This window comes from Mucilaginibacter sp. P19 (assembly GCF_050632265.1).
GTDB classification, from domain to species: Bacteria; Bacteroidota; Bacteroidia; order Sphingobacteriales; family Sphingobacteriaceae; genus Mucilaginibacter; species Mucilaginibacter gossypii.
In genome coordinates, this window is sequence record NZ_CP192586.1 from 5303142 (window position 1) to 5418484 (window position 115343).

105 protein-coding genes, 1 tRNA gene and 6 pseudogenes (2 of these 112 cut by a window edge) are annotated in these 115343 nt (G+C 43.0%); 57 read left to right on the forward strand and 55 right to left on the reverse strand.

Features of this window, described 5'->3' with window-relative positions:
* Nucleotides 1-595, reverse strand: partial view of an NAD-dependent epimerase/dehydratase family protein gene (locus ACQ86K_RS25895; protein WP_091165716.1) — the 5' portion only. Its footprint begins 80 nt before the window's first position; only the first 595 of its 675 coding nucleotides appear in the window; it begins with the start codon at nt 593-595; its stop codon lies beyond the left edge, outside the window.
* Nucleotides 596-737: 142 nt separating this feature from the next.
* On the opposite strand from ACQ86K_RS25895, the gene ACQ86K_RS25900 reads away from it, so the two are divergent.
* A complete protein-coding gene (locus ACQ86K_RS25900; protein WP_091165714.1) occupies nt 738-3248 on the forward strand; it encodes an AsmA-like C-terminal region-containing protein in 2511 nt (836 codons plus the stop codon).
* Between the two features lie 332 nt (nt 3249-3580).
* A pseudogene (locus tag ACQ86K_RS25905) lies at nt 3581-4442 on the forward strand (sigma-70 family RNA polymerase sigma factor).
* A 232-nt stretch (nt 4443-4674) separates the two neighbouring features.
* Here the strand turns inward: ACQ86K_RS25905 and ACQ86K_RS25910 are convergent.
* Both ACQ86K_RS25910 and carA read right to left on the reverse strand, forming a co-directional pair.
* Complete coding sequence (locus ACQ86K_RS25910; protein ID WP_091165709.1) at nt 4675-5169, reverse strand: helix-hairpin-helix domain-containing protein; 495 nt, start codon at nt 5167-5169, stop codon at nt 4675-4677.
* 123 nt (nt 5170-5292) lie between these two features.
* A pseudogene (gene carA, locus ACQ86K_RS25915) lies at nt 5293-6394 on the reverse strand (glutamine-hydrolyzing carbamoyl-phosphate synthase small subunit).
* 351 nt (nt 6395-6745) lie between these two features.
* On the opposite strand from carA, the gene panB reads away from it, so the two are divergent.
* Together panB and ACQ86K_RS25925 are read left to right on the forward strand one after the other, a co-directional pair.
* The gene (gene panB, locus ACQ86K_RS25920; protein WP_091165702.1) at nt 6746-7561 is read left to right on the forward strand and encodes a 3-methyl-2-oxobutanoate hydroxymethyltransferase; all 816 of its coding nucleotides are present in this window, start codon (nt 6746-6748) and stop codon (nt 7559-7561) included.
* Between the two features lie 89 nt (nt 7562-7650).
* On the forward strand, nt 7651-8376 hold the full coding sequence (locus ACQ86K_RS25925; protein WP_091165699.1) for an RluA family pseudouridine synthase: 726 nt from the start codon (nt 7651-7653) through the stop codon (nt 8374-8376).
* A 24-nt stretch (nt 8377-8400) separates the two neighbouring features.
* Here the strand turns inward: ACQ86K_RS25925 and yiaK are convergent, their stop codons facing one another.
* Complete coding sequence (yiaK, locus tag ACQ86K_RS25930; RefSeq protein WP_091165694.1) at nt 8401-9384, reverse strand: 3-dehydro-L-gulonate 2-dehydrogenase; 984 nt, start codon at nt 9382-9384, stop codon at nt 8401-8403.
* Between the two features lie 89 nt (nt 9385-9473).
* Between yiaK and ACQ86K_RS25935 the strand changes: the two genes are divergently transcribed.
* Entirely contained in the window at nt 9474-9980 is a 507-nt protein-coding gene (locus tag ACQ86K_RS25935) for a DUF5004 domain-containing protein (RefSeq protein ID WP_091165691.1), read from the forward strand.
* Between the two features lie 109 nt (nt 9981-10089).
* The gene (gene purN / locus ACQ86K_RS25940) at nt 10090-10671 is read left to right on the forward strand and encodes a phosphoribosylglycinamide formyltransferase (protein ID WP_431200935.1); all 582 of its coding nucleotides are present in this window, start codon (nt 10090-10092) and stop codon (nt 10669-10671) included.
* A gap of 43 nt (nt 10672-10714) precedes the next feature.
* Here purN and ACQ86K_RS25945 read toward each other — a convergent pair whose 3' ends face one another.
* Nucleotides 10715-10999, reverse strand: coding sequence for a type II toxin-antitoxin system RelE/ParE family toxin (locus tag ACQ86K_RS25945; protein ID WP_176844431.1), 285 nt, complete (start codon nt 10997-10999; stop codon nt 10715-10717).
* Nucleotides 11000-11013: 14 nt separating this feature from the next.
* Entirely contained in the window at nt 11014-11199 is a 186-nt protein-coding gene (locus tag ACQ86K_RS25950) for a hypothetical protein (protein WP_431199046.1), read from the reverse strand.
* 245 nt (nt 11200-11444) lie between these two features.
* On the opposite strand from ACQ86K_RS25950, the gene purH reads away from it, so the two are divergent.
* From purH to rodA, 7 genes are all read left to right on the forward strand, one after another.
* The gene (purH, locus tag ACQ86K_RS25955) at nt 11445-12971 is read left to right on the forward strand and encodes a bifunctional phosphoribosylaminoimidazolecarboxamide formyltransferase/IMP cyclohydrolase (protein WP_091165679.1); all 1527 of its coding nucleotides are present in this window, start codon (nt 11445-11447) and stop codon (nt 12969-12971) included.
* 273 nt (nt 12972-13244) lie between these two features.
* The gene (locus ACQ86K_RS25960) at nt 13245-14267 is read left to right on the forward strand and encodes a rod shape-determining protein (RefSeq protein WP_090528947.1); all 1023 of its coding nucleotides are present in this window, start codon (nt 13245-13247) and stop codon (nt 14265-14267) included.
* A gap of 272 nt (nt 14268-14539) precedes the next feature.
* Entirely contained in the window at nt 14540-14977 is a 438-nt protein-coding gene (gene mreC / locus ACQ86K_RS25965) for a rod shape-determining protein MreC (protein ID WP_431199047.1), read from the forward strand.
* Nucleotides 14974-15225 (forward strand): rod shape-determining protein MreC, encoded by a 252-nt coding sequence (locus ACQ86K_RS25970; protein ID WP_431199048.1) that lies wholly within the window; start codon nt 14974-14976, stop codon nt 15223-15225. The genes mreC and ACQ86K_RS25970 overlap by 4 nt, the downstream gene beginning before the upstream one ends.
* On the forward strand, nt 15218-15736 hold the full coding sequence (locus ACQ86K_RS25975) for a rod shape-determining protein MreD (protein ID WP_091165673.1): 519 nt from the start codon (nt 15218-15220) through the stop codon (nt 15734-15736). The genes ACQ86K_RS25970 and ACQ86K_RS25975 overlap by 8 nt, the downstream gene beginning before the upstream one ends.
* A complete protein-coding gene (mrdA, locus tag ACQ86K_RS25980; protein ID WP_431199049.1) occupies nt 15733-17742 on the forward strand; it encodes a penicillin-binding protein 2 in 2010 nt (669 codons plus the stop codon). Before ACQ86K_RS25975 ends, mrdA begins: the two co-directional genes overlap by 4 nt.
* 19 nt (nt 17743-17761) lie before the next feature.
* Nucleotides 17762-19027 (forward strand): rod shape-determining protein RodA, encoded by a 1266-nt coding sequence (gene rodA / locus ACQ86K_RS25985; RefSeq protein ID WP_112652734.1) that lies wholly within the window; start codon nt 17762-17764, stop codon nt 19025-19027.
* 87 nt (nt 19028-19114) lie between these two features.
* Here rodA and ACQ86K_RS25990 read toward each other — a convergent pair whose 3' ends face one another.
* Both ACQ86K_RS25990 and ACQ86K_RS25995 read right to left on the reverse strand, forming a co-directional pair.
* On the reverse strand, nt 19115-19942 hold the full coding sequence (locus ACQ86K_RS25990) for a hypothetical protein (protein ID WP_431199050.1): 828 nt from the start codon (nt 19940-19942) through the stop codon (nt 19115-19117).
* 5 nt (nt 19943-19947) lie between these two features.
* The gene (locus ACQ86K_RS25995) at nt 19948-20178 is read right to left on the reverse strand and encodes a hypothetical protein (RefSeq protein WP_431199051.1); all 231 of its coding nucleotides are present in this window, start codon (nt 20176-20178) and stop codon (nt 19948-19950) included.
* 82 nt (nt 20179-20260) lie between these two features.
* On the opposite strand from ACQ86K_RS25995, the gene ACQ86K_RS26000 reads away from it, so the two are divergent.
* Nucleotides 20261-20842, forward strand: a complete 582-nt coding sequence (locus tag ACQ86K_RS26000; RefSeq protein WP_090528965.1) for a thymidine kinase — start codon at nt 20261-20263, stop codon at nt 20840-20842.
* 132 nt (nt 20843-20974) lie between these two features.
* On the forward strand, nt 20975-21343 hold the full coding sequence (locus ACQ86K_RS26005) for a response regulator (protein ID WP_090528968.1): 369 nt from the start codon (nt 20975-20977) through the stop codon (nt 21341-21343).
* A 158-nt stretch (nt 21344-21501) separates the two neighbouring features.
* Here the strand turns inward: ACQ86K_RS26005 and ACQ86K_RS26010 are convergent, their stop codons facing one another.
* Nucleotides 21502-23472, reverse strand: coding sequence for a TonB-dependent receptor family protein (locus ACQ86K_RS26010; protein WP_431199052.1), 1971 nt, complete (start codon nt 23470-23472; stop codon nt 21502-21504).
* 454 nt (nt 23473-23926) lie between these two features.
* Nucleotides 23927-24376, reverse strand: coding sequence for a hypothetical protein (locus tag ACQ86K_RS26015; RefSeq protein WP_431199053.1), 450 nt, complete (start codon nt 24374-24376; stop codon nt 23927-23929).
* 316 nt (nt 24377-24692) lie between these two features.
* Here ACQ86K_RS26015 and ACQ86K_RS26020 point away from each other — a divergent pair, with 316 nt between their 5' ends.
* The 5 genes from ACQ86K_RS26020 to ACQ86K_RS26040 all read left to right on the forward strand — a co-directional run bounded on the left by ACQ86K_RS26020 (nt 24693) and on the right by ACQ86K_RS26040 (nt 26824).
* Nucleotides 24693-25019 carry a DUF6686 family protein gene (locus ACQ86K_RS26020; RefSeq protein ID WP_090528970.1) on the forward strand — a complete coding sequence of 109 codons (327 nt, stop codon included), beginning with the start codon at nt 24693-24695 and terminating at the stop codon, nt 25017-25019.
* Between the two features lie 168 nt (nt 25020-25187).
* Entirely contained in the window at nt 25188-25322 is a 135-nt protein-coding gene (locus ACQ86K_RS26025; protein WP_431199054.1) for a hypothetical protein, read from the forward strand.
* On the forward strand, nt 25319-25549 hold the full coding sequence (locus ACQ86K_RS26030; RefSeq protein WP_431199055.1) for a hypothetical protein: 231 nt from the start codon (nt 25319-25321) through the stop codon (nt 25547-25549). Before ACQ86K_RS26025 ends, ACQ86K_RS26030 begins: the two co-directional genes overlap by 4 nt.
* Nucleotides 25513-26034 (forward strand): helix-turn-helix domain-containing protein, encoded by a 522-nt coding sequence (locus ACQ86K_RS26035; RefSeq protein WP_431199056.1) that lies wholly within the window; start codon nt 25513-25515, stop codon nt 26032-26034. The genes ACQ86K_RS26030 and ACQ86K_RS26035 overlap by 37 nt, the downstream gene beginning before the upstream one ends.
* Nucleotides 26035-26110: 76 nt before the next feature.
* Nucleotides 26111-26824, forward strand: coding sequence for an SIP domain-containing protein (locus tag ACQ86K_RS26040; protein ID WP_091165649.1), 714 nt, complete (start codon nt 26111-26113; stop codon nt 26822-26824).
* Nucleotides 26825-27129: 305 nt separating this feature from the next.
* Here the strand turns inward: ACQ86K_RS26040 and ACQ86K_RS26045 are convergent, their stop codons facing one another.
* Nucleotides 27130-27606: a T6SS immunity protein Tdi1 domain-containing protein gene (locus ACQ86K_RS26045; protein WP_091165646.1), complete on the reverse strand. Its 477-nt coding sequence runs from the start codon at nt 27604-27606 to the stop codon at nt 27130-27132.
* Between the two features lie 405 nt (nt 27607-28011).
* Here ACQ86K_RS26045 and ACQ86K_RS26050 point away from each other — a divergent pair, with 405 nt between their 5' ends.
* The 8 genes and pseudogenes from ACQ86K_RS26050 (at nt 28012) to ACQ86K_RS26085 (ending at nt 36478) form a co-directional block, all read left to right on the forward strand.
* Nucleotides 28012-28218, forward strand: coding sequence for a DUF2945 domain-containing protein (locus ACQ86K_RS26050; RefSeq protein ID WP_091165643.1), 207 nt, complete (start codon nt 28012-28014; stop codon nt 28216-28218).
* A 343-nt stretch (nt 28219-28561) separates the two neighbouring features.
* On the forward strand, nt 28562-29326 hold the full coding sequence (locus tag ACQ86K_RS26055) for an ABC transporter ATP-binding protein (protein WP_091165640.1): 765 nt from the start codon (nt 28562-28564) through the stop codon (nt 29324-29326).
* 140 nt (nt 29327-29466) lie between these two features.
* On the forward strand, nt 29467-30462 hold the full coding sequence (locus ACQ86K_RS26060; RefSeq protein WP_431199057.1) for an ABC transporter permease: 996 nt from the start codon (nt 29467-29469) through the stop codon (nt 30460-30462).
* A gap of 361 nt (nt 30463-30823) precedes the next feature.
* A complete protein-coding gene (locus ACQ86K_RS26065) occupies nt 30824-31561 on the forward strand; it encodes a DUF2490 domain-containing protein (RefSeq protein ID WP_091165636.1) in 738 nt (245 codons plus the stop codon).
* A gap of 405 nt (nt 31562-31966) precedes the next feature.
* Nucleotides 31967-33261 (forward strand): annotated as a pseudogene (eno, locus tag ACQ86K_RS26070) (phosphopyruvate hydratase).
* Between the two features lie 676 nt (nt 33262-33937).
* Nucleotides 33938-34474: a signal peptidase II gene (gene lspA / locus ACQ86K_RS26075; RefSeq protein WP_091165628.1), complete on the forward strand. Its 537-nt coding sequence runs from the start codon at nt 33938-33940 to the stop codon at nt 34472-34474.
* Nucleotides 34475-34626: 152 nt separating this feature from the next.
* Nucleotides 34627-35991, forward strand: a complete 1365-nt coding sequence (locus ACQ86K_RS26080) for a DEAD/DEAH box helicase (RefSeq protein WP_431199058.1) — start codon at nt 34627-34629, stop codon at nt 35989-35991.
* Between the two features lie 163 nt (nt 35992-36154).
* Nucleotides 36155-36478 carry an FtsB family cell division protein gene (locus ACQ86K_RS26085; RefSeq protein ID WP_223266154.1) on the forward strand — a complete coding sequence of 108 codons (324 nt, stop codon included), beginning with the start codon at nt 36155-36157 and terminating at the stop codon, nt 36476-36478.
* A gap of 336 nt (nt 36479-36814) precedes the next feature.
* On the opposite strand, the gene ACQ86K_RS26090 is transcribed toward ACQ86K_RS26085, so the two are convergent.
* The 9 genes from ACQ86K_RS26090 to ACQ86K_RS26130 form a co-directional block, all read right to left on the reverse strand.
* Complete coding sequence (locus ACQ86K_RS26090) at nt 36815-38470, reverse strand: hypothetical protein (RefSeq protein WP_431199059.1); 1656 nt, start codon at nt 38468-38470, stop codon at nt 36815-36817.
* A gap of 8 nt (nt 38471-38478) precedes the next feature.
* On the reverse strand, nt 38479-38895 hold the full coding sequence (locus ACQ86K_RS26095) for a hypothetical protein (protein WP_431199060.1): 417 nt from the start codon (nt 38893-38895) through the stop codon (nt 38479-38481).
* 182 nt (nt 38896-39077) lie between these two features.
* Nucleotides 39078-39821 carry a 3-oxoacyl-[acyl-carrier-protein] reductase gene (fabG, locus tag ACQ86K_RS26100; protein WP_090529006.1) on the reverse strand — a complete coding sequence of 248 codons (744 nt, stop codon included), beginning with the start codon at nt 39819-39821 and terminating at the stop codon, nt 39078-39080.
* A gap of 137 nt (nt 39822-39958) precedes the next feature.
* A complete protein-coding gene (locus ACQ86K_RS26105) occupies nt 39959-40486 on the reverse strand; it encodes a hypothetical protein (RefSeq protein ID WP_091165618.1) in 528 nt (175 codons plus the stop codon).
* 257 nt (nt 40487-40743) lie between these two features.
* The gene (locus ACQ86K_RS26110) at nt 40744-41421 is read right to left on the reverse strand and encodes a TonB-dependent receptor domain-containing protein (RefSeq protein WP_431200936.1); all 678 of its coding nucleotides are present in this window, start codon (nt 41419-41421) and stop codon (nt 40744-40746) included.
* Complete coding sequence (locus ACQ86K_RS26115) at nt 41409-43100, reverse strand: TonB-dependent receptor (RefSeq protein WP_431199061.1); 1692 nt, start codon at nt 43098-43100, stop codon at nt 41409-41411. The genes ACQ86K_RS26110 and ACQ86K_RS26115 overlap by 13 nt, the downstream gene beginning before the upstream one ends.
* 363 nt (nt 43101-43463) lie before the next feature.
* Nucleotides 43464-44780, reverse strand: coding sequence for an adenosylhomocysteinase (gene ahcY / locus ACQ86K_RS26120; protein ID WP_091165610.1), 1317 nt, complete (start codon nt 44778-44780; stop codon nt 43464-43466).
* A 119-nt stretch (nt 44781-44899) separates the two neighbouring features.
* Nucleotides 44900-45283, reverse strand: a complete 384-nt coding sequence (locus ACQ86K_RS26125) for a bactofilin family protein (protein ID WP_091165603.1) — start codon at nt 45281-45283, stop codon at nt 44900-44902.
* A gap of 123 nt (nt 45284-45406) precedes the next feature.
* Nucleotides 45407-46273 carry a M23 family metallopeptidase gene (locus ACQ86K_RS26130; RefSeq protein ID WP_091165599.1) on the reverse strand — a complete coding sequence of 289 codons (867 nt, stop codon included), beginning with the start codon at nt 46271-46273 and terminating at the stop codon, nt 45407-45409.
* Nucleotides 46274-46473: 200 nt separating this feature from the next.
* On the opposite strand from ACQ86K_RS26130, the gene ACQ86K_RS26135 reads away from it, so the two are divergent.
* Entirely contained in the window at nt 46474-46884 is a 411-nt protein-coding gene (locus ACQ86K_RS26135; RefSeq protein WP_091166947.1) for a BrxA/BrxB family bacilliredoxin, read from the forward strand.
* Between the two features lie 143 nt (nt 46885-47027).
* On the opposite strand, the gene ACQ86K_RS26140 is transcribed toward ACQ86K_RS26135, so the two are convergent.
* On the reverse strand, nt 47028-47585 hold the full coding sequence (locus ACQ86K_RS26140; RefSeq protein ID WP_091165595.1) for a hypothetical protein: 558 nt from the start codon (nt 47583-47585) through the stop codon (nt 47028-47030).
* A 78-nt stretch (nt 47586-47663) separates the two neighbouring features.
* Between ACQ86K_RS26140 and purD the strand changes: the two genes are divergently transcribed.
* Nucleotides 47664-48938, forward strand: a complete 1275-nt coding sequence (purD, locus tag ACQ86K_RS26145; RefSeq protein WP_091165591.1) for a phosphoribosylamine--glycine ligase — start codon at nt 47664-47666, stop codon at nt 48936-48938.
* Between the two features lie 241 nt (nt 48939-49179).
* On the opposite strand, the pseudogene ispG reads toward purD, so the two are convergent.
* The 7 genes and pseudogenes from ispG to ACQ86K_RS26180 form a co-directional block, all read right to left on the reverse strand.
* Nucleotides 49180-51224: pseudogene (gene ispG, locus ACQ86K_RS26150) on the reverse strand ((E)-4-hydroxy-3-methylbut-2-enyl-diphosphate synthase).
* 77 nt (nt 51225-51301) lie between these two features.
* The gene (locus tag ACQ86K_RS26155; protein ID WP_176844429.1) at nt 51302-51460 is read right to left on the reverse strand and encodes a DUF2683 family protein; all 159 of its coding nucleotides are present in this window, start codon (nt 51458-51460) and stop codon (nt 51302-51304) included.
* Between the two features lie 16 nt (nt 51461-51476).
* Nucleotides 51477-51776: pseudogene (locus ACQ86K_RS26160) on the reverse strand (type II toxin-antitoxin system RelE/ParE family toxin).
* A complete protein-coding gene (locus ACQ86K_RS26165; RefSeq protein WP_091165582.1) occupies nt 51764-51946 on the reverse strand; it encodes a hypothetical protein in 183 nt (60 codons plus the stop codon). The pseudogene ACQ86K_RS26160 and the gene ACQ86K_RS26165 overlap by 13 nt, the downstream one beginning before the upstream one ends.
* A gap of 48 nt (nt 51947-51994) precedes the next feature.
* Nucleotides 51995-52606, reverse strand: coding sequence for an RDD family protein (locus tag ACQ86K_RS26170; protein WP_091165580.1), 612 nt, complete (start codon nt 52604-52606; stop codon nt 51995-51997).
* Nucleotides 52607-52753: 147 nt separating this feature from the next.
* Nucleotides 52754-53752, reverse strand: a complete 999-nt coding sequence (locus ACQ86K_RS26175; RefSeq protein WP_091165577.1) for an MBL fold metallo-hydrolase — start codon at nt 53750-53752, stop codon at nt 52754-52756.
* 78 nt (nt 53753-53830) lie between these two features.
* Complete coding sequence (locus ACQ86K_RS26180; RefSeq protein WP_091165574.1) at nt 53831-54661, reverse strand: alpha/beta hydrolase family protein; 831 nt, start codon at nt 54659-54661, stop codon at nt 53831-53833.
* A 173-nt stretch (nt 54662-54834) separates the two neighbouring features.
* On the opposite strand from ACQ86K_RS26180, the gene ACQ86K_RS26185 reads away from it, so the two are divergent.
* Both ACQ86K_RS26185 and ACQ86K_RS26190 read left to right on the forward strand, forming a co-directional pair.
* Entirely contained in the window at nt 54835-55650 is an 816-nt protein-coding gene (locus tag ACQ86K_RS26185; protein WP_091165571.1) for a helix-turn-helix transcriptional regulator, read from the forward strand.
* 79 nt (nt 55651-55729) lie between these two features.
* Complete coding sequence (locus ACQ86K_RS26190) at nt 55730-56200, forward strand: YybH family protein (RefSeq protein WP_091165567.1); 471 nt, start codon at nt 55730-55732, stop codon at nt 56198-56200.
* Nucleotides 56201-56428: 228 nt separating this feature from the next.
* On the opposite strand, the gene ACQ86K_RS26195 is transcribed toward ACQ86K_RS26190, so the two are convergent.
* Both ACQ86K_RS26195 and ACQ86K_RS26200 read right to left on the reverse strand, forming a co-directional pair.
* Nucleotides 56429-57955, reverse strand: coding sequence for a carbon-nitrogen hydrolase family protein (locus ACQ86K_RS26195; protein ID WP_091165564.1), 1527 nt, complete (start codon nt 57953-57955; stop codon nt 56429-56431).
* A gap of 44 nt (nt 57956-57999) precedes the next feature.
* Nucleotides 58000-58386 carry a DoxX family protein gene (locus ACQ86K_RS26200; protein ID WP_091165562.1) on the reverse strand — a complete coding sequence of 129 codons (387 nt, stop codon included), beginning with the start codon at nt 58384-58386 and terminating at the stop codon, nt 58000-58002.
* Nucleotides 58387-58554: 168 nt separating this feature from the next.
* Between ACQ86K_RS26200 and hemA the strand changes: the two genes are divergently transcribed.
* Nucleotides 58555-59781 carry a glutamyl-tRNA reductase gene (gene hemA / locus ACQ86K_RS26205; protein WP_091166945.1) on the forward strand — a complete coding sequence of 409 codons (1227 nt, stop codon included), beginning with the start codon at nt 58555-58557 and terminating at the stop codon, nt 59779-59781.
* A gap of 406 nt (nt 59782-60187) precedes the next feature.
* Here hemA and ACQ86K_RS26210 read toward each other — a convergent pair whose 3' ends face one another.
* The 3 genes from ACQ86K_RS26210 to ACQ86K_RS26220 all read right to left on the reverse strand — a co-directional run bounded on the left by ACQ86K_RS26210 (nt 60188) and on the right by ACQ86K_RS26220 (nt 66641).
* Nucleotides 60188-62557 carry an ABC transporter permease gene (locus tag ACQ86K_RS26210; RefSeq protein ID WP_091165558.1) on the reverse strand — a complete coding sequence of 790 codons (2370 nt, stop codon included), beginning with the start codon at nt 62555-62557 and terminating at the stop codon, nt 60188-60190.
* A 425-nt stretch (nt 62558-62982) separates the two neighbouring features.
* Nucleotides 62983-65952 (reverse strand): ABC transporter permease, encoded by a 2970-nt coding sequence (locus ACQ86K_RS26215; protein ID WP_431199062.1) that lies wholly within the window; start codon nt 65950-65952, stop codon nt 62983-62985.
* Between the two features lie 41 nt (nt 65953-65993).
* The gene (locus tag ACQ86K_RS26220) at nt 65994-66641 is read right to left on the reverse strand and encodes a hypothetical protein (protein WP_431199063.1); all 648 of its coding nucleotides are present in this window, start codon (nt 66639-66641) and stop codon (nt 65994-65996) included.
* A 266-nt stretch (nt 66642-66907) separates the two neighbouring features.
* Here ACQ86K_RS26220 and ACQ86K_RS26225 point away from each other — a divergent pair, with 266 nt between their 5' ends.
* Nucleotides 66908-67630 (forward strand): SDR family NAD(P)-dependent oxidoreductase, encoded by a 723-nt coding sequence (locus ACQ86K_RS26225; RefSeq protein WP_091166942.1) that lies wholly within the window; start codon nt 66908-66910, stop codon nt 67628-67630.
* A 107-nt stretch (nt 67631-67737) separates the two neighbouring features.
* Here the strand turns inward: ACQ86K_RS26225 and ACQ86K_RS26230 are convergent, their stop codons facing one another.
* The gene (locus ACQ86K_RS26230) at nt 67738-70242 is read right to left on the reverse strand and encodes an ABC transporter permease (protein WP_091165551.1); all 2505 of its coding nucleotides are present in this window, start codon (nt 70240-70242) and stop codon (nt 67738-67740) included.
* An 839-nt stretch (nt 70243-71081) separates the two neighbouring features.
* Between ACQ86K_RS26230 and hemC the strand changes: the two genes are divergently transcribed.
* The 8 genes and pseudogenes from hemC (at nt 71082) to hemJ (ending at nt 79433) form a co-directional block, all read left to right on the forward strand.
* Complete coding sequence (hemC, locus tag ACQ86K_RS26235) at nt 71082-72656, forward strand: hydroxymethylbilane synthase (protein WP_091165548.1); 1575 nt, start codon at nt 71082-71084, stop codon at nt 72654-72656.
* Nucleotides 72657-72749: 93 nt separating this feature from the next.
* Entirely contained in the window at nt 72750-73721 is a 972-nt protein-coding gene (gene hemB, locus ACQ86K_RS26240; protein ID WP_091165545.1) for a porphobilinogen synthase, read from the forward strand.
* 242 nt (nt 73722-73963) lie between these two features.
* Nucleotides 73964-75333 (forward strand): annotated as a pseudogene (hemL, locus tag ACQ86K_RS26245) (glutamate-1-semialdehyde 2,1-aminomutase).
* An 87-nt stretch (nt 75334-75420) separates the two neighbouring features.
* A complete protein-coding gene (locus ACQ86K_RS26250; RefSeq protein WP_090529091.1) occupies nt 75421-76296 on the forward strand; it encodes a sensor histidine kinase in 876 nt (291 codons plus the stop codon).
* Nucleotides 76297-76334: 38 nt separating this feature from the next.
* Nucleotides 76335-77018: a response regulator transcription factor gene (locus ACQ86K_RS26255; RefSeq protein WP_431199064.1), complete on the forward strand. Its 684-nt coding sequence runs from the start codon at nt 76335-76337 to the stop codon at nt 77016-77018.
* Nucleotides 77018-77548 (forward strand): hypothetical protein, encoded by a 531-nt coding sequence (locus ACQ86K_RS26260; protein ID WP_091165537.1) that lies wholly within the window; start codon nt 77018-77020, stop codon nt 77546-77548. The genes ACQ86K_RS26255 and ACQ86K_RS26260 overlap by 1 nt, the downstream gene beginning before the upstream one ends.
* Before the next feature lie 213 nt (nt 77549-77761).
* Nucleotides 77762-78787: a uroporphyrinogen decarboxylase gene (hemE, locus tag ACQ86K_RS26265; RefSeq protein ID WP_091165534.1), complete on the forward strand. Its 1026-nt coding sequence runs from the start codon at nt 77762-77764 to the stop codon at nt 78785-78787.
* Nucleotides 78788-78899: 112 nt separating this feature from the next.
* Complete coding sequence (gene hemJ, locus ACQ86K_RS26270; RefSeq protein ID WP_091165531.1) at nt 78900-79433, forward strand: protoporphyrinogen oxidase HemJ; 534 nt, start codon at nt 78900-78902, stop codon at nt 79431-79433.
* A gap of 3 nt (nt 79434-79436) precedes the next feature.
* Here hemJ and vapC read toward each other — a convergent pair whose 3' ends face one another.
* Nucleotides 79437-79841, reverse strand: a complete 405-nt coding sequence (vapC, locus tag ACQ86K_RS26275) for a type II toxin-antitoxin system VapC family toxin (protein WP_091165528.1) — start codon at nt 79839-79841, stop codon at nt 79437-79439.
* Nucleotides 79841-80095 carry a type II toxin-antitoxin system VapB family antitoxin gene (locus ACQ86K_RS26280; protein WP_208102359.1) on the reverse strand — a complete coding sequence of 85 codons (255 nt, stop codon included), beginning with the start codon at nt 80093-80095 and terminating at the stop codon, nt 79841-79843. The genes vapC and ACQ86K_RS26280 overlap by 1 nt, the downstream gene beginning before the upstream one ends.
* 80 nt (nt 80096-80175) lie before the next feature.
* Between ACQ86K_RS26280 and ACQ86K_RS26285 the strand changes: the two genes are divergently transcribed.
* From ACQ86K_RS26285 to ACQ86K_RS26300, 4 genes are all read left to right on the forward strand, one after another.
* Entirely contained in the window at nt 80176-80745 is a 570-nt protein-coding gene (locus ACQ86K_RS26285; protein ID WP_091166936.1) for an RNA polymerase sigma factor, read from the forward strand.
* Nucleotides 80735-81523: a hypothetical protein gene (locus tag ACQ86K_RS26290; RefSeq protein ID WP_431199065.1), complete on the forward strand. Its 789-nt coding sequence runs from the start codon at nt 80735-80737 to the stop codon at nt 81521-81523. The genes ACQ86K_RS26285 and ACQ86K_RS26290 overlap by 11 nt, the downstream gene beginning before the upstream one ends.
* Nucleotides 81524-81555: 32 nt before the next feature.
* The gene (locus ACQ86K_RS26295) at nt 81556-82386 is read left to right on the forward strand and encodes an outer membrane beta-barrel protein (protein WP_091165522.1); all 831 of its coding nucleotides are present in this window, start codon (nt 81556-81558) and stop codon (nt 82384-82386) included.
* A gap of 329 nt (nt 82387-82715) precedes the next feature.
* A complete protein-coding gene (locus tag ACQ86K_RS26300; protein WP_431200937.1) occupies nt 82716-83597 on the forward strand; it encodes an ABC transporter ATP-binding protein in 882 nt (293 codons plus the stop codon).
* A 418-nt stretch (nt 83598-84015) separates the two neighbouring features.
* On the opposite strand, the gene ACQ86K_RS26305 is transcribed toward ACQ86K_RS26300, so the two are convergent.
* The gene (locus tag ACQ86K_RS26305; RefSeq protein ID WP_139159988.1) at nt 84016-84327 is read right to left on the reverse strand and encodes a hypothetical protein; all 312 of its coding nucleotides are present in this window, start codon (nt 84325-84327) and stop codon (nt 84016-84018) included.
* Between the two features lie 237 nt (nt 84328-84564).
* On the opposite strand from ACQ86K_RS26305, the gene ACQ86K_RS26310 reads away from it, so the two are divergent.
* A complete protein-coding gene (locus tag ACQ86K_RS26310) occupies nt 84565-85680 on the forward strand; it encodes a sensor histidine kinase (RefSeq protein ID WP_091165512.1) in 1116 nt (371 codons plus the stop codon).
* Nucleotides 85677-86414 (forward strand): LytR/AlgR family response regulator transcription factor, encoded by a 738-nt coding sequence (locus ACQ86K_RS26315; protein WP_091165509.1) that lies wholly within the window; start codon nt 85677-85679, stop codon nt 86412-86414. The genes ACQ86K_RS26310 and ACQ86K_RS26315 overlap by 4 nt, the downstream gene beginning before the upstream one ends.
* 192 nt (nt 86415-86606) lie before the next feature.
* Here ACQ86K_RS26315 and ACQ86K_RS26320 read toward each other — a convergent pair whose 3' ends face one another.
* The 3 genes from ACQ86K_RS26320 to ACQ86K_RS26330 are packed head-to-tail and all read right to left on the reverse strand — an operon-like array spanning nt 86607 to nt 89367.
* On the reverse strand, nt 86607-88016 hold the full coding sequence (locus ACQ86K_RS26320) for an ATP-dependent DNA helicase (protein ID WP_091165506.1): 1410 nt from the start codon (nt 88014-88016) through the stop codon (nt 86607-86609).
* A gap of 12 nt (nt 88017-88028) precedes the next feature.
* Entirely contained in the window at nt 88029-88346 is a 318-nt protein-coding gene (locus ACQ86K_RS26325) for a hypothetical protein (RefSeq protein ID WP_091165504.1), read from the reverse strand.
* Between the two features lie 10 nt (nt 88347-88356).
* Nucleotides 88357-89367: an oxidoreductase gene (locus ACQ86K_RS26330; RefSeq protein WP_431199066.1), complete on the reverse strand. Its 1011-nt coding sequence runs from the start codon at nt 89365-89367 to the stop codon at nt 88357-88359.
* A gap of 250 nt (nt 89368-89617) precedes the next feature.
* Here ACQ86K_RS26330 and ACQ86K_RS26335 point away from each other — a divergent pair, with 250 nt between their 5' ends.
* Nucleotides 89618-90751 (forward strand): IPT/TIG domain-containing protein, encoded by a 1134-nt coding sequence (locus tag ACQ86K_RS26335; RefSeq protein WP_431200938.1) that lies wholly within the window; start codon nt 89618-89620, stop codon nt 90749-90751.
* Between the two features lie 141 nt (nt 90752-90892).
* Here the strand turns inward: ACQ86K_RS26335 and ACQ86K_RS26340 are convergent, their stop codons facing one another.
* Nucleotides 90893-91870 carry a M1 family aminopeptidase gene (locus ACQ86K_RS26340; RefSeq protein ID WP_431199067.1) on the reverse strand — a complete coding sequence of 326 codons (978 nt, stop codon included), beginning with the start codon at nt 91868-91870 and terminating at the stop codon, nt 90893-90895.
* A gap of 77 nt (nt 91871-91947) precedes the next feature.
* Complete coding sequence (locus tag ACQ86K_RS26345) at nt 91948-92895, reverse strand: hypothetical protein (protein WP_431199068.1); 948 nt, start codon at nt 92893-92895, stop codon at nt 91948-91950.
* Nucleotides 92896-92936: 41 nt separating this feature from the next.
* On the opposite strand from ACQ86K_RS26345, the gene ACQ86K_RS26350 reads away from it, so the two are divergent.
* The gene (locus ACQ86K_RS26350) at nt 92937-93071 is read left to right on the forward strand and encodes a hypothetical protein (protein WP_431199069.1); all 135 of its coding nucleotides are present in this window, start codon (nt 92937-92939) and stop codon (nt 93069-93071) included.
* A gap of 37 nt (nt 93072-93108) precedes the next feature.
* Here the strand turns inward: ACQ86K_RS26350 and ACQ86K_RS26355 are convergent, their stop codons facing one another.
* From ACQ86K_RS26355 to ACQ86K_RS26400, 10 genes are all read right to left on the reverse strand, one after another.
* Entirely contained in the window at nt 93109-93636 is a 528-nt protein-coding gene (locus ACQ86K_RS26355; protein WP_091165493.1) for a transposase, read from the reverse strand.
* A gap of 225 nt (nt 93637-93861) precedes the next feature.
* Nucleotides 93862-94212 (reverse strand): Spx/MgsR family RNA polymerase-binding regulatory protein, encoded by a 351-nt coding sequence (locus tag ACQ86K_RS26360; protein WP_091165489.1) that lies wholly within the window; start codon nt 94210-94212, stop codon nt 93862-93864.
* Between the two features lie 132 nt (nt 94213-94344).
* A complete protein-coding gene (locus tag ACQ86K_RS26365) occupies nt 94345-95451 on the reverse strand; it encodes an outer membrane beta-barrel family protein (RefSeq protein ID WP_431199070.1) in 1107 nt (368 codons plus the stop codon).
* Complete coding sequence (locus ACQ86K_RS26370) at nt 95448-96830, reverse strand: carboxypeptidase-like regulatory domain-containing protein (protein ID WP_431199071.1); 1383 nt, start codon at nt 96828-96830, stop codon at nt 95448-95450. The genes ACQ86K_RS26365 and ACQ86K_RS26370 overlap by 4 nt, the downstream gene beginning before the upstream one ends.
* A gap of 115 nt (nt 96831-96945) precedes the next feature.
* Entirely contained in the window at nt 96946-98538 is a 1593-nt protein-coding gene (locus ACQ86K_RS26375) for an outer membrane beta-barrel family protein (RefSeq protein ID WP_431199072.1), read from the reverse strand.
* A gap of 110 nt (nt 98539-98648) precedes the next feature.
* Nucleotides 98649-99383, reverse strand: a complete 735-nt coding sequence (locus ACQ86K_RS26380) for a carboxypeptidase-like regulatory domain-containing protein (protein WP_431199073.1) — start codon at nt 99381-99383, stop codon at nt 98649-98651.
* A 104-nt stretch (nt 99384-99487) separates the two neighbouring features.
* Nucleotides 99488-100048 (reverse strand): aminoacyl-tRNA hydrolase, encoded by a 561-nt coding sequence (pth, locus tag ACQ86K_RS26385; RefSeq protein WP_091165482.1) that lies wholly within the window; start codon nt 100046-100048, stop codon nt 99488-99490.
* 149 nt (nt 100049-100197) lie between these two features.
* Nucleotides 100198-100782, reverse strand: coding sequence for a 50S ribosomal protein L25/general stress protein Ctc (locus ACQ86K_RS26390; protein WP_091165479.1), 585 nt, complete (start codon nt 100780-100782; stop codon nt 100198-100200).
* A gap of 122 nt (nt 100783-100904) precedes the next feature.
* A complete protein-coding gene (locus ACQ86K_RS26395; RefSeq protein ID WP_091166935.1) occupies nt 100905-101849 on the reverse strand; it encodes a ribose-phosphate pyrophosphokinase in 945 nt (314 codons plus the stop codon).
* Nucleotides 101850-102002: 153 nt separating this feature from the next.
* A tRNA-Gln gene (locus tag ACQ86K_RS26400) sits at nt 102003-102073 on the reverse strand.
* Nucleotides 102074-102286: 213 nt separating this feature from the next.
* Here ACQ86K_RS26400 and ACQ86K_RS26405 point away from each other — a divergent pair.
* Entirely contained in the window at nt 102287-105424 is a 3138-nt protein-coding gene (locus tag ACQ86K_RS26405) for a glycosyltransferase family 117 protein (RefSeq protein WP_091165476.1), read from the forward strand.
* Nucleotides 105425-105524: 100 nt separating this feature from the next.
* Here the strand turns inward: ACQ86K_RS26405 and ACQ86K_RS26410 are convergent, their stop codons facing one another.
* Nucleotides 105525-106457 carry a hypothetical protein gene (locus ACQ86K_RS26410; RefSeq protein WP_431199074.1) on the reverse strand — a complete coding sequence of 311 codons (933 nt, stop codon included), beginning with the start codon at nt 106455-106457 and terminating at the stop codon, nt 105525-105527.
* Nucleotides 106458-106761: 304 nt separating this feature from the next.
* Nucleotides 106762-107613, reverse strand: a complete 852-nt coding sequence (locus tag ACQ86K_RS26415) for a hypothetical protein (RefSeq protein WP_431199075.1) — start codon at nt 107611-107613, stop codon at nt 106762-106764.
* A gap of 376 nt (nt 107614-107989) precedes the next feature.
* Between ACQ86K_RS26415 and ACQ86K_RS26420 the strand changes: the two genes are divergently transcribed.
* The 4 genes from ACQ86K_RS26420 to ACQ86K_RS26435 all read left to right on the forward strand — a co-directional run bounded on the left by ACQ86K_RS26420 (nt 107990) and on the right by ACQ86K_RS26435 (nt 110616).
* Nucleotides 107990-108673 carry a response regulator transcription factor gene (locus tag ACQ86K_RS26420; protein ID WP_091165466.1) on the forward strand — a complete coding sequence of 228 codons (684 nt, stop codon included), beginning with the start codon at nt 107990-107992 and terminating at the stop codon, nt 108671-108673.
* A complete protein-coding gene (locus ACQ86K_RS26425) occupies nt 108674-109492 on the forward strand; it encodes a HAMP domain-containing protein (protein ID WP_431199076.1) in 819 nt (272 codons plus the stop codon).
* Between the two features lie 38 nt (nt 109493-109530).
* Entirely contained in the window at nt 109531-110040 is a 510-nt protein-coding gene (locus ACQ86K_RS26430; RefSeq protein ID WP_431199077.1) for a sensor histidine kinase, read from the forward strand.
* A gap of 204 nt (nt 110041-110244) precedes the next feature.
* Nucleotides 110245-110616 (forward strand): hypothetical protein, encoded by a 372-nt coding sequence (locus ACQ86K_RS26435; RefSeq protein ID WP_091165454.1) that lies wholly within the window; start codon nt 110245-110247, stop codon nt 110614-110616.
* Here ACQ86K_RS26435 and ACQ86K_RS26440 read toward each other — a convergent pair.
* A complete protein-coding gene (locus ACQ86K_RS26440; RefSeq protein ID WP_218134396.1) occupies nt 110613-112697 on the reverse strand; it encodes a beta-galactosidase in 2085 nt (694 codons plus the stop codon). The genes ACQ86K_RS26435 and ACQ86K_RS26440 overlap by 4 nt on opposite strands.
* Before the next feature lie 186 nt (nt 112698-112883).
* Between ACQ86K_RS26440 and ACQ86K_RS26445 the strand changes: the two genes are divergently transcribed.
* Nucleotides 112884-114638 (forward strand): family 43 glycosylhydrolase, encoded by a 1755-nt coding sequence (locus ACQ86K_RS26445; protein WP_091165451.1) that lies wholly within the window; start codon nt 112884-112886, stop codon nt 114636-114638.
* A gap of 355 nt (nt 114639-114993) precedes the next feature.
* Nucleotides 114994-115343 carry the 5' portion of a hypothetical protein gene (locus ACQ86K_RS26450; RefSeq protein ID WP_143020726.1) on the forward strand. It continues 118 nt past the right edge of the window, so 350 of the gene's 468 nt are visible here — the first part of the coding sequence; it begins with the start codon at nt 114994-114996; the stop codon falls past the right edge of the window.

The window sequence follows — 115343 nt, forward strand, 5'->3', positions numbered from 1 at the left end:
CTTTGCCAACTTCCTCCAGCGTAATAAAACCCTTTGGGTAAATAAGGCGGCCTATGGGGTACATCCAACTGATGTATTTATAAAACGGCAATGTATTTTTTGCCCCATTAAAGCTTTTCATAAATCCCGGCCTGAAGTTGAATACCTGTTTGAAGGGCAGCTTCATCAAATCATTTTCGGTTTTGCCTTTTACCCGGGCCCACATACTGCGGCCTTTTTCTGTACTGTCAGTACCGGCACCAGATACATAACAAAAGGTCATATCCGGATTTATGCGGCTCAAAATTTCGGCCACGTGCATAGTGAGCAGGTAAGTTACTTTATAATAAGCTTCTTCGCTCATCCCTACCGATGAAACGCCTAAACAAAAAAAGCAGGCATTGTAACCTTCTAACTGATCCTGAATGGGTTTGAGGTTAAAAAAATCAGCATGTATAATTTCCTTTAGTTTAGGATGTGTTACACCGCAGGGTTTACGGTTAATAACTAATACTGCTTCAACCTTATCGCTCAATAAGCATTGGTGCAATACACCCTCGCCTACCATGCCGGTAGCACCTGTGACAATTACTTTTATTTTATTAGTTGTTTCCATGATACTGATGTAGCCGATTATACCTTTAAAATATTGTATCTTATTGCAGATTTATTTACCTATTCCTATACCGTGTGTTAATTATATGTTACAATACAAACAATTATATAACCATAACGCTTTAACAATAAATTAGTTGAAGATGCCGAAATGGTTAAAGATAACCTTAAAGATCGCCGGAGCGCTTGTTGGTTTAATTATAATTATGTTTATTGCCCTTACTGTTTATGTTAATAATAATAAACACAAGGTGATTGCTATGATCACCTCCGAGCTTAATAAAAACCTGAACGGCACGCTAACTATCGGCACTATTGATCCAACATTATTTAAAGGTTTTCCGGGGGTGTCTGTCGAGCTGAAAGATGTAGTACTGAAAGATAACCGCTGGGCGCAACATCATTATACATTGCTTACCGCCAAAGACCTTGAAGTATCCGTAAATGCCTCGGCCCTTCTAAAGGGCGAAGTGGTAATCAATAAAATCGATATCAGCAATGCCGATATTGACCTGTTTACCGATAGCACCGGTTATAGCAATACTTCGATATTTAAAGCAAAACCTAAGGTTGAAAAAGATCCGAAAAAGCAACAAACCAGTTCTTCCACACAAATTGGGAGGTTTTCGTTAAACAAGGTAAACTTTGTTGTTGACGACCGTCATGCTTACAAACTGTTTAAATTTGCAGTTAACGATATTCAGGGTAGAATGGAGTATCCTGCTAAAGGGTGGAACGCCGATATCGACTTAAATACCATGGCAAATAGCTTTTCCTTCAATACAAAAAAGGGAAGCTTTATGAAAAACAGGCTTTTAAAAGGCCATTTTGATATCAGTTATGATTATGCATCGCAGGTCATTAACCTAGCTCCCAATACATTAAACATTGGCGATAACCCATTTACTGTAGGTGCACAGTTTAATCTTAAATCGCCCGAAACCGATTTCACCATCAACCTCAAAGTGGATGAAATTTTGTGGAACGATGCTGCAAACCTACTGGCTGCCAACATTACCAAAAGCCTCAAAATGTTCGATCTTACAAAGCCAATTGATGTTACCTGCGACCTGAAGGGAAGCTTTGGCGGCGGCGGCGATCCATCCATTTATGTTACGGCTAAAGTAAAAGATAACATATTGAAAACCCGTGGAGGTACTATTGAAAATTGTAGTTTTAATGGCGTATTCAGTAATAACTATATCAATGGCAAAGGTTTAAATGACGATAACTCGGTTATAAAGCTTTATCATTTTAACGGCAGCTATAAGAATATTCCATTTACTATTGATACCGCATTTATCAACAACCTGAATACACCGGTGGCCACCGGGATTTTCAGATCGCGCTTTCCCGTTACCAAACTTAACCCGGTTATTGGCGATGAAAGCCTGAAATTTACCAAAGGCATTGTTGATTTAAAACTGGCCTATAAAGCCGATATTGTAAATTTCAAATTCACTAAACCCTTCGTTACCGGTAATGTAGATATAAAAAATGCAGATGTAAATTACCTCCCCCGTGGACTCGTATTCAAAAACAACTCCATTGCCTTAAAATTTACCGATAAAGATCTTTACATAAATAATATCCGCCTGCAAAATGGCAGTAGCGTAGTGTATATGCAGGGTAAGGTGAGCAATTTCCTCAACCTGTATTATACCGATCCACAAAAGATTTTGATTGTATGGCAGATCACCAGTCCGCAGATACATCTTGGCGAGTTTTTAGGCTTCCTGAACAACCGCGGATACGAAAGCAGTAAAAGCAGCGGCGGAACGGGCAAAAGGATGTCCAATGCCAAAATTACCAATCAACTTAATACCGCCTTTGATAAAGGGCAGGCCGAACTTCACCTGCGCTTAGCCAAAGTATATTATAAAAAGTTTTTGGCGACAGACGTTAACGCCGATATTTTACTGGCCGACAATACCATGAAAATGCGCAATGTAAGCCTTAAAAGTTCGGGAGGATCATTGAGTTTAAGCGGCCTGGTACTGCAGGGGCCAACCAATAATTTTGCAATTAGCACAACTATTAACCACGTAAATACTAATACTTTCTTTGCATCGTTTAACAATTTCGGTCTCAAGGATTTTACCAGCGATAACTTGCGGGGTTTTCTTTCGGCAAGGGTTGATATTAAAGGCGGGATCAAAAACACCGGCGACCTGGTACCGAAATCAATAAAAGGATTTGCACAGGTTAATTTAACCGATGGTGCATTGGTGAACTTTGCGCCCATAAAAAGCGTAGGCAAATTTGCCTTCCCTTTTCGCGATCTCGATAACATAACATTTGGCGATTTAAAAGCCCGGTTTGATCTTGATGGCGATAAAATTAAAATTGCGCCGATGCAAATTAACTCCAGCGTGCTCAATATGGACGTTGAGGGCACTTATTCGCTATCGCGGGGTACTAACATTGCACTTGATGTACCGCTACGAAACCCGAAGAATGATAGCAAAATAGCAGATGAAACCGAACGTAATAAAAAACGTATGAAAGGCATTGTTTTACACATCCTCGCCACCGATGGCGATGAAGGTAAAATAAAAATTAAGTGGAACAAAAACCATAAAAAAACAAAAACAGATGATGATGAGCAGAAGACAGATGACACCCAACAAGCGCCCGAACCTAAACAAGATTAGTTTAAGTTCAAAAATCTTCACATTAACCTTATTTTCATGGTGTTTAAATGACACTATAATAGCAAATAAATGCTTACCTTTGTGCTGTTCATTATAGGGTAATATGTTGATTAAACATTTAATTGGTTAGCACATTATTTAAAAAACTTTTAAACCGCTCGCTCCTTACAGCAATAATATCAGTAGCAAACCCTCGTTTTAAATAAATACTATCCCGGGTTCACAAATAAAGAAGGAAGCAAAGTTTAATGTAATCTGTTTTACCTCCGGTTGTTTAACCCGGCACATGTATCTTATTGAACCGTTTTTAGCTTAATAATCTGTATTAAAAAATGAGACAACTTAAAATATCCCAATCAATCACTAACCGCGAATCGGCATCGCTCGAAAAATACCTGCATGATATTGGCAAGGTAGATTTGATCACAGCTGAGGAGGAAGTGATCCTGGCGCAAAAGATCCGTGAGGGCGACCAGGTAGCGTTAGAACGTTTGACAAAAACAAACCTTCGCTTTGTGGTATCGGTTGCTAAGCAGTACCAAAACCAGGGCCTTACCCTGGGCGACTTAATAAACGAAGGAAACCTTGGTTTAATTAAAGCGGCAAAACGCTTTGACAGAAACCAAAGGCTTTAAATTTATTTCATATGCCGTATGGTGGATCCGTCAGTCAATCCTGTCGGCCATTGCCGAGCAATCGCGTATTGTGCGTTTACCATTGAACCAGATTGGTTCATTGAGCAAGATACACAAAGCAGCTTCAAAACTGGAGCAAGAATATGAAAGGCAGCCAACTCCCGAAGAACTTGCAGATAACCTGGAAATTTCGGTTGATAAAATTGCCGATTCGATGAATAATGCTGGTCGCCAGATTTCAATGGACGCGCCTTTTATTCAGGGTGAAGAAAACACCTTGCTTGACGTATTGGCCAGCTCTGATGCTGCAACCGATACTGAAGTAATGGCTGATTCATTATCACAGGAAATTAAACGCTCGTTAGGTATCCTTGCCGAACGTGACCGTGAAGTACTGATGTTATTCTTTGGCCTTGGTGGTCATGCACCTCACTCATTAGAGGAAATAGGTGAAAAATTTGATTTAACCCGTGAGCGTGTTCGCCAGTTGAAAGACAAGGCTTTGATGCGTTTACGTCACAATTCAAAATCAAACCTGTTGCAATCATACTTAAACTAATCCAGGATATATCCGCCTGAGTTTTTATAATAAAAACGCGAATGATTTTCTCATTCGCGTTTTTTTGTGGGCTTGATTTTACATAAAAACGATGTCATTGCGAGGAGTCGCATGGGTAAAGCGCCGGGAGCGACGTGGCAATCGCATGCTATACAGAGCGGCTAAGCTTCCGTGCGATTGCCGCGCTACGCTCGCAATGACATCTTTTTTGAATACAATGCATCTCAATTACTTACCTCCCAACAAACTCCTTCCCCTTACGATATTGCGGCAGCTCATACCATGCCTTAGCCGGTCGGTTTGCCGGGAAACCATGTTTCGCCCGGTAAGCTTTTCGCTCTGCAGTAAAATTCCACCAGCTTTTTCCGGTGTCACCATGCTTAATATAGTGTGATAATAATCGGTATGAATCCTCCACACATGGATCGGCCCAGGCGCCTACGTGCCGCTCAAACGCATTAAACAGTTCAACAGGGTCTTTGCCTTTTAATTGTTCTAAAGAATAATAGCCTTGCTGTATCAGCTCAGTCGCAAAATTGATCCCTAATGATGGGATACTTTGAAATTCAATCAATGCATTTATCTCCCTGGCGCGTTCGGCATCTGCATTTAATATCATTGCAACTTCATCCGGGGCGAAGGTAAGGAGATCGGCAATCTTGGTTTTTTGAGCCCGGAGAATAGCTTTTTCTTCTGCTGTAAGGAGCAGATTAATGGATTTCTTCATAATTCAGGCGGATATAACAACTAATTTAGAAAGGAATTATGAAAAATAAAAAAGCCTTCCAAACTAAATTGAAAGGCTTTCGGGCATCTGCGCAGTTAAAATCTGTACAGGTACAATCAAAATTTATTTCATCAGCTTGATAAAGTCATCAAACAAATACCTTGAATCATGCGGGCCAGGTGACGATTCCGGGTGATATTGTACCGAGAAAGCTTTTTTGCCTTTTACACGAATACCTTCGATAGAATGATCGTTCAAGTTAACGTGGGTGATCTCTACCTTATCCGAAGCGCGTACAGCTTCCGGCACTACACCAAAACCGTGGTTTTGTGAAGTAACCTCGCAATGGTTAATGATGATATTCTTTACCGGGTGGTTTAAGCCACGGTGACCGTTAAACATTTTTTGAGTTGGGATATCGTTAGCCAAAGCCAATAACTGGTGACCTAAGCAAATCCCGAACATTGGCTTATCGGCAGCTAAAATTTCCTTTACAGTTTCAACTGCGTAAGGCATAGCAGCGGGGTCGCCGGGGCCATTTGAGATGAAGTAACCTGTTGGAGCAAAATCTTTTTCCATTTCGGCGTAGGTTGTTTTTGCCGGGAACACTTTGGCGTAAACATCGCGCGAATCAAAATTGCGAAGGATGTTTTTCTTTACACCAAGATCAAGTACCGCTACACGGTAAGGAGCATCCTCGCTGCCAAAAGTATAAGTTTCGGTAGTTGTTACCTGTGATGAAAGCTCAAGGCCATCCATTGAAGGTACCAGGTCAAGCTTTGCTTTCAACTCATCCAGATCCAATATTTCCGAAGAGATGATTGCGTTCATAGCGCCTTTATCACGAATGTGACAGAACAAGCTGACGGGTATCGATATCAGAAATACCTACAATATTTTGCTCCTGGAAATAATCCTGTATCGATTCATCGGCCTGTTTACGGCTGTAGGCAATGTTATAATTTTTACAAACAAGACCTGCAATCTGGATCCTACCCGATTCCACCTCTTCATTAGCAATACCGTAGTTACCAATGTGCGCATTGGTGGTTACCATAATTTGCCCAAAGTATGAAGGGTCGGTAAAAATTTCCTGGTAGCCGGTCATGCCGGTATTAAAACAAATCTCGCCGGTGGTAGTACCCATTTTGCCCGCAGCTTTACCGTAAAAAACAGTGCCGTCGGCAAGCAGCAATATAGCCGGTAATTTGGTGAAATAATTCATCGCTTAAAAAAATTGAAAGGGTTAAATGATCGGATTGCCTGGTTCAAAGCCCCGTGAAAACTGATAGAAATAATGAAGTAAGGAACTTCCGGATTCACGGCGCAAAAGTAGAAAATAATTTCGGATTTCGAATGTGAGATTTCGGATTTATTTTGATTTCGGATTTCGAATGTGGGATTTCGGATTTATTAGTAATGAATACGCTCCCCGCCAATCAAAATAACAAATCAAAAAATAGAAAAATCCGAAATCGAAATTCCGAAATCCAAAATCAAAAAATCTCACATCCGAAATCGAAATTCCAAAATCCGAAATCATGCTTACCTTTGCATTGCGATAACACATTTATCAATGTCTGTAAATAAAGAAATAAAGCGTATCACCACCAACACCATCCAGGAGATGAAGGTTCGTGGCGAAAAGATCTCTATGCTTACTGCATATGACTATTCGATGGCTACCATAGTTGACGATGCCGGGACTGATATCATCCTTGTTGGTGATTCGGCCTCCAATGTGATGGCCGGTCACGAAACTACGCTGCCTATAACGCTCGACCAGATGATCTATCATGCATCATCTGTGGTACGTGCGGCCAAACGTGCATTGGTGGTTGTCGATCTGCCTTTTGGATCATACCAAGGCAACTCAAAGGAAGCGCTGAACTCAGCTATCCGCATTATGAAGGAAGCCGGGGCGCATGCCGTCAAAATTGAAGGAGGTGTTGAAATTGCCGAATCCGTTAGCAGGATCTTAACCGCCGGCATCCCGGTAATGGGGCACCTTGGCCTTACACCGCAATCCATATATAAATTCGGAACGTACACCGTACGCGCCAAACATGAAGCCGAGGCACAAAAACTGCGTGATGATGCCCTTAAACTCCAGGAACTTGGCTGCTTTGGTATTGTATTGGAAAAGATCCCGGCCAAACTGGCCCAGGAGGTATCCGATAGCCTGCAGATCCCAACAATAGGTATTGGCGCAGGTCAGCATTGCGACGGCCAGGTATTGGTAATTCATGATATGCTGGGGATTAATAAAGGCTTTAAACCTCGGTTTTTACGCCAGTACTCCAACCTGTATGATATCATGCACGACGCAATCAAAAATTACAACTCCGACGTAAAAAGCAACAGTTTCCCTAACGAGAAGGAACAGTATTAGAAAAGTCCATAGTCCATGGTCGAGAGTCCATAGCAAAAAAATTGCTAAACAGCCATGGACCATGGACTATCGACCATTAACCAAACACAATGGCCCGTCCTGAATTTAATTACAGCAGCAATGATATTACCGATAAAGATGTTCTTTATGAGGACAACCATCTTATTGCCATAAATAAACGCGCAGGAGACATTGTACAGGTTGATGAAACCGGCGATGAGCCCTTGGACGAAAAAGTAAAAAAATACATCGCCCAAAAATACAGCAAGCCCAACGGTGCGTTTTTAGGCGTAGTGCACCGGCTGGACAGACCGGTAAGCGGCGTGATCCTGTTTGCCAAAACCAGTAAAGCACTCGACCGGATCAACAAAATGTTTAAAGCCCGCGAAATGCATAAAACCTATTATGCAGTAGTGCGCAAAAAACCATTTCCCGAAGAAGGCACCCTGGTACATTGGCTGGTAAAAAACTCGCAAAAAAATGTAACCAAAGCCCATGACCGAGAAGTTCAGGGTAGCTTACGATCTGAACTGAGCTATAAATTAGTTGGCGAACTAAACGGGTATTATTTAATTGAAGTAGACCCGATAACCGGCCGCCCGCACCAGATCAGGGTACAGCTTTCAACTTTGGGTTGTCCTATTGTGGGCGATAATAAATATGGCTATCCCCGCGGCAGCCTGCGTAAAAGCATTTGCCTGCATGCACGCAAGTTAACTTTTGTACATCCGGTAAAAAACGAACCAGTTGCTATTATCGCTCCTGTACCACGGGATGGCTTTTGGGAAAAATTTGAAGGAATGATGGTAGGGTAATTTATCAGTAGTCAATCCATCGGTTCACATCGCCAATACCCTCTTCCAAATCTCCTCATCAACCGGAATACCTTCCAATAAATTTCGTTCTCTGGTTTTCAGCATATTTTCGCCAGGGTATGAAACCTGTTCACCATCAACAGGATTGCTGCTTTTGGTGTAGCCCAGGATTTCATTTATTAAACGCTCATTTTGCTCAGTGCCTGTTTTCAGGCAGATAAACACTTGCGATACGCCCCACTCCTTTTCGTGTTCGCTGATTTTTGAGGTAGATTTTCCGCGGCTTAATAAGGTCGCCAGCAGATCAAGCATCAGCGATAAACCCGACCCTTTCCAAAAGCCAATGGGCAGCATCCGCTTTGACTGCAAAATGGCATCGGCATCAGTACTTAAATTCCCTTCTTGATCATAGCCGCCGGGCAATGGCAAACGTTTATTTTGCGATTTGCTTTCCATTAGCTTACCTACCGAGTATTGTGAAATAGCCATGTCCAGCAGGATATGCCCACCCTTACGCGGCACCGCTATAACCAACGGATTATTACCAAGCCGCGGGTCGAGCCCACCCCAGGGCGGCAGATTGGCAATGGTGTTTGTAAAACAGATGCCTATAAATCCGGCATCAGCCGCCTGTAATCCATAAGTGCCACCACGCATCCAGTGGTTGGTATTTTTGATAGCTACACAGCCGATGCCGTACTCCCCGGCCAGTTCAATAGCCCGTCTCATGCACCTGTTTGCGTTTAACATGCCCAGACCAAAATTGCCGTTCCATTGCTCAATTGCGCCCAGATTGTTTACCATTACAGCTTCCGCATCCGGTTTAAACAAGCCTTCCTTTACAGTTTGTACAAAAGCAGGAAACCGGTTAAGGCCATGACTGTAAACACCATCCCTGCTGTTGGCGGCAAAAATGGCGGCGCATTGCCGGGCTTTTTCAAGCGGCAAATCAATACTTAATAGTACCCTTTCAAATTCGGCTTTAAGTTTTTGGTATGGAACGCGCATAGGTTTTGAAATAAATTTAATTTATAGCGTTTATTACAGTATGCTGATGCAAGGTAATCAACCATATTTTATAATTTTGCCTTTAATAAATGAAAAGAACTCCGCTGTTGTTTTTCCTGTTTTTAATAAGCATTGCACTGATTGTTAATTCATGCAAGAAAGATAACTTAAGCCATATACCCGGATTATTAGCAGGTAACTGGCAATTGGCCTCTATAACCGTTACTAATTATGTTGGTGATGCCCAGGTGTCTTTAGATACCTTAAACCAAACTTGCGAGGATACCCAGCTTTTTACCTTCAATGCCGACAATTCCTGCAGCTACACTAATTTTCAATGCAGATCAGATACTGCGAAGGGCCGCTGGTCGCTTACTGCAAATAAATTATTTTTAACTTCAGATTTGGTTTGTAAAGATACCACCAAAGCATCGGGCGGTACCTCAAAGCCATTTGAAAACACTAAAATAGTTACCCTGGGTAATTATTCGCTGGTATTAGAAACAGGAGATGTTGAACCAAACTATTCGGCAACAAAAAAACGACGCATTATGCGCTACGGGTTTATCAGGCAAAAAGTAACTGCCACCCAATAGTTTCAATATTTTTAATTGTAAAAATGGTTTTATTATAATAGTTTCAATGCCAAGTAAACAATCAGCCCGATGAAACTATTGTAGCTTCATCTTCGTTGAAAGAGATATTATCGATGAAAAAAGAATTGCCATTTTCGCTTCAGGTTCCGGCTCGAACGCCCAAAAGTTAATGGAGCATTTTAAACGCAATGCCGATGCCGAAGTTGTGCTGATACTTACCAATAACCCGCAAGCTTACGTTTTGCAGCGTGCTGATAACTTTGAAGTACCCTCGCATATTTTTAGTCGCCATGAGTTTTATGAAACCGACGGTGTTATCCGTCTGCTAAAAAACTTACAGGTCGATCTGATTGTACTTGCCGGCTTTTTATGGCTTGTGCCACAATCATTATTAAAAGCATTCCCCAATAAGATCATTAACCTGCATCCTGCCCTGTTACCCAAATATGGAGGCAAAGGCATGTACGGCGATAACGTACACCGCAAAATATTGGAAGACAGAGAAGAGGAAAGCGGCATCACCATTCACTTCGTTAACGAAAACTTTGACGAAGGCGAGATCATCCACCAGTCGAAATTTAAAATTGAACCTGGCGATACGCTTGAAATCGTAAAATTTAAAGGCCAGCAACTCGAGCATAACCATTTCCCGAAAGTTGTTGAAGCGCTTTTAAAGAAAATGAAGAGTTGAGTTGCTTAGTGATTAGGGGGTATCTAAGTTCTTTTATGGGTTATTAAAACAACAATGACCCGTGTATAATTTCGTAAACAGTCAATTCACCATCAACAATTTTAAAGGCTATAACCCAGTCATTGAAATGACTGCAAGAATATTTGAAAGCAGCTAAAACCTGATGGTTACAAATAGAATGCTGTACTCCGGGTACAGCTAATCTTTTGATAGCTGTCTTGAATTTCAAAGCAAATCTTGCACCGCTTCCCGGCGTATTTTTCGATTCTACAAAATCAACAATCGCATCAATAACCTTTAATGCCTTAGGCTTAATAGTAACGTTCAAAATACAGGATGGGCTTATTGGGTATATTTAGAAAAAGCTTTATCTAACGGGATAGCTTCTTCATCAAGATCTTTATTTAAATAATTAATCAGCTCTTCGTTTGTTGCTTTTCTTCCAATCCCCCTCGCGACGTCAATTGTATCCAAATCCTTAACTTCTTGTGTTTGCGCAGAAAGACCAAGCTCTTCAGCCAACTGCATCAACAAGCGGGTCTTTTTTCCGAATTTGATTGAATGATCACCGTAGTCATATACTAAGTTACCAATTATTTATGAATACCTCAACAATTAGCCTATCGAACGCACGGTAATACACATTAAATATCGCTTGCTATAAAATTTTGATGTGGATAAATACCGATCCTATGCTAATAACTAATCTCTAATTAACCAACCTCCAATTAACTAAATATCACTACCTTTGCGGCTCAAAAAACAGTGTGTACATGAGCCAGTCAGTTCAAATAAAAAATGCTTTAATTTCTGTTTATTACAAAGATAACTTAGAGCCCATCATTCATGAGTTAAACCGCCTTGGTGTAAATATCTATTCAACCGGAGGTACCGAAACTTTTATCCGCAATTTAGGGGTAAATGTGATCCCGGTTGAGGACCTTACCTCTTACCCTTCAATCCTTGGTGGCCGTGTTAAAACCCTGCACCCTAAGGTTTTCGGTGGTATTTTGGCCCGCAGGAGTTTTGATGGAGATAAACAGCAATTAGAGCAATATGAAATTCCTGAAATTGATTTGGTAATTGTTGACCTGTACCCCTTTGAAGAAACTGTACAATCAGGCGCTGGTGCCGAAGATGTGATCGAAAAGATCGATATCGGTGGGATCTCTTTGATCCGCGCAGCTGCAAAAAACTTTAAAGATGTAGTGATCGTAGCTTCAAAAGATGACTACGCCGGCCTGGAAAATATCCTGAAAACGCAGGATGGTGCTACCACAATTGATCAGCGCCGTTCATTCGCTCAAAAAGCATTCAACATATCGTCAAACTACGATACACATATTTTCAACTACTTTAACGAGGCAGAACCACTCCCGGTATTTAAACAAAGCATCCAAACCAGCCAGGTTTTACGTTACGGCGAAAACCCTCACCAAAAAGGAACTTTTTATGGTAACCTTGATGCCATGTTCAACAAACTGAACGGCAAAGAGCTTTCATACAACAACCTGGTTGATGTTGATGCTGCCGTTGCTATTATTGATGAGTTTACCGAGCCTACTATCGCTATCCTTAAGCATACCAATGCCTGCGGTGTAGCTTCGCGTTCATTTATCAAAGAAGCATGGATCGATGCTTTGGCTTGCGACCCGGTATCTGCCTTTGGCGGTGTAATTATTGCCAATGCCGAAATCGACGCTGAAACAGCTACTGAGATCGACAAGATATTTTATGAAGTATTGATCGCGCCTGCTTTCACTGATGAAGCCGTAAAGATTCTATCAGGCAAAAAGAACCGCATCCTGTTGGTTCGCCAGCCGGTTGAACTGCCTGTTAAGCATTTCAAAACTTTATTGAATGGCGTAATTGAGCAGGATAAGGACGCGGTAATTGAAGGCCCGGCCCAAATGACAACCGTTACCGAAAAAGCACCTACCGAGGCCGAATTGAAAGACCTGTTCTTCGCTAATAAAATTGTGAAGCATACCAAATCAAACACCATTGTGTTTGCTAAAAATAACCAGCTAATGGCGAGTGGCGTTGGTCAAACATCAAGGGTTGATGCACTTAAGCAAGCCATTATTAAAGCTCAAAGCTTTGGTTTCGATCTGAACGGTGCGGTAATGGCGTCCGACGCTTTCTTCCCCTTCCCTGATTGTGCCGAACTGGCTGCCGAAGCCGGGATCACCGCCATATTACAACCGGGCGGATCGATTAATGACAAGCTTTCGGTTGCCATGTGCAATGAAAAAGGCCTGGCTATGGTTACTACCGGCGTACGTCACTTTAAACACTAACATTTAAGGTTGACCGGGTTGATTTGGTGAGTAGTTTATTAGGTTAAAAACGTTTGATTGAAGAGTAGAGATTGATTTGGTGAAAAGGAAAAATGTTTTTAACCTGTTTTAACTTAATTTACCTGTAAATCCGGTCAACCATCTAATAAATAAGCTCTATCAACCCAACCCCAACACAATAAATGTGATTTTTTAACGCTTAAGTTTGCAAAATGCTAAACTATTTAAGCGTATTTTTATAAACTTTGCATAACATACTGAAAGAAATACCAGATGGGTTTATTTAACTTTTTTACACAAGAAATTGCTATCGATTTAGGTACAGCAAATACCCTCATTATACATAACGACAAAGTTGTTGTTGACGAACCCTCGATCGTGGCGTTCGACAGAACAACCAATAAAGTGATTGCCATTGGCAGGCAGGCCATGCAAATGGAAGGTAAAACGCACGATAATATCCGTACCGTGCGCCCGCTTAAAGACGGTGTAATTGCCGACTTTAACGCCGCCGAGCACATGATCCGCGGGATGATCAAAATGATTAACCAGGGTAAGGGATGGTTCTTTCCATCACTGCGTATGGTGATCTGTATCCCATCGGGTATTACCGAGGTAGAGAAACGTGCCGTGCGCGACTCGGCCGAGATTGCCGGCGCAAAAGAGGTTTACCTCATCCACGAACCAATGGCTGCAGCTGTAGGTATTGGTATAGACGTTGAGGAGCCGATGGGCAACATGATCATTGATATTGGTGGTGGTACAACCGAAATTGCCGTTATCGCTTTATCAGGTATTGTTTGCGACCAGTCAATCCGTGTTGCAGGAGACAACTTTGATTCGGACATTGTGCAATATATCCGTCGCCAGCATAACATCATGATTGGCGACCGTACTGCCGAAAAAATTAAAATTGAGGTTGGCGCCGCGCTTCCTGAACTAAGCGAGCCGCCGGGCGACTTTGCAGTACAAGGCCGTGACCTTATGACCGGTGTACCAAAACAAATCATGGTATCATACACCGAAATTGCACATTGCCTTGATAAATCAATTTCAAAAATTGAAGAAGCGATATTGAAAGCGTTGGAAATTACCCCTCCCGAGCTTTCGGCCGATATTTATCAAACCGGCATCTACTTAACTGGTGGGGGTGCTTTATTGCGCGGTTTGGATAAGCGTGTGGCTGCCAAAACCAAACTACCCGTTCACGTTGCCGAAGACCCTCTTCGCGCCGTAGTACGCGGAACCGGCACCGCCCTTAAAAACATTGGCAATTTTAAATTTTTAATGCAGTAACTGAGTTAGTAATTAGAGGTTAGGGATTGGAGATTAGTTATTATTAAAATACTTATCTCCGATTCCTAATTTCTAATTTTGCTATAGACAACTAATCTCTGATCTCCAATTAACTAATCTCCAACAATGCGTAACCTTTGGATATTTATTACTAAGTATAACGCGTTTTTTTATTCCTGATTTTTGAGATTAGTTCGCTGCTTATATATATCAAATACAACTCGTTTCAAAAAGCGTCTTTTATTAACTCAACCAATAAAGTAACCGGTACCTTGTACAGCCAGGTTGATGCTTTTAAAGAATACCTGTCATTAAAAGAAACCAACGATAGCCTTGCCCGCGAAAATGCCAAACTTCGCGGCCAGCTCAAAGCTTCTATGTATGTTGATACTGTTGAAAAACACAAGGTTAATGATACCGTTTACAAACAACAATATACTTATATTGTAGCCAAGGTAATCAATAATTCATTCAATAAACGCAGCAACTACATTACTATTAACCGGGGCAGCAGGGATGGGATCCAAAAAGATATGGGTGTAATAACAGGTACAGGCGTTGTGGGGCAGGTTATTGCCGTAACCGAGCATTTAGCTATTATCCAATCGGTTTTGCATAAAAACACGCGGTTTAGCGCCATGCTTGCAGGTACTAAAGATATAGGCTCGTTTGTATGGGGTAACGATCTTGATCCGCACAGGGGGTATTGATAGATATCCAGAATAATGCTCAGCCCAAAATTGGCGATACGGTGGTTACCTCGGGCTACTCGCTTTTCCCAACCGGTATACCGTTTGGCAAAGTTACCAACCTGCATGCCAAAGGCGGCGGTTTACTCATCAACGTTGAGGTAGCCTTAGCTGTTGATTTTACAAAGCTTCAATACGTTTACGTGGTAAATAACAAATTTGCCGGTGAACAAACGGTACTGGAGGCCGTACAAAACAAAAATGAGTAGGACTATCCTTGTTAACCTTGTTAGGTTTATAGTTTTGGTTTTTATGCAGGTTTTCCTGTTAAAAAACATCACGTTTTATAATCTTGCCACCCCTTATTTCTATATCCTTTTCATTTTGTTGCTTCCCTTTGAAGTACCTAATCTGCTGCTGTTTGTACTCTCGTTCCTGACAGGCCTCACTATTGATGCATTTTATGATACCCCGGGGCTTCATGCTGCGGCCTGCGTTGTGCTGGCATTGGTACGCGTACTTTTCATCAGCATCACGGTACAAAAGGATGGCTTTGATAACGAGCCCGAACCTACTTTGAGTATCATGGGTTTCAGGTGGTTTTTTACTTATGTATTGATACTTACTTTATTCCACCACTTTTTCCTGCTTAATTTAGAGGTTTTTAGTTTTTCTGAAATACAATACACACTAAGCCGTGTTGTTTTGAGTTCATTGTTTACCGTATTTTTAATACTAATTTCGGGCCTGCTATTTTTCAGAAGGAAAGAACGTAAATGAATAAGTTTTTTGAGCGCCGCTACGTTGTTACCGGTATTTTTATAGCTATCATATTAGCCCTGCTGGGAAGGCTTTACTATATCCAGATAGTTGATGACAAGTACGAGATCTATGCCAACAGTAACGTAAGACGCACAACCATACTTTACCCTGCCCGCGGGCCTATACTCGATCGTAACGGCAAAATCCTTGTACAAAACGAACCCATTTATGATGTTACCGTTAACCCCAAGGAAGTAAAACCTTTTGATACCATGTTATTTTGCAAAATGATAGGTATCGACAAAGAGGGTTTCGACAAACGCTTTACCAAGGCTAAAAAGCAATCGCCTAATACAGCATCCGTATTTGAAAAACAACTTTCTGTTCAGTTGTATGCTTCATTGCAGGAAAAGTTGTTTGAGTTTCCGGGCTTCGCTATAGTGCCACGCACCATACGCACCTACCCCGACTCGGTAGCGGCACAGTTTTTAGGTTTTATTGGCGAGGTTACCGACAGGGACATCAAACGCTCAAACGGTTATTACCGCCTTGGCGATTATATCGGCGTTACCGGCGTCGAGAAGGCCTACGAAAATGTATTGCGCGGTCAACGCGGTGTACAGGTACAAATGGTAGACTCGCATGGTGTGCCCAAAGGTTCATTTGCCAACGGCGCGCTTGATACCGTGCCCCGTTCGGGCGAACGTCTGACCTCGTCGTTAGACGTTGACCTGCAAAGGCTCGGTGAAAAACTGATGCAAAACAAGCTGGGCAGTATTGTAGCCATAGAGCCATCATCGGGCGAGATCTTATGTTATGTGAGCAGCCCTACCTATGACCCTAACCTCATGGTAGGCCGTCAGCGCGGTAATAACCTTGCCAAAATGTACAATAACCCGTATAAGCCATTTTTCATAAGGCCTATCCAGGCGCAATATCCTCCCGGCTCATCATTTAAACCATTAAGTGCCCTTATCGCGCTGCAGGAGGGCATCATTAACCCCAGCGAAACTTTTTATTGTACCGGTAATTACCGGGCAGGCAACCGCATTGTACACTGTAACCATGGCGAAGCACACGGCACGGTAAATATGGCCCGAGCCGTGGCCGAGTCATGTAACGGCTACTTCTCAATGGTTTTTCAACGTATTGTTGACCGGTACGGGGTAAAAAATACAGAAGCCAATTTCACCGCATGGCGAAATAATGTAATGAAATTTGGCCTTGGTGCAAGGCTGGACCTGGATATGCCTGCCGAAAGCCGTGGTAACGTGCCCACGCCTTTACATTATGACAATGTTTATCATAAAGGCGGCTGGCGTTCAAGCACCATCGTTCCGCTGGCCATAGGCCAGGGCGAGTTATTAGCAACCCCTTTGCAAATGGCTAACCTGGAGTGTACTATTGCCAATCGCGGGTTTTACTATAAGCCCCACCTTATCAAGGCAATCGGTACTAAAAACGTAATTAAAAAAGAATACGTTGAAAAAAACTATGTTGGGATAGATTCCGGATATTTTGAGCCTGTTATTAACGGAATGCAGGCAGTGGTTGAAAACGGTACAGCCCGCAGGTCAAAAATACCTGATATTATTATGTGCGGTAAAACCGGCACCGCGCAAAATCCGCATGGCGAGGATAACTCAGTATTTGTAGCTTTCGCCCCACGCGATAATCCTAAGATAGCGATTGCTGTTGTAGTTGAAAACTCGGGCGAGGGTGCGCATTGGGCCGCTCCTATTGCAAGCTTCATAGTTGAAAAATATCTAAAAGGTAAGATCAGTCCGCGCGAATCGGGAATTACAGTTGATTATTATGCAAATGCAAACCGCCTGCCCGATCTTAGCCTTTATGCTCAAGACCTACAAAAAGAACGCAGGCGTGACAGTATCAGGGCGGCAAAGGTTGATTCCATCAAAAAGTTCAAAGCCGATTCAATTAAAAAATTCAAGGCCGATTCGATAAAAAAGAAAGGCGCGAATCAGCTTATAGCAATAAACCGGCGAACTGGATTAAATCATTAACGGGCGGGAGGGCAAGATCATGAGCACTCAGCAGCGGAGTTTCTTCTTCAATGTAGATTGGCTTACAGTTTTTTTGTACCTGGTACTTTGCACCATTGGTTGGTTCAATATTCATGCTGCAGTTTTTGACGTCAATCACCCCAGCATAGTTGATGCCTCAACAAACTACGGTAAGCAGTTCATCTTTATTTGCGTATCTGTAGTGATTGGTATTGTTATCCTGCTACTCGAAAGCCGGTTCATTGCTGCCCTGGCCCCCGCATTTTATGTGGTAATAGTTTTGCTGCTGATACTGGTGTTGGTAATAGGCCGAAACGTAGGCGGTAACCAGGCCTGGATCAACATGGGCGGCGGTTTCCGGCTGCAGCCTTCGGAGTTTGCCAAGTTTGCAACCTGTTTATTGCTTGCGCGATATTTAAGCGGCACCAACATCCGGGTTACCGAACCCAAATCATTTTTAACGGCCGCCGTGATTATCGGGTTCCCAATGTTGCTGATCATGCTGCAGCCCGATACCGGTTCCACACTGGTATTTTGCTCTTTGATATTTGTTTTATACCGCGAAGGGCTTTCTCCTTATTTCCTGGTGATAGCGGGGTTGTTCATCACCCTTTTCGTTACATCGCTATTATACAATCCGCTGTATATTATCCTGATCCTGGCTGTAATAACCGCTTTCATTATCTTTTTATTTAAGCGTAACAGGCAGCTCATCAAAACCGTGATCATCGGCCTTGCAATCTCGATAGCGTTTATATTCAGTGTAAAGTTTATTTATACCCACGTTTTAAAGAAACATCAAACAGAGCGTATTAACATACTACTGGGTATCACCACCGATTTAAAGGGAAAAGGCTATAATGTAAACCAGTCGAAAATAGCTATAGGCTCCGGAAAAATGTGGGGTAAAGGCTATTTACATGGTACACAAACCCAATACTCGTTTGTACCCGAGCAAAGTACCGACTTTATTTTCTGCACAGTCGGCGAAGAATGGGGCTTTGCAGGTTCATTAACGGTAATAAGCCTTTTCATGTTCCTGATATTACGGGTAATTCTCATTGCCGAACGGCAGCGATCGCCTTTTACGCGTATTTACGGTTACGGTGTAGCTTCCGTGCTGTTTTTTCACGTAGTGATCAATATCGGTATGACCATTGGCGTAGTGCCCGTTATTGGTATCCCTTTACCGTTCATCAGCTATGGAGGCTCGTCGCTGTTAAGCTTTACCATGCTCCTGTTCACGCTTATCAAACTCGATTCAAACCGGAAATCGAATGTTTGATAATTTTAGCCAGAAGTCCGTAAGTCAGAAAGTTGGGGTACCTCTAAAATCGTCTTCACCATGAACCATCAACTATGAACTAAACCGCTACGAAGCAGGATATCTCCGTCGTAACAAAGCGTAAAACTTATCGGCTGTTGATGCTTTACTTTCCCAGTTATTTTTAACTACGTAGTTTGTTTTCAGGAAGCGTTCGGCTTCTTCAAAAGTGTTAAAGCGGTTTACTATCTCAATAGCTTCACTATAGGCCAGGCTGTAACCATTAAACAGATCTTTTATATAAAGCAGCTTATCATTCAGGTTTATGGCCGATTTAAGATCGGTAACCGGCAGCTCGGCAGTGGTGCTTGCCGCGTTGTTAGCTTTCTCGGCTTTTTGGGCCATCATCCTTTGATTAAAGGTCAGTACCTGCTGGCTGCTACCTGTATCTGCCGAAGGAGCTGTAGCAACAACAGGCTCTGCTGCGGGTTTTACGGGCTCAATTACCGGCACGGGCTTTGGCTGTTCGGCTATGGGTATTACTTCCACCGGCTTTTCGGGAAGTTCACCAATCAGCTCTTCCTGCTCAAACCTGTCAGCTTCATCATCCCAGGTATCAGCCTCGTTTAAATTTAGTTCAAAGCTGCTTCCTTCAGGAATTTCCTGTTGAAATGAATAAGTATCCGTATCTTTTTCGGCAGCGATATTTATTTGCGGTTCGGGCGTTTCCTTTATTTCGGGCGCGGGGTTGATCACCTCTATTTTTACCGGGTTAAACGGCACCGGAGCTGGTGGTTCAGCATCGCTGGTAAGTTCTATGTTATCAACCGGCACAGGGATGTGCTGTTGTACTACCGGTTCAAAAAAGCGCTGCTCATGCAAGGCTTCCTCCTTTGCAGGCGGAGGCGTTACCGGCACCGGAGCGGGAGGTAACACCAGAGTTACCGGTGTATGTTCTTCAGCTGCCGGCTGGTTTTTTCTGCAAGCAGTGAAGGAGCTGCCGTGCGCTCGTTGATGCGACGCAGTATTTCGGCATGGTCTTTTAAAAAATGGGCATTGGCTACAAAAAGTTCTAATTCAAGCTCGTTAAGTTCGCTGGGATCAGCTGCAAGGTAGTCGTATTGATCATTAAGCTCTTTTAAAATCCCACCTATCTTTTTAAATACATCCATTTGCTTCATGGCCTCAATGTTAGGAAAATGCTTACCAAAAATAGGATTAAATTCTGATATTTGCCGACTATAAAAGTCATAAATGGTATATCACGAAGAGGTTTTCAGGCGTAAAAGCGAAGTAGGCGGCAGTATTGAGGTTATCTGCGGATCAATGTTCTCGGGCAAAACCGAAGAGCTGATCAGGAGGCTTAACCGTGCCCGCATTGCCAAGCTTAAGGTTGAGATTTTTAGCCCCAAAGCCGATACCCGTTATGGCGAAGATGCCATTATTTCGCACAATGCCAGCAAAATAACCTCTACCCCGGTTGATAGCGCTTCGGCTATCTTACTGCTGGCCAGTGATGCCCATGTGATAGGTGTTGATGAAGCGCAATTTTTTGACGATGAACTCCCCGAGGTATGTACCGTATTGGCCAACCGCGGCGTACGTGTAATTGTAGCCGGTTTGGACATGGATTTTAAGGGCCGTCCATTTGGCTCTATGCCCAACATTATGGCCATTGCCGAATCGGTAACGAAACTGCAGGCCGTTTGCGTAAGGTGCGGCAACCCGGCCCAATACTCGTACCGCCTGGTACATGATAATTCAAAAATATTATTAGGCGAGAAGGAAAGCTATGAGCCCCGCTGCCGGGCATGCTACAATACCGTTGCTGGTTAACATTTAATTAAATAATATATTTTTTATTTAATACTATAACTAAAACAAATACCGGGTATTTGATTGTTATGTACTTAAACACAGCAGCTTCAAAAAGAAGGTGCTTTAATAAAGTATAAAGCAATCAAGCTTATGGCAAAAAAGGTTTTAGTTATAGAGGACGATAAAGATATTCGCGATACCGTGGTGTATGTATTGGAGGAAGAAGGTTACGAAGTAGTACAATCCGACAATGCCCGAATCCTGCGTACCCTGACTACTATTAACCCCGACCTTATTTTGCTTGATAACTGGCTTACCGATTGGAGCAGTGACGCCAACGGGCAACAGCTAAGTAAAAGTATAAAAGACAATCCGGCTACCAGCCACATCCCCGTGATCATTATTTCGGCCGTGAGCAATATCAAAGAAATTGCCAAAGCCGGTAACGCCGATGGGTACCTTGCCAAGCCATTTGATCTGACATCTCTTTCAGAGATCGTAAAAAAGCATATCAAGTAAGCAATCCTTATCAGTATAAATAAAACGGCCCTCCATTAATTTGAAGGGCCGTTTTGTTAGGCCTCACCTAAATCCGCTCCAAAAGAAGAGGACTTTTGAAGAAATGCCGTTGAACACTTTAAGCACTCCCCCTCTCTTGAGAGGTTTTGGAGCCCGGGCTATATTTTCACGCCAAACCCAATATTAAACGTACGCCCGTCGGCCGGTAAAATGCCCGGTCCGGGGTACATGTTAATACGGCGTGTAAAATATTTAGCGTTAAATAAGTTGTTCACACTGGCTGTGAGATGGTAGTTTTTTAGAAAACCATAATTGAAAGCCCAGTCGAACAAATGATACGCGGGCACTATGCCGGTAGCGCCTGTGGCATTAAAAGTAGTATTATTGGCATCACTAAAGCTTTTTCCTACATAGCTGTATTGCAGTGTGCTGCTTACATGGCCGCTTAAAAACGTTAAACCTGCACGGTCTATCCAATAGGGAGTGCCTTCCAGGTTGTTATCCTTCAAACTTACATTTTTACCATTTTGATTGATAGAACCACTGGTGTAACGACCATGCGTGTACGATAGCGAATTGAACACACGGAGATCACTCCCCGAAGATTTATCAAACGGGCGGATCAGCGAAACTTCGGTAAAGGCCTCAATACCTTTAGCCACGCCATTACCAATGTTGGTCATGTAAAGATGGGTTACGTTATTGGCATCAGTTTGGGTCAATGTACCTGCCCTGTTTCCGTAGTAAACGTAAAAAGCATTAACATCAAAACTAAATACTGTGCTGATATGGCCGCGGTAACCCAGGTCGGCATCATAACCTTTGCTGTCCTTGATGTTCGGATCGATAATGGTCAACTGATCTGCCGGGGTAACGGCAGCATAAATATAAGGGCGGTAAGCCTGTGCAATATTACCGTAAAGCTGGTTTCCGCCGGCAAACTGGTATTGCAAACCAGTACCAAACAGCGGAAAGTTGCGATTATCCTTATAGCTTACAGGCACCGTACGGTTTACAATAACACCCGAAGTAGTGGTATTGATCTGCTCAAAACGCATACCGGGGGTAACTGTAAATGCCTGAGTTAGCTGGAACATATTTTCGGCAAAGGCTGCATAGTTTAAAGTATGCAATCTCAGGTCGATGCCATAATCTTTAACCAGGCGCAGGTCAAAATCAGATGCTGCCGTGCCTGTGCCTTTTTGCTTACGTTTGGTAGTTTCTTCAAAATACCTTATACCTGCGGTAAACGAGCTGCTGAGATTACCGAGTTTGTACGTATGCAGCAAGCGGGCTTCGGTAGTGAAACCGGCATAATAATCACGGTCGACCTGGCGCGGATTAAACGTTTTCAAACTTGTATTAACTGTATCAGGTATATTGGCCGTGTTAATGAACTGCACACTATTACGCTGACCAAACAGTACATGCGAGGTAACTTCCAGCCTGGTATTTTTATCAAACCGGTAATTGAACAACAATGCCGGGACATTAATTTCAGGATTAAAAAAATTACGCGCACGGGTCGACTGACGATTGTTTGCTTCAAATTGTACGTCGGTTAAACCACCGGCTATTTGCTGCCTGTAATCTGATCGTGAAAACTGGAAAGCTATGCTGCCCTGATCATTAAACTGGTATTTGAGGCTGGCGTAGTAAGCGCGGGAGTTAAAAGTGGCATCAGGCCGCCAGCCGTCGCCGGTGCGGGCGCTGTAAAAAGCATAATAACTAACCTTGCCCGCTTTGCCGCCAATGGCGTTATACGAATTGAAAAACCTGTTTGAACCGGCCGATTGTTCGCTTTCAAAACCCAGCACCTTAGTGCTGTCGCCTTCTTTAAGTTTGAAGTTAACCATGCCGCCAAACTGGCTGCCAAATTGTAATGCCGCCGAACCTCGCACTATCTGAATTTCGCTTACCGCCTGGAATGGCACATTATAATGATTTTCGGGATAGCCAAACATATCCGAGTTGGTGTTATAGCCATTTTGCCTGACATTGGTTTCGATAGAGCGGTGGGTGTCCGTACCCCGGGTACCGATATTGAGCTGTAAACCGGCACCGTCCATCTCCCAGATGTTAACGCCGGGAATTTTTGCAAAGGTCATACGGGCATTATTATTAGCCAAGTTTGCTTTTCCGGCGTCAAGAAAAATATCAAAGGTTTTTTCCCGGCAAAAATGTTGGTACCGGATACATTGGGCAAATGTTTTAGCCTGCTTTCTTTAATAATAACACTGTCAAGCTGCAGGGTATCTTTAACGCTTTTATGCTGTGCCCGGGCAAAGCCCGCGCAACACATAAATAGCACGGGTAATGAAATTTTATAAAGGGTATTCATTTATTCAAATAAAAAGATTTTGGGGGATGCTGCTCAGGCACAATAATGATTAACGGGCAATGCATACGCGCAGCGTATTACAGGCATATCAATGCGAGTTATCAAGATTGAGGGAACAAGTTAATTACCGGATATAATTTAGGCAAGCGCCATTTCCGGAGGCCGACCGCCGACAGATACAACAGCATCAGGTATACTTATATAAATAAATGTGCCGGGAGGCTGAACAGGCTCTGCCGGTTTTATAAAAGCGTATGAAATTTCAGGGTAATTATACTTAGCGTCGCTACCCAATTTTTTTCTGATGATTCATGTGTGCGTTTGCTGATAGGTTTACTATATAGCTTTTTAGCGCAGATCACATTTTCATTCAGCAACCTGGTAGTTTCATAGTTGGGAATGCACTGCACATACAGCGTATCGCGGGTAACCCTTAGTTTTACATAGTTGTACGAAACACCATCCAACTGTAACTGCCCAGAAACATTCACATAACTGTCCCAATCATGTATAAAGGGCAGGTTTTGGCCAATCTTAATTTCAATGAGATCGCGCGTATCATATTTACCCCTGGCAATTTGCCGGGCAATTACTTTGTTTGATCTGTTAAAAAAATATTGATTAAGCGCCATGTACCCCAGCAAATTGAGCATATGGGTAACTAACATTACAATGGCAAAGGTCTTTTTCAATCAATAATCAGTCTAAACAACAGCAATGCTACACAAATTTCAGGGATATAATAGGTCATATATTAAAAAAAATAAACTCAAAGTATTTAATTCTGAATGCTTTTTGGAGTTTTCTTTATTTTTATTTGGATTTATTCTAAATAACGTATTTCTTTGTTGCTGTTAATACACTTGCGCAACACAGAAGCCGCCAGCCCATTAACAATTATTGATTATTAATGCTTAAAATATAAAGTCCTGTTCTGTAGTTTAATTGTTTATATCAAACATTTAATCAGCAGAGCAGGCACCAATTCATTTTTAATTACCGGAATTTATGTGCGATGCTAAAATACTCAGCCAAAAGGGAACATCGGTAGTAAGCCGTTGCTCCGAATGCCAATGCCTATTTATATGGCACCATAACCTGATCCTTAGCTTTACACCCGATCAATTTATCCAGTTTAAAAATTTCGCTATCGATCTTGATTTCGGTGATCATTCTTTCCCATTTCCCGACGGACAGGAACGCGTGGTGATGCGTACGCCGGTCAATGATATCCAGCTTACCTTTACTGTTGATGAGTGGGAAGACTTTCATGTTGCAATGGATGAAGCTATTTATATGCAGGAGATTTATGCACTGGTTGATGGCGGTAAATAAATCCCCGAATTATTGTAATTATATAGCTGAAAGCAGAATGCACAAAGCCAAAAGTTAATTTAGCTGAATAAATTAACAGATTCTATATAAAATAAATTCCTTGGCCTGGAGAAAATGTACCTCCCGGTTAAAGATCGCGTTACCATAATACAATAACTACCCTGCAAAATGAAAGATATCCCTGTACACCAGCTACATGAACGATCAAACATAGGCTTTGAAATCAGGCACTTTGAAAGCGGCGAAGATTCAAAAAAAGTGCCGATGGGCGCCCATCGCGACGATCATTACCTGTTTTTTTGATTGAAAACGGATCAGCATCGCTGATGATAGATTTTAACGAAGTTCATTTTTGCGAAAACACATTTTATTATATTCTGCCAGGACAGGTACATCACCGGATAAATAATGCACTTGCCGCCGGCTGGTATGTAGCCATCGATTCACAGCATATTCCGGCCGACTTCCGCAATATTTTTGAAAACCAGCTTTTTTGCAACAGCCTTATCAGCTCAACGATATTGAATTAAAGCAATACCAGCAGCTCCTTTGCCTGTTGCGCGAAAAAAATAGTGAAGATGATAACAGCGCTTTCTTTTTGCCGGTTTTGCAATCGCTCATACAATCATTTACCGGCATGGCAGCAGCCACTTTCAGTAATGTTTATACGCCCGAAAAGCAGCTTTCAAGGCCGGCACAAATTTCACATCAGTTTAAAAAGTTGTTGTTGAGGCATGTGCGCACAATTAAAGGCCCTTCGGCATACGCGGGTATGCTTAATGTTTCCGAATCATATCTTAACGAGGTTTTAAAGAAAACCACCGGTTTCCCGGTAAGTTACTGGATAACTCAGGAAGTAATGCTGGAAGCAAAAAGATTACTGTATTACAGCGGCCTCAACGTAAAGGAGATTGCGCATGCACTGGGCTATGATGACCATACCTATTTTTCCCGGCTGTTTAAAAAAGCTGCATGCATTACCCCACTTGAGTTCAGGGACAAACACCATAAATAATCCAATATTTACCCCGAATTTACTATTTCAGGAGGCTAAAATTCAATGTTTCTTTGTAGTATCAAAACACTACACCATGGAAACATCCACTCTTCATAAATTAAAAAGAAAGGCTGGCAGCTTGTTTGAAAACCAACTTTTACAAAGCGGCAGGGTGCTTGAAGTAAGGCACTGGGAGCCGTCGACCATGATTGAGATCGACTTGCACTTACCACAGGCCGATATGCAAAGCTGGCACGAAATACCCTACATAAAAATAAAAGTTGATAACCTCACCTATCGCGATTATACCCCAGCCGGCTGGGATGCCGAAACCAGCACCTGCACTCTGTATGTTGATGCTGCTCATAGCGGCCCCGGCAGTAAATGGGCTAAACAACTTCAAAAAAACGATACCGTACGCTATTTAAAAATCCGTTCTACCCGGCACGCACCGGCCGGTACCCCGGCTATAATAGGCCTTGGCGATGAAAGCAGCATGGGGCATATGCTGGCCTTACAGCAAATGGTATTACCCGCAACGCGTTTTTCGGGCGCTATAGTTATGGCGGATGAAAATCACAGGGGTTTGTTTGGAGAGTATTTCAAATCGCCCTTAAAGCCTATTGAACGTAATGATGTATACGGCCACCACAGCCTCATCCAGTGGGTAATGGAACAACAGTATAACCTTGAACATTCAGTATTTTACATTGCCGGCAACCATACCATGGTTGGCGAATTACGTAAATTATTAAAACTGCAGGGGTACCCGTCAAGCCAGATCAGGATACAGGGTTTTTGGTCGTAGAAGCTTGTTTAAAAGCGCTTCTCCCTTACCTGAAACTCGTTCACCGACATTTTATGCCGTTTCACCTAAAATAACTGTTAAACAATGAGCTAACGGCACATCTTTGCGGCAAATAACATTATCATGAAAACATTCTACAATCCACTTATAGCTGTTATGATCTCCCTGCAGGAGCATACGGTAACCGTTATCCAGGCGTTGGCTAACCTGATCAGTTAATATATTCATCTGCCTATGAAAAACAAAGCCGCTTTGCAAGATTGCAAAGCGGCTTTTTAATATTCAAAATTTATTTAAAACCTCAATTAGTCGACTATTTTAATTTTGACGTTTGTTCCATTGGGTAGATCTTTAATTTGCTCACCAATAATACCGATGAATTCGAAATGAATTTTAACATCGACAGGCTTAAGATTGTTAACTGTATATTCTCCTCCTAAAACCGGCATTTTCTTATAGCTGTAAACCTGGTGATCACCTAAATAAATACAGGCATCTTCAAGTTCCTTTAACAATTGAGGCATGAACCAGTTATCCACTTTTTCATCGTCATTTAAAAAGCTGTAAAACTCTTGTTTATCATCAGCAACTTTCGATAAATCACACATATCCGTTGCAAGCCAGTAAATACAATCATCATATCCTATAAAGAACAGATCGCCCAGCTTTGATATCATTAAAATTTCCTTGAAATCTTTTATCAACCATAACCAGGTATCCATTAAGCCGGCAGCATTTATACCGTTTAAATTTATTATAAGCTCATCTAAATAGTAATCCATATAAGTTAGATTGTTAACACCTACTCTCAAAGTTAATATCCCTTCTGAGGTTTTTGCTTTTTACTCCCCAAAGTTTTACCGACGATATCACTTTTTTACCGGTATTTCTCCGATGTTTTACTGCCGTTCACCGATAACCGCACTTGCTTCGCCTAATAAACCTAACGGCAGGGTGCCTTTTGTGTGCAATTTTGGATCACTAAACAACAACAAATAAATGCCATGAAAACTTTACTCGCAATTCAATTGATCCATTTAGTTATGAAAGCCGCGGAACATGCCGTTGTTATCGTTCATTCTATAGGTCATTTAATAAAATAATGTCCCGGCACCCCGAGGGATGGTTCTTTCACCTTTGATAAATCAATAACCCAAAACGCATGTTATCTTAAAAAGGTACAGCGTATGAAAAAAGGAGATGAAGTAACCTGGAAATGGGGAAAATCCCAAGCTGAAGGCCATATCGTTAAAAAGCATGATAAGCCGGTAAGCAAAACTATAAAAGGCGCAAAAGTTAAACGCAATGCCAGCAAACAGGAGCCGGCTTATGAAATTGAACAGAAAAACGGCAGCAAAGTGCTGAAATCTGAAAGTGAAATAAAGGCTCCCTGATTGGAGGAACTTTTGCAAAGGGTATTGCAAGCCTGGATGATAATCATTCGGGCTTTTTTGTGCGTTGAGTCGCTTAAATCCCTGGCCTCTGAATTCGAATGATATTAGGTGTGGAGGGCTTGTCATCCTGAGTGTTTAAATCCGGAGGCCTCTGAAGGTGAAATGACAAAAGAGGGCCTGTCAGTCTGAGCCTGTCGAAGACTCGCGCAGAGGCCTGCCCACCATGCTTCGACGGGCTACCCATGACACCCTTTTTTATCTTCCAATCCGCTTTCACCGTAAAAATTGCGCACTTCGCCGAAAAACTCATGGTTATTTCATGAATGTGATGCATTTTTACCCTATGACAAAACAACCTATCATCACTGTAAACAACCTGGTAAAAAACTATGGCGATTTTGCAGCCGTTAAAGGCATTAGTTTTGAAGTTTACGAAGGCGAGATCTTCGGCCTGCTTGGCCCCAACGGTGCCGGTAAAACCACTACCCTCGAAATTATTGAAACCCTTCGCGATAAAACATCCGGCAGCATCATTGTTGATGGCTTCGACATTGAAACCGATGCCGACAGCATCAAAAAACGTATAGGCGTACAGTTACAAGCCGCCGGTTATTACCCCAACCTCAACCTGTCGGAGTTGATCGTATTGTTTTCGGGCCTGTACGGTATCGACAAAACACCGATGGAGATGCTGGAAAAAGTTGCCCTTACCGATAAAGCAAAGGCTAAATATAAAGACCTTTCCGGGGGGCAAAAACAGCGTTTTTCTATCGCCACTACATTAATCAATAACCCAAGGATCATATTTCTGGATGAGCCCACAACCGGCCTAGACCCGCAGGCCCGCCGTAACCTTTGGGATTTGATCCGCGAGATCCGCGACCAGGGAACCACTGTAGTGATCACTACCCACTATATGGATGAAGCCGAAGTACTATGCGACCGTGTTGCCTTTGTCGACGGCGGCTACATCATTGGCATTGATACCCCCGACCATTTTATCGACGAGCTTGTAGCCACAGGCTTTGAACGCAAAAAGCAGGTAAAACTGGCCAACCTGGAGGATGTATTCATTAATTTAACCGGCAAGGAATGGCGGGAAGGATAGCCCCCAGCCCCCTGACGGGGGAGCCAGTATGCAGTTTTGAGTTTGCAGTTAGCACTCTAAAATGCTCCATGCCCCAATGACGCTGACAGGCAAAATGACTCAATGACCTAATGACGCCTAATGGCAAATGACATAAAAGGATGAACAATAAATACAGCAATACAAAAGCAACCCTGGCCATTGCCAAAGCCAGTTTCCGGTCGATATTACGCAGCCCTTCGGCGGTGGTGTTTACGCTGGCTTTCCCATTAATATTTATCATTGTTTTTGCTAATATTGGGGGTGGCGGTATGTCGATAGATGTGGGCGTAGCCAAAGGCAGCGATACATCCGCCAATAACCCGGTTTACACTGCGCTTAAAAAAAACAAGATCATGCACCTTATCCATGATCAAACGGCTGATGAAATGAGCAAAAACCTGGCAAAAGGTAACCTTGATGCAATACTTGATCTTAAACCCTTTGCTCCCCCTGCTTCGATGACCGTTCATGTACAGTACAGCCAGGCATCGGGCGATAAAGGAAGTGTATTAAAATCAGCCCTGAACAACATTTTTTATCGTATTCAGTCGGAAGAATTGAAACGCATTCAGTCGTACACCACAGTTAAAGTCCCCAACCTGATCGACCTTAAAGAAGAAACCATAAGCGGCCGCCCATATAAATACATCGATTTTATTTTACCCGGCCAACTGGGCTTTTCGTTGCTAAGCAGTGGTGTTTTTGGTACAGCTTTCGTATTTCTGAGCTTACGGTTAACATTGGTTATCAAACGCTTTTTTGCAACCCCGGTTAAACGTTACAGCATTGTTTTGGGCGAGGCTATTGCGAGGCTGGCCTTTTCCCTGTTAGGTTCGTTATTTATTATACTGGTTGGGCATTACATGTTTGGTTTTACGCTGATCCACGGCGTAACAACTGTACTAAATATGCTGGTACTTTCGGCCATCGGGTTGATCATTTTCATGGGATTCGGCTTTACTGTATCTGGCATCGCCAAAAACGAAAGTTCGGTGCCGCCGCTTTCCAATATTATCACATTGCCGCAGTTCCTGCTTTCGGGCACTTTTTTTCCATCACCGCCTTCCCCAACTGGCTGCAATATATCAGCAAGGTATTACCGCTTACCCATTTAAACGATGCCATGCGCAAAGTGGCTTTTGAGGGCGCGGGTTTAGGTGACGTTACACACCAGTTACTGATTCTTTTTGCCTGGTTTATCGGAATCTATGCGGTGGCCGTAAAAACGTTTAAGTGGGAATAGCAGGAAAGATGCAGGATTTGAGATTTCCGAATAACCGCGCTTGACGCCTTTTTGCTTCGTACTACCCCAAATTTTAAAATCCAGACTTACGAAGTTTTAGAAACTTTGTAAGTCTCAACCATATTACCACCAGAATCTAAACCCAAATACTTAACATTATTTTAACATTAACGGTGTTAATATTAACATTAATATAACATTTAGGAAATATATTTGCAGAAATAATCTCTGCAATGACAATCAAGTCCGTCAATTCCATCGCTTTAGTGCTCTTTTTATTAACTATATGTTCAATTACTGTTAAGGCGCAAGATTCAAAAGTAGGCACCTGGGGCATAGTAACCGTAGTTTTGCCGGGCGATAGTTCCCACAAATGGGGTGGTTATACCGAGTTTCAAACCCGTACCAATAATGTATTCAGCCAGTTTCAATATTATGAGGTTAAGGCTGGTGTGAGTTATGATATAGACAGAAACTTTACCGCGCTTTTAGGTACCGGCCGCTACACTACTTTTGATTATATGGATATTGGTAAAGGCCCTACAACTACCGAAACCCGTTTTTGGGAACAGATTACCAGCAACCAGTTCCTGTACCGCATAAAATTGGAACACCGCTATCGGGTAGAGCAGCGCTGGGTTAACGGCGATTACCGTAACCGTTTCCGCTATAGACTTAACGTATTTGTGCCTTTAAACAGTACCAAAATTGAAGCCAAAACCTGGTTCATTTCTGTTTTCGACGAAGTATTCCTTAATAATAAGGTACCTAACTTTGAACGTAATCGGATATCGGCCGCAGTAGGTTATCAGTTTGATAAATCGTGGATCTTACAGACTGGCTGGATCAACCAATATAATTATTCGGCTGCCGCTAAAAGCGATAAGGACAATATTATGCTCATCCTGATGTACCGCATCCAGCGTAAAAATGCCGTGCAGCGTGAGCACGTCCCTACTACGAGCGATTAATCACCATTGAGTGGGATGATTACGTTGATTTTATTTCTGGGATTACACTGATTCTTTTTCTGATTACACCGATTTTTTTAAACTGAATTAAAAAACCTACCCCCGGTTGCCGTGTCTCCACGGCAACCAAATTTCAAACCTTCCCCGGTTGCCGTGGAAACACGGCAACCGGGGAAGCAAGGAAAGAAAAATCCTATAAATCATAAAAATCCACCCAAATCCCGGTTCAGACATCCGTTTTCATGAAAAAACCACTCATTCTATATTAATTTCATGTTAAATCGCATCATTAATTGCCTATAATCGTTACAAATACAAAATTTCAATTGCGTTTTCCTTATTTAGGCATTAACTTAGCCGCCGTTATTAATAGTATTCATTCAAACCACACTCTGACAATTCACTATGAGCATAATAATTGATGTGCATGCCCGCCAGATCTTAGATTCGCGCGGTAACCCTACTATTGAGGTAGAAGTTTTAACCGAGAACGGCGCATTTGGTCGCGCTGCTGTACCTTCAGGTGCATCAACCGGCGTTCACGAAGCTGTTGAGCTTCGCGATAACGACAAATCAAAATACATGGGCAAAGGCGTTTTAAAAGCCGTTGAAAATGTAAACGAAGTTTTGGCTCCTGAATTAAAAGGTATCGATGTGTTTGAACAAAATGCTATCGACGCTTTAATGATTGAAATTGACGGTACCGAAAACAAAGGTAAAATTGGTGCCAACGCTATATTAGGCGTTTCATTAGCTGTAGCTAAAGCTGCTGCCCAGGAAAGCCGCCAACCTTTATACCGCTACATTGGTGGTGTAAATGCTAACACGCTGCCAATCCCGATGATGAACATCGTTAACGGTGGTTCACACTCTGATGCCCCTATCGCTTTCCAGGAATTTATGATCATGCCGGTTGGCGCTCCTTCATTCTCTGAGGCTTTACGTTGGGGTACCGAAGTATTCCACAACCTGAAAAAATTCTTCATGACCGCGGTTTATCAACTGCAGTAGGTGATGAAGGTGGTTTTGCTCCAACTTTTGAAGGTACTGAAGATGGTGTTGAAACCATTTTAAAAGCTATTGAAAAAGCAGGGTACAAAGCCGGCGAAGATATCTTCATCGCTTTTGACTGTGCTGCATCTGAATTTTACAAAGACGGTAAATACGACTATACTAAATTTGAAGGCGAAAAAGGTGCTATCCGCACCAGCGCTGAGCAGGCTGATTACCTTGCCGAATTAGTTGAGAAATACCCTGTTATTTCTATCGAAGACGGTATGGCAGAAGACGATTGGGAAGGCTGGAAAATCTTAACCGACAAAATCGGTAAAAAAGTACAGTTAGTAGGTGACGATTTATTTGTAACCAACACTAAACGTTTACAAAGAGGTGTTAGCGAAGGTATTGCTAACTCAATCCTGGTAAAAGTAAACCAAATCGGTTCACTAACCGAAACTATCAACGCGGTTACTTTAGCTCAAACTAACGGTTTCACCTCAGTAATGAGCCACCGCTCTGGCGAAACTGAAGATTCAACCATTGCTGACCTTGCTGTTGCATTAAACTGCGGCCAGATCAAAACCGGTTCGGCTTCACGTTCAGACAGGATCGCTAAATACAACCAGTTATTACGTATCGAAGAAGAATTAGGCTCTAACGCTAAATTCATCGGTAAAGATTTCAAATACTTTAAAAAGTAATTTTTGACGATATGAAAGGCCATCTGTGTAAAGCAGGTGGCCTTTTTTGTTTTAGCTAAAAAAGAGGGCCGTCACCCTGAGCCCGTCGAAGGGTCGCGCGCAGAGGCCTACCCACATGCTTCGAGTACCTACCCATGACAAGATAAAAAATGTGGTTTTTCGCAGCAGATCAGCTTCGGGTGAAAACGAGCAGAACGATGCTGGCGGTGCCATGGCAAGTTTTTGCAGAAGCGGAGGCATTGCGTGCGAATCGGGGCAAAATAATTGCAGCCCGTGGTTCTATTCGTTTTGCAGGGTGAAGGCCGCGCCGATGGCTATGGGGCCAGATTGTGCGCAAAGAAGCCTCTCTGCTGCAAGCCTTTTTGGTTACTTTTGTGGCGACAAAAGTAATTGGCCCCGCGCGGCCAGGAGCGCGACGATGTAAGTCAAATACTAATGAAGCCCGTTACCAGCCTGTCGGGGGTTGCTTCATTCCTTACAGCAATGACGTGACGCAGATGTCATTTTACCTTCAGAGGCCACCGGATTTAAACACTCAGCATGACACCTTGATAGATGTGCATTGTTATAGTTATCTATCTCAATCACCTATTTTTTCATACCTTTGCCTCCTGCAACTAAAGCCATATAATTAAACTAAGGCAACCACGTTATAATAACTTGTTAAAATAAACTAATGAACAAAAAAGGGATTTTGAGGATATTGGGTATAGTGCTGGTATTAGTTTTAAGCATCGGGCTTGACAGGGTTACTAAAATTTACGTTAGGGAGCATATTCACATCACCGATAACATTTTTGTTATCAAAAACTTTTTCACCATTCTGCATGCCGAAAACACGGGAGCTTTTTTAAGTCTTGGCGATTCGCTGCAAAACCCATGGAAATTCATACTGCTATCGTTGCTGCCTTTACTGGCCCTTGCCTTTGGCGTTTTTTATGTCATGCTAAAACCGTCGATAGGTAAATTAACCACCACAGGTATCGTTTTGGTTATTGCCGGTGGTGCAGGTAATTTATACGACAGGGTGCTATACGGCAGTGTAACAGACTTTATGCACATGAACTTCGGGATCTTTCAAACCGGCGTATTCAACGTGGCCGATGTATCTATTATGATAGGTATGGGCTTAATCCTGTTGGAATCATGGCAAAAAGATCGTAAGGCCAAAAAGGAACAAGGAACCCCTGATACCGAAACGCTGGCAGCCTAATCCGGTGCAGTTCTTGCTCTTAAAAATTTCTTAACAATAAAAAGCGTATCTTTGCAGCTAATTACCCGTTCGCTTACGGTTTTGAGCCCAGCAAACTCTTCAGATCCGCTTATGCTTTCGCGTTAGCACATTATATATTACAAACAATCAGAATGTCATTCGAAAATTTAAATTTAATTGAGCCCATCCTCAAGGCTTTAAAAACAGAGGGATATACCACACCTACTCCAATACAGGCACAAGCCATTCCTATCATATTACAACACCGGGACTTATTGGGCTGTGCCCAAACCGGTACAGGCAAAACAGCGGCCTTTGCTATCCCCACCCTGCAATTATTACACCAGGACAGGATAGCCCACAAAGAGCAAAAAACCATTAAAGCATTGGTTTTAACCCCAACCCGCGAGCTTGCCCTTCAAATTGGCGAAAGTTTTACCAATTATGGCAAACATACCGGCCTTAAAAACCTGGTTATATTTGGTGGTGTATCACAAAACCCGCAGGTTGATGCTTTGCGCCGCGGTGTTGATATTTTAGTGGCAACACCGGGCCGTTTGCTGGATTTAATGAACCAGCGTTATGTTCACCTGGAGCATGTTAAATTCCTGATACTGGATGAAGCCGACCGTATGTTAGATATGGGCTTTGTTAACGATGTTAAAAAGATCATAGCTAAAGTACCGGCAAAAAGGCAAACATTGTTCTTTTCGGCCACCATGCCAAAAGAGATCCAAAGCCTGGCAGATAGTATCCTGAATAACCCCGAAAAAGTTGAAGTTACCCCGGTTTCATCAACTGCGGATACCATTCAGCAAGCAGTTTATTATGTGGATAAGGGAGATAAGAAATCGTTGCTGATCCATATCCTGAAAGATAAGGACATTAAAACCGTTTTGGTATTTACCCGTACCAAACACGGTGCAGATAAAGTGGTTAAAGACCTGAACCGTGTAGGTATCACTGCCGAAGCCATCCACGGTAATAAATCACAAAATGCAAGGCAGCGTGCTTTAACTAACTTTAAAAACCGCACAACCCGAGTATTAATAGCTACAGATATCGCGGCCCGTGGTATTGATATTGATGACCTTACCCATGTTATCAACTACGAGTTGCCAAACGTACCCGAAACTTATGTACACCGTATTGGCCGTACGGGCCGGGCTGGTGCCAATGGCATAGCATTTTCATTTTGCGATGCTGAAGAGCTGGAATTTTTGAAAGATATCCACAAGCTAATAGCCAAACAGATTCCGATTGAGGAAGGTCATCCATACCCGCTTAGTCCGGCAGCTATGGCAGCTAAAATAAACGAAGCGCCTAAAAAAGGTGGCTCGGGCGGCGGCCAGCGTGGCGGCGGTGGCGGCCGGGGCGGCAACCGCAGGTCAGGAGGTGGCGGCAATAACCGTCCGGGCGGTAACGGCCGCTCAGGCGGCAATAAAAGATCAGGCGGCAGCCGTTCAGAGGCTGGTCGCGGCGGAGCCAGCGGTATGAGTGGAGCTAAAAGAGGATAAATATTAAGTTGATTAAGTGAATGATTGATTAAGTGAGTAGTTATAATCTCCGAAAACCAACCACTCACCTAATCAACTCAATCAACCATTCACCGCAAAAAACTTTCCTGTTAATAAGTTAATAAGCATATTTGTAACGGTCGAAAAAATTAAATAGCTTTAAATGAAAATTATCCAGCCGGTATCAATGAAACGCCTTATAGATCTTTTCAAGAACAAGTTTTTCCTGGTTACCATTGCTTTTGTGGTGTGGATGATATTTTTTGACAGGAACGATCTTTTTTCGCAATACCAATACCACCAGCAGGTTAAAAAACTAAGGCTCGAGCGCGATTTCTACAAAGCCCAAACCGACCAGGTGACCAAAGAGCTTAAAGAATTAACCACCAACCCACAGCAAATGGAAAAATTTGCCCGTGAAAAGTACCTCATGAAAAAAGCCAATGAGGATGTTTACGTGGTAATCCCGGAGACGAGGGAGAAGTAAAGTGTAGTAAAGCTGGGGCCCGTGCGATTCCCTCCACTGGAACCTACTGTGTACATATCTTTTTAACGTTATCATTAATAGAAAAGAATGTCATTTCGACAGAATCAAGGGTGGGATTTGCGCCCCGGAGGCGAGGAGAAATCTTCTACGCCTTGCTTTTACAGGTACAGTGTAGAGCTTGATGTAGAAGATTTCTCTTTCGCTACACCGCTCAAGCCCCCCAGCTCTATCGAAATGACATTGAGAAGAAATAAACAGTGGCTTGAAATCGCACATGCCCCGCTTTTTTTCTTTCTTCCCCTGCCTCTTACTTCTTGCGGTCTTGACTCTACTACCTTACACTTCCCCTTCCCGCTTCCTCAAAAACCACTCGGTTGATAATAGCAGCAGGATCAACCCAAACAGCCATTTCAGATCTATCAAATCGCTGTAATGCTTATCTTCATAAACCACCGTTTTGATGTTCTCATTTTTGCGGATCAGGTCGGCAAGCTGGCTTAGCTGCGATGGTTTGATCATTTGCCCGCCGCTTTGTTTGGCCAGGGTATTAAGCAATGTATGATTAGCAGCGCTTTGGCGGGTTTCGAGGTTAAGCGGTTTTATGGTTAATTGTCCGGTAGCTTTAAACTCCTGTTTGCCGTTTTGGGTTGATGCATTGTAGGTGTATTCGCCTATGGGGAGGGTACCCGCATCAAGTTGATAGCTTTGCCCGGTACGTGTAAACAGGAAGCTATAGTTTTTTCCGGCCGTGCTTTTCAGCTCTATCTTCACATCAGGGATGTTAATCAACTCAAGGGCTTCATTATATAACTCGGCATTAAGGATCACGTTTTCCCCTTCATCAAATACATTACGGGCCGGATAAACACGAAAACGCTGACGGTTTGCGTTGGCAGTTAAATACTGTACCGTTTGGCTCAGCAATTCGTCAATAGCGTTGCGGTTACCATAGTTTTGATATTCGGCCAGTTGCCAGCGCCACAGCCCTTCGCCGGTTAATACGGCTATACGCCGGCCAGCCTCATCGCCAAAGGCCAGTAAAGGATAGGTAGTAGCTACAGTCCCGATCTTTTGTTTCAATAAAACTGAAGCACCTGCAGCGGTTCCATAACCGCCGAACGGCGCTATTAATGGCGGAAAGGCGGTAATCTTTTTTCGCGCTGAATCTGAGAGGGTGAAAGCCGTAAAATCATTAGTTGGCAGGGGCATCACTTCCTGGGTTTCAGCACGGCCTGCGCTTATGCGCACCGTGTTTTGCTCACTGTTAACGGCCTGCAGGTTACTTTGTGAACCAACGATATACCAAACCGGTGTTTTGCTCTTAGCAATAAAGCTTTTTACCGGCGGGTATTCGCCTGCCGAAAGCTGGTACAGGATCACCAGGCTATAATCTGCCGGTTTAATGCTTGCAGCATCAGCAAGTGAACTTGCCTTTACCTCAAAGTTTTTATTGGTTTCGATAGCCTGCTTAATCACCGTTAAATCGGGATGCGGACCGTTGTATAACAGCAGCACCTTTTGCCGGGCATCAAGCACTTCCACATAAATAGTTTCGGTATTGTTTTGGATGGATAGCTCGTTCTTAACAGGAGCAATGCTGATAGTATATTTTCTGATGCCTTTTTTAGCTGCGTTCAGCTTTATGGGGACGATTTTTTTAAAATCGTTTGCGGTTACCGCAATGCTTTGGGCGTACACCTGTTTACCATCTTCGGTAACCGACAGGTTCATACTTTCGCCCTTGCTTTGGTAGGCCGTGGCAAGCACTTCTATCACAAAATCATTTCCTAAAAAGGCCGTTTTGTTATAGTTTACATTTCCGATGAGCAGATCGCGCTTAGCCGTAGTATCGCCAAGGGCTATGGTGTAAATACTGGTTTTGATATTCCTGGCCTCATATTGCGGATCATTACCCTGGTTGTATAAACCGTCAGTTGCCAATATCAGCGCACCGATGTTTTGATTAGTGAACCTGTCGTTAAGCTGGTGCAACGCGCCTGCTATATCGGTTTGCTTACCATTAAATTTTTTGAAAGACTGGGATGCAGGGCTTTGTCAAAATTAAACTCCTGCACATCATACTTGTCGCCAAGTTCCTGTTTTAGTTTAGCCAGATCATCGACAAAGACAGATGAGTTAAAGCCTGCAGGTTTAAAAGTATTGATGGACGATGAATTATCCTGCGCAATAAGCACTAAAGGCTTTTGCGGCTCATATTTAACCGATTTTACCAGGGGAGAGATGAGCAGCACCGTTATGAAAAACACGGTAACCGCGCGGATAGCGGTAAGGACATAGCGTAAGTTTTTACCAAGATCAACCGGCTTGCGATACATGAGCCAGGCATATGCCAAGCCAAGCAATAAACCGGCAGGCAACCACCATCCCGAAACAGAACCCCATGTAAGTGAAAACATTTGTAGCTATAGTATCATCAGGGCGCAGATCATCCGGCCCAATAAACATTACCTGCAAAATGCGAAATTATTGTGAAAGGAGGGGAATAAGTTTTAAACCTCACCCAACCCTCTCCAAAGGAGAGGGCTTAAAAGCTTTTTCAAGTCTCCCCTTTTGGGGGAGATTTAGAGGGGGTGCATTCTTACAACATACCACCATCAACAGGGATAACCTGTCCGGTGATGTAAGCGGCCATATCAGATGCAAGGAATACACAGGCATTGGCTACGTCCTCAGTTTCACCCGCGCGTTTAAGCGGAATACCTGCTGCCCAGCCTTCAACAACTTTAGGGTCGAGCACTTCGGTCATTTCGGTGCGGATAAAGCCCGGGGCAACTACGTTGGTACGGATGTTACGTGAGCCCAGTTCTTTAGCTACTGATTTAGAGAAACCAATGATACCTGCTTTTGAGGCAGCATAGTTGGCCTGGCCGGCATTGCCCTGCACACCAACAACCGAGCTCATGTTAATGAATACACCTTTACGGTTTTTCATCATGATTTTTGAGGCAGCCTTGGTAACATTAAATATCGATTTCAGGTTTACGTCGAGCACTTCGTCCCAGTTTTCTTCGGTCATGCGCATCAGCAAACCGTCTTTAGTGATACCGGCATTGTTGACAACAATATCAAGCGTACCGAAATCAGCAACAATATCGGTAATCAGTTTATCAGCCTCGTCAAATTTGGAAGCATCAGAACGGTAACCTTTTACTTTAGTGCCAAAACTTTGCAGCTCCTGCTCAAGGGCCTGGCCTTTTTCAACAGACGACAAATAAGTGAAAGCTACATTAGCGCCATGCTCGGCAAATTTTTCGGCAATCTTGCGGCCTATTCCTTTTGACGCGCCGGTAACCAACGCGGTTTTTCCTTCTAATAATTTCATAATTAAAGTATATGATTTCAGGGCGGTGAAGTTAGGTATTTAGTTGGAAAGTTGAAAAAGTCCATGGTCGATGGGCCATAGTCCATGGCACTTAATTTTGGCTATGGTCTATCGACTATGGTCCATCGACTTAAAAACTATTTCAAATACTCCGCTGGTATCGGGTTATCCTTGCGCTCACCGTCATAAAACCATGCCAGAATCCAGAAACGGGTGCCATCGTTAAAGAGTTCAATGCTGTTGATGCCGCGCTCGGTTACAGGGCCGTCGGCTGTGTTGCGCGATTCATAGGTACTCCATACATGGTAAATACTGCCAAATTTTTCAACGCGGCGGGCTATCTCCCGCTCATCAAAACCATTTTTTGACAATGATGGGTCGGCCAGTTTGTGGTATTCCTTCAACGTCATATAGCTAAACTGCTGTTTGCCTTGTTTATCGGTATAGCCTGCACCAACATGAGCATTGGCAATATGCAGCAGGCTGTCGCGCTCATAGCTTACCTTTTCGCCTTTCTTAACCGAGACCACATCGTAATAAGCTTTCATGATGCCATCAAGCGTGCTTACGTTATCTCCGTATTTGGTAATAACCTGCGAATGCGCGGGAAAAGTGATAGCAATGGTAATTATAGCGATGAGCAGCGGCAGGATATTCTTTTTCATACGGATGATGATTTTGTATAAATCAGATTTTAAATGAATTAACAAAAAATATCCGGGATATTATAGGCCAGAATAACTGAAAGTTTTAAAATAAAAATGTCATTTCGACGGAGCGGTAGAGATCAGTGCGTCGGGGCGAAAGAGAAACCTTACACGCCTAAACCAGCTTTAAGCATAGCGTAGAAGATTTCTCCTCGCAGCCACCGCTTATGGCCTTTATGCTCGTCGAAATGACATTCTTCTATAAGAAGTTTAACTTAAAAAGTAGTATTCAGCGACACTCCATAGGTCCGCGGGTTGCCTAAGTGTGTCGCGCCGAAATCATAGGCATAATCAATGTATTTTTTGTCGGCGATATTGCTTTCCCAAAAGAACAACCCAAACCTTTTGGTGCTTACACCTACCCTCGCGTTGAACTTGTTGTAGCCTTTTTGTTTTATCTGGTTTGCCAGGTCGAAATACTGATCGCCAAGATAGCGCCACTCGCCGCGGGCAATCAATTTAGTTTTCAGCAGCCCGCCCAGATCATAGCCATATTGCAGGGCCAGCATGCTGGTGATGTTAGGCGTATAAATTTGCTTGTTGCCTTTTAAATTCACTTCTTCACCATTGCTGCCAACTACTAAAGTAGTATAACGGGCGTGGGTGTAACCAAAATTGTAATCAAACTCCAGGCCTTTAATTGGGGTGGCGTTAATTTCGGCCTCGATACCTTTGCTGCTTAACTTGCCTGCGTTTTTGGTAATGGTAATAGCATCAGGCAATACCAGTGTTGGTACCTGGGCATCGGTAACGCGGGTGTAAAACGCGGTTACGTTTACACGGATCCGATTATCTAAAAAGTCGTTTTTTGATCCTACTTCAAAATTATTGCTGTACTCGGGCTTGAAAGAATAAAGCGGCGGAGAAGAAGGATCAGAACCTAATTCGGTAATGCCCCCGCACGAAAACCGCGGCTGTAAGTAGCAAACAGGTTATTATGTGCTGATACATGATAAGCCAGGCTAACCTTAGGCGTAAATGCTTTATAGTGCGCCGTTGATGAAGTATCCGAGCGGGTAACAACCGACTCGCCGCCCTTTGGCAGGAACTCGCCCATTACGTTTTCCTTTTTATGCTCGTAGTCATAACGCAAACCAGCTGTGATATCAAACTGCTCATTCACGGCATAAGTAGCCTGTCCGTAAACAGCTATGCCATAGTTTCGGTCGGTATTGGTATTGATACTGGTAAAATCAGTCATCGGTGAGCCAACAGCGCCGGCATCGTCACCAAAGTAAGTACCCTGCCTGTTTGGCGCATAGTGATAAAAGCCATAAGTACCGGCTGCCCATTTCAATTTTGAGGTTGATGATGCCGGCGAAGTAAAGCGGAACTCCTGAATGGTGGTTTTTACCTTGTTCCATTTGCCGCCATAATTATTTATGATAGATACGGCGTCGATAGGAGAAAAATCGCCATCGATAGGTGTGGTATAATAGCGGTTGTTTACCTGGTAGGATGTTTGCGAAGTGAAATTAAAATCATTGCCGCTGTAGTTGGCCGTTAATGATGACTGAAAAGTATTATCAACCATTTTAGTCGTAGCGTTCTGGTTAACCTCAAAAGGATGGCTTAAAGCATCATCAGGCGAACCTGCTAAGGTGAACGCGCCGTTGTTGCGGTTGTTGTAGTTTTTTACATTCAGCGTAAAGGCCAGTTTGGGGGTAGCCAAAAACTTCAGGTAGTAGTTACCCAAAAAGTAGTGCTGTTTATCAAAATGGGTATTGTTAAATGTATTGGTATAAAAACCATTAAAGCCAGAATATATTCCTGCTACGCCTAAATAGAATTTATCTTTTACCAGCGGCGCTTTAATACCTAACGTATAGCGTTGCTGATTGTAGTTACCCACATCAACACCGGCAAAACCGCTCAGGGTGTTTGATGGCTGCTTGGTGATCACATTGATAACACCGCCGGTAGCATTACGGCCATAAAGCGTTCCCTGCGGGCCGCGAAGCACTTCTATCCTATCCACATCCAGCAATTGGGGGATATAGGTATCCAGTCCGTATTGGTTTACACCATCAACATAGGTTGCAACGGCGGGGTCATATGATGTGGTAACAATACCGCGGATGCCGGTAACGGTACGGCCATCGCCGGGGGCGCCCGAGTTTAAGTTAGGTACAATGGCAGTAAGATCCTTTAAATCCCAAAGCCTGTAATCCTGGATTTGTTTGGCCGAGAGCGTTGAAATACTGAATGGTACACGTTGGGCCTGTTCTTCTGTTTTTTGCGCCGATACTGTAACCTCATCCAACTGGTTGCTGGCATCATTCAACTGAATTGTTATTGGGCGACTGGTACCGATTATAATTACCGGGATATTTTTAGCCGCATAGCCAATAGCGCTGATATGCAAGGTATATTTCCCGGCAGTTATGCTTTTTAAAATAAATTTTCCGCTTCTGTCGGCGCTGGTTTGGTAGTTGGTATTGAGCAAATACACCGTAGCGCCCGCGATAGGCTGGTTCTTGCTATCGGTAACGGTGCCCGAAAAGTCGCCCCTGGTTTGGCTCCGGGCCGAAAATGCAATAACAACAAATAATAAAGTAAATAATTTACGCATAAAACAGGTATAAATGTGCACAGATCACACATTGTAATCGATTGTCAATATTAGCAAATGACAAACAATTAACAGTTACGGACACATAAATATTACTTAATTATGTAAAAAATATATTGTGTAATTATAGTTACGTTGTCAGGGCCTGCGCGCGGTTATTCAAGTGTAAAATCACGTCTCAACCGCGACTTCTAAAACGGTTGATCATATTATGCCCGGGATAGTTCATCGGGCTTAACTCATGAAAAACATCAAATCATATAAATCAAAAAAGGCCGTATCCAAAAACAAGTGATGCGGCCTCTCATATTTTCAAAGCAAAAACCTTTCAGCTTTCGCCTTTATGCTTTAACCTTAAAAAGATTAATAACGGTAATATTCCGGTTTAAACGGACCTTCAACCGTTACGCCGATGTACTCAGCCTGGTCCTGGTCAAGTACTTCCAGCTCAACACCGATTTTTGCAAGGTGCAGGCGGGCTACTTTTTCGTCCAGGTGTTTTGGCAGGGTGTAAACTTTGTTTTCATAAGCGGCACCATTTGTCCAAAGCTCTAACTGAGCTAAAGTTTGGTTGGTGAACGAGTTACTCATTACAAAGCTTGGGTGACCGGTAGCGCAACCTAAGTTAACCAAACGGCCTTCGGCTAACACAATAACGTCTTTACCTTCAATGGTATATTTATCAACCTGTGGTTTAATTTCCACTTTGGTATTGCCATAAACACCGTTTAACCAGGCCATGTCAATCTCGTTATCAAAGTGACCGATGTTACAAACGATTGCTTTATCTTTCAACGCGCGGAAGTGCTGCTCGCGAACAATGTTCTTGTTGCCTGTAGCAGTAACCACGATATCAGCTTCAGTGATAGCAGTGCTTAGTTTTTTAACTTCAAAACCTTCCATTGCAGCCTGTAAAGCACAGATCGGGTCGATCTCGGTAACAATAACACGTACGCCGGAATTGCGTAAAGAATCGGCCGAACCTTTACCAACATCGCCATAACCGCAAACAACGGCCACTTTACCGGCCATCATCACGTCGGTAGCGCGACGGATAGCGTCAACCAATGATTCGCGGCAACCGTATTTGTTATCAAATTTTGATTTGGTAACCGAATCGTTAACGTTAATAGCTGGCATTGGCAGGGTTCCTGCTTTCATGCGCTCATATAAACGGTGTACGCCGGTGGTAGTTTCTTCTGATAAGCCTTTGATAGCAGCAACCAGCTCAGGGTATTTATCCAATACCATGTTGGTTAAATCACCGCCATCATCAAGGATCATGTTAAGCGGCTGGCGGTCTTCGCCAAAAAATAAAGTTTGTTCAATGCACCAGTCAAATTCTTCGGCATTCATGCCTTTCCAGGCGTAAACAGAAATGCCGGCGGCAGCAATAGCAGCAGCAGCATGATCCTGCGTTGAGAATATATTACATGACGACCAGGTAACTTCGGCACCAAGGGCAATCAGGGTTTCAATTAAAACAGCGGTTTGGATGGTCATGTGCAAACAACCGGCAATCCTTGCGCCTTTAAGCGGCTGGCTTGGGCCGTACTCTTTACGTAAAGCCATTAAGCCGGGCATCTCAGCCTCAGCCAGTTCAATTTCCTTCCGGCCCCACTCTGCCAGCGACAGATCTTTTACTTTGTATTTAACGAATGCAGTTTCTACTGATGACATATCGATTTTATTTTGAGAGTGCAAAGTTAACTGATATCCTTGTGAAAATGAAATGTTTGGTTTTCATTGACAAGAACGGGCAATTGTGCTATTTAGCAGCAAGAACTTAAAAAAGCTATCTATGCCTGTAACTGCTTTTGCACCTCTCCCTGCTGCATGGTCAGGTTACCATTATAAACCCCGCCATTTTCAACGGCCAGGTTCTGTGTTTTGATGTCGCCGGTTATGCGGCCTGTAGCTTTTATTTCAAGCGAGGAGGTATTAATATCGCCCCTTACCGTGCCATAAACAAAGATCTCTTTGGTACTTATATTTCCCTTAACCTCTCCCTTTTCGCCAAGGATCAGGCCCTCATCAACCATTACATCGCCGTTAACAAGTCCGTCGATCCGTGCAAAAGCCGGGGCTTTCAGGTTACCTTCTAATACACTGCCTTCGCTAATGAGGGTCGAGATTGCCTGTAAATCAAGCGCAACTTTATCTTTTTTAGAAAAAATAGCCATGTTTTTAAAGTCTTAACTTCTAAGTCCGAAGTCGATAGTTCTAAATCTGCATCATAATAATCCATGGTCAACTTCCGACTCAGGACTTAAGACTTCCGACTTAACAAACTTCCTGCTTAGAACTTATTTATTCAGGGTTAAAAAATTTACCGGGTTAACCGGCTTCCCGTTTTTACGTACTTCATAATGCAGATGTGCCCCCGTTGAGTGCCCGGTTGAACCTACCTTGCCTATGTTATCACCAACGGTAACCTGCTGCCCTACCTTCACTTCAATTTTTGAAAGATGGCCGTACAAGGTCTCCAGGTTGTTAATATGCTGAATCCTGACACATTTACCATATCCACCGGCCCATCCAGCAAAAACAACTTTGCCGCTGGCCGTACATTTTACTGCATCGCCCCGGTTACCTTTAAAATCAATACCAGGGTGAAACTCGGCATGTTCCGAATCAAAAGGATCGCTCCTGTAACCAAAAAATGAAGTAAACGAGCTGATCCTCGGATAGCCCATCGGGGTAAACGCAATAGTGCTTGTTAAACGCTTGAGGTAATCGTCATACAGACTGTAAGCTTCAGTATCGGGTAGTTTTACTCCTTCCCTGTTGCCATCGCCCCCGGTTCCTTTTACTGTGAAACCTTTAAGGCCGCGCCTTTTTAAATACTCATTTATAGTTTTAAGTTTACCCTCGATAGATTGAATGTACGACTGGGCAGTACCCTGCGTATTTACCTCTGCATTAACAACCGGCATGCTGCCTTTAAGTTTAGCTATCTGCGCCTGTAACTGCTGGTTTTCGGCCTCCTGTACAGTGCTTTTATGATGCAGGTAAAACACCAAACCACCAAGTACGGCTACAATAGCAGCTATGCTCCACGCGTAGTGTTTAAGCCTGTTAAGATGCTTGGTTTTTATTTGTAATGATTTTGTATGCTGTTGATTTTTGTTGATGATAACAACAGTGCTAATATCAGGTGTTTTAAGTTTCATCAAATTCAAAATAATTAGGGATATGCAAGTTAAAAATTACTGTTAATAAAACAATATTAAATGTATGTAAACAGGCTATCAATGAAATAGCCTCCTACGTTAATCGTCAACCAATTGTTATTATTGAGTTTTTATAAACGTAAACCAAGTATCATTTCTTATTTTTGTAACACTGATTTTATTGTAAAGCAAAAAAAATGATGTATCCGGAATATTTAGTAGCCCCGATGCGGGAAGATCTGACCAGGGTTGGTTTTGAAGAATTAAAAGATGCCGATGCTGTAAAAAACGCTATTGAAAGCGAAGGTACAGTATTTGTAATGGTTAACTCGGTATGTGGCTGTGCTGCGGCAAACGCACGCCCAGCTGCAAAAATTGCCGCCGCAAACGGCAAACATCCAGATAGACTGGTAACCGTTTTTGCAGGCATGGAAAAAGAAGCTGTTGATACCGCGCGTAACTATATGCTGCCTTACCCGCCATCGTCACCTGCCATGGCGCTGTTTAAAGATGGCAAGCTGGTGCATATAATTGAGCGCTACCAGATAGAAGGCCGCCCGGCACAAATGATTGCCGATAACCTGATTGACGCGTTTGAACAATACTGCTAATTGAGCTGAAGGCCGAAGGCTTAAAGCAGAAAGCTAAAAAACATAAAAGAGCTGAGGGAAAATCCTTCAGCTCTTTTGTTTTGTTATTCAAAATCCGAAATCAAAAATTAGATATCCGAAATCAAATCGATGTCGTTCTGCTTTTATTTATCGTCGTCGTTTTTGTCCTCATCCTCTTCATCATCGTCAAAATCATCGAAGCTGCCCATGTCTTCGTCATCCTCATTAAATTCGCCAAAAAAGCGGTCTTCATCAAACATCAGTTCTTCCATCTTTTCCTGTTCGGGCGTACTGGTGTCAAAGCGGATGGCCCAATTGTCGGGGATATCATAGCTTTTATCAAATCCCCTGATCCATTCTACAAAAACCAGGCGAAACTCCTCTACCTTTTCCCTCATCAACTGTACATAGTCCTCTTCATTAATTTTCACCATTGATGCAAAAGATACGGCATTAAACATATCCTGCACCGCAAGTTTAATGAGCACAGCATTTTGCATCCGCAGCGAATACAGGCTACCACCTTCGGCGCCGGCAATTTTTGCCTGGATCAGAGCGGCATTACTGCACATCTGTATGGCCAGATGTTCTTTCATGCTGTCTTCCTTTAATGATTCGGCAATTACATCCGCCAGGTCAAATAATTCCTGCGATTTTTGGTATACCGGGAGCTTTTCAAACTTTTCGAGTCTACGGGCCATGGGGTAAATTTACTACTTATAACACAAGTAGCCTCATATATAGTATTAAAGGCTTATTAAAAAAACTATCTTTGCCGCATGAACATTCTGATCCTTGGTTCGGGCGGAAGGGAAAGTGCCTTCGCCTGGAAAGTAGCCCAAAGCGCTCATTGCGACAAACTTTTTATTGCTCCCGGCAATGCCGGCACCACCCAATACGGTACAAACGTAAATATTAAAGTTACCGACTTTGAAGGCATTAAAGCACTTGTTTTAAAAGAGGATATCAACCTGGTATTGGTTGGCCCCGAAGAGCCCCTGGTAAAAGGCGTTCATGATTTTTTCCTGGCCGATGAGCAATTGAAAAACATCCCGGTTGTTGGCCCGCGGCAAGAAGGCGCACAGCTGGAAGGCAGTAAAGATTTTTCCAAGCAGTTTATGGAGAGACATAACATCCCTACCGCTGCTTATAGAACTTTCACCAAAGATACCCTGCAAGATGGCCTAACCTATTTAGCTACCGCCGGACTACCGGTGGTATTGAAAGCCGACGGCCTTGCAGCCGGCAAAGGCGTACTGATCTGCCTTACTTTAGAGGAAGCACAAACCGAACTTACTGCGATGCTGGCCGATGCCAAATTTGGCGAAGCAAGCTCACGCGTGGTTGTTGAACAATTTTTAACAGGCATTGAACTATCGGTTTTTGTGATGACCGATGGCAACAGCTATAAAATTTTACCCGAGGCTAAAGATTATAAACGTATTGGCGAAGGTGACACCGGCTTAAATACCGGTGGTATGGGCTCTATCTCTCCCGTTCCGTTTGCCGACGCTGCTTACATGAAAAAGGTAGAGGAGCGCGTGATCATCCCTACTATTGAAGGTTTGAAGAAAGATGGCATCCCTTATAAAGGTTTTATTTTTATTGGCCTGATGAACAGCAATGGTGAACCCTGGGTTATTGAATACAACTGCCGTATGGGCGACCCAGAAACCGAGAGCGTAATGCGCCGTATCGATTCGGACTTTGTTGATTTGCTGTTAGGCGTTGCCGAAGGGAACCTGAACGAAAAAGAGATCATCATCAGCCCTAAAACAGCGGCCACCGTAGTCATGGTTGCGGGAGGTTACCCCGGCGAATACCTGAAAAACAAGGTGATTACCGGTACCGAAAACGTGCGCGACTCGATCGTGTTCCACGCAGGCACTTCAATGGATGGCAATGATGTAATAACCACAGGCGGCCGTGTATTAGCTATTACTACCGTACAGGATGATATGTTCAGCGCCCTGCAACAGGCTACTGCCGATGCAAGCCGGATTTATTATGATGGCATGTACTTTAGGAAAGATATTGGCTTTGACCTTCTTTAAGAGGTCATTGGGGCATTAGTCATTGAGTCATTTTTGCCTTGCTTCTCGTTCCCTCAGGGTCCTCTGCGAGAGACCCTGAGGGGGCAAAAGTTTCTGAACCGTGATTTTTAGGATTTATGGATTTCCCGGATAAATGGTGGGTAATCTAAAAGAATGTCCCCTGAAATCCCTCTGGGAGAGATTTCAGGGGACGTTAAAAATCCTTGAATCCGACAAATCGGTTTAATCCCGGTTCAGACAATTATTCCTGCACCGCATCTATCCAGTTACCATCACCTTTGATGATATTGATTAGCTCATCAAGCGCATTGGCCGAACTGATGTTTTTCTTCACAGCTTCTTTACCCCGGTAAAGGGTAATTTTATCAGTACCAGAACCTACGTAACCGTAATCGGCATCAGCCATTTCACCGGGACCATTTACAATACAGCCCATGATGCCAATCTTTAACCCTTTAAGGTGACTGGTACGACTGCGGATCATTTGGGTAGTAACCATCAGATCGAACAGGGTACGCCCACAGCTTGGGCAGGAGATATATTCCGTTTTAGAAATCCTTGACCGGGTAGCCTGTAAAATACCAAAAGCAGTAGAAGTAATTACACTGGTAGGTAATTCAGGTGCATCTATCCAGATACCATCGCCAAAACCGTCAACTAATAAAGCGCCAAGATCAGTAGAGGCGTAGAGTTGGAGAAGAGTTTGTCCATGGTCCATGGTCCATGGACTATGGGCTTCCGCACTTTCGGACTCAAACAAATAGCTTCTCTTTACAATCACCGGTACATCCAAACCCAGTTCTTCCATTTTGAAGAAGAAAGAACGCTGTTCGGCCATGCCATGTAGCGCATCTGTTTCCAATACCAATACCAGCGATTTATCCAGTTGAATTGAGCCGAAATCTTCCGAATCAATATCAGCGGGTTTTAAATGTACCAGGTTCAGTTTTGATGAGCGGTCAACATCCCCGATGTATTCCTGCAATGTGAATACGGGGTGACAGTTGGTTTTATCAGCCAGTTTAAGCCATGTGTTATAATTATATAACTGCTTTAAATTGCCCGGTAAAGTAAATGAAGGTAATTCATTAGCCAGGTAAACAAAATCAACCGATTGCTCGGCCATGTTGTATTTATCCAGCAGCGGCGAATACAGGTATCCCGCTTCATTCAGCACAGCCGGATCTTTCAGGTTCTTTTTAGATAAATCAACAACAACCCTCGGCACTAAATGCCCACCGATAAATGCGTTAGCCTCGTAGGTTTCGCGTTTTTTGTATTCGTAGGGGCTATGTTTTGAAGGTGAAAGGTCAAAGGTTAAAGGCGAAAGGTTTTTTCTTCCGCAGCTACCTTTTGCCTTTCGCCTTTCGCCTTTTCCCTCATAGTGTAACGGCGAACCAGTTCAATAGCGACAGGTGCTTCAGCTTCGGGCTCTTCGGTAAGGGATACGCGTACGGTATCACCAAGGCCGTCTTCCAACAAGGTACCAATGCCCACGGCAGATTTTATGCGACCGTCTTCGCCATCGCCGGCCTCGGTTACACCTAAGTGCAACGGATAGTTCATACCCTCGGCAACCATGGTTTCAACCAGCAAACGGTAGGCCTGTACCATTACCTGTGGATTGCTCGATTTCATGGAGATTACGAGGTTATAAAAATTGAGCTGCTCGCACATCCGCATAAATTCCATGGCCGATTCAACCATGCCCTGCGGGGTATCGCCATAACGACTCATAATCCTGTCGCTCAGTGAACCATGGTTGGTACCTATGCGCATAGCGGTTCCATATTCTTTACAAACTTTTACAAGCGGCGTAAATTTCTGAAAGATGCGTTCAAGTTCGCCCTGGTATTCCAGGTCGGTGTAATCAATCTGATCGAATTTCTTTTTATCGGCGTAGTTGCCGGGGTTTACGCGCACTTTTTCAACAATACGTGCAGCTACCTCGGCAGCATTTGGGGTAAAATGGATATCAGCAACCAAAGGCACGGTATAGCCCCGTGCACGAAGCTGCTTTTTAATTTCGGCCAGGTTTTGGGCCTCTTTGATACTGGGTGCGGTGATGCGCACATACTCGCAACCCGCATCAACCATGCGGATTGATTGCTCAACCGTACCAATGGTATCCATGGTATCGGTAGTGGTCATGCTTTGGATCCGGATTGGATTATTCCCGCCCATAGGCACGTCGCCAATATTAACCTCGCGGGTAATAAAGCGTGAATATTCGGTTAACGAGTTACAATAACGGCCGGGCAGCACTTTAACAGCATCAGTATTCATCAATGATGGAAATTAGATTACAAAAATACGAAAGTTGTTTGATGGGAGGAAGTTGTAATGTTTAAAGGCGGGAAAGATTAGGTAAATGACCTTTCGCTATAATCATCTTTTACTTTATCAACTTTTTGTTTTTTTACTGACTTTTTAATATCGAATGAAATGTTAAAAGCTTTGAACAGCTTTTTTAAAGCATCTAATTGCTCTTTATTTTCCGGATGTGCAATTAATGATTTCATAATCAACTAACGTTTTTCATAGCTCGATATCCAGCAATCTTGCTCCGTGTACAATTCTAAGCACATTAATATTTTTATCATCAACTATTTGGTAGATGATTCTATACTTGTTTAATTATAATTCCCTGATTGATCTATCTGCTATCTCTGGTACAAACTTTCCTGATGTAGGATATTTATAAAGCTGATCGATCTTGTCAAATATTTTATTGATAAAATTTCTGGCAATTAACTCAGAATCTTGCGATATATATGTTTCTATATCTAATAAATCGTCATAAGCAGATTCAGTGATAACAATGTTTACTTGCTCCACTTATCTGCGAATTTCCTTTTTACATCCTTATAGTCCATTACCTTGCCTTCTTTAACGTCCTGCAAACCCTTCTCAACTTTTTCAACAAATAAAAGGCGCTCAATCAGTTTTTCAGTATCAAACTCATCTTCAAATGAATCAAGGGTTTCAAGCACCGTCGTCTTTTTCATCTGATTTAAATTATATAGCTAATATACAGAATTCTGTAAACAAAACACTCACACCAACCTATCCTTAATTACCAGTGTCCCCGCTATCATATCATGTAAACATTGCTGCTGTTTATTAAAAAAAGCCATAAGGTAGCCGATAAAAAAGGTTAATACCGAAAATATTTTGGCCAGGTTGCGGCCAATGGCTTTACCAACACTAATCCTATTACCATCCATATCAACCACTTTTATTTTGAGCATTTGCTTGCCGTAAGTAGCCTGCTTAACCGAACTTTCCATCAACACATGATAAATTAATTTACCAATGGGGGTAAAAGCAACGATGCCAATAGAGGTGTATATCCGCGCCTGCTTATCTGTAATAAACAGGAACACCGCCATTGCTGCCAGTAAAACAAATATGCCAAACACGATAAACCAATCCAGTGCCGAGGCCAGCCAGCGCTGGTCAAAACTGCCGTAGTATTGCATCAGTAATTTAGGCCGGGCGAAGCCAAATAGCTCCCGTAGCTCGGCTATTTCCTGGGCTTCCTTGTAATCCACCATATCCTCGGTTTTAACAAAATCACCGGGTTTAATGCCTCGGCTTTTTAGCTCGGGAATAGTAAAAGGGCCTTCCGGCTTACCGTTGATGACTAATATGTAGGGTTGGGACATAGAATGGTCGATTACATAACCATGTCATTGCGAGGAGGCACGACGAAGCAATCGCATACTATACAGGGCGGGACCTGCCTCCGTGCGATTGCCACGCTAAGCTCGCAATGACATGTTTTTTATTGCTTTTTATTGTTTTTTATCCCTCTAAGATAAATATTCCTTCCACCAATCAGAATTACAGGCACCTTTTACTTCGGTTGGCTCACCGGGTTTGGGTACAAATAAATCGATGTGTTTTTGGTTTGCCATAGCGGTTAGCCATTCAATAGGCTCGTACCAGGCATGCGGGGCCAGGTTAAACGTACCGTAATGGATGGGCATCATCAGTTTGCCTTTCAGATCGAGATGGGCATTTGAAGCATTATCAGGCCCCATATGAATGTCCGGCCAGAATTTTCCGTAAGCACCTATCTCCAGCATAGTCAAATCAAACGGACCAAAAGCCTCTCCTATCGCCTTAAATTCGGGCGAGTAACCCGAATCGGCACCAAAATAAATATTATGCTGCGGACCTTTAATTACGAACGACGACCACAGTGTTTCGTTCCGCCCAACAATGCCCCTGCCCGAAAAATGGCGTGAGGGCGTTGCAGTAAGTACAATTCCGTTACCGATCATGGCGCTATCGCCCCAATCCATTTCTGTGATAAAGTTGGCAGCCATTCCCCAGCGGGTTAAATATTGCGCTACTCCTATCGAACAGAAAAAAGGGATGTTCTTATCCGCAAAAAACTTAATGGTAGCCTTATCCAGATGGTCGTAATGATCGTGCGATTGGATCACGGCATCCAGCGGAGGCAGATTTTCCAAAGCTATCGGCGGCTGAAAAAACCGCTTCGGCCCAAACGATTGCGAAAACGAAACCCGCTCGCTCCAAACCGGGTCGGTAAGGATGCGTTTGCCATCAATCTCAATCAGGATACTGGAATGACCAACCCAGGTAATGCGCAAACCCGATGCGGGCGGAGTACTGTAAACCGATAGATCTGTTTTAAAAGGGCCTAAAGTTTTCTTAGGCGTATTTTCGGCCTTGTTGTTCATGTACTCCCTTAAAATGGGAATCATTTTACCAAAGCCGGCCTCATCAGTAGGTATGGTATTGAGATATTTTCGTCCTCTTTTTCGCGATGCGGGTAAACTCATAACAGCAATTATAGTACTTATATCAGGTATGATATAACTAACGCAAAAAAGTTACGAATGGTTGAAGCGGCTCAGCCTTTATTTACTTAAGAATGATATTGCCGTATCACAAAACTCAACAAGCGGAGCCGGCAAAGCATCTCCGGTAAAAGGATGTTCGCCACCAAAAGTATGATCTGCGCCTTTTTGCACTATGTATTGAGCAGCAGGATTAGCTTCATACAATTGCTGTGAGTGGCTTGCAGGTACGGTAGGGTCGGCATCACCATGAACAATGAGCCAAGGTTGCGTTACAAAGCTTGCCTGCCTGATGATATCCAGCCTGAGCGGATGACTATCCAGATCATCAAGCAGGGTTGATTTAACAGGCATTTGCTGCTCGGTACGTTTATTTTCAAAGTAAAAAACGCTTTGCAAACGCCATTGCTGTTCTATTTGTTTTGGCCACAGGTTCCGAAAACCGGATATGGAGGCCATAGTTACCAGCTTTTTAATCCGGCTATCTTCGGCAGTTTTGATAATACTTACGCCGCCGCCCATGCTGTGCCCAATGAGGTATACACCATTTGCAACAGGGATGCTTGCACCGCTGCAGGCAAAATCAATGATGGTATCCAAATCTTCCAATTCAATAGAGACTGTATTATCAGCAAAGGCCGTCAGATCGGCAAAATCCAAGGGATTGGCGGGCGTTGTGCCATTATGCGAAAAGTTAAATTTCAGGAAACGAAAACCCTTTTCGGCAAAATACCGGGCTAACAGATCATGCGTGCCCCAATCTTTAAATCCTTTAAAACCATGGGCAAAAATTACCAGCGGCGTATTTTTAAAAACATCGTCGTAGGTAACATCCATAAGCATTGGCCGCCCTTTAGCGCCGGGAAGGGTGAAACTATCTTTCCTGATCATGGAGGCTAATTTAGTATTAAAGGCCGAAAATATTATTGAAATAAGTAAGTGCAATTGGACTGAAGCCTTCTCTTCCCGTCCCTTTCAGGCCTTTCGTAGATTTTATTTAACCTTGAAAAGCAAAATCATCGAAACAGTTATATTAATTTTGAATATATTAGCTTGCAGTCGACATGCGCTATACCGAATATCGTCCTAATGGCATACTAAAAGATTTCATACAATGTTATTTTGTGTGCGAGACAGATATTCCTGTTATGACGGATGACAAGGTGTTTGCTACAGGCGCTATCGAGATCTTATTCAACCTGGGAGCGGATGGCCCGCAGCAGATAAAAAATGGCGAAATGGTAACCTGTCCCGATATACAATTGTGGGGGCAAACTATACAGCCATTTACTTTTACCTCTTACGGTAAGCACTGTATGTTTGGGATCCGTTTTTTCACCCATACCGCCGCCTGTTTTTTTAATGAACGGATAGAAGAATTTAATGACCGGGTCATTGATTTCAAAGAGCTGGGTGGAAAGGAAGCTGCTTTGTTACATTTGAGATTAATGGAGGCCAAAACGCCGGACCGGAGAATAGATTTAGTGGAAGAGTTTCTGATGAAAAGACTGTTAGCATCAGGGCCTAAATTCAGTAGGCTAAAGCTGATTAACAACATCATGCTTGACTTAAGCCGAGAAGATTTTCTGGAGAATATCAATACAGTGGCAGCTAAATACGGTCTTTCCTCCCGTTACCTTCAGAAAATATTTTTAAACTACTCCGGGCTGAGCCCGAACTTGTACACTAAGATAGCACGGTTTCAGAAAAGCCTTTACCGGGTTGCCGAAAACAAACTATCGCTCACCTCCATCGCTTATGAATGCGGGTACTTTGATCAGTCGCATTTTATAAAGGATTTTAAATTCTTTACCGGGTCGCTCCCTTCCCGGTTCTCGCCCGAAAGTTCAACCGATTTTTCTGCCGCGCTCAATAATTAAGCTGTTCCGATTTTTACAATTTCGGCCCATTTTATGGATATAATTTCGCTTTAATTATTCATTCAATATTTAAAGGATCATGAAACAAAAAACCTTAACTACAGCAATTATATGCCTGTGTCTTTTTTTAACGTATAAAAGCGGCATCGCCCAGGCAAATAATCCCGGCTTACAGCAGATCAAAAGCTCAATTCAAAAAATAAATACACTTTATTATGAGCTATTTGCAAAAAGTGATGCTTCAATCATAAACCTGTATACTGATGATGCTATTTTATTGGCGCCGAATATGCTGCCTATAAATGGCAAAAAGGCACTGAAAAAGGATTTCGAGGATACCTTTGTTGCAGGAAAAGTGAAAGGTGTTAAATTCCAAACGGACAATATTTATGGCGATGGTAAAGCTTACATTACCGAAGAAGGCACCTGGCAGGTTTTTGACCCAAATGGTAAAGTTCTTGATGATGGGAAGTATTTAAAATTGTGGAAACTCACCAAAGCCGGCTGGAAAATATTCAGGGATTCATTCAACAGCAACCACAAAATTTAAAAACGTTCCAGTCCCATCAGGGTCTCCCGCAGTTTAAGTTTACCCATAAAATCAATAGTCAAATTGGGTAATCTTGATAAGTTGAACCCCTCCCGTCCCCTCAGGGTCTCTCGCAGAGGACCCTGAGGTTGCCCATCATTTTAAGATCCATAATAACATGGAATAGCGTAGAACATCAGGGTCCTCTGTGAGAGACCCTGATAGAACAGCACATATAAAAAATACTACCTACACCCTCTTCCCATTAAAAGTAATGTTATACAAATCCGTGCGCCTGTCTTTGATATTTTGCACGCTGCCATACTCATGCAGCTCATCCAGCAATGAGAGGTCAACATCGGCAATAACAATCATTTCGGTATTTGGCGTAGCCTCAGATTGGATTCCGTTTGTAGGGAAGCCAAAATCAGAAGGTGTAAACACCGCCGACTGTGCATAGCTGATGCCCATATTATTTACATTAGGCAGGTTACCAACGCAGCCGGCAATAGCCACATAGCATTCGTTTTCAACTGCACGGGCCTGGGCGCAAAACTTAACCCGGTTGTAACCATTTTGCGTATCGGTAAGGAAGGGAACAAACAAGATCTGCATATCCTGACCGGCCAAAATGCGTGATAGTTCAGGAAATTCAACATCATAGCAGATCAGGATGCCAACCTTGCCGCAATCCGTATCAAATACTTTAACCTCATCGCCGCCGCGCATGCCCCATGAGCTGATCTCGGCCGGGGTTGGGTGAATTTTGTATACCTCTTCCATACTGCCATTCCGCCTGAACAGGTAGGAAACATTATACAACGACTCCTCAAAAATATAAGGCATGCTGCCCGCGATGATATTCACATTATACGATACCGCCAGCTTTGAAAACTCCTCGATAATGGGCTGGGTATATTTAGCCAGCTCACGCATGGCCTTGGCCGAATCCATATGGTTATAATCGGCCATAAGCGGTGTATTGAACAGCTCGGGGAACAGGATAAAATCGGCCTGGTAATCGCTCACGGCGTCAACAAAATATTCGGCGTGTTTCATCAGCTCACTGATATTACTGTACGAACGCATCTGCCATTGAACCAGGCCAATGCGTACCACCGTTTTATGGTTAATAACATCGCTTACCTCTTCGTAATAAACATTATTCCACTCAATAAGTGTAGCAAAGCCTTTTGAGCGACTATCCTCGGGCAGATAATTCCTCAATACCTTGCGCACATGGAAATCGTTAGATAGCTGGAACGATAAAGTAGGGTCGTAGATCTCCTTATATTTTACTTTATCAATATACTGACGGGGTGTAAGCTCGTTCTGAAATTTTTGATAATTGGGGATCCGGCCGCCTGCTATAATGCTTTTCAGGTTCAGCTTTTCGCAAAGGGCCTTGCGGGCATCATACAAGCGACGTGCAAGGCGCAATCCACGATATTTAGGATGGATAAACACATCAATACCGTAAAGTACATCCCCTTTGTCATTATGGGTTTTAAAGGTACTATCGCCGGTAATTTGCTTATAGGTGTGGTTATCGCCAAATTTTTGGTAATCGACTATAATAGCCAATGCACAGCCAACAACCGTATCGTTAACGGTGATGCAGATCTGCCCTTCGGGGAATATTTTGATGAGCCGGCGAATAGAATTGGCATCCCAATAGTCCTCGTCCATATCCATATAGGCCGATTTCATTGACTTTTTTAGCTCCTGGTAGTCCTGTACTTCCAGGTTGCGCATTTCAATACTTTGCAGATCCATATTTTTATTTTGCTTCGATAGCAACAGCCAAACGCTGTTTTGGTTTAAGCTTTTTTAGCATCGGTTGTATGCCACCAGGCCCAATAGATCAGTACAAACTGCAGTGCTAAGCGCAGCCATGCCAAAAAAGGTGTAACTGTTATGGAATTTAACTTCATTGGCGCTTTAAATGCCATGCTCACGTGGATCTGCAAAAAGGCAATCAACATTAAAACAATTCCCCAGGCGGCCCAATACCTTGTTTTGGATGGTATAAGTAACAACCCTAATGAAATTTCGGCAATCCCGGCAAGTAGGTTAACAGTCTCAGGGTAAAGCAGGTTATTGGGCATTACGGCATAATAGAAGTCCGGGTCACGGAAGTGATTAAGGCCTGCAAGCACGTAAAACGCCACGAGTATTACCAGGCTTATTTTTTTATACTTATCCATGTTTTAATTTACAAATATTTTGTGATACGTATTGCAAAACAGTTTAAATACTGCAAAACAAGCCATTTTTGCAATTTATAACCATTCCAAATAAGCCTGTTTGACAAAGTGTTGACATTGGATGTGCCGAATAGTGATACTTTTGTTCGGTCAAATTTTAAAACTGCTTTGAAGTATCTAAAGGTAATAGCTTTTACGCACAAACAGATTGAACTGAAGGAATTGGGTAGATTGGTGGTTTGCCAAGAAAATCTGACAGATAAACTTGCACAAGTTAAAAAGCAGTTCAACATCCCGGAGATCTTCTACCTGGCTACCTGTAACCGTGTGGAATTTGTAATGACAACCCCACAATCAGTTGACAAAGATTTTGCCAAAAAATTCATAGAGGCCTTCAACACAGAGCTTTGCCATGATTCACTAAGCACCTTTATGGATAGCGCGTCTATTTATGAAGATCAGGAAGCTATGGTGCACCTGTTGCGTACTTCATGTTCGCTGGAGAGTTTGATCGTGGGCGAAAAGGAGATCCTGGCCCAATTACGCAAAGCATATGAACATTGCAAAGAGGCTGGCCTAACCGGCGATGCCATGCGCATGATCATGAACTGCGTGGTAAAAACAGCCAAGGAAGTTTATACACATACCAACATCTCCAAAAACCCAATCTCGGTAGTATCGCTGGCTTACCGCAAGCTAAAAGACCTTAATCTTTGTTCAAATGCCCGTGTTTTGATCATCGGCGCAGGCGAAACTAACCGTAACATTTCCAAATATCTTCAAAAACATAAATTTTCAAACTTCGCGGTATTTAACCGTACCGTGGCCAATGCCGAAAAATTAGCTGCCGATTTGGGCGGAGAAGCGTTTGACCTCGAAGCTTTGAAAAGCTATAAAAAAGGTTTTGATGCCATTATCACCTGCACATCGGCAGTTGAGCCAATCATCACCACCGAAATTTACCAATCGCTGCTCAACGGCGAAACCGGCAGGAAAACCATTGTGGATCTTGCCATCCCAAATGATACCGCTCCCGAAGTATTAGAGCAATTCCCGGTTAACTTTATCGAAGTACACTCCCTTAACGAGGTTGCCAAAAAGAACCTGCAGGAACGCTACCACGAACTGGTACATGCCGAAGCTATTATTGAACAAAACATAGCCGAATTTATACAGCAGCTTAAACAGCGCCGTATTGAGGTAGCTATGCGCCAGGTACCCGAAAAAATCAAGGAGATCCGCAATACCGCCATCAACTCTGTTTTTGCCGATGAGGTACAAGGCCTGGACGAGCAATCGCGCGAAATCCTGGAAAAGGTGATCAACTACATGGAGAAAAAATATATCAGCGTACCCATGGTTATGGCGAAAGATATATTGATCAATGAAAACTAAAACTTTCTGAATCAGAATTTACGGGATTTGAGGATTGACAGAATGCTTGCTTTTGTCTGAAACCGAATTACTTGAATTTAAGAATTGATCAGAATATTGGTTGTGATTTTATCTAATACTGGTCGAAGTTTAGCGAAGCGTAACTTCGTCCTGAAATGAGTTAAGCTTTCAGCTTAACCGAACACCATATCATCACCATGCAAAATATCAAATGTATGCTGCAAACTGTTTACTCATAACTGCCAACTGAATATGGGCGTTACCTCCGGTCCGGGCTGTACACTCATACGCCTGCAGGCTTTACGCTCGCTGGCCGGTAGCCGCTCCCATCCCTAACGCAGGTATTTTTCGTTAAACCTATTTGGCTATTATTGGGGCTTATTTCCCTTGTAAAACAAACATTCAATCACTCCGTCCTCAAACTCTTTATCGGGTTAACTGTCGCGGCTTTTACAGATTCATAACTAACCGTAATCCAGGCTATTCCCAATGCAGCTACAGAGGCAATAAAGAACACCAGCCAGCCAGCATTGATATGATAAGCAAAACCCGACAGCCAGCTGTTAACCGCATACCATGAAAGTGGGATAGCGATAACTATAGCAATCAAAATAAGCCTGGTGATACCTGATGACAGTAAGTAAACCAGGTTTACCACAGATGCCCCTAACACTTTGCGTACGCCAATTTCCTTGGTACGCTGCTCGGCCATAAATGCTGATAAACCAAATAAACCCAGGCACGAAATAAAGATCCCCAAACCGGCAAAAAGATTAAAAATATTGCCCATTTGTTGTTCGCCTTTGTAAAGTTTGGATAACTCCTGGTCAATAAAATCAAATTTGAAGGGATAAGCTGGATTGAGCGCCTGGCTCATAGCCGCCAGTGCCTTTATTGTAGCATTAGTTTTTCCGGGCAAGGTCCTGATCACCACATAACCGCCTATTTTATTGAAAGGTATAACCAACGGCTCAATGCTTTGCTGAACGGGCTTAAAATTAAAGTCTTTTATAACCCCTACAATAGTACCCTTGTTACCCCAAACCGCTAATGGTTTGCCTACTGCAGTACTGGCGGTAAGGCCCATTACGCTGGCCATTTTTTCGTTGATCATGTAATTATTCGAGTCGGTTTTAAAACCTGCCGAAAAGCTTCGGCCGGCGGCTAACTTCATTCTGAACGTGTGCGTAAAATCTTCATCGGCTGCCATTACAGGGATAGACAATTGCGAACGTGGGTCCTTACCGCTCCACTGCACATTAAGTGTCCAGCCGCCAAGTTCAGTTGGCAAATCTGTAATCGTTGTAAAATCGCTCGTAAGCGACGTTTGCCTTAACATGTTTTTCAAAGCCTCCTGCTTATGCCAGATCTCGCCCGTCATTGGCACGTATAAAAGATTGGCTTTCTCGAAACCGGGATTCCTGTCCCTGATAAATTTAAGCTGATTATAGATCACCACCGTACCCACTAACAATACAATGGAAACCATAAACTGAACTACAACTAAAGCATTACGGAACAGCAAATTGCCTCCCATTGATTTCACGTTACCCTTAAGCACTTTAACCGGGTTAAAACCAGAGAGAAATAAGGCAGGATAACTTCCCGAGATAAGACCAGTTATTAAAGCAATACCGGTAAGACTTAACCAAAGCCTGGCATCCGACAGATCAATAACAAGTTTCCTGTTAGCCAGATCATTAAACACTGGTAAAAACATCCGAACAATAACAAGCGCGAGTAAAAGGGAAAGAAAGGAGATAAATACCGACTCGCTTAAAAACTGAAGGACCAATTGCCCGCGAACAGCACCCGCTACCTTACGTAAGCCTATTTCTTTGGCCCTGCGTGCCGAACGTGCGGTAGCCAGGTTCATGAAATTGATGCAGGCCACAATCAATATCAATATGGCGATCGCAAAAAAGATGCTTACATACTGCGCATTCCCATGCCCCGGCGAATCTCCTAATCTTTCGGGATCAAGGTGTATTTTGGTTAAAGGCTGTAATTTGAACGTTGCCTTGGTATCCGGGCTATGTTTGTGAAAAATCTGCCCGATTTGCGTTTCCAATTTGGCAACGTTAGCAGCGGAAGGGTCAAAACTTTTATCGAACTGTACGTAACCAAAAAAATTAAAATTATCCCAGATATTATTCTTCAGATCGTTATTGGTTTGTGCTATTAAAGCCATCGGAAGCAGGATATCAAATTGCAGATCGGAGTTAGCCGGAATATTGGCCATAACCCCTGTTACTACCAGGTTTTCTTTGTTATCTTTTCGTATTACCTTGCCAATCGGGTTTTCTTTTCCGAAGTATTTTGTGGCGATATCTTCTGTTATTAAAACACCATTTGCCTGATTTAAAGCAGTAGCGCGGTCGCCTTTTATTAATGGATATGAAAACATGTCCATAAAATTGGGATCGGCATAAAACACATGTTCTTCCTGAAATTTCCGGTTACTTATTTCGAATAAAACAGATGGAAAACCGGGATATAAACGGGCTACATTTTTAACCGCAGGGATCTCCGATTTTAATCCAAAAGGCATCCCGGCCGAACTTGCCGCGGTTTTAGAATCACCAAAATCGCTGTCGATTCGATAGATCTGCCCGGCATTTTTATGGAACTTATCATAGCTCAATTCATTTTGCACCCAAAGCAAAATCAGGATACTTGAACCAAGGCCTATCGCTAAACCTGATATATTGATTATGGAATAGGCTTTATCTTTTATTATATTTCGGTAAGCCAGTTTAAAATATGTTTTGAACATAGGTATGCTGATTGTAGACGTTGTTAAACTTAAATAAACTATTTGATACGCTGGTAGTGCCTAAAACCCATGCCACATATTTAAGACACTGACAAACAGTACATTAATGTTATTTTATTTATAATGCCGTTCGGAAACGTTACAACGGGTGTGCGTTTCTGCCTGGCATTACTACCCTGCGATAGAGCCCATCAAATAAAAGGCTGCCTTGCTTATAGAGGAGCAGCTTTTTAATTTGATTAAGCCTTACCGAATCATTCTGTCCTCAAGTTTTACGTTCCATCAGGGTCTCTTGTAGAGGACCCTGATGTCTTCGCCAAGCAGGTACGCCTTTTCTCGTAAGATGATCAAGGCTGATAGTGGAAACATCAGGGTCCTCTACAAGAGACCCTGATGAGAAGGTAGTCTCACAATAATCTTCCTGATTATTCTGTCCTCAAACTTTTTACAGGGTTCGCCAGCGCGGCTTTTAACGCTTTGTAACCTACCGTGAACCAGCCTATCAATAACGAAGTTGTAATGGCTGCCACAAAAACCCATAAGCCCGGCGAAATACGATAGGTGAAAGTTTGCAGCCATCCGTTCATCAGGTACCAGGCAAGGGGCGCGCCAATCATAAATGCCACCACGATAAGAGCTAAAAATTCCTTCGAAAACAGGTACACAATGCTGCTTACTGATGCGCCTAAAATCTTTCGGATCCCTACCTCTCTTGTGCGCTGTACCGCCATAAACGATACCAGGCCGTACAAACCAAGGCAGGAGATAAAAATAGCGATGAGCGCGAATACTTTATAGATCAGTTCAAGCTGGTTTTCCTGTTCGTAAAATTTGGCAATGCTATCGTCAACAAAAAAGCCGGTGTAGGCATATTCTGGATATTTCTTTTCCCAGGCACTTTGCACCAATGCTACCGTTTTTGCAAGTCTCCGGCTTTCAATTTTTACCGCTATTTGCTGTTCCGATTGTTTTGAGGGGAACATCACCAGCGGTTTAACTTCCTCGCGCATGGAGTTTGTTTTAAAGTCGGCAACAACACCTGCTATGGGCAGGTTTCCGTAACTATCAAAGGTAAGGGTTTTGCCTAAAGCATCATTTGCACGTTTAATACCCAATTTGTGTATAAAAGTTTCATTAACCACCAGTTCTCGTGCGGTATCGCTGGGTTCATAGCTTTTGCCTGCTATAAACCTGAGGCCAAAAGTTTTAAAGTAATCCGCGTCGGCCACTTTCATGAAAATATCAAAGCCAGGATCTTTATCTGAATGATTGAAGTAGAAATTGCTTGAATTATTATGCGATGACGATGGCGCGTCAGCCGAAAAACTGGCTGCCTTTACACCCTGCAAGGTAAGCACCTGCTGTTTAAAGCTGTTCATTCGTGATAAACCGATGCTATCGGCAGGGCATGGTATGGCCAATACGGCTTCTTTATTAAACCCGAGGTCGGCATTGTTTACAAAATCCATTTGTTTAACGGCGATAGCTGTTCCGATAATCAGCAACTGTGAAATGGTAAACTGGGTAACTACCAGCACACGGCGGAGCGATATACCACCGACAGCCGCCGAATTAATCTTATTTTTCAGCGCCTCAACAGGTTTAAATCCCGATACGATAATTGCCGGATATACTCCTGAAAGCAGTATCACTGCAACTATTACACAGGCCAGGCAAAGTAATATGCCGGGATTGAACAAACCAATGGTATCCGGAACGCTGGCGATATGTTTGAGTAATGGTAAAGCAATTTCGGCTATGCAAATTGCAAGGCCGGCCGAAATTAGTACGATAATGGCCGTTTCGCACATTACCAGGCCTACCAATTGCCCGCGGCTGCTGCCCAGCACTTTGCGGATGCCTACCTCTTTGGAGCGGCCAACGGATTGCGCGGTTGAAAGGTTAATGAAATTGATGGATGCCATAACGATGATCAGCACCGCGATAAGCGACAAGGTACGCAGCGTGGACTTGCCGGTTACATGATCGCCCAGCGTGCCGCCAAAACTGGTGTCAAAATGGATTGCCGATAAGGGTTGCGCTACAGCATATCTTTTCCTGGCAGCGCGTTTACTATCACTATTAAATTGTTTTTCGGAAAAACTGAGCATTTGACTTTCGATGCTGCTTTGCAATACATTTGCAGGAAATTTTATATACACCTGGCAGTCGCTGCTGGTTTCATCCCAGGTATATGCGTAATGGTAGCTTTTGGGGTTCTTCTTCCAGGTGATGTACGAAATCAACACTTTGAGCGGCAGGTCGGTATTTGGGGGAACATCCTTTATCACACCCGCTACTTTTAGCGTCAGCAGGTTATCCATCCTAAGTGTTTTTCCTGCTGCCGTTTGCCAGTTACCAAAATATTTTACGGCGCTGCTTTTATCAATCACCACCATGTTAGGATCTTTTAAAGCCAACGCGCTGCCGGCAAGCCAGGTTGCTGAAAAAATATCGAAAAGCTGAGGTTCGGCAAACATGATGCCGGTGTTCTCAACAAACTTTTTATCGCCGGCGGCGTTCCCGTTAGCCGCCGGGGCTACGATCTGGCTGCCATAAATGGCGTTGATACCTGCAATGGTAGCCTGTGGGAAATAAAGACGAAAAGCATCTACAGCGGGTGTTGAGATCCCGGCACTATACCTGATATTGCCTTCCCTGTCTTTTTTGGTAACGATGCGATAAGTGCTTTTATAACCGGGTTGATAGGTATCAAAGCTCAACTCATATTGAACAACTACAAATATCAGCAGGCAGGCCGCAATGCCCACCGCCAGCCCGGCTACATTAATGGCCGAGTAACTTTTGTGACGGGTGATATTACGCCACGCGATCTTAAAATAATTTTTGAACATATAGCTGCGGTTTAATTTCCGGGAAGGCCACATAATTGTGGTTTCATGCTTCGAAATTACCCCTGCAAACTGGGTGTGTCGTCTTAAGTTATAACTTGGGAACTCTTTTTGGGGCTCACTTTTATATTCCGCCGGACTTTTGCCGGTCATCTGTTTAAAAATGCGGTTAAAAGAAGATTTTGAATTAAACCCCGACTCCAGTGCTATACCAAGCAGGGTTATATGGGCAAAAGTAGGATCCCGCATTTTCCGGATTACTTCCGCAACGCGATATTCATTGATAAAATCGTTAAAGTTTTTCTTGAGTGCCACATTGATGATCCGGGATAGCTCATGAACGGTGAGGCCCAATTTTTCGGCAAGCGAGGTCAAATTCAGTTCGGCATCGTGGTAATACCGGTTGGCCTCCATAGCCTTCCTTAGCCAGGTTCCTTTTTGCCTGAGCTCCGCTGAAACCGGTGCCTTCAAAACCGGGGAGGCTTGCACAATAACTGAAGTTCCTGGTTTTGAATGAACCGTCGCCGCTATCCAAATCATCATTCCCGCTAACAGCAAATACAAGGGATAGTACGCTTGGATTCCTAACCGTTGGTGGAAATAAAAAAATCTGCAACGGCATATGGCAGCCATAATAACCATAAAAAACCAAAGGCTTTGATTAACCGGACCAGCCAGCGCATTTGGTTGCGGTAGCGGTCATTTACGTGATTGAATTTCAACTGTTGGTAATAGCTTTCAATCAACCCAAATGAAATATACAAATAGGCAAGTACCGAAATGAATGTCGCCATATTCAGTACCAGGCCCGTTTGCCGAAAGACCGATGTGTGATAAGTTGCCGTGATGTTGCCGACGCTTTGCCCAATCTTCAATATAAAAATGCCCTGTTGCAATAACAAGGGGATAAAGTGCAGCAAATCTGTACTATGTAATTTATATCCCGGCCGGGTTATCTTAAGCACATAAAAATAAATGAACGGGCCCAGTGCCAGCGAAAATTGAAGCGGCAGCCGGTTCCAATGTGGAAAATAAGCGCTCAATTCAACGCTTTTTCCCGACACCCAGGCCATCCATAAAACAATGGTTAGCATAGCAAGGGCCAGAAAACGATTTGCAGAGAGGTTAATGCTTTTGGTAAACCATAGCAACAGGCTAAACGTGAGGCCGATAAATATCGCAGCCAAAAACGCCAGGTCATATAGGGTGATATGGAAACTATACGCGGTCAAGTTATATTATTGTTTCAAAGGTTATTCCAACTTCATAACTCATTGATATACAATTCAAATAATATTTTACACACAAAGCTACCGTAATAAAAACGGACGGTTGTGTCCGGTTTTATTGGAAGGATTTCCAACGCCGGTATTCTGCCAACCCACGAATAATCCAATAACTGCAATTGATTGTGCATTGCGGTTTATAAATCAATTATATTTTTTTGCCTTTATATCTTCAGCTAAAATTACTGAAAACACAATCAAAAATCATCACTATGAAAACAGTATTAATCACCGGGGCAAATAAGGGGATCGGCTTTGAAACCGCCAGGCAACTGTCACAACTAAATTATTATGTTTATTTAGGCAGCAGGGATCAAGAAAAGGGGCTTGAAGCATTCAGGCAATTGAAAGAGCTGGGTTTAAACAATATAGAAACCATAGTAATAGATGTGGCCGATATCAAAAGCGTACGTGAGGCGAGAGCGGAATTGGAGGTTAAAATTGGTTCGTTAGATATTTTAATAAATAATGCAGGAATAGCCGGCGACCAGCCTCAAAACCTCGCTGCAGTTTCTATCGAAAACCTACGCAGGATATTCGACACCAATTTTTTTGGTGCAGTCCAAACCACACAGGAGTTTCTGCCGCTACTGAAAAAATCGGGCCAGGGGGCTATCATCAATGTTTCCAGTGAAACCGGCTCCCTCGTTGTGCACACCGCTGCGGATAGAAATTCTAACCGGGCTAAGTACCATGCTTACGGTTCGTCAAAAACAGCCTTAAACGCTTTTACGGTAATGCTGGCAAATGAGCTTTATGATACCGGCATTAGTGTTAATAGTGTTACACCGGGATATACAGCTACCGATCTTAATCAATTTCAGGGGGCAAAAACTGCCGAACAAGGCGCCCTACCTATAGTGAAGCTGGCAACACAATCCCAACCACGCGTCACCGCAAAATTTTTTAAAGATGTTGGAGAAGCAGGTTGGTAATCTGTTTAGTGACTTGTTTTAATTTGGTAAAAAAACAGCCAGATGTTAACAAAAATGGCGTTTTGCTTTTCAATATACTTATCCCATACGCCATATTGCTGAGGTTATTATTCACTTCTCAAACTATCCGCAGGATTTGCCCTGGCAGCTTTCAATGTGTGATAGCTTACCGATGCAAGCGCTGTAATAACTGATATTACTGCCCCGGTAACAAACAGCAGCCAATCGGGCTTAATGCGATATGCGAAATTTTGCAGCCAGCTGTTAGACAGGTACCAGGCCAACGGGGTTGCTATTACAAATGCGGCGGCGGCAAGGTACATGGTACTGCGGTTAAGCTGCAAAAACAGACTGCTTACCGACGCGCCCAGCACTTTACGGATGCCTATCTCTTTGGTACGGTTAATAGTAGTAAGTCCCGACAAGCCGAATAAACCAAGGCAGGCCAATAATATGGCTATGATGCATGATGTGGTGATTGTGGTCATCCATTGTAAATAAGCGTTGTAGCTTCTGGCAATCTGTTCATCCATAAAACTGTAATTTAAAGGCAGGTTGTTGGTTAGTATATTCCATTCGGCTTTCAGTTTTTCCATAGCCGGCGGAATGCTCTGGTGGGCTTTGATCCTGAACCAGAAATAACCGATATGGTCACGATTTACGGTGTGATAGCCTGGTTGTATTGCCTGAGTAAGGTCTCGGTTATGGTAGTCTTTACAAACACCGATAATTATCCCGCCAATAGTTGGGTTATACACGTTAAGGGCCGGTTTACCGAGCAATTTGTACAGGGTTTGATTAACGATGGTATTATGTCTTAATTTAGTACCCTGAGGTTTTTTCTGATCATCCGTTAACTGGAACGAGGCGCTGTCTGTCGCAATATCCCGCGAAAAGTCGCGGCCAAGTAAAATCGGTATCTTGTTAAATTTAAAATATTCAAAATCAGCATCCAGGTAATCAATTGGTACTTTTTCACCATTAATGGTATGTGTATTTCTACTAACCCCGCCAAATGAAAATGACGTACTTGTAATACCCGCTATAAAGGGCTGCGTATCTGCCCAATGATAAAGTTCGCGTTGTAATGCGGCAGAAATTTGTTTATCACCTCCCCAATAGGGATTTTCTACCACTACCACCTGGTCCTTATCAAAACCCATTTCGGTTTGGCTAACAAAATGCATTTGCTTATTGATAATGAGCGATGATATTACCAGCAACACACAAACACCAAACTGTACCACAATAAGGCTTTTTGATAGTACGGGGCTTATCCGATAAGCCGAAAACCCGCGCATAATATTTAGTGGCTTTAACCCAGACATGGCGTAAGCCGGGTAAATACCCGCCAGGAAACCGAGTACCAAAGTCAAAACCGTTATCAACACCAACATATCAATAACCCTAAAACTACTGAATGACATAGTAGCCCCTGTTAAATGGTTAAAGAATGGCATTATGATAATGGCCAACAAAAAGCCAACTGCTACAGATATAAATGCAAGCACCTGTGTTTGTGTATAATACTGAAATATAATTTGCAAACGGCCTGCGCCTATCGTTTTGCGTACACCCACATCCTGCGAGCGGGAAACTGCGTTGGTTAGCGTTAACAGCACATAATTAAAGCAGGCTATTACCAAAATGAGCACAGCGAGGCTGCTTAACTGGTAAATATTTTTCAAGTTAGTGTAATGATCCCAAGCCCCGCTAATATTGTAATGCGCATCGGCCAAGGGCCTTAAACGGATATAGGTATCAGAAACTTTATTAGCCGGGGCTTTTGATGCTTCGGTTTGGGGATTAAAGTATTTTTTCGAAAACTCATCCAGCTTATGTTGAAAGCGGCCTGCATCAGTTCCTTTTTTTAATTTGATAACCAATATTTCGTTATATGAGTTAAGGCCTGCACCCATTTTGTCTTTATAGCCTGCCATTGATGTGATAGGCATCACCATATCAAACTGCATGCTTGAGTTAGCCGGAAAATTTTTCATTAAGCCCACAATGCTTACCGGCACCGGGTTCGATTCGCCGGGGACCATTACTGTTTTGCCAACAGGATCGGCATTACCGAAATATTTTTTTGCCAAACGTTCGCTGATCACAGCCTCGTTATGGCCCGATAGCACAGTTTCCGGATTGCCTTGCAACAAGGGAAAATTAAAAACCTTGAAAAAATCGGCATCTACAAAAGTAAGTGTATTCCCGTCCTCTTGAAAATTCTGATTGCCTACTTTAATAACTGGTTTGTAATAACCATCAAACCTCACGGCGCTTTCCACTTCGGGAAAATTTCGTTTCAGATCGGGCCCTAAAATTGGAGGGGTAACTATGGTATTTTCCTCGTCTTCTTTCTTTGTTAACATCGAAAAAAAACCTTTGCTTTTCTTATCTTCTGCTACCGGCTGATTTAAACCAGTTTCTTCAACCCGGTACAACTGATCCGCATCGTTATGAAATTTATCAAATGATTGTTCGTTTTTTAAATGCAGATAAACCAGGATGCAAAAAGCGCTTGCTGTACCGAGCCCAATAATATTAATAGCTGTGTAAAGCTTGTTGCGAAAAATATTCCTTAAAGCGAGTACGAGGTTGATCTTTAGCATAAGTGTTTAAGTTTAGTGTTAATGATAATCAGAACCGGTTTTTAGCATAGGTAAAAGTCATCCTTACCGATACTCCGGCTATTTTACCAAAATTATACCATCAACATAATTAACTGTATATCAAATAGTAATATTATTTAAAAACGTAAACATTGTCCGTTTACGGACAGTAATTGTGCGGAAGCAGACGGATCGCGTTTAAATTTTATTTGCAATTCCTTTCCTGATCAAGATGAATCGGCTGACGAGAGCTACGCTTCGTGATATTCAGATAGGAAGGTATAAAGCTAAGCATCCCTGCCTAACAAATGGTGGCAGGGCTTTGTCACCATCCAATTCAAACATTCGCACCGGTTTAAAAAACTCCCAAAAAAACGATAAAAATCAATTCAAAAATCAGCTCCTATATTCAGCAGCCATGAAACACCAAACAAACACGCCTTAAAATTTTAAACACTGATTATCAGCAAGTTATCAATGTTCTATATAAAAACCTAAACTACTGACTATCAATCAATAATGCCATTAACCCGTTTCATCGTTTCACTCTTAAAAAATGGAACATGGCTATTTTTAAAGAAAATAGACGGCGGACTTTTTTCATTTTTTTGGGGAATCAAAAAATTGGGACACCCGCTTTGTTACAAAGTTACATCCGCGGCCGCAAGGCTGTGCCTTGTGGTAAATATGCTAAGTATGAGATATGCAAGGCAAATTTGTTCAGCCATCAAAACCCACACATTACAGTCATTTTGTTGCAATTAACAATAATTCATTAAGTTGTTGTACCTTATCATCGGCATAAAAAATTAAATTTGCAGCCGCAAACATTCATTCTTTTGGACAGAAAACTGATTATAGGAACCCGTGGCAGTGAATTGGCTTTATGGCAGGCCAATTTCGTTAAAGACAGCCTTGCTGCCATTAATATCACCGCCGAGTTAAAGATCATTAAAACCCAGGGCGACCGCATCCTGAACCTCAGCTTTGACAAGTTGGAGGGTAAAGGCTTTTTTACCAAAGAATTAGAAGAAGAGTTAATAGCCGGCACTATTGATATCGCGGTCCACTCACATAAGGACCTGCCTACTGAAAATCCTCCGGGACTCATCATCGCTGCAGTTTCAGAACGGGAAGACCCGGCTGAACTGTTGTTGATCCTGAAAGATTGTGTCGATGTGCATCAAAAATTGTCTGTTAAATACGGTGCTATTGTGGGCACTTCGTCAAACCGCCGCAAAGCGCAATTGCTGGCCCACCGCCCCGATCTTGAAATTGAAGAACTTCGCGGTAACGTGCCCACCCGTATTGGTAAGCTGCGCGATGAAAAATATGATGCCATTATGCTGGCTAAAGCCGGCGTTACCCGTTTAGGCCTCGACCTGAGCGAGTTTCATGTAGAAGAGATCACCCCGGTTGAACTGATCCCGGCTCCTGCTCAAGGCGCTTTGGCTATCCAGATCCGTGAAACCGATCATGAGCTGTTTAATGCACTACAGGCATTACACCATACTGATGTAGCCGAAGAGCTGGCTGTTGAACGTACCGTATTGAAATTATTTGGCGGTGGTTGCCACTTGCCTTTAGGCTGTTACTGCCGCAAAGAAGATGGTCTTTTCCAGGTGTTTACTTCTAAAGCCAACGAAGGCGATGAATTTCCGGACAGGTTGTTTTTAGAAGCGCCAACTACCGAAGGTTTGGCTGAGAAGGTAGTAGCCAAATTTGCAAAAGAACGTAAGCATCCATCAAGTGTATTCATTTCGCGCGAGCTTGGCGAACAAAGCTATTTCCGCAAAGCGCTTGAAAAACATGGCATTGCAATAGAAGACCGTTCGCTCATCCGTACGGTGCCGGTAATCACCCGCTTTGACTCATACATATTAAAAAATATTGACTGGGTATTCTTCTCCAGCAAAAACGCTGTTGAATACTTTTTCCAGTTAAACCCACAATTCCCTAAAAAGGTAAAATTTGGGGTAATGGGCAGCGGCAGCGAAGAAATGCTGCGCCGCAAAGGTCACTTTACCGACTATGTTGGCGAAGGTACCGATACTGCCGAAGTAGCTGAAGAATTTGCCAAGCTGGCTAACGGTAAGATTGTGCTATTCCCCGGAGCCGAAAGCCCGATGAGGAGTATTCAGCAAGGCTTATCTGCCGATACCAAGATCATCGACCTGCCCGTATATGAAACCGTACTGGAAGAAGATGTGGAAGCCAGCGGTGCAGATGTGATGGTGTTTACCAGTCCATCGAACGTGGAAGCCTACTTTGCCGATAATTTGCTCGACCCTTACCAAAAGGTAGTGGCCATAGGCAAATCAACCGGCAAAAAATTTGACGAAATGGGTGTAAAATACACGCTCCCCTACTCGCCCGACGAAGTTGGGCTGGCAGAGGCAGTGTTTGGACTTTAATTGAAGTCCATGGTCGATGGTCGATAGTCCATAGACTTTAAAAGCATATTATTTTGACCATGGACTATCGACCATGGTCTATGGACCAAAGTTATGTTACAACGACCAAGAAGGAACCGCAAAAATGAAGTGATCCGCCAGATGGTGCAGGAAACGCATGTTAGCGCTGCTAACCTGATTTTCCCGCTGTTTATTATTGATGGCGTAAACCAGAAAAGCGAAGTGGCATCAATGCCGGGCATTTTCCGCTATTCTATCGATAACCTGCTGCGCGAAATTGAAAGCTGCCTTAAACTGGGCTTAAACTCTTTCGACCTGTTCCCTAATATTGCCGAGGAGTTGAAGGACAAATTTGCTACGGAAAGCTACCGCGACAAGAGTTTGTATCTGCGTGCTATCCGCGAGGTAAAGAAAAACTTCCCTGAAGCCTGTGTAATTACCGACGTTGCTATGGATCCATACAGTAGCGACGGCCACGACGGCATTGTGGAAAACGGCGAGATCCTGAACGACGAAACGCTTGACATTTTAGGCAAAATGGCTTTGGCTCATGCACAGTCAGGCGCCGATATCATTGCCCCTTCGGATATGATGGACGGTCGCGTGGGTTACATCCGCAATGTATTGGACGATAATGGTTTTACCAATGTGTCTATCATGTCGTACTCGGCTAAATACGCCAGCGCTTTTTATGGCCCGTTCAGAGATGCCTTGAATTCGGCACCAAAGTTTGGTGATAAAAAAACCTACCAGATGAACCCGGCCAATCAACGCGAAGCTTTGATAGAGGCTGAACTGGATGAACTGGAAGGTGCTGACTTTTTAATGGTAAAACCGGCCCTACCCTACCTTGACGTTATTAAACTGATAAAAGATAATACCGAATTGCCTGTTGCAGCCTACAACGTAAGCGGCGAATATGCCATGATCAAAGCTGCTATACAACGCGGCTGGCTAAACGAGCAGCGTGCCATTACCGAGGTACTTACCAGTATCCGCCGTGCCGGTGCAACTGCTATTTTAACCTACCATGCCAAAGAGGTTTTGGAGAATAAGTGGTTGTAGGTAGAGGCGAAAGGAAAAAGGTTAAAGGCGAAAGGTTAGAAGCCAAGCAGTATCACCGCCGTCATGCCGAATTTATTTCGATTTGCTTAGCATGATTGCTTAGCGGATGTGGTGCTGAAACAAGTTCAGCATGACATCAATTATAATTACGACTTGGGTAGATGCCAAGTAAAAGGCTCAGGCCTTCAATAATTTGATAAAACAGCTTTAAGCCTTTGGCTTTCAGCTTTAAGCTCATAACAATGTTCGATTCAATAAAAAAGATGTTTTCTGCAGAGGATGAACCGGTAAATACTACGGGCAAGCCCGATATCAGTCGTGAAAAATCGGCCGAGTTGTATGCTAAGGCGCAAACGTATTTCCCGGGTGGGGTTAACTCACCGGTAAGGGCTTTCAAATCTGTTTATGGCACGCCGCTGTTTATTCAAAAAGGTGATGGGAGTCATATCTGGGATGCCGACGGTAACGAATTTATCGATTACTGCTGCTCATGGGGGCCACTGATCCTTGGCCACAACAATGCAAAAGTAAGGGAAAAAGTTATCGAGGTAATGCAAAACGGCATGAGCTTCGGCGCCCCTACCGCATTAGAGAATGAGCTAGCCGAGCTGATCCTGAAAAACAATAAGTTTATTGAAAAGATCCGTTTTGTAAGCTCTGGTACTGAGGCTGTAATGTCGGCAATCAGGTTGGCCAGGGGATATACCAAACGCGATAAGATCCTGAAATTTGAAGGCTGCTATCATGGCCATGCCGATGCTTTACTGGTGAAAGCCGGTTCGGGCCTGGTTACCTTCGGCGAAACTTCATCAGCCGGTGTACCTAAATCTGTTGCCGACAGAAACTATCGTTGTAGCACTTAATGATAAAGAAGCATTAGCTAAAGCTTTTGAAGAATTTAAAGGCCAGATTGCCGCTGTAATCATTGAGCCGGTGCCGGCAAATAACGGTTTGCTGTTGCAGGAAAAAGAATACCTGCAATACCTGCGCGACATCTGTACGCAAAACGGCACCATGCTGATATTTGATGAGGTGATCTCCGGTTTCCGCGTTGGCTTTGAAGGCGCTGCCGGTTATTACCAAATCAAACCAGATATCATCACTTACGGTAAAATTATCGGTGGCGGTATGCCGGTTGGCGCTTATGGTTCTGTCGGCAGCTATTATGAGCAATATCTCGCCAGAGGGTTCGGTTTACCAGGCGGGTACCTTATCAGGCAACCCGGTTGCCATGGGTGCCGGTATTGCCCAATTAAGTGAACTGCTGCGCACAGGCTTTTACCGCGACCTTAACAATAAAACAGAAGAGTTCGTAGAAGCCATTCAGCGTTTTGCTACCGCCCGCAATTACAAGTTTAAGGTGTTTGGCATTGGCTCCATATTTTGGTTTGCTTTTACAGATAAAGAGTATATTCGTAAAGCCGAAGATATTGATGTATCAAGCATGGAAAAATTCAAAAAGTTCCACCGCGAATTGTTGAACAGGGGCATTTATTTAGGCCCGTCGGGGTATGAGGTTGGCTTTATATCATCAGCCCATACCAAAACAGACCTGGAGAAAACAAAACGTGCTATATTTGATAGTTTGGATTTAGTATTTAACGGTAAATAACCCCACCCAACCCTCCCCAAAGGGGAGGACTAAAAAAAATAAAGTCTTGAAGTCTCCTCCTTTGGAGGAGATTTAGAGGAGGTTGATATGAAAAAGTCATTTGTTATTTTTTACGCGCTCATCACCTACGCCGTTGCCGAACTGGTATGGTGGGGCTATATGCTGGTTACGCTGCAACCGCGCCGTACCGGTATGATCCTGGGCGAAGGGGCCATGTTTGTGGCCGTATTTTTAATTGGCGCCATTAACCTGCACCGTTCTTTCAATAAAGAACGGAGGTTACAGGAGCAGAAAAAGAACTTCCTGCTTTCGGTTACGCATGAGCTGAAGTCACCGCTGGCATCTATTAAAATCCTGCTGCAAACTATCCAGAAACGCCATCTAACCAAAGAACAACTGCTTGATTTTATTGAAAAATCATTGAACGATGTTGAGCGTTTGGATGACATGGTTGAGAATATGCTGCTTGCATCTAAGATCGAAAACCGCTCATACAGTTTCCCTAAGGCCAGCTTTAACCTTTCGGTTTTGGTTGATAGCATTGTTAACCGCCTGCAGATCTCCAAATGCGATTGCAACCAGCAGATCATAGAGGCCGAGATTGAGCCTAAGGTGGAGATTGTGGGCGATAAATTTGCCCTTACATCAGTAGTAACCAATTTGATAGAAAACGCTGTAAAATATTCGAGCCCCTGCTCATCCGTTGGGGTAAAGCTGTTTTCGAAAGATGATAAAGTTTACTTGCAGGTATCTGATCATGGTATCGGCATAGCCGACGAGGAGAAAACCCGCATTTTTGACCGTTTTTACCGCGTAGGCAGTGAAGAAACCCGTAACACCAAAGGCACCGGACTGGGTCTTTATATTGTTAAGGAGGTGTTGGATAAACACCAGGCCAGCATCAGGGTTAAAGATAACCGCCCTGCTGGTAGTATTTTTGAAGTTACATTTGGACTAACCTAAATTTAAGACATGAATATGCCAAACAAAAAAGAATTTTATTGGCCGAAGACGAAGAGCATTTGTTAGAAGCAATTAAGCTTAACCTTGAGCTGGAAGGTTACAAGGTTTCTCCGGCCAAAAACGGCAAAAAAGCTTTACAGCTATTTAAAGAGGAACGCTTTAACCTGGTGATATTGGACGTAATGATGCCCGAAATTGACGGCTTTGTTGTTGCCGAAACCATCAGGCTTGAAAATACAGAAGTACCTATCATGTTCCTTACGGCTAAAAACACCAATGAGGACAAGATCTCGGGCTTAAAAAAAGGCGCTGATGATTATCTTACCAAACCGTTTAACCTCGAGGAGCTTATTTTAAGGGTGAACAACCTGGTGAAACGCAGCCTGAAAGGTGAAGACCTGAAAGAGTTTAACAGCTATAAAATAGGTGATAAAACCATCCATTTTAACTCATTTGAGCTGGTTAACGAAGATGGCTCCATTACCGCCCTTACCAAAAAGGAAACCATGCTGCTTAAATTGTTGATTGAGCGTCGTAATGACGCCGTATCGCGCGAGCAGATCCTGGAAACCGTTTGGAATTATGACGTTTATCCGTCAACCCGTACTATCGACAATTTTATCCTAACCTTCCGTAAGTACTTTGAACCAGATCCTAAAAACCCGGTTTATTTCCATTCCATTCGTGGCGTTGGGTATAAATTTACCGATAACCAGCATTAATGTTCAGTAACAGGACACGTATATTTATTGCGTTTATATTTCTGCTGTCGTTAGGTATATTGGTATATTTTCATATTTATGAGCTTGCGGCAGTTGCAGCTATGATGATTATCCTACTTATCTGGGATTATTTCAGACAGGGTACGTTGGTTGTAGCATCCAAACATTTTCATGTAAAGGATTATGATAAAACCGCGGCTTCATTAAACGAGATCATGAAACCCGAATGGCTCAGCAAAAACCGCAGGGGGTATTATGAGTTTATATACGGCGGTTTATGCCTGCAAAGGCAGGATTTTGAAGGGGCAGAAATGCACTATGAAATAGCGGCACAATACCCTTTGCGTTCGGTTAATGACCACGTAGCCGCTTTGGTTAGTGTAGCCAATATCAGCATCAGGCGTGGTAATTTTGAAAAAGCGAAAGCTTACCTGCAGTTAACCGAGCAGTATAAAGAAAAAGTAACAGCCAAAATGAGGGAAGTGATAAGCCGCCTTCAGCAGGAGCTTCAGAAAGAATCAAGACAGTAAGGAACAAGAATCAAGACTATAAGAGTCGAGATACAAGAAATAAGATAAAGAGACGGGAGGAAAGAGGAAAGAGTAAGGAGGCAAAACGAAAAGAGCTATCAGGCGAGAAGATAAGAAAAAAGAGAACGGTTCTCTTCTTGATTCTTTTTTCTTGCATCTTGACTCTTGGTTTCTTGCATCTTGACTCTTGATTTCTTGCTTCTAACATAAAATATGAGAGATTCGTTATTAATAAAAGCGGCATTTTCGGAGCAAACAGAACGCCCACCAGTTTGGATGATGAGGCAGGCAGGCCGCTTTATGAAAGAGTATTGGGACATTAAAAACAAATACTCGTTCCTTGAAATGTGCAAAACACCGGAGATAGCCGCCGATGTTACCATGCTACCGGTTGATCTGTTAGGAATTGACGGTGCGATTTTGTTTTCAGATATCCTGGTAACGGGTGAAGCCATGGGCGGCGACCTAAGTTTCAACGCAGGTGTTGGTCCGCTGTTTGCCAACCCTGTACGTACACAAGCCGATATCGATAACCTGCAAACTGATGTTATTGATAAGCTGCAATATGTTGCAGATGCTATTAAGGTGATTCAACAGCGCCTTGGCGGCCGTATTCCGCTTATCGGTTTTGCCGGTGCGCCATTTACCGTAATGAGCTACCTTGTTGAAGGCGGATCTTCAAAAGATTTTAAACGCACCAAACTGATGCTGCACAATGAGCCCGAAATGGCCCATCAACTGTTATCAAAAATTGCCACTGTCACAGCAGATTATCTGAACATGCAGATTGCTGCGGGCGTAAATGCTGTACAGATCTTTGACAGTTGGGCGCAAGCTTTGGCATGGGATGATTATAAAGAATTTAGTCACCGTTATATTGCGGAGATCATCAGCAAACTAAACCGTAAAGATATCCCGGTGATTTCTTTCTGTAAAGGCAGCTCGGTTTTTGCACCGCTAATGGCAGAGGCTAAGCCAGATGTAATTTCTATCGATTGGAATGTCGATCTGTTAGATATCAAAAAACGTTTACCGGCAGGTATTGCGGTACAGGGTAACCTTGATCCGCATATCCTTTATGCCGATAAAAAAGTAATTAAAGAACGCATCTACCGCCTGTTCGACCGAATGAAAGGCGAAAACGGCTTCATTTTTAACCTGGGTCACGGCATTATGCCTGATATCCCGTTTGACAACGTGAAGTACGCGGTAGAAGTGATAAAAGAATACAGAAATTAAGAATAAAGCCAACATGTCATTGCGAGCGATAACGTGGCAATCCCGAACTATGCAAGTCGCTCTGTAAAGTTCGCGATTGCTTCGTTCCTCGCAATGACATGTATTAATTGACATGTACGATTACATAAAAGCTATACATATCATTTTTGTGGTCTGCTGGATGGCGGGGTTATTTTATAGCGTACGTTTATTTATTTATCATACCGAAGCCCAGGATAAGCCCGAGCCGGATCGTACTATATTGTCTAAACAATTCGAAATCATTGAACGCAAGTTATGGAATATCATAACTATCCCCTCAATGTACCTTACTATAGCAGCTGGCACAACGATGCTTATCCTCAAGCCAATTTGGCTTCAATTTGGATGGATGCATATCAAACTGACCTTTGTTGTGGCTTTAGTGATCTATCATTTCATCTGCCAAAATAAAATAAAACAGATGCGTAACGGCGTATTCAAATGGACATCCATTCAGCTCCGCTTGTGGAATGAAGTTGCTACCATTTTTCTGTTCGCCATTGTTTTCCTTGTGGTGCTTAAGAGCGCTTTGAATTGGATCTTTGGTGTTGTTGGCCTGGTATCGTTGGCTGTAATACTGATGATAGCGGTTAAGATTTATAAAAGATATAGGGAGAAGAAGTAACTCTTAAGTGAAGTTCATTACTTTTAAAGATGAATGTGCTGCGATGAAATAAAAATCCCTATCGTCATTTAAAAGGATTACTTTATTTTTTATAGCGTAAACAGCAATGAGACAATCGTTTGGTTTACGTACAGTAATGCCTCTTTTTCTTAAATCACGGTATAAGCTTGCGGCTTCAGTAGCGGCTACATAAGGATCTCCTTTTAGTTTAGTCATACTATCAAAATAAGATTTAATCTTCTTTACTTCGGCTTCTGAGACTACACCTTGTAAAATCTCTTGCATTATTGTAGGACAAGTTGCCACTACCATATTTGCCAAATTATTCCTTAAAAATTTACTTGAATCTGTTTCAATTCCTTTGAAAAAATTGACCCATACGGATGTATCTACCAAAATAATATCCATTATTCAAAAGCCTTATCATCGAGTTCAACCTTCCCCCATAATTCAGCAAGCTTCTTTTGATTTTCAATTGTAACATATAACTTCAAAGCTTCTTCAATTACTGCTTTCTTTGTTTTTATATTACCCAATTTCTGAGCTTTAGCGATTAGCTCATCATTAATATCTACATTCGTTCTCATACACATAAATTTTAATAAATATACACAAAAACCATCAAATAAAATATCTATTCTTACATTCTCTTTATACCTCATTCTTGCGTTAAAACTAATTACCAAAATATTTCCATCACCATGCAACCATTTGCATCACTCTTCCATCTTACTTATAAATGATGTTTTTGGAACCTAAATATACCATTCACCAACTGATAGACCGCTGCCGGGCCGGCGAGCGGAAGGCGCAGGAACTGCTTTACAAACAGTTTGCCTCAAAAATGCTGGGGGTGTGTATGCGCTATGCCACCGACCGCATGGAGGCCGAAGATATGTTGCAGAATGGCTTTATAAGGGTTTTCCACAAAATGGATGATTACCGGGGCGATGGTTCATTTGAGGGCTGGGTTAGGCGCATCATGGTTCACAGTTCAATTGAATACTATCGCAAACATCATAAAATGATGCAGATAATTGATATTGACGAGGCAGGGCATGAGCCATCGGTTAATCCAATAGCAGCGGCCAACCTGGATGCAAAGGTGCTGATGGGCATGATACAGCAGCTGGCACCAGGATACCGGATAGTATTTAACCTTTACGCGCTGGAAGGCTATTCGCACAAAGAGATAGCGGAGATTGTAGGCATTACCGAGGGTGCCTCTAAATCACAGCTGTCAAGGGCTCGTACAATATTGAAAGAACAAATTGCTAAAATAGAGGGCAAAAGTTATGGATATGCAGGATAAGGAACTGGACAGGCTGTTTCAACAAAAGCTTGATGACCTGGAAATACAACCGTCGGCCCATGTATGGCAGGGCATCAACGCCGAATTAAACGCCGGCAGGCGTAAAGGAATATTATTGCCTTTGCTAAGCGCAGCAGCAGGTGTTATATTAGTGATCACCGCAGGTATCCTGTTTATCCCTAAACAAAGAGTTAAACATAATGACCATCCAACAGAAATAGTTAAAACCCATCAACCGGTAAAACAATCCGTTGCAGTTACAGTTGAGCCTGTGGTACCTCCAACCCCGGCGCAAAACAAAGTACCCGCAAATCCGGTTATAGCACCTGTTAATACTATAGCGCAACTTAATAAAACCAAAATAAAAAGCAATTTGACACCATCTGTATCACAGCCGGTAAATCCTATCCCCTCACCTGTAACCGCCCATACAGATGAACCATTATTAGCAAATGCCCCTGCCGCAGATTATCCTGTTGTTAACGCCGCAGCCCCGGATACAGCAGCCAGGATCAGCCCGAAATCAACCATCATTGCCAGCGACAACACACAGCCGATATTGATAGCCCAGGTACCGCCGCATGCCGTTCCTGCTACAGCAAAATCTGTAAAAAGGCACCGCATCCGCAGCCTTGGCGATGTTTTTAACGTTGTGATAGCCGCTGTTGATAAACGTAAAGACAAAGTAATTGAATTCAGTAATACCGATGAAGACGATGCCACTATTACAGGCCTGAACCTGGGCTTTATTAAAGTAAAAAAAGAGAAAGACAAATAATATCTTAGCGAACTATAGACATACCACAACATATGAAACGCCTTATTTTTACCATCACAATATGCCTTGCCGCAAGCTTTGGTTTTGCTCAAAGCACACCTGCCGATTCTGCACAAAACACCACCGATACCACTACACATAAAAAGCATGTTAAAGTAAAACTTGGCTTTGGCGATGACGTAACCCAGGTTAACATTAATAATGATGAGCCTGATACCACCTATCACGCACACAAAGCGCCGGGCTTTTCATTCGGGGTAACCTTTTCGAGGATCGACCTTGGTTTTGCTACGCTGATTGACAACGGGAGCTTTACTTTATCCGACAAAAACAAATTTTTAAGCTACCGCCAGTGGAAAACAAGCAACTTTGGCTTTGACGTACTGCAATTTGGTTATCGCTTTAACAGTGCTTTCAAAATCTATGTATCCGGCGGTTTCGACTGGACCCATATCCGCTTACGTAATGATATCACCATACAGCGTAACGCGCCGGTGCTCACCTACGTTCAGGACAGTATCCACTTCAGCAAAAACCGTTTTTCATCAACCTACCTTCGCATACCGCTATCGTTCTATTACCGCAGCCATGAAGATGACCGGGGGAATTATTTCAGGTTAGTTGCCGGTCCGGAGATTGGCATCTTGCTTAACGGCCGCGTAAAACAAATCAGTGAGGAAAATGGCAAGCAAAAATTTAACGACGACTATCATTTTGCCAAACTGCGCAAAGGCGTGTTTGTACGCATGGGATACGGCATCATGGGTCTTTATGCCAAGTATTACTTCAACGATATGTTTGAAAACAGCCCGGATCAAAAAGGCTTGAGAAACTTCTCGTTTGGATTGACTTTTGGCTTCTGACCGCTGATTTAAGGTGATTGCGTTGATTTCGCTGATTATTTTTGGTTGTGAATGATTAAAATGATTTGATAATCTTCAGCAAGCTCCCATCTCGAAAACGATCGGTGTAATCAATAAAATAGGTGTAATCATAAAAGCAATCAATGTAATCCCAGAAAAGAAATCAACGTAATCAACGTAATCATAACCATCAACGGTTTATCTTTGCCCCTGATGTCAGAGATTCCTTTTTTGCAGGCAGTTGCCATAAGTAAAATATACCCGGGAAAACAGCAGGCCGGTGTAAAAAAACCGGGCTCATTATTGAGCCGGGCAAAATCACCGCCATTATTGGCGAAAGTGGCAGCGGTAAAAGCACTTTACTACGCTTGTTATATGGATTGCTCTCACCCGATGAAGGCACCGTTTACTTTAAAGGTGAACGCATTTGGGGCCCTGAAGAAAAGCTGATCCCCGGTCATGATGCCATGAAAATGGTAACCCAGCATACCGATGATCTTAACCTGTTTGCCAAAGTTTGGGATAACGTGGCTGCTATGCTGCCGGCAACAGATCTCAAAGCCAAACAGGAGAAAACTGAAAGGGTGCTTAAACAGCTCAACATGTTTGCCATGGCCGATAAGCGGGTGGCCGACCTGAGCGGCGGCGAAAAGCAACGCGTAGCCATTGCAAGGGCCATCATTACCCATCCTCAGGTACTACTGCTCGATGAGCCTTTTAACCAGGTTGACACTTCATTCAGAGAAGGTTTACAGCATGATATCAGGCAGATAGTTAAAGAAATTGGATTAACTGTGATCATGGTATCCCATGACCCGGCCGAAGTACTATCGATGGCAGATGAGCTCATTGTTATAAACAAAGGAGAAATTGTTGAGCATGGCAATCCCAAGGCTCTATACAAACATCCCAAATCTCTTTATACGGCCCAATTGCTCACCAATTGCAACGTACTAACCGCTCATGAAGCCCGTTTTTGCGGCATTGACATAACCAAAGAATATGCGGTTGTTTATCCTGAGCAAATCAAAATTAAATTGATAGCGGCAACCAAAAGCTGGGTTGTTAAGCAGGTGTTGTTTAAAGGTTTTTATGAGGATCTGATCATTAGGCATGAAGATATTACCCTACGGGTTTTGAGCGAGGAAACCGGAAAGTATGCCGAGGGAGATTTGGTAGCGGTAAGGGTAGAGAAGTATTTGGAGTATTAATCCTACGATTAGGCTTACAAGGCAAGCAAGATATTTAGTTGTAGTTAACTGATATCGGCCCGCTCATTCGCCGCGGGTTGGCTTTGTTCTTTTTCTTGATAAAAAGAACCAAAAATCAAGTCAGCAGATAGGCTTCTTTGCGCTCAAGGCCTTTGCCCTGCAAACCGGGCATAACCACGGGCTGCAATTATTTTGCCCTGCTTCGCTCGCTCGTTGTCCCCGTTTCTGCAAAAACTTGCTATGCCCCTACAGCAGCACAGGCCGGCATTGTTCTGCCCGGTTTCGCCCGAAGCTTACCTGCTGACGGGGAACTGAAGACACAAGACGGTTAGATTTAAGAAAAAAGGATTCAAAAAATAAACCGGAGCCATACCTCGCGCTGGCTACCGGTTTTTTAAACGTATATTTAAAAAAGGTCTTAATGCCTTAAATCAAGGCTCAGCATTACCAGGTTTTTACTTTCAACATAGGCGGTGCGCTCGTTCAACCTGTCAAGGACCTGGTCAAGCGCCAGGCGGGTCTTTTTCTTTTTAATGTTGAGCTTACTATAAACTGTTTCTTCGTATATCAGCTTATTGTTATCGTTATAAAACTTAATGGTTTGCACGCGGGGCAAATTAATATTGTGTTCAACTACCCAAAAACCGCGTACGTTTGTTATTTTATTTTGAGCCTGCACCGCAGCTGCTGCAAATGCCAGGATACAAACTGTGATAATTAACTTTTTCATGGTGTTATTTTTAATATAAACTAAAATTAAGGACCCATAAAATGGCATGAAAATAGCGTAGGCACACAACCCGCCAGTTACGATTAACCGCATTTTAATACGACAAATAAAGATCCGACCTGAAAAATGCACCGAAGCAGCCTTACTCCAGGTAGTCTCGTCATCAAATGATTGCAGTTTGTCGCACTTTTATCCTAAAAGCCGCCCAATTAAACTGTTTTACAGTAAATTAGCTATATGAATACCGGTTTCGATCTCCTGCTCAATAATATAAAGCTGCCGCGCTTTTGGCAGCACGTGATATTTTGGGTATTTGTATCGTTTTTTATCACGACGCTTTATTCGTTCCAGACCAATTTTTGGGTATCCTTACGCAATAACCTTTTGTACATGCCCATACAAATTGCGTATTACTATGCCATTGCCTACTGGCTGGTGCCCAAATACGTTTTTGAAAAGCGATATGTGATGTTTTTCATGATGCTGGTACCGCTTGTTTTTGCATGTATGTTTATCAGCCGTACCATCGGAATCCTTTTTGTTGCGCCCTACCTGATCAGGGTGATGCACGTAACAGATGCCGGTTATATTGCCTCCACCCAAAGTCCGTTTTTTGAGCAGTTAACAGATGGGCAAAGCCTGGTAAATTCATTTAAAGGGACTAACCTGTTTACTGGGTTTGTACTTGCTATTAAACTTTTTAAAATGTGGTATGAGCGCAAGCAGGCAGCATTAGAAGCCGAACTCAACGCGTTGAAAGCCCAGGTACATCCGCATTTTTTATTTAATACCCTTAATAACCTTTATTCATTAAGCCTCAACAACTCGCCAAAATCGCCGCAGGCTATTATTGGCCTGTCGGACCTGCTGCGCTATATGCTTTATGAATGCTCAGATAACGAAGTGCTTTTGGAGAAGGAAGTATTTATGATGCAGCAATATGTAAAGCTCGAAAAACTTCGCTATGAAGACCGCATCGACATTAACTTTACCATTACCGGTAATTTGAAAGATAAAACTATAGCCCCGCTGCTCATTTTACCTTTTATCGAAAATGCCTTTAAACATGGCACCAGCGAGCAGGTGGGCGCTACCTGGATCAATATTGATATTAGTGTTACACTAAACCACTTCAAGTTAAAAGTAGCCAACGGCAAACCCGAACGCTCTGTTGAAGAAGCCCATACGCCGGGACATATCGGGCTAAAGAACGTGACCAAAAGGCTCAACCTGCTGTATCCTCATACCTCACGGCTGAAGATCGTGAACGAAGAAGATACTTTTTTTGTGGCGCTTGACCTCGACCTGAAAATCATAAAACACGCTGCTGTACAACAAATGGTCACCGCATGAAAATCCGCACACTTATAGTAGACGATGAGCCGCATGCCATTGAGGTATTGAAAAACTATCTTGCGCGCTTCAGCGAGATGGAGGTCACCACTACCTGCAATGATGGTATTGAAGCATTTCGCCTCTTGCAACAAAAACCTATCGATTTGATGTTCCTGGATATTCAGATGCCGGGAATAAAAGGTACCGACCTGCTGAAAAGCCTCAAGAACCCGCCTAAAGTAATTTTCACCACCGCCTACAGCGAATACGCCCTTGATGGTTTTGAGCTCAATGCGGTTGACTACCTGTTAAAGCCAATTTCTTTTGAGCGCTTTTTGCGGGCTGTTGATAAGATCTATCAGCTTAACGAGCACAAAGGCAAACCTATGATTGCCCATGAAGAACCTGTAAGTGATACGCATACCTTCATCTATTTAAAAGTAGACCGTAAAACCATCAAGGTTAACATCAATGATATTTTATGGATAGAAAGCCTGCGCGACTATGTTAAGGTAGTAGCTGTAAATAACCATGTGCACATTACCCGGCAAAAGATCAGCCTGCTTGAAGAAATGCTGCCCGAGAGCAGGTTTGTACGGATCCACCGGTCGTTTATAGTTTCGTTGAACAAAATAGATTCTTTCTATGCCTACAGCATGGATGTAGCCGGGCATGAGTTACCTATCGGCCGTAATTATAAACAGGATGTGCAGAAGAAGTTGAAGAATGAGCGGTTGCAGATGGGGGGATAAAAACCTTAGAAGGTTACAAATGTTCGCTTTTTTCAGCTCGCGCTCGTTTGTAACGAGTGCGTAACCTGGGTTTGCGTTTATAACGCAAAGGCGATGCAATCGCCAAGCCACATTAAGCGTTCGTTGCAAACGAGCGCAAGATTAAATCGCACCAATCCCATGCTTTTTCTTATTCCTTTTTAACAGCTATTCCTACGCAACCCACCAATCATTTACCAAATTCAATTCATCTTTTGCGCGGGTAACGGCGGTGTACCACCATTTGCAAAGTTCGTAGTATGGCGAACCATACATGCTCTTATCCAAAAACAGGTAAACATTGTTCCACTCGCCTCCTTGGGCTTTATGACAGGTTACAGCATAACCGTACGAAACTTTAAGACAGTTGAGATAAGGGTCTTCGCGCATCGCCTCCCTATACTGTTCACTTTTTTGATGGAAGCCTTTTGCCTTCATCTGGTCATTAAAATCGATAATGAGCGCTTTGGATTGATCGTTAGTGAGATTTCCCTTTAAACTTTCAAGCGTATCTAAAGAAATCAGCATCTTAAACTCCTTCCCCGAAGCCAGCGCGGTAACCAACACTTTTTGAAATTTCAGCCCGAGCTTTTGTTCGGTTTCTTCAAGTTCATTCACAATTACAAAATCGCCGTTGGTGAGCGGTACCGAATAATTATTTTGTGTTACCAGCAGCACATCGCCCACCTGCAGGGGCACGTATCCCGAACCAAAAAGTTCGCGGCGCATGTCCCGGTTTATCATTTGAACTTTTTTATTACTGCGTGCTATGGCCAAACAACTATTGGGGCCTGCGGCCTTATAATTAGCTGCATAAAGGTTAAACATTATATCATCTGTAGCGTGAAGCTTTACGTTATTAAGGTTTGATGCCGGAATCTTCGGAAATTTGATGCGCTCCCGGCTTTCGCTCATGGTGCGGATAGCCGCCGCCAAAACCAAAATATCATTATCATCTTTATTGCGCTCTATTTTTGAGAGCTTAACCGATACCGGGAAACGTTGCTGTTTGGCCAGCCAGTCGGTATCAAGCGCCGGACTAAAGCTTTGCCCTACGGGTGGCAACTGGCAGGGATCGCCCACAAAAATAATCTTGCTTTTATTAGCCACCTGAAAAAAATCATAAAGCAGGATCCCCGAACCAAAAACGGCAAAGCCATTGCCCTCGGTAAGCGTGCCCGAAAGCATCGAAGCTTCATCAACAATATAAATGGTGGTTTCGGCGTCTGCAGAACGGGTTGTAAACTGCATGGTCATTTGTCCGGCCATGCCCGATGCTGAGCTTTCGGCCAATGTTTCCTCGTCAAGACCGTCTATCTTATCAAAATTATATAACTCGCCATGAACTGTTGAAGCGGAGAACCCCGTTTTGCCTCTTAAAACAGTAGCCGCCCTTCCCGTAGCTGCCAGCATACAAAACTTCCTTTCCTTTTCTTTAAGCCATTGAGCAATGTGCTGCATCAAAAAGGTTTTACCGGTACCTGCGTAACCCTTCAGTACAAAAACATCTGCTGCAGGATGGTCAAGAAACTTCTGAATTGCCTTGAAAGCAGCTTTTTGATCTGTATTTAAAGTAACCGGCACAGAGACTATTCTTTAATTAACAGGCACAAAACCGGCAAACAAATCACCGGCTTCCTTCAACGTATTTAGTGGAACGTAATCACAAACTTCAGCATATTCTCCCCACATTTGCTGCACTGCTTTATTATGATGGGCATTTGCAATAGCCTCCGCACTCAGCCATTCAAAAACTTCAATGATGGTGCCATCGGCAGCTTCCATGATGATTGATTCACGGTCGGTTACCAGCCCCTCCTGTTTGAGGCGGGGTACATGTGTTTTCAAGAGTTGCTTCAATGCCTCCTGTTTGCCCGGTTTGGGTTTATAGGCAACAATTACAATCTGTCCCATAGGCTTCCGTTTATTGTGGATGCAATTTACGAAAACGAAGAAGATTTTTAAATAGTGATGTCATTTCGACTACAGGGAGAAATCTTATACGCCGGTTTAGCGAACTTGCATGTCCGCCATAACAGGTGTACAGGATTTCTCCTCGTACCTCGTCGAAATGACATTTCCTTTGACTGCGATTACTCCCCTCCGGAAAATCGGCGCCTACGGTAGTCGCCTCCCAGGTATCAAAATCCTTTTGTAACTCCTGCAGCTTATTGCGCGCCCCTTTCAATGCTGCTTTACCTAATAATAAACGCAAGGGCGGGTTTTCTGCTTCTACAGCGTCAACAATAGCTTTGGCAGCACGTTCCGGATCTCCCGGCTGCTTGCCGCTGTAGCCGCGGATATTATTTTTGTTTGTACCTGCTGTTTCTTTATAGTCGTCAATAACGATCTTACTGTTATTAGCCGAACGGCCGGCCCAGTCGGTACGGAAACCACTCGGTGCAATCACCGTAACTTTAATACCAAGATGTTTGGTTTCTTTAGATAGCGCTTCGGAATAACCGTCGACAGCAAATTTGGTTGCATTATAGAAACCTACTGCGGGAAAAGCCACTAATCCGCCTATAGAGGCGATATTAACCACATGGCCGCTTTTCTGCGCACGCATAATTGGCAAAACAGCTTTGGTCATGTTGGCAAGACCGAAGAAGTTAATCTCGAACATACGCCTTACTTCCTCCTCTTCACTCTCCTCGATAGCGCCAAAATAGCCGATGCCTGCATTGTTAACCAATACGTCAACAGTGCCGAATTTTTGTGTTATAGTATCAACACCCGCTTTGATATCATCCGCTTTTGTGACATCAAGCTTCAGAGCTATTGCTGTTTCAGGATAACCGTCAACGATATCTTTTATGTCATCTGTATTGCGCGCTGCAACACCGGCTCTATAACCTAATTGCAAAACAAGCTTTGCCAATTCCCTGCCAAAACCGGTTGAGCAACCAGTTATCAACCATACTTTATTTTTCATGATAGTTTGTGTTTGATATTGTAAAATAACGGTGTAGTATTCAATTGTTTGTCAGTTGAACTTCATTGTTGCATAAGCTGGCAATTATTAGTTATTTTTGTGTCAAATTAATAAAAATGCTACACCTGAACCCTAAATTAATTCTCTCAATTGCTTTTCTATTTAGTACATGTATTTTGGCTTCGTGTTCTAAAAGCGGCGGAGATCCCACCCCCCTAAAACAGATCCCCCTGCGTTAACAGTAAGTTCCATCAATGTAAATGAAGGCCCGTTTAATACCCTTGTCGAAATTACGGGTACCGGCTTCAGCACAACCTTAACTGATGACAAGGTGTTTTTTAACGATAAAGAGGGTATTGTAAAAACGGCGACAGCAACTAAACTTACCGCAACTGTACCTGTAGGAGCAGGAAGCGGAATTATAAAAGTTACTGTAAATGGCAAAACCATCGTAGGCCCCTCTTTTACCTATTTGTTAACACCGGTAACAACTACAATTGCAGGCAGCGGTACAGCGGGAGCAAATGATGCAGATGGTGCCTTGGCAAGTTTTAATGGACCAATTGGCATAGTGATTGACAATGATGGCAATTTATATGTTGCCGATTCAAAAAACAATAAGATCAGGAAAATAAGCACCACCGGAACGGTAAGCACTTTTGCAGGAAGCGGTACTGCGGGGCTGGTAAACGGCATTGGTGCAATAGCTTGCTTTAATCACCCGGATGCATTAACCATAGATAATGCCGGGAACATTTATGTTGCCGATGAATTAAACCACGTAATACGAAAAATTACTCCTACAGCCTCGGTAAGTACTTTTGCCGGCAGCGGTGCTTATGGCCTTACAAATGGCTCGCTTACATTGGCTGCTTTTAAAAACCCCACAGGGATCAGTATAGACGGCTTGGGCAATTTTTATGTTGCCGACCCGCAAAATAATGTGATCAGGAAAATTGATAATACCGGTATGGTAAGCACTTTTGCCGGAAACTCGATATCAGCACTAACAGATGGTACTGGAACAGCGGCAAGTTTCAATTTGCCGGTAAGTGTGGCTACAGATAAAAACGGGAATGTTTTTGTTGCCGACCTGTTAAATCAACGCATCCGGAAAATAACTCCCGCTGCTGTAGTTACAACGGTTGCAATAACCGGTGTACGTAACACCACTTTTGACGGTATTGACGCGATAAGTTTAGACGCCGCGGGTAATTTATACGTTAGCGCAAACTCCTCGTTGATAAAAGTTAACAAGGATAACGTTACTAACTTAGTGGCCGGCGGCTTGGCTGATGCCGAAGGCCATGTAGTTGATAAAAGCGGCAATATTTTTATAGCCGATACAAGGAATAATAAAATCCTGAAGATATCATTGCAATAAACAAGTTTTGTATTGCAGCCTTTAAGCTTCTATAAGGTTTCGTAAAGTCTGGAATTAAAGATAATCAAACGAAAACCGGCGATGAACTAACGCTCATCGCCGGTTTTTTTGTTTCCCCTTTTAGGGGGAGATCCAGAGAGGCTATTTTTTCCAAACGTTATTTTCAGGATTGTAATCCGGTAATACTTTATCAGGATCGTAAGTAACCGATTCAATTTCTTCGGTTGATGGATATTTAAATGTCCATGACGCATAACGCTCCCAAATTTCAACCGGCAGTTTTACGCGGTCAACTTTACCACCTTTGGTTTTAACTTCCAGGATAACCGGCATTGCCATTTTACCCAGGTTATCTAAAGTGATCAGCGAGCCTTTGGTTGGATCGTTATCAACATATTTTACATCGCTTACAGCAACATCCAAACGCCAGTCGTTCAGGAACCAGCCTCTCCAAAACCATTGCAGGTTTTCGCCGCTTGCATTTTCCATCGTGCGGAAAAAGTCGTCGGGAGTTGGGTGTTTAAATGCCCAGCGGTTAATGTAGGTTTTAAAGGCGAAATCAAAACGCTCCGGGCCTAAGATCTGCTCGCGCAGCAATACTAAACCGGCGCTTGGCTTTGAGTAAAGCAGGGTACCAGTGTTTCTCTCTTTTAAGTTAGCCGGCTGGCTCATAACAGGCTCAAGATCGGGCCTGGTAAAGAAAGCACCGATAGTATGCATATCCGGCACCCTTGTGTTTTTGTACTCGCCATTGTTAAAGTTAGCGGTAGAAAGCGTATTGATGAACGTATTAAAACCCTCGTCCATCCAGCCGTACATGCGCTCGTTTGAGCCTACGATCATCGGGAACCAGGTATGACCAAATTCATGATCGTTTACACCCCAAAGACTTGCCTTTTTAGCTTTCGCTCCGCAGAAAACAATGCCTGGATATTCCATACCACCCACTATACCTGCAACCGCAGTAGCAGCAGGATAAGGGAACTCGAACCATTTTGATGAGTTATACTCAATAGATTTTTTAACGTACTCTGTTGAACGGCCCCAGGCATCGTTGCCGTCGCTTTCAACCGGGTAGGCAGATATAGCAGTTGATTTTTTACCGCTTGGCAGGTCCATTTTGGCAGCATCGATAATAAATGCTGCAGATGAAGCCCATGAAGCATCACGGGCATTCTTGATTTTAAAGTGCCAGGTTAACTGGGTTTTACCGGCAGGGCGCGATTTTGGATCGGTAACTTCAGCAGCCGAGCGGATGATGACAGTGCTTTCGCTTTTTCGGCAGCTGCCCAGCGTTTCAATTGCTCAGGGGTATATACTTCCTGCGGGTTTAATAATTCGCCGGATGCTACAACAATATGGTTGGCAGGTGCAGTGATGTTCAGGTCAAAATCACCGTATTCCAGGTAAAACTCACCCGGGCCGCTATACGGCAGGGTGTTCCAGCCCATTACGTCGTCATACACACATACGCGCGGGTACCATTGTGCAATAGTATAAACTTTACCATTTTTGGTTTGCAGGTAGCCCATACGGTCCGACCCATAATTTGGCGACACAAATGAGTATTCAATTTTCAGTTTAGCCTGTCCGCCGTTCGCGGCAATTTCTTTTGGAAGGAAAACCTGCATCCTGGTATCGGTGATCAGGAATTTAACGTCGACATATTCGCCTTTCAAACCAGCAACTTTTACCGATTTAATTTTATAACCGGCATCAAACGCCTCGCCGCGGCCCCAGTTACGGCTACCTGCCGGGGGAACGATGGCTGTACCTCTTGAATCGAGCTTAAACAGATTCTGATCCAACTGCATCCACATAAAGCCCAATGTTTGCGGACTGTTATTGGTATACGTTAAAACTTCCGAGCCGGTAATTTCGTTGGTTTGATCATTCAGTTTGGCAGCCAGCTGGTAGTCTGCACGGTTTTGCCAGTATTTATATCCTGGCTCGCCACTCGCTGCGCGGAACTCGGTACCATTTTTAGTATAAAAACCGGGACCAAAAGTTTCGTGATAATCGTAAACAGAACCGGCGGGGGTGTTGTGGTGGTAGGCGCTGGCTGCTGGGCGTAACTCACGCTTGCGGCCAACATAAAGGCAAGGCTGCAACCTGCCATCAGTTTTAGTTTCATGTTCAGTCAAATAAATTGCGTAAAGGAACAAGTATACTACAAATTAGGGAGATGCAAAAGATTGGTAAAACGATTGTTACCGATTTAATTAAGGAATTGATTTCGTGCTTAAAGGCTGCTTATCAGGTGAATTGGTTATTGTTGGTGACAACACCAACAATTGCTAAAAAATTAGGGACGCGTTAGATACCACGCCGTTGTTGGTGTTGTCACCAACAACTATTCACCCTGCATGATGTGTAATTAAACCGAACTCGTCTATCCCCGTTTCATAAAACCTGGCAGATGAATATTTATAATCTTCCGGATATTGAACCAATTTCCATTTTTCCTGCAATGGATTATTGTGGATATAGTCCAACTTTTGCATAAAAACGTCCGGGGTCCACAAATCAATACTTAAGGAATTTCGCTCCCAAAATTGATATTTCCGATCCTTGGCATTAACCATAAGTAGGGATAATCTATCATCATTACTATCCAATAAGCTGAATTTCATCTGCTGCGCCGTAAATTTCAAGAAACGCATTTGAACCAAATCCCGTGTATGTCCGTCTTGTATCTGCCATATCAAATGAATGTGATTAGGCATTATCACGAACCCATAAACAACTATACTTCCTTCGTTTTTTAGAAACAACAGACTTTTTATAATTATATCTTTATAAATATCTTCTGTTAGCAATGGCTTCCATTCTAAAATTGTTGCTGTGAAAAATTGTGGATGATAGTCAAAGTTAATTTCAGCCATATATGCTAAAATAAATAAAATCGGCTCACTTTATTTATTGATGCTATTGCCAATAATATTTAATCATTAGGAACTAAAAAATCATTTTATGCGTAACGATCACAGCATAAGATAATACGCGGCGTAGAGTTGTTGGTGACAACACCAACAACGGCGGGCAATGACATAATTATTTCCGCGCCGTTGTTTATCTAACAACGGCACGAAATACGGTTCACCAAATCCTTACTTCCCCAAAAAATGATCTGCATAAACCTTCTCATCAAAACCGAAGAAAAGGAAACCATTATCCTCAATTACCGGGCGTTTGATCATACTGGTTTTTTGCTGTAATAATTGCAGCGCGTCGGCGTTGGTTTTGATGCTTTCCTTAACAGCAGGCTCAAGTTGTTTCCATGTGAGGCCTTGTTTGTTCAAAAACTTTTCGTAACCTGCTTTGGTATCCCATTCCTGCAATTTTTCGGCGCTTACACCCAACTTTTTGAAATCCTGGAAATCGTAAGCTACCTTATTTTCTTTAAGCCAGTCGAGGGCTTTTTTTACTGTATTGCAATTGGTTATTCCGTAAACTTTCATGGGGGTAAATTTACGGATTTCGATATATCATGAGCAGGGACTATTTCAACTCGCCTGTTGTTTTATGATATGGCGATAAAAAACAAAAAGAGGCGCCATTACGCGCCTCTCCTAACAAATATCTATTAGCAATTAACCATTGCCGCCGCCATTGCTTTTGCCCCCGCCTTTGGTATCATCGTTATTAATGCCACGCTGGTTCTTTTTGATATCGCCATTCAGTTTACCAAACTTAAAGTTTAACCTCACAGCAAAATTCCTGTAGCGGTTATGGTACAATGATTCCTGGTCGAAATCAACTGTATGTGTGGTCGATCTGAATGTACGGTATTTACTGTACGGGTTGTTGGCTACTGCCGATATGGTCAGCTTTTTGTTCAGGAACTCTTTAGATAGTACGTAGGAGTTAAAAATAAAATTGCTTGACTTGCCTTGTAAGGTAACATCCCCGCTAAAGAAACCGGCATCGAGGCCAATGCGATAGCCGCCATCAAATTTGTAGCCAATATTGGCAAAAGCGTTGCCGGTGTAACCGTCATTTTTATAAAACTGGCCGTTATAAGTTCCCTTTAACCACACGTGCGAAATTTGCCCGTTGATATTAACCGTAAACTTTTTAGTGATTGAGTAATTGGTATTCAAGTTTAAGCCAAGTGATCGGTTGCTGCCTAAATTTTGGTACGTAGTAAACGTAACGGTATCAATATGATCGCCCATGTTGTTTTGAATCAGGCTGGTTACGTTTTGGATAGCATTGTTGGAGAACGCATAGCTCAAACCAACATTGATTGATCCTTTTGAGAAATTACTATAGTTCAACTCAAAAGTATTGTTCAACTCCGGCTTCAGATCGGGATTACCGGTGCTGATGAATTTAGGGTTCGATTTATCAATAAATGGATTTAACTGGTAAATACCCGGCCTTTGAATGCGCTGGGTAAAGCCCAAACTGATGCTGCTGCTTTTCATAGAGCGCTGAACAGATACCGATGGAATAAAGTTATTATAGCTTTTATCAAGCGGCGTACCTGTAAACACGGCATTTACCTGGGTATGCTCCAAACGTAAACCAGCCTTACCTGTCCATTTATCAAACTTTAACTGGTATGAGTTATAAGCACTATAAACATCCTGATGGTAATCAAATTCACCGGTTTGCCCTGTGTTTACATTATATACCGAACTGGTTGAGTCTTTGTCCTCGCGCCTGTAATCACTAAAGTTATTACGCAGGATCACTTTACCACCAGCCTCAATGCTGATTTTTTTAACGGATAAGCATAATCTAACTGGAAGGTATGCTCGCGGTTACCTGCGTTATTATACTGTCTAAAATCTGGCTGTAAGGAATTATAATAGTTAACCCTGTCCGAAAATTGGTTATCAGTAAAGTTTTTGCTTGGACCATAGCTGTATTTGTACGATAAGGTAAGCAGTTCATCTTTGTGCCCTTTAAAACCTAACTGGTAGTTGATAGATGCATCAAGTCCCTGGTCATGATTATAACCATTGCTCGATAGATTGTAACCTTGTGTAAGTGCACCGGCCTCATTGGTTTGTGCCGAACGCTGCGTACCATCCTGATCAAACTCGCCATGGAAAACTTCAAATGAGCCAGTGAGCAGGTTCAGGGTATCTATCTCGTAGCTCATTTCGGCGTTGGCATAGCGATACTTACCGCCAAATGAGTTGGTACCATCCTGTAATATGTTTGACCTTACTATTTTTGAGTTTGGCTCAAACTGCGTTTGGGTAGTAGTAAAAGTATTGGTATTACGCTTCTGGTTACCAAAACCTGCATAACCCGAAACTCCGAACTTACCTTGCTTGGCTGTCATGTTCAGGTTATACCCCGGCCCCCAAACACTGTTATAGCGCATGTTGACACTGCCATTATAGCCCTGATCCGCGTTCTTTTTAGTGATGATGTTAATTATACCTGCCAAACCCTCGGCATCGTATTTTGCAGGCGGCGTAGTGATCACCTCAATCTTTTCGATGTTGGTGGCCGGCATCGCCTTTAACACGTCAGATGGGTTTTTGGCCATCAGCGCCGATTCTTTTCCGTTGATCAGGATCTTATATTTACCGCTGCCTTTTAACTTGATGTTATCATCGCCGTCCACAGCTAAAAGCGGCACTTTACGCATCATGTCCAATGCAGATACCGCTTTGCTTTCGGGATCGGCAGTAACATCATAACTGAGGCGGTCAACCTCCTGTTTCATTACCGGCTTTACAGCGGTAATGGTTACCTCGTTCAGCTGTTTACTTGATGCTGCTACCAGGATCCGCCCCGCATCAAACGTTTTATCGGTTATTTTCACCGGGAGTACTTTGGTTGCATATCCAACAGAAGCTACTACTAACTGATAGGTTTTACCTTCGGGGGCTTTCAGTTCAAAGCTCCCGTCATCTTTGGCAAGCGTACTTTTTACCGGGGTTTTGGTAGCGGCATCCTGCAGTGCCACCGTACCATACCCCAATGGTTTGTTGGTTGCCGAATCGATGACAGTACCTTTAACGGTTATATTTTGAACAGAGACCGGTGCGGCAGCCTGGGCCATAGCCATGCCCGTGACAAAACAGCATAGCACTGTTAGTAGAAATTGTTTCATAATTGCGATTTTGGTCATAAGACGTTTAAGATACCCGGGCGTGACACCAAAAAATATGCGTTTAACACTTTTTAACGTTTGCCACTGCCAGGTAACGGGTTAGTTACTAAAGTTGTTAATTGCGGCTTCCGCTGCTGGTGTCATCATTGTTAATACCACGTTGATTTTTCTTTATGCTGCTGTTAAGCCTGCCGAATTTGTAGCTCAGGCTCACGTTAATGGTGCGGTAAAAGTTGTTGTTAGCGGTGTAAGTATCAAAGTCGGGCGTTTTGGTGTAGAAGTCGAGTTTGTTGAATTTTTTGAAAGGATTATTAATGTTTACTGATAGCGTGGCCTTTTCTTTAAACATGGTTTTAGTACCGCTGATAGAGCTGAAGAAATAATAATTATCCTTCCCCTGCAGCAATACGTAACGGCTGTCATACCCAATGTTTAAGCCGGCGCGATAGCCGCCGTCAAATTTGTAGCTGGTATAAGTAAAAATGTGTCCCTGGTTACCGCTGTTTTTATAAAGCGAACCGTTATAGTAGCCCTTAAGCCAAACAAATAAAAGTTCGGCATTGACATTTACATTTAGTTTTGGGGTGATAGGATAGTTGATATTGGCATCAAAGCCCCAGTTTTTGTTAGAGCCCACATTGTCATAAGTATTGGTAGTTACCCCGGCCGAATCAACCCGCGCCAGGTTTTGTACTGTATTATTGGCAAACGAGTAATTGGTGCTCAGGTTGATAGATCCTTTGGCAAAATTACTATACCCCAGCTCGAAGTTATTGGTAACCGCGGCCTTCAAATTAGGGTTACCCATGTTAACATATTGCGGGTTGGTACGATCAGTAAATGGGTTTAACTGGTAGATACCCGGGCGTTGGATGCGCTGGGTGAACCCTAAAGTAAGGCTGCTGCTTTTTAAACTTTTTTGGATAGATACCGATGGTATAAGATTGTTATAATCCTGGTGAACGGTGCTGTTAGTGGTTGAAAAATCGGCATTAACAGTTGTATGTTCTAAACGCAGGCCTCCCTTAAAGGCCCATTTGGCAAGCTTTACCGAATAGGAGTTATACAAGCTGTAAACGTTCTGCTTGTAAGTAAAATCGTTAGTTTGACTGTCATTAGTTTGATAAACACCTGGCTGCGTTAGTGTATCCGTATGGAAATTACTGTAATTGTTTCTCAGAATACCTTTACCGCCTGCTTCAAGTGTCAGTATTTTTGCCGGCTGAATATAATCTAACTGAAAAGCGTGCTGCTTTGAACCGGAATTATTGTACTGCTTATAATCTGCCGGAGGCGGAACGCCAATTTTATCGGCACCCGATGTTGCATTGTTATTTTGATCATTGTTGTTATTGTTGTATTTATATGATACCGTTAGCAACTGATCTTTATGATTTTTAAATCCCAACTGATAGTTCAGGCCTGCGTCTGCACCATGAAATGTACTATTACCCGAATTAAATAAGCGATAAAACTGGGTAACAGCATCAACACTATCGCTAATACTGGTTACCTGGTTATTTTGCTGCTTACCTTTACCGTTATAAAAATCATACATACCTGTAATGAGGTTCAGGGTATCTACCTCATAGCTCAGCTCACCGCTGGCGTACACATTGTTAGCCCCATTGCCCCTTGTCCCGGTTTGGTTAAGGGACGATTTAGGATGATAAAAATTGGTAATATTTTCAAACGATGAAGTTTGCACGGGCCTGTGGTTGTAGCCTGCGTAACCCGCGAAACCGAATTTACCTTGTTTAACAGTTACGTTTACGTTTGCACGTTCGCCAAAAACATTGTTATAGCCCGTATTGATACTTACGTTATAGCCCTGGTCCGCATTTTTTTGGTGATGATATTGATGATCCCCGCAAGGCCTTCGGCATCATATTTTGCGGGCGGCGTAGTGATTACTTCTATCTTTTCAATATTGGCAGCGGGCATAGATTTCAACACGTCCGATGGGTTCTTGGCCATCATGGCCGATTCTTTTCCATTTATCAGGATCTTGTAATTATCATTACCCCGTAGCTTGATAGCGTCGTTGCCATCAACAGATAACAAAGGTACTTTACGGATCATATCCAGCGCGGTGATAGACTTACTTTCCGGGTCGGCAGTTACATCATAACTCAGGCGGTCCACCTCCTGTTTCATTACCGGCCTAACGGCGGTAACGGTAACTTCTTTCAATTGTTTGCTCGATGCCGAAAGCAGGATCCGGCCTGCATTAAATGTATTATTTGTAAGTTTTACCGGGATAGTTTTGGTGGCGTAACCAATAAAAACAGCAACTAACTGGTAAGTTTTACCTTCTGGCGCTTTTAGTTCAAAACTGCCATCGTCTTTAGCAAGCGTACTTTTTACCGGGGCTTTGGTTGCGGCATCCTGGAGCGCAACGGTAACATACCCCATGGGTTTATTTACAGCCGAATCAATGATGATGCCTTTTACAATAATATTAGGAACTGCCGGAGCAACGGAAGTTTTTGTTTGAGCGAATAAGAGTATAGATAAGCAACAGCAAAGTACCGTTAGCAGGATTTGTTTCATAAGGTTATTTAGGTTTACAAGACGTAAGTACACACCCGCGCGTTACAACGCGAATTACGATTTGAACGGAATTTTAACTAAAATATTAGTTTGTAACGACGTTGTTACTTATTATAACGAGTCATGGTAAGTTCGGTTCCAATAGTTGCAAAACTCTTCACCATTTCTATCGAACGATCGATCAATGCAGGCAGTTCGGGCTGTTCGTCTTTATCAAACGGGCTCAGCACAAAATCAACCTGCCGGCCTTTGGGGTAATTATCACCAATGCCAAAACGCAGGCGTGCGTAGTTATTGTTGCCAAGCACCTCTTCAATATTTTTAAGGCCGTTATGCCCGGCGGCGCTGCCTTTGGGTTTTAAGCGTAAGGTACCCAGCGGCAAGGCAAGGTCATCCACGATAACTAAAACATTCCCCACCGGAATTTTCAGGTCTTTCATCCAGTAGCTCAGGGCTTTTCCGCTCAGGTTCATATAGGTAGTAGGTTTAATGAGGCAAAGCGTACGGCTTTTGAACGATACCTCGGTATAATAAGCAAGCCGCGAGTTTTGAAACCTCGCTCCCTCTTGCCTGGCCAGTTCATCCAACACCATAAAACCGATATTATGCCGGGTATCTACATACTCCGGACCAATATTCCCTAAACCTACAATTAAATATTTCATGCCCCCTGGCCCCCTAAAGGGGAATTTTTGATTAGCTTAAATTTTAATGCGAAGATATTATTTATTGCTCAAACAAAAACAGCGATAGAAATTACTCTATCGCTGTTTTTAAATTCAACTCCTGCTCCCCCTTCAGGGGGTTAGGGAGCTTATTTTTTACCTTGAGCTGCTTCCTGCTCTGCCTGACGTAATGCACGTGAGGTAGTTACAGAAACAATGGTATCTTCTTTAGCGTTGGTGATCACTAAGTTATCTAATTTAATATCAGATACTTTTACTGATTTACCAACTTCAAGAGATTCGATGCTTACTTCAATAGCATCAAGATGATCTTTAGGAAGCGCTTTGATACGCAGTTTCCTTAATTTTTGAACCAGTTTACCACCTACTTTAACACCTGGAGAAGTACCGGTTAATTTAACTGGGATCTCGATGGTGATAGGTTTTTTCTCATCTAACAATAAAAAGTCAATGTGAGTGATTTTTTCAGTTAGTGGGTGGAACTGGATGTCTTTGATGATAGCTTGTGATTTAACACCGGCGATTTCCAGATCGATGAAATGAACAACCGGAGTGTAAACTACGGCTCTCAAATCAGCTGCGGACACAGAAAAGTGGGTCTGGGTAGCACCACCATAAAGAACTGCAGGCACCTGGCCATTGTAACGCAGCTCTTTTGCGTCTCTTTTCCCTACGTTCTCTCTTAGAGAACCGCTAATAGCAATTGATTTCATTTTTATTTATTTGTTTATTTATTTGTAGCCCATGGTCGATAGTCAATAGACCATGGATTTATTTTTATTCTAACCAATCAACCACAGCCATGGACTATCGACCACTGACTATGGACTTAAAACTAATCCACCTTAAACAAGGTACTTATCGAACCGTGTTCGTTTACGTTGCTTATCGCTTTTGCAAACAGCTCGGCGGTTGAAAGCACCCTTATTTTAGGGCTGCTTTGTTTAAGCGGGATTGTATCTGTAACTATCAGTTCGGTTAATGCCGAGTTTTCGATAGTTTCATAAGCCTTACCTGATAATACCGGATGTGTACAAACCGCGCGTACGCTGCGTGCACCACGCTCCATGATCAATCCGGCTGCTTTCGCTAACGTACCTGCGGTATCGCAAATGTCATCAATCAGTACTATGTCCTGATCGGTAACATCACCTATCAGCGTCATGGCTTCAATTTCGTTAGCGCGTTTACGTCGTTTATCGCAAATTACCACTTCGGCATTAAAGAACTTGGCAAAGCTCCGAGCCCTGTATGAACCGCCCATATCAGGCGATGCAATAGTAAGGTGACCTAAACCAAGGCTTTTAATATAAGGTACAAAAATGATAGAAGCATCCAGGTGATCAACCGGCACGTCAAAAAATCCCTGGATCTGCGCTGCGTGCAAATCCATGGTCATGATGCGGTTAATACCGGCTGCAACCAACAGGTTAGCTACCAGCTTTGCACCAATGGCAACACGGGGCTTATCTTTCCTGTCCTGACGGGCCAAACCAAAGTAAGGTATAACGGCGTTTACATAGTGGGCTGATGCACGGCGGGCGGCATCAATCATCATGAGTAACTCCATTAAATTATCGGTTGGCTGGTGAGTTGACTGGATCAGGAAAACATCACATCCCCTTACAGATTCGTTAAAATGCGGCTGGTATTCGCCATCGCTAAAACGCGATATCACAACTTCACCTAACTCACGACCATAAGCATCAGCTATAAGATGCGCAAGCTCCTGCGAACCTGATCCTGAAAATAATTTAACCGGGTTAAATTGTAAGGGCATTTTGATTTTGGATTTGGGATGTTCGATTTCGGATTTACCTGTCTTCCACCGTTGATCTTTTACAAATACAACCGTCATAAAACACAATTCGGATTTCAAGTTTTCCAATCAGAATAAATCCGAAATTGAAAATCCGAAATCCGAATTTTATTGTTGCCCGACCAGGATTCGAACCTAGACAAACGGTACCAAAAACCGTCGTACTACCATTATACTATCAGGCAATCTCCTTTGGTTTGTTTTACTCCCCGAAAAGGAATGCAAATATAGCGCGAATATTTGATTCTCAAAATAGAATTTTAAAAAAGTTTATTATCAACTCAAACACAGTAAAATAAAATACAAATGCGCCTCAAAACGCCTCTTTTAATGGCAACATCCCAATAGTTTTATTATTTTCGGCTGCTTTAAACCTGTTTTTTAGATAGCATCCGAACATGAATTACAAAAAACTCAACAATATATTTGGCTGGGTGGCCTTTATCATTGCCACGGTAACTTACATTTTAACCCTTGAGCCATCATCAAGCTTTTGGGATTGCGGCGAATTTATAGCCTGTATCTATCGCTTACAGGTAGCCCACCAGCCCGGCGCGCCCCTGTTTACCATCATTGGCAAGGTATTTACCCTGCTATCCATGGGCGATAATACCAAAGTTGCTTATTGGGCCAATATGGCATCGGCCCTGGCCAGCGGCGCTACCATCATGTTCCTGTTTTGGACCATTACCGCCCTTGCCAAAAAACTGTTGGTTAAAACACAGGAACAGCTTAATGTTACCAATCTCATCCTGATCATAGGTTCGGGCCTTGTAGGCGCATTAGCCTATGCATGGTCGGATACCTTTTGGTTTTCGGCGGTTGAATCGGAAGTTTACGCACAATCATCACTTTGTACCGCTGTAGTATTTTGGGCGATATTAAAGTGGGACGCTCACGCCGATGAGCCTCATGCCGACAGATGGATAGTTTTTATCGCCTATGTAATGGGCCTTTCCATCGGTATTCACTTATTAAACTTACTGGTGATCCCGGCTATCGGTTTGGTGATCTATTTCCGCAGGGTAAAAAATGTTACTACAAAGGGAACATTGCTTACCTTTTTGGCAAGCGTGGTGGCCCTGGCCTTTGTACTTTGGGGAGTGATACAATACACCGTAAAAGGCGCGGCTTTTTCCGACCTGCTTTTTGTAAACACCCTGGGCATGGGTTTTGGCAGCGGGGCAGTAGTGTTTTTTGTACTGCTCATTATTACCATTGTTGCAGGCATTTACTATACTATAAATCCTGTTAAACCTGCCATTATTTTAGCGGCCGTATGCTTTGTATTGATATTAGGCATAAGCGGTGGCATTATTGGCCTGATAGTAAGCGGAGCAGTTTTAGCCTTGTTAGAGTATGTAGTAAAGATCCGCGAAAAACGCTTCGCGCTCAACAGCTTTTTGATCTGCCTGCTGTTTATCCTGTTTGGCTACAGCTCATTTGTAATGATTGTGGTACGTGCAAAGGCTAACCCTAACCTGAATAATAGCGACCCTGAAAATGCCTTTGCCTTAAACAGCTACCTTAACCGCGATCAGTACGGCGATACCCCGTTATTATACGGGCAGTTTTTTGATTCGGAAGCTACGGCTCAAACCGAAGGCGCTAATATTTACCGCCGCGGAGCAACCAAATACGAAGTTGCCGGTAAAAAATTGAATACCGTTTATGACCGTAATACCATATTTCCGCGGATGTTTAGCGATAAGCCCGGCCATCCGGAGTTTTACCGTGAGTGGACTGGTCTCGGTGAAAGCGAACACCCAACCTTTGGCTCAAACATCAGTTTTTTTGCCAAATGGCAGATCAACCAAATGTATACCCGCTATTTCCTGTGGAACTTTGCAGGCCGCGCCAATGACCTCGATGGTCAAAGCTTAAATTCAGGCGCCGACGGCGAATGGATTAGCGGATGGAATTTTAATAAGCCCCTGCCCTATTCGGTTACCCAAAGCAAAAGCTATAACCGCCTGTTCTTTTTACCACTTATCATAGGTCTATTTGGTGCGGTGTTTCACTTTGCACGCAATCAGCGCGAAGCCGGTGTTGTTGCCATCCTGTTTGTTTGCACCGGTTTGGCCATCGTGCTTTACCTTAACCAGGATCCGCTGCAGCCCCGCGAACGTGACTATGCATATGCCGGTTCTTTCTATGCTTTTGCAATATGGATAGGCCTTGGCGTAATTGGTATTGCCGATGTGCTGAGCAAAAAGCTTAATGCAAGAGTGAGTGCAATCATTTCTACAGTAGTTTGCCTTGCTGCTGCACCTTTACTAATGGCCAACCAGGAATGGGACGATCATGACCGCTCAACCAAGCTCACCCCGCATGATATGGCTTATAACTACCTGAACTCATGTGCGCCAAATGCTATTTTGTTTACCTATGGCGATAATGATACTTACCCGCTTTGGTATATACAGGAGGTGGAAAATGTACGCCCCGATGTGCGTATCGTGAACCTGAGCTTGCTGGGTACCGACTGGTACATCCGCGGTATGAAAAACAAAATGAATGAGTCGGAGCCACTGCCGATCAGCATGACAAACGATAAATTTAAACCAGGCGTACGTGATGTGATCTATTTTAGCGATCAGAAAATTCCGGGCGCTACCGAATTAAAAGATGTTTTTGACTTTATGACTTCCGATAAAAAGGAAGCCATGGTTGAGTATAATAACGGCGATGTTGCCAATTATCTGCCAACCAATAAATTCAAACTAACGGTTAACGCTGATGAGGTTATTAAAACAGGCTCCGTACCAGCAGCCGATAAGGATAAAATAGCGCCTGAAATGGACTGGACATTTAACGGTCGTTACGTTACCAAGGACGTACTGGCAATGATGGATATCCTGAGCCATAACAACTGGAAGCGACCGATTTATTTTTCGGTTACCGTACCTAACAGTAATATGATCGGCCTGGATAAATATATGTATAACGAAGGCTTCGCTTACCGTTTACTGCCATTAAAACCGGATACAGCCGTTGGGCCGCTTGAGGCCAGCAACACCGGTAAGATGTATGAAAACATGATGACCAAATACAAATGGGGCAACATGAAAAACGCCAGCTATCTTGATCACGAATCAATGACCATGTTTTACCCGCTCATCACCCGGCTTTACTCAACCCTGGCCGATGATTTGGCCAAAGCAGGCAAGCCTGATTCGGCTCGCAAAGTGCTTAAGAAGTATGACGAGGTAATGCCAACCACTATTAACTCATTAGAGATAGCGGTACGTAAGTATTATATGATAGAAAACGCTTACCGCTTAAACGATATTCAGTTAGGCAACAAACTGGCTAACCTGGTTGATGACTATGTAAGCAATCAGCTTGATTACAGCTACGCACTATTCCAAAAAGGTGAAACCAACCTCGAAAACCGCGACCTGCAATATTCAATGCAGATTTTAGGAGGCCTGGTTGAGTTTAGCAAGCAATACAAGCAGCCGCAACTATTCAATAAATTCAGCACACAGCTGAGTGGCTTTGAAAAGAAATTTGGGGTGACGGGGAAGAAATAAGTTGGCCCTTGATATTTGTAAATGCCCGCTGTTGAGCGGGCATTTTTTGTTTTGGTAAATAGCTGGTCGAAGTTGCGCTGTCTCTAAACTTCGACCAGTTTTAGTGATCATAATAATTTTTGACTTTGTTTAAATAATCCAATAACCACGGCCTTTGTTTTTCATCCGCTAATACAACCTTTAACAATTTATAATGTGAATTAATGAAAAGATAGTCGTTATCAGTAAGGTAGTATGACAGTATTTGGGCTTTGTTTAGCTTAGATTGCTGATATTGCCCGCGCAGCGTTTTCGAGCTTTCGTCCCATCTATATTCAATACTGGTTGAATCATTCAAAAATATTGGCCCATAATTAAAATAAACATCGTTATTGTCATTATAAAACTGTTGGTGATAAACCATTTTTATAGTCAGCGGATTGGTTTGCTGAATTTTGGATTCGAGCCACAAAATCCGAAATTCCCAAAATGCCTGGGCATTACAACTTTCAGGTTCGTTTAATACCGGAATTAGTTTATCATCATCATACTTATAAAAAAAGTAATTGTTCCACCAAATACCGGAACCATTATCAAATTCAGATAATTGATAAACGATAGCTTCGCCGTCTGTATTTTTAAAATATTCTAAATCTTCATCATCTCGGCCATAACCATCTTGTTTGGCAATAATTTTATCTCCTTTAAAAAAATACAACTCAGAGCCGGAACAATGTCTTACATCGCCAATTCTAATTGCAAACTCGTCAAACTTATTTTTATCCCGGTCAAACGGATAGTATTGCAAATAAACATTCCCTTTTTTAACAGAATCAAGCAAGCCCTTGGCTGTGCAGGTACTATCAGTTTTTAATTCGCCAAATATTTTTCTTGCAGCATGTACTTCTATCATTTCCATGCGTGTAGCGCGCTTTAATAACGCAAAATCTGCTGGCTGCAATTTCCAATTTGCAGGTTTTATTAGATTTCTATAAACAGAATCGGCAACAAAAGCAGCTTTATAGGCAAGTGGCTGCACAGGTAGCTTACCCACACTGTCAAAAAAGCAACAAGTTGTGGTTCTGTATATTTGATCTCTACATATTCTTTTGCTTTTGGCTTAACCGCTTTTTTAAGACGCTTTTTATTTATTGGCTTGCTTTCATGATGGCAGCCCAATACGCCTAAAATAAGTATAAGGCAAGCTGCGTTGCAGATGATTTTGGAAGGATTAGGCATAACCGGGCTTACAATTAATATCGCTTTAATTTAACGATATTTCTGTGGAGTTTAACTAAAATCATCGTGGTTATTTATCAGGGCTGCCGCTAAACTTCGACCAGTGACAAAAAAATTAACTACCTGCCAACAGTGTCCTGATAAACTTTCACGTTCCGGAGATAACTCAATATTAACGACCTGTTTTCTTTGTTATTTAAAGCAACCTTCAGTGGTCTGTTAAAAACATTAATAAACAATAGATCATTATCCTCCAGATAATATGATAAAATCTGTGCTTTACTAATTTTAGATTTTTGGTATTGCCCGATAAGTGTTTTTGATTTTTCATCCCACCTATAGCTAACCATGGTTGAATCGTTGATAACGTTAGGTCCAAATTCTATTTTATCTTTATTAACAAATTGATTATAATAGACCATTTTTATCGTTAACGGATTTGTTCGCTTCACTGTAGCATTTAACCATATAACACGCCCTATCCAACTCCCCTGGGCATTTCCATTGGCAAGTTCATTTAACACCGGGATTAATTTATCACCATCGTATTTATAGAAAAAATAATTAAACCATCCAACGCCTGATCCTTCGGCAAACTGATATTGCCTGTAAACAATATTTTCACCATCTACATTGGTAAAATATTCCGGTTCGCTTTCAAATCGCGAATAACCATCTTGTTTCGCTATGATCTTATTTCCTCTAAAATAATAAATCATAGCCCCCTCGCAGTGCCCCCGATCCGCCACGCCAACTGCAAACTCATCAAACTTATTTTTATTACGAATAAAATGATAGGCTTGTAGATAAACGTAACCTCGCTTAACCGAATCAAATAAGCCGTTTGAATTGCAATTACTATCCACTGTAAATTCCCCGAATATTCTTTTCGCTGCATTTACCCTTATTCTCTTGGCTGTTATGGCTTGCTTCAACGATTTAAAATCAGCCGTAGAAAGCTGCCGGTTCATAGGTTTTGTAAACGTTTTGAAAATAGAATCGGCATAAAAGGCTACCTTATCAGCAAACGGCTGTGCCGGCAACTTACCAACACTATCAAAAAAAGCAATAAGTTGCCCTTCGGTATATTGAATTTCTTTATGGCTTTTTTCTTTTGCTTTGATGGCCTTTTTAAAGGACGCTTGTTTACCGGTTTAGTTGTATTATGACATCCTAACAAGCCAAAAACAAGCGCAAAACAGATTATTTTACTAATGATGTTGAAAGGTATAGGCATAACCGGGCTTACAATTAATATCGCTTTAATTTAATGATATTCCTGTGGAGTTTAACTAAAACATCATGGTTATTTATTGTTTATACTAAGCGTAATATATATTTGCCACAATGAAGATCCTGCTCATAGAAGATGAACCCAAACTGGTATCCATTATCCAGCGCGACCTTACCGCCGAAGGCCACGAAATAAGCGTTGCCCTTGATGGTACAACCGGGTTGGATATGGCTATGAAAATGGATTTTCAATTGATCATTCTTGACATCATGCTACCCGGTATTAATGGCATTGAGGTTTGTCGCCGCTTACGGCAGGCCAACCAGAATGCCGCCATATTAATGCTTACCGCACTCGGTACTACCGAAAACGTAGTTGTAGGTCTCGACAGCGGTGCTGATGATTACATGGTTAAACCCTTTAGCCTTGCCGAACTCAATGCCCGCATCCGCACCCTGGCCCGCCGCAATACCAATCTTGTACAGCCACCAAACCTAATCCAAATTGCCGACCTCGTAATTAACGGCGACGAAAAATCAGTTAAACGCGGTGATAAAACCATCGACCTGACAGCTACAGAATATCGCCTGCTGGAGTTTCTGGCTAAAAATAAAAACCACATGCTCAGTCGCATTGAGATATTAGAGCACGTTTGGAACATTGATTTTAATATGGGCACCAACGTGGTTGATGTATACATTAACTACCTGCGCAAAAAGGTGGATAAAGATTTTAACAACAAATTGATCCATACAGTTATTGGCATGGGTTATATTTTAAAAAATAACGCGGCTTAAATGAGCATCCAGAAAAAAGTAGCGCTACTGTTCCTGGTGCTAACAGTGTCGGTAATATTGATATTCAGTAGCGCTATTTTCTATTTTGTACACCAGTTTACCTTCGATGATTTTTATAAACGGCTTGAGACCCGTGTAAACATCTCCTCCCAAATCCATCACCTGAATGATCGCGACAGCCTTGGCGTGTACCGGGAAATACGCCAGCGCTATCTGGAACGCCTCATAGCCGAAAAGCAATACATCATTAAACCTGATATTTACACAAAAGGCAAAACGGTGAAAGGCGTTCCGCGCCAACTAATAAATAACATCATCGCCAACGGAAAATCAAGATTTAAAGCCGATAATGTATTTTACGCCGGCAATATCTTCCACTTTCCCGAGGGGGATGCTATCATTGTGGTTTCGGCAACCAATCCATCGGGCCTTAGTGAACTTAATGATCTTGAGCAGGTGCTGATAGTCAGTTTCCTGATCTCGATATTGATTGTGTATATTATTGGTCGCCGGTTTTCATACCATACCTTTAAGCCGGTACGCAGCATCATAAAAAAGGTAAATACCATTACCGCCAGCAACCTGCATTTGCGTTTGGAGGATTACAACGGGAAAGACGAAATAGCCGAGCTTACCCAAACTTTCAACAACATGCTCGACAGGCTGGAAACAGCCTTTGAAACCCAGAACAATTTTATCAGCAACGCGTCGCACGAGTTACGCACCCCCTGGCCATCATTAAAGGCGAAGCCGAACTTTCCCTCAAAAATCTGGATCAACCGGGGGCCGATCTGCATAAAAACCTCAAAGAGATCCTAACCGGCACACAAAGCCTGCAGGATATTATTACCAGTTTATTGGGACTGGCACAAAGCGGGTTCGACGGTAAAAAACAAAACTGGGAACAAATTAGAGCCGATGAGCTGGCGTTTATGGTTAAAGAAGCTGTTGATCATATTATCCCGACAAATAACCTCAGCATTGATTTTTCATCACTACCCGATGATGTGGATAGCCTGGTTACACAGGGCAACATCAACCTGCTCCAACTGGCCATAAGTAATATTGGCCTTAACGCCTGTAAATATTCCGAAAACAAGCCGGTAATTCTTAAAGTATATGCCGAAAATCACAGCGTCATTTTTAGTGTAAAGGACCAGGGGATAGGTATTCCGGAAAGTGATGTCCAACATATATTTGAGCCATTCTTCCGCGCTTCAAATACCGGCAAATATGAGGGGCACGGCGTAGGCCTCCCTCTTGCACTAAACATTGTAAGGCTGCATAAGGGCAATATCGGTATCGTTTCTAAAGAGGGCGAAGGTACCGAGATCAGGGTAATGCTGCCGGTTTATAATACCCAATAATACGTTTTGCCACGAACGAACCCGTGAGGATATTGTGTGTTTTATATGCTTTGCAAAGCGAATTAAGCATGGTGTAGGAGATTTCTTTTTCCCGCCAGCTCTCAACCGTTTGTTTATCATTTATTTCAACATTGTATTTTATTAGCATTAATCCATCACTGGCACAGCTATTGTTTTAATCAACCTTTATCAAAACTAAACACCATGAAAGCTTTTAAAATAAAACTGGCCATCATGTTACTGGGATTAACATTGGGCGCTACAGCGCCTTTGCCGGCACAATCATCCAAAGATACTTCATCATCAACTACCAAGGCCAATGGGGCGGGCGCCGGGAACGGGTCGAGCCAGGGTGCACCGGGCGCGGCTACAGTATCCGGTACCGGAACAGGTACTTTGCAGGACAGTGATAAAGCCAGCGTGCCCAGCGGCGATGCCGGTGTAAAACAAAGCACCGATCAGAAAGCGGTAAACCCATCGCAGATAAGCGGGTATTGGATCCTTGGGGTATTCAGCTTTATCGGTCTTATAGCGCTCATCCTTCTACGGAGAACCAAGAAGACCAATCATAATTAATTAACCTCAATGATCTTAACCGCCCATGGCTCCAGTTTTAAATTGCTGTTTTTACTGACATTATCGCCTGATAACAACTCTTTGCCATTATTATACGGATAAGTCAGATTGGTTTCTTTTGCCGAATAATTAAAATAATAATGAACCGTTTTGCCGCCCTGGTTTACACCTTGTTTGGTGATAACAGGCCAGGCTATCTGCTGATCGGCACCCCAGAGGCCAACTTTTTTTACGGCATCGGCCAATAATTTGTCGGTAACGGCGCTGGTGGTTAAGCTGCCTATATATGTTGCCAGGCCCTTGCCGTAAGTGTTTTCGGTAATGGCGGCGTACTTGCCCCAAACCGGGTGATCATAGTAAGCTAATACTTTAGCGGTTGTAGGGGTAATGAGCTCCATCCAGGTATTCAGCTTTTTATCTTCGGGTTTCAGGTTCCAGTCATCGGCTTTTAATGATACATTGCTGGGTTCGGTAAACTGGCTGTAGTAAATTCCGCAGGCTTCTTCAATAATTCCCGGCTGATGGGTGGTGCGTACTTTCACATTTTCGTCGGCGAAACCGCTTTTGAAGGTATAAATGATGTGCCCGCCGTTTTTAACATAAGTGTTTAAGCGCTTTAACAAACTATCCGGCGCCGCGTATAGCAGGGGAACTATCAGCAGTTTATAATCTTCAATATTTTTACTTGTCGGGTCAACAAAATCACAGCCTACGTTCATATGGTACAGTCCATCGTAAAACTGGCGCAATACATCATTATAGCCAGTACGCACGCCCCAGCCAAAGCCAAAAGCTTTAAAGCCGGTAAGGGCTTCGTTGCTGAACAGGATGGCTACGTCGTTTTTCTTTTTCAGGTTAATGAGCTTGCTGCTTAGCCTGTCGAAATCTTTGCCGATGGTTTTAGCCTCGTCATAAACCGGGTTGGGTTCAAAATCATGACTCAGCAAACCTTTCCAATAAGTTTCGGCCGAGTTATGGATAGAGTGCCATGGCCAGTAGCTCACCATATTTGCCCCCGACGCTAAATGACTAAAGGCCTGCAGCCTCAGCTGCCCCGGATACGGTACCCATTGCGGAAAGCCCTGCGCCTCTGTTTCGATGGTAAGGTAGTTTTTGCCGCCTTTCATGGAACGGGCTACATCGCCCCCAAAGGAGATCTCCACACCTGTAAGCCTGTCCTGGCTGGGGTGATAAATGTCGATACCTGCAATGTCTAAAGCTTTGGCTGCTGCAAAGTGATCAACATCGGGTTGGATACCGAATGAATAGCCGTGCCATTCCAGGTCGAAGTTTTGGGTGATGAACTGATCGGGACGTTTGTATTCGCGCACTATAGCTGCCTGCCATGCTAAATAATCAGTAACCAGCTGCCGCTGAAATTTGGCAAACTCTGATGAAAGGCTACCATTAATGGTATTAACCATCGACGGAAAGTCGTCCCAGTTGTTGATCCGGTTGCTCCAGTAATCGAGCCCGAAAATGTGGTTGATGTTATCAAGTGTTTTATATTTAGCCTTCATGTAGTTAACAAAAAGGGCCTGCACGTTTGGCCCCGCCGTACCGTACGATTTGGTTTCGTTATCTACCTGGTAACCGATTACGGCCTTGTTATCTTTCACATGCTCCATTATTTTACGGATCACACGCTCGGCATAAAAACGGTAATCTTTATTAGTGATATCCATGTTTTGCCGTGGCCCGTACTGGTTTTGGCCCGATGGGGTAATAGCCAATATCTCGGGATGTTTTTTTACCATCCAGGTAGGCACAGCATAGGTGGGCGTGCCTATAATAACATGGATCCCCGCTTTTTGCATAGCGTTCAATACCCTGTCAATATGAGTAAAATCGAAAACTCCATCCTGTGGTTCTTCCGTGCTCCAGGTCGATTCGGCAATGCGCACCACGTTAATGCCGCAGGCTTTCATCATTTGCACGTCCTTATCCAGCCTTTCATAAGGCATGTACTCGTCATAATAAGCTACGCCGTAAAGCAGCTTATCCATTTTAGGATATTGCGCGAAAGCAGATGCAATAAAAAGTAATTGCATCACGAAGAGCAGCAGGAATTTCTTGTTCATAAAAGCGATATTTAGGACAACTGGCTTGTGCTGATGAAAGTACGAATTAATTGTGTTTTTAACACACAATAACAAAATATTTTATGATGTGAAACAGATGTAGTAGTACACAAAACTTTTATTGCCATTTAAAAACTGATATTAGCCCCACCTTGTAATACCATTATAACCTGTTAGTATTTCCTTATGAAAACAGTTACCCGTTATCTGCTCATCCTGATATGTTGCTGCGCAATGAGCGCCCATGCGCAACAAAGACGCCTTACCTACTGTAACCCGCTTAACCTCGATTATGGTTACACCCCCTTCGAAACATTTGCGAGCTGGGGTAAACACCGCGCCACAGCCGACCCGACCATGACGTTGTTTAAAGGTAAGTATTATTTGTTCTCCACCAACCAATTCGGATACTGGTGGAGCGATGACATGCTGAACTGGAATTTTGTTTACCGCAAATTTGTTCGCCCATATAACGAAGTAAAGGGAGACGAACTTTGTGCTCCTGCCACGCTGGTTTTGGGCGATACCCTGCTGGTGATCGGATCGACCTATAATAAGGATTTTACCCTGTGGATGAGCACCAACCCAACGCATGATGATTGGAAAGCCGCTAAAGACTATTTTAAAGTTGGCGCCTGGGACCCGGGTATGTTTGCTGACGATGACGGCCGGGTTTATATTTACCATGGTTCCAGCAATACACTGCCGCTTTACGGGCAGGAGATTGAGAGGCATACCTTTGAACCCATCGGACCTAAAAAAGAAATGGTTAAGCTTAATCCCGAAGAGCATGGCTGGGAACGTTTTGGCGAGCATAACGATAATGTGTTTCTGCTGCCATTTATAGAAGGCTCGTGGATGAACAAGTATAAAGGCAAATACTATTTGCAGTTTGGCGCACCAGGTACCGAGCAAAGTGGCTATGGCGACGGTGTTTTTGTGGGCGATCATCCGCTGGGGCCTTTCACCTATCAAAAGCATAACCCTTTTTCATACAAGCCCGGAGGCTTTGCCAAAGGTGCAGGGCATGGCGCTACCTGGGCCGATAAATATGGCAATTACTGGCATATCAGCACGATGGGCATCTCGGTGAAAAACAACTTTGAACGCCGCATTGGCTTCTGGCCTGCCGGGTTTGATAAGGATGGCGTACTGTACAGCAATACCGCTTATGGCGATTATCCGCACTATTTATCCAGCGGCCCCGAAGACCATCTGAAAAGTAATTTTACCGGCTGGATGATCCTTAATTATAATAAACCTGTAGAGGTTTCATCAACCCTGGGCGCTTATACTGCCAATAATGCTGTTGATGAAGACATTAAAACTTATTGGAGCGCCAAAACAGCCAATAAAGGCGAATGGCTTAAAACTGATCTCGGCGGGATCAGCACTGTAAATGCCATCCAAATTAACTATGCCGATCAGGATGCCATGTTTACGGGCAAATCATTAGGTGTGTATCACCAATATATCGTTTATTCGTCAGTTAACGGCAAAACATGGCAGCCCCTTATCGACAAAAGCAAAAACCGTAAAGATGTGCCGCACGATTATATCGAGCTTAAAAACCCTGTCAAAGCGCGTTACATAAAAATGGTTAATCTGCACATGCCTACAGGCAAATTTGCAATATCTGGATTAAGGGTGTTTGGTAAAGGTGCAGGTGCAAAACCCGATACCGTTCAAAACCTGATTATACTGCGTGGCGACAGCGAACGCCGCAATGCCTGGCTTAAATGGAAGCCAAACGATAATGCCACCGGCTACACCATTTACTTCGGCATAGCACCCGATAAATTGTACAACAACATGATTGTTTACGGCCGTAACGAATACTATTTTAATGGGATGGATAAAAGCCTGCCATACTATTTTCAAATAGAAGCGTTTAATGAAAACGGAATTTCGGCGCGGACAAAAGTTGTAAAGGTAGAGTAGTGTTAATATTCCTTTTAATGTAGGTACGCATAATTGCGTCTCCCGTACACTCATTCAATGCGTTTTATCTTACTGGAGACTTAATTATGTGCCTCTACATAAAATATTTTTAAATTTGATAAATACAGTTTGCAGGTAGACAGTTCATTGCCGTTGGTTTTAACCAACGGGGTAATAGTAATAGGTAGCAGAAAAGGGGCTTCAGCCCAAATCCGCTTACATAGTTTGGCTAAAGCCAGGAACTTTTAGCTCTTTTACCGTTGGTTAAAACCAACGGCAATGAATATTTTATTTAAACATAAGATACTGAATCCCCCTTATGCTAAAAACCATCCTCACCCTCCTTATAACCTTAATGTTCAGCATTGCTGCCAAAGCCCAGCAAGCCGATAGTACGCTGAAAAAATCGCCCATAAAAACCCTGAGCAACAAAAAGTTTACCCAACTGATTACCGGTGAGTATTTGTTTGACGATATTGAACAGGTTGCCCGGCTTAATCATTATCCCATGCCCGATGCAGCGCTGAAGTTTAAAAAAGAACTAAGCCTGAGCCCTGTTCAGCTGACCAAAATTACGGCCATTGCTGCCGAACTGCACCGCAAACGGGTAGAAATGGGCAATTTTATAGTTACCAACGAAACCACACTTGATAAACTGATGAGAAAAGGGACGGATAATGGCAGCGTTATCTTTTACGCCAACCG

Excerpts from the sequence above, each read along its gene's own strand:
- ACQ86K_RS25900 (WP_091165714.1), top strand. The coding sequence starts at position 738 with ATGCCGAAATGGTTAAAGATAACCTTAAAGATCGCCGGAGCGCTTGTT.
- ACQ86K_RS25910 (WP_091165709.1), bottom strand. The coding sequence starts at position 5,169 with ATGAAGAAATCCATTAATCTGCTCCTTACAGCAGAAGAAAAAGCTATT.
- panB (WP_091165702.1), top strand. The coding sequence starts at position 6,746 with ATGTCTGTAAATAAAGAAATAAAGCGTATCACCACCAACACCATCCAG.
- ACQ86K_RS25925 (WP_091165699.1), top strand. The coding sequence starts at position 7,651 with ATGGCCCGTCCTGAATTTAATTACAGCAGCAATGATATTACCGATAAA.
- yiaK (WP_091165694.1), bottom strand. The coding sequence starts at position 9,384 with ATGCGCGTTCCATACCAAAAACTTAAAGCCGAATTTGAAAGGGTACTA.
- ACQ86K_RS25935 (WP_091165691.1), top strand. The coding sequence starts at position 9,474 with ATGAAAAGAACTCCGCTGTTGTTTTTCCTGTTTTTAATAAGCATTGCA.
- ACQ86K_RS25950 (WP_431199046.1), bottom strand. The coding sequence starts at position 11,199 with ATGCAGTTGGCTGAAGAGCTTGGTCTTTCTGCGCAAACACAAGAAGTT.
- purH (WP_091165679.1), top strand. The coding sequence starts at position 11,445 with ATGAGCCAGTCAGTTCAAATAAAAAATGCTTTAATTTCTGTTTATTAC.
- ACQ86K_RS25960 (WP_090528947.1), top strand. The coding sequence starts at position 13,245 with ATGGGTTTATTTAACTTTTTTACACAAGAAATTGCTATCGATTTAGGT.
- ACQ86K_RS25975 (WP_091165673.1), top strand. The coding sequence starts at position 15,218 with ATGAGTAGGACTATCCTTGTTAACCTTGTTAGGTTTATAGTTTTGGTT.
- mrdA (WP_431199049.1), top strand. The coding sequence starts at position 15,733 with ATGAATAAGTTTTTTGAGCGCCGCTACGTTGTTACCGGTATTTTTATA.
- rodA (WP_112652734.1), top strand. The coding sequence starts at position 17,762 with ATGAGCACTCAGCAGCGGAGTTTCTTCTTCAATGTAGATTGGCTTACA.
- ACQ86K_RS25995 (WP_431199051.1), bottom strand. The coding sequence starts at position 20,178 with ATGGATGTATTTAAAAAGATAGGTGGGATTTTAAAAGAGCTTAATGAT.
- ACQ86K_RS26000 (WP_090528965.1), top strand. The coding sequence starts at position 20,261 with ATGGTATATCACGAAGAGGTTTTCAGGCGTAAAAGCGAAGTAGGCGGC.
- ACQ86K_RS26005 (WP_090528968.1), top strand. The coding sequence starts at position 20,975 with ATGGCAAAAAAGGTTTTAGTTATAGAGGACGATAAAGATATTCGCGAT.
- ACQ86K_RS26020 (WP_090528970.1), top strand. The coding sequence starts at position 24,693 with ATGTGCGATGCTAAAATACTCAGCCAAAAGGGAACATCGGTAGTAAGC.
- ACQ86K_RS26025 (WP_431199054.1), top strand. The coding sequence starts at position 25,188 with ATGAAAGATATCCCTGTACACCAGCTACATGAACGATCAAACATAGGC.
- ACQ86K_RS26040 (WP_091165649.1), top strand. The coding sequence starts at position 26,111 with ATGGAAACATCCACTCTTCATAAATTAAAAAGAAAGGCTGGCAGCTTG.
- ACQ86K_RS26045 (WP_091165646.1), bottom strand. The coding sequence starts at position 27,606 with ATGGATTACTATTTAGATGAGCTTATAATAAATTTAAACGGTATAAAT.
- ACQ86K_RS26050 (WP_091165643.1), top strand. The coding sequence starts at position 28,012 with ATGAAAAAAGGAGATGAAGTAACCTGGAAATGGGGAAAATCCCAAGCT.
- ACQ86K_RS26055 (WP_091165640.1), top strand. The coding sequence starts at position 28,562 with ATGACAAAACAACCTATCATCACTGTAAACAACCTGGTAAAAAACTAT.
- ACQ86K_RS26060 (WP_431199057.1), top strand. The coding sequence starts at position 29,467 with ATGAACAATAAATACAGCAATACAAAAGCAACCCTGGCCATTGCCAAA.
- ACQ86K_RS26065 (WP_091165636.1), top strand. The coding sequence starts at position 30,824 with ATGACAATCAAGTCCGTCAATTCCATCGCTTTAGTGCTCTTTTTATTA.
- lspA (WP_091165628.1), top strand. The coding sequence starts at position 33,938 with ATGAACAAAAAAGGGATTTTGAGGATATTGGGTATAGTGCTGGTATTA.
- ACQ86K_RS26080 (WP_431199058.1), top strand. The coding sequence starts at position 34,627 with ATGTCATTCGAAAATTTAAATTTAATTGAGCCCATCCTCAAGGCTTTA.
- ACQ86K_RS26085 (WP_223266154.1), top strand. The coding sequence starts at position 36,155 with ATGAAAATTATCCAGCCGGTATCAATGAAACGCCTTATAGATCTTTTC.
- ACQ86K_RS26095 (WP_431199060.1), bottom strand. The coding sequence starts at position 38,895 with ATGTTTTCACTTACATGGGGTTCTGTTTCGGGATGGTGGTTGCCTGCC.
- fabG (WP_090529006.1), bottom strand. The coding sequence starts at position 39,821 with ATGAAATTATTAGAAGGAAAAACCGCGTTGGTTACCGGCGCGTCAAAA.
- ACQ86K_RS26105 (WP_091165618.1), bottom strand. The coding sequence starts at position 40,486 with ATGAAAAAGAATATCCTGCCGCTGCTCATCGCTATAATTACCATTGCT.
- ACQ86K_RS26115 (WP_431199061.1), bottom strand. The coding sequence starts at position 43,100 with ATGCGTAAATTATTTACTTTATTATTTGTTGTTATTGCATTTTCGGCC.
- ahcY (WP_091165610.1), bottom strand. The coding sequence starts at position 44,780 with ATGTCATCAGTAGAAACTGCATTCGTTAAATACAAAGTAAAAGATCTG.
- ACQ86K_RS26125 (WP_091165603.1), bottom strand. The coding sequence starts at position 45,283 with ATGGCTATTTTTTCTAAAAAAGATAAAGTTGCGCTTGATTTACAGGCA.
- ACQ86K_RS26130 (WP_091165599.1), bottom strand. The coding sequence starts at position 46,273 with ATGAAACTTAAAACACCTGATATTAGCACTGTTGTTATCATCAACAAA.
- ACQ86K_RS26135 (WP_091166947.1), top strand. The coding sequence starts at position 46,474 with ATGTATCCGGAATATTTAGTAGCCCCGATGCGGGAAGATCTGACCAGG.
- ACQ86K_RS26140 (WP_091165595.1), bottom strand. The coding sequence starts at position 47,585 with ATGGCCCGTAGACTCGAAAAGTTTGAAAAGCTCCCGGTATACCAAAAA.
- purD (WP_091165591.1), top strand. The coding sequence starts at position 47,664 with ATGAACATTCTGATCCTTGGTTCGGGCGGAAGGGAAAGTGCCTTCGCC.
- ACQ86K_RS26155 (WP_176844429.1), bottom strand. The coding sequence starts at position 51,460 with ATGAAATCATTAATTGCACATCCGGAAAATAAAGAGCAATTAGATGCT.
- ACQ86K_RS26165 (WP_091165582.1), bottom strand. The coding sequence starts at position 51,946 with ATGAAAAAGACGACGGTGCTTGAAACCCTTGATTCATTTGAAGATGAG.
- ACQ86K_RS26170 (WP_091165580.1), bottom strand. The coding sequence starts at position 52,606 with ATGTCCCAACCCTACATATTAGTCATCAACGGTAAGCCGGAAGGCCCT.
- ACQ86K_RS26175 (WP_091165577.1), bottom strand. The coding sequence starts at position 53,752 with ATGAGTTTACCCGCATCGCGAAAAAGAGGACGAAAATATCTCAATACC.
- ACQ86K_RS26180 (WP_091165574.1), bottom strand. The coding sequence starts at position 54,661 with ATGATCAGGAAAGATAGTTTCACCCTTCCCGGCGCTAAAGGGCGGCCA.
- ACQ86K_RS26185 (WP_091165571.1), top strand. The coding sequence starts at position 54,835 with ATGCGCTATACCGAATATCGTCCTAATGGCATACTAAAAGATTTCATA.
- ACQ86K_RS26190 (WP_091165567.1), top strand. The coding sequence starts at position 55,730 with ATGAAACAAAAAACCTTAACTACAGCAATTATATGCCTGTGTCTTTTT.
- ACQ86K_RS26195 (WP_091165564.1), bottom strand. The coding sequence starts at position 57,955 with ATGGATCTGCAAAGTATTGAAATGCGCAACCTGGAAGTACAGGACTAC.
- ACQ86K_RS26200 (WP_091165562.1), bottom strand. The coding sequence starts at position 58,386 with ATGGATAAGTATAAAAAAATAAGCCTGGTAATACTCGTGGCGTTTTAC.
- ACQ86K_RS26210 (WP_091165558.1), bottom strand. The coding sequence starts at position 62,557 with ATGTTCAAAACATATTTTAAACTGGCTTACCGAAATATAATAAAAGAT.
- ACQ86K_RS26215 (WP_431199062.1), bottom strand. The coding sequence starts at position 65,952 with ATGATGATTTGGATAGCGGCGACGGTTCATTCAAAACCAGGAACTTCA.
- ACQ86K_RS26225 (WP_091166942.1), top strand. The coding sequence starts at position 66,908 with ATGAAAACAGTATTAATCACCGGGGCAAATAAGGGGATCGGCTTTGAA.
- ACQ86K_RS26230 (WP_091165551.1), bottom strand. The coding sequence starts at position 70,242 with ATGCTAAAGATCAACCTCGTACTCGCTTTAAGGAATATTTTTCGCAAC.
- hemB (WP_091165545.1), top strand. The coding sequence starts at position 72,750 with ATGTTACAACGACCAAGAAGGAACCGCAAAAATGAAGTGATCCGCCAG.
- ACQ86K_RS26250 (WP_090529091.1), top strand. The coding sequence starts at position 75,421 with ATGAAAAAGTCATTTGTTATTTTTTACGCGCTCATCACCTACGCCGTT.
- ACQ86K_RS26260 (WP_091165537.1), top strand. The coding sequence starts at position 77,018 with ATGTTCAGTAACAGGACACGTATATTTATTGCGTTTATATTTCTGCTG.
- hemE (WP_091165534.1), top strand. The coding sequence starts at position 77,762 with ATGAGAGATTCGTTATTAATAAAAGCGGCATTTTCGGAGCAAACAGAA.
- hemJ (WP_091165531.1), top strand. The coding sequence starts at position 78,900 with ATGTACGATTACATAAAAGCTATACATATCATTTTTGTGGTCTGCTGG.
- vapC (WP_091165528.1), bottom strand. The coding sequence starts at position 79,841 with ATGGATATTATTTTGGTAGATACATCCGTATGGGTCAATTTTTTCAAA.
- ACQ86K_RS26280 (WP_208102359.1), bottom strand. The coding sequence starts at position 80,095 with ATGAGGTATAAAGAGAATGTAAGAATAGATATTTTATTTGATGGTTTT.
- ACQ86K_RS26285 (WP_091166936.1), top strand. The coding sequence starts at position 80,176 with ATGTTTTTGGAACCTAAATATACCATTCACCAACTGATAGACCGCTGC.
- ACQ86K_RS26290 (WP_431199065.1), top strand. The coding sequence starts at position 80,735 with ATGCAGGATAAGGAACTGGACAGGCTGTTTCAACAAAAGCTTGATGAC.
- ACQ86K_RS26295 (WP_091165522.1), top strand. The coding sequence starts at position 81,556 with ATGAAACGCCTTATTTTTACCATCACAATATGCCTTGCCGCAAGCTTT.
- ACQ86K_RS26305 (WP_139159988.1), bottom strand. The coding sequence starts at position 84,327 with ATGAAAAAGTTAATTATCACAGTTTGTATCCTGGCATTTGCAGCAGCT.
- ACQ86K_RS26310 (WP_091165512.1), top strand. The coding sequence starts at position 84,565 with ATGAATACCGGTTTCGATCTCCTGCTCAATAATATAAAGCTGCCGCGC.
- ACQ86K_RS26315 (WP_091165509.1), top strand. The coding sequence starts at position 85,677 with ATGAAAATCCGCACACTTATAGTAGACGATGAGCCGCATGCCATTGAG.
- ACQ86K_RS26325 (WP_091165504.1), bottom strand. The coding sequence starts at position 88,346 with ATGGGACAGATTGTAATTGTTGCCTATAAACCCAAACCGGGCAAACAG.
- ACQ86K_RS26330 (WP_431199066.1), bottom strand. The coding sequence starts at position 89,367 with ATGAAAAATAAAGTATGGTTGATAACTGGTTGCTCAACCGGTTTTGGC.
- ACQ86K_RS26340 (WP_431199067.1), bottom strand. The coding sequence starts at position 91,870 with ATGGACCTGCCAAGCGGTAAAAAATCAACTGCTATATCTGCCTACCCG.
- ACQ86K_RS26350 (WP_431199069.1), top strand. The coding sequence starts at position 92,937 with ATGCAAAAGATTGGTAAAACGATTGTTACCGATTTAATTAAGGAATTG.
- ACQ86K_RS26355 (WP_091165493.1), bottom strand. The coding sequence starts at position 93,636 with ATGGCTGAAATTAACTTTGACTATCATCCACAATTTTTCACAGCAACA.
- ACQ86K_RS26360 (WP_091165489.1), bottom strand. The coding sequence starts at position 94,212 with ATGAAAGTTTACGGAATAACCAATTGCAATACAGTAAAAAAAGCCCTC.
- ACQ86K_RS26370 (WP_431199071.1), bottom strand. The coding sequence starts at position 96,830 with ATGAAACAATTTCTACTAACAGTGCTATGCTGTTTTGTCACGGGCATG.
- ACQ86K_RS26380 (WP_431199073.1), bottom strand. The coding sequence starts at position 99,383 with ATGAAACAAATCCTGCTAACGGTACTTTGCTGTTGCTTATCTATACTC.
- pth (WP_091165482.1), bottom strand. The coding sequence starts at position 100,048 with ATGAAATATTTAATTGTAGGTTTAGGGAATATTGGTCCGGAGTATGTA.
- ACQ86K_RS26390 (WP_091165479.1), bottom strand. The coding sequence starts at position 100,782 with ATGAAATCAATTGCTATTAGCGGTTCTCTAAGAGAGAACGTAGGGAAA.
- ACQ86K_RS26395 (WP_091166935.1), bottom strand. The coding sequence starts at position 101,849 with ATGCCCTTACAATTTAACCCGGTTAAATTATTTTCAGGATCAGGTTCG.
- ACQ86K_RS26405 (WP_091165476.1), top strand. The coding sequence starts at position 102,287 with ATGAATTACAAAAAACTCAACAATATATTTGGCTGGGTGGCCTTTATC.
- ACQ86K_RS26415 (WP_431199075.1), bottom strand. The coding sequence starts at position 107,613 with ATGAACCGGCAGCTTTCTACGGCTGATTTTAAATCGTTGAAGCAAGCC.
- ACQ86K_RS26420 (WP_091165466.1), top strand. The coding sequence starts at position 107,990 with ATGAAGATCCTGCTCATAGAAGATGAACCCAAACTGGTATCCATTATC.
- ACQ86K_RS26425 (WP_431199076.1), top strand. The coding sequence starts at position 108,674 with ATGAGCATCCAGAAAAAAGTAGCGCTACTGTTCCTGGTGCTAACAGTG.
- ACQ86K_RS26435 (WP_091165454.1), top strand. The coding sequence starts at position 110,245 with ATGAAAGCTTTTAAAATAAAACTGGCCATCATGTTACTGGGATTAACA.
- ACQ86K_RS26440 (WP_218134396.1), bottom strand. The coding sequence starts at position 112,697 with ATGAACAAGAAATTCCTGCTGCTCTTCGTGATGCAATTACTTTTTATT.
- ACQ86K_RS26445 (WP_091165451.1), top strand. The coding sequence starts at position 112,884 with ATGAAAACAGTTACCCGTTATCTGCTCATCCTGATATGTTGCTGCGCA.